The 110,759-nt window shown below is 70.5% G+C and carries 103 protein-coding genes and 1 pseudogene (2 of these 104 running past the window's edge); 42 read left to right on the plus strand and 62 right to left on the minus strand.

Annotated elements, in window-relative coordinates:
- Both minC (MCBMB27_RS13795) and minC (MCBMB27_RS13800) read right to left on the minus strand, forming a co-directional pair.
- On the minus strand, positions 1-711 hold the 5' portion of the coding sequence (minC, locus tag MCBMB27_RS13795; protein ID WP_043382925.1) for a septum site-determining protein MinC. The gene continues 18 nt to the left of window position 1, outside the view; 711 of the gene's 729 nt are visible here — the first part of the coding sequence; it begins with the start codon at positions 709-711; its stop codon lies beyond the left edge, outside the window.
- A gap of 198 nt (positions 712-909) precedes the next feature.
- Positions 910-1,674: a septum site-determining protein MinC gene (gene minC, locus MCBMB27_RS13800; RefSeq protein ID WP_075380698.1), complete on the minus strand. Its 765-nt coding sequence runs from the start codon at positions 1,672-1,674 to the stop codon at positions 910-912.
- Between the two features lie 115 nt (positions 1,675-1,789).
- On the opposite strand from minC (MCBMB27_RS13800), the gene addA reads away from it, so the two are divergent.
- Positions 1,790-5,287, plus strand: coding sequence for a double-strand break repair helicase AddA (addA, locus tag MCBMB27_RS13805; RefSeq protein WP_075380699.1), 3,498 nt, complete (start codon positions 1,790-1,792; stop codon positions 5,285-5,287).
- 204 nt (positions 5,288-5,491) lie between these two features.
- Positions 5,492-5,815 carry a thioredoxin gene (gene trxA / locus MCBMB27_RS13810; RefSeq protein WP_010682902.1) on the plus strand — a complete coding sequence of 108 codons (324 nt, stop codon included), beginning with the start codon at positions 5,492-5,494 and terminating at the stop codon, positions 5,813-5,815.
- Between the two features lie 120 nt (positions 5,816-5,935).
- Here trxA and MCBMB27_RS13815 read toward each other — a convergent pair whose 3' ends face one another.
- From MCBMB27_RS13815 to trpA, 4 genes are all read right to left on the minus strand, one after another.
- Positions 5,936-6,835: an outer membrane protein gene (locus tag MCBMB27_RS13815; protein ID WP_043346698.1), complete on the minus strand. Its 900-nt coding sequence runs from the start codon at positions 6,833-6,835 to the stop codon at positions 5,936-5,938.
- A 233-nt stretch (positions 6,836-7,068) separates the two neighbouring features.
- Positions 7,069-8,394 carry a bifunctional folylpolyglutamate synthase/dihydrofolate synthase gene (locus tag MCBMB27_RS13820; protein ID WP_043346700.1) on the minus strand — a complete coding sequence of 442 codons (1,326 nt, stop codon included), beginning with the start codon at positions 8,392-8,394 and terminating at the stop codon, positions 7,069-7,071.
- A gap of 7 nt (positions 8,395-8,401) precedes the next feature.
- Entirely contained in the window at positions 8,402-9,298 is an 897-nt protein-coding gene (gene accD, locus MCBMB27_RS13825; protein WP_043346702.1) for an acetyl-CoA carboxylase, carboxyltransferase subunit beta, read from the minus strand.
- Between the two features lie 80 nt (positions 9,299-9,378).
- On the minus strand, positions 9,379-10,218 hold the full coding sequence (trpA, locus tag MCBMB27_RS13830; RefSeq protein WP_043346703.1) for a tryptophan synthase subunit alpha: 840 nt from the start codon (positions 10,216-10,218) through the stop codon (positions 9,379-9,381).
- Between the two features lie 210 nt (positions 10,219-10,428).
- On the opposite strand from trpA, the gene MCBMB27_RS13835 reads away from it, so the two are divergent.
- From MCBMB27_RS13835 to MCBMB27_RS13845, 3 genes are all read left to right on the plus strand, one after another.
- Positions 10,429-11,094 (plus strand): HAD-IA family hydrolase, encoded by a 666-nt coding sequence (locus tag MCBMB27_RS13835; protein ID WP_075380700.1) that lies wholly within the window; start codon positions 10,429-10,431, stop codon positions 11,092-11,094.
- Positions 11,095-11,203: 109 nt separating this feature from the next.
- Positions 11,204-11,986 (plus strand): fumarylacetoacetate hydrolase family protein, encoded by a 783-nt coding sequence (locus MCBMB27_RS13840; protein WP_075380701.1) that lies wholly within the window; start codon positions 11,204-11,206, stop codon positions 11,984-11,986.
- A gap of 103 nt (positions 11,987-12,089) precedes the next feature.
- Complete coding sequence (locus MCBMB27_RS13845) at positions 12,090-14,762, plus strand: MGH1-like glycoside hydrolase domain-containing protein (RefSeq protein ID WP_075380702.1); 2,673 nt, start codon at positions 12,090-12,092, stop codon at positions 14,760-14,762.
- A 39-nt stretch (positions 14,763-14,801) separates the two neighbouring features.
- Here the strand turns inward: MCBMB27_RS13845 and MCBMB27_RS13850 are convergent, their stop codons facing one another.
- Positions 14,802-15,209, minus strand: a complete 408-nt coding sequence (locus tag MCBMB27_RS13850; protein ID WP_043346732.1) for a Ros/MucR family transcriptional regulator — start codon at positions 15,207-15,209, stop codon at positions 14,802-14,804.
- Between the two features lie 312 nt (positions 15,210-15,521).
- On the opposite strand from MCBMB27_RS13850, the gene MCBMB27_RS13855 reads away from it, so the two are divergent.
- The gene (locus MCBMB27_RS13855) at positions 15,522-16,619 is read left to right on the plus strand and encodes an NAD(P)/FAD-dependent oxidoreductase (protein ID WP_075380703.1); all 1,098 of its coding nucleotides are present in this window, start codon (positions 15,522-15,524) and stop codon (positions 16,617-16,619) included.
- Between the two features lie 4 nt (positions 16,620-16,623).
- Here the strand turns inward: MCBMB27_RS13855 and MCBMB27_RS13860 are convergent, their stop codons facing one another.
- From MCBMB27_RS13860 to MCBMB27_RS13890, 7 genes are all read right to left on the minus strand, one after another.
- A complete protein-coding gene (locus MCBMB27_RS13860) occupies positions 16,624-17,340 on the minus strand; it encodes an LrgB family protein (protein WP_043346714.1) in 717 nt (238 codons plus the stop codon).
- Positions 17,341-17,343: 3 nt separating this feature from the next.
- Entirely contained in the window at positions 17,344-17,748 is a 405-nt protein-coding gene (locus MCBMB27_RS13865; RefSeq protein ID WP_043346716.1) for a CidA/LrgA family protein, read from the minus strand.
- A 15-nt stretch (positions 17,749-17,763) separates the two neighbouring features.
- Positions 17,764-18,225, minus strand: a complete 462-nt coding sequence (locus tag MCBMB27_RS13870; RefSeq protein WP_043346719.1) for a tellurite resistance TerB family protein — start codon at positions 18,223-18,225, stop codon at positions 17,764-17,766.
- A gap of 114 nt (positions 18,226-18,339) precedes the next feature.
- Positions 18,340-19,149 carry a DJ-1/PfpI family protein gene (locus MCBMB27_RS13875; RefSeq protein WP_043346721.1) on the minus strand — a complete coding sequence of 270 codons (810 nt, stop codon included), beginning with the start codon at positions 19,147-19,149 and terminating at the stop codon, positions 18,340-18,342.
- 16 nt (positions 19,150-19,165) lie between these two features.
- A complete protein-coding gene (locus MCBMB27_RS13880; RefSeq protein ID WP_170861868.1) occupies positions 19,166-19,864 on the minus strand; it encodes a TenA family protein in 699 nt (232 codons plus the stop codon).
- Positions 19,865-19,867: 3 nt separating this feature from the next.
- The gene (locus MCBMB27_RS13885) at positions 19,868-20,542 is read right to left on the minus strand and encodes a response regulator (RefSeq protein WP_043346723.1); all 675 of its coding nucleotides are present in this window, start codon (positions 20,540-20,542) and stop codon (positions 19,868-19,870) included.
- The gene (locus MCBMB27_RS13890) at positions 20,539-22,020 is read right to left on the minus strand and encodes an ATP-binding protein (RefSeq protein WP_083683821.1); all 1,482 of its coding nucleotides are present in this window, start codon (positions 22,018-22,020) and stop codon (positions 20,539-20,541) included. The genes MCBMB27_RS13885 and MCBMB27_RS13890 overlap by 4 nt, the downstream gene beginning before the upstream one ends.
- 277 nt (positions 22,021-22,297) lie before the next feature.
- Here MCBMB27_RS13890 and MCBMB27_RS13895 point away from each other — a divergent pair, with 277 nt between their 5' ends.
- Complete coding sequence (locus MCBMB27_RS13895) at positions 22,298-23,185, plus strand: hypothetical protein (protein WP_043382878.1); 888 nt, start codon at positions 22,298-22,300, stop codon at positions 23,183-23,185.
- A 53-nt stretch (positions 23,186-23,238) separates the two neighbouring features.
- Here MCBMB27_RS13895 and MCBMB27_RS13900 read toward each other — a convergent pair whose 3' ends face one another.
- Positions 23,239-24,990: a DEAD/DEAH box helicase gene (locus MCBMB27_RS13900; RefSeq protein WP_043382876.1), complete on the minus strand. Its 1,752-nt coding sequence runs from the start codon at positions 24,988-24,990 to the stop codon at positions 23,239-23,241.
- Positions 24,991-25,339: 349 nt separating this feature from the next.
- On the opposite strand from MCBMB27_RS13900, the gene MCBMB27_RS13905 reads away from it, so the two are divergent.
- Entirely contained in the window at positions 25,340-26,437 is a 1,098-nt protein-coding gene (locus tag MCBMB27_RS13905; RefSeq protein WP_075380704.1) for a calcium:cation antiporter, read from the plus strand.
- 132 nt (positions 26,438-26,569) lie between these two features.
- Here the strand turns inward: MCBMB27_RS13905 and MCBMB27_RS13910 are convergent, their stop codons facing one another.
- Positions 26,570-27,319 carry an FAD-binding oxidoreductase gene (locus MCBMB27_RS13910; protein ID WP_236952710.1) on the minus strand — a complete coding sequence of 250 codons (750 nt, stop codon included), beginning with the start codon at positions 27,317-27,319 and terminating at the stop codon, positions 26,570-26,572.
- A complete protein-coding gene (locus MCBMB27_RS13915) occupies positions 27,294-27,899 on the minus strand; it encodes a sulfite oxidase-like oxidoreductase (protein WP_043346730.1) in 606 nt (201 codons plus the stop codon). Before MCBMB27_RS13915 ends, MCBMB27_RS13910 begins: the two co-directional genes overlap by 26 nt.
- Before the next feature lie 159 nt (positions 27,900-28,058).
- Between MCBMB27_RS13915 and MCBMB27_RS13920 the strand changes: the two genes are divergently transcribed.
- Positions 28,059-28,361 carry a hypothetical protein gene (locus tag MCBMB27_RS13920; protein WP_043382873.1) on the plus strand — a complete coding sequence of 101 codons (303 nt, stop codon included), beginning with the start codon at positions 28,059-28,061 and terminating at the stop codon, positions 28,359-28,361.
- On the opposite strand, the gene MCBMB27_RS13925 is transcribed toward MCBMB27_RS13920, so the two are convergent.
- The 3 genes from MCBMB27_RS13925 to MCBMB27_RS13935 form a co-directional block, all read right to left on the minus strand.
- Entirely contained in the window at positions 28,331-29,299 is a 969-nt protein-coding gene (locus MCBMB27_RS13925; protein ID WP_075380705.1) for a DMT family transporter, read from the minus strand. The two genes, MCBMB27_RS13920 and MCBMB27_RS13925, sit on opposite strands and share 31 nt — an antisense overlap.
- Positions 29,296-29,571 carry a translation initiation factor IF-1 gene (infA, locus tag MCBMB27_RS13930; RefSeq protein WP_012320343.1) on the minus strand — a complete coding sequence of 92 codons (276 nt, stop codon included), beginning with the start codon at positions 29,569-29,571 and terminating at the stop codon, positions 29,296-29,298. The genes MCBMB27_RS13925 and infA overlap by 4 nt, the downstream gene beginning before the upstream one ends.
- 224 nt (positions 29,572-29,795) lie before the next feature.
- The gene (locus MCBMB27_RS13935; protein ID WP_043382868.1) at positions 29,796-30,932 is read right to left on the minus strand and encodes a branched-chain amino acid ABC transporter substrate-binding protein; all 1,137 of its coding nucleotides are present in this window, start codon (positions 30,930-30,932) and stop codon (positions 29,796-29,798) included.
- Positions 30,933-31,134: 202 nt separating this feature from the next.
- On the opposite strand from MCBMB27_RS13935, the gene MCBMB27_RS13940 reads away from it, so the two are divergent.
- From MCBMB27_RS13940 to MCBMB27_RS13950, 3 genes are all read left to right on the plus strand, one after another.
- Complete coding sequence (locus tag MCBMB27_RS13940; RefSeq protein WP_075381969.1) at positions 31,135-32,340, plus strand: amino acid aminotransferase; 1,206 nt, start codon at positions 31,135-31,137, stop codon at positions 32,338-32,340.
- Between the two features lie 4 nt (positions 32,341-32,344).
- Positions 32,345-33,382, plus strand: a complete 1,038-nt coding sequence (locus MCBMB27_RS13945) for a hydroxyacid dehydrogenase (RefSeq protein ID WP_075380706.1) — start codon at positions 32,345-32,347, stop codon at positions 33,380-33,382.
- Positions 33,383-33,999: 617 nt separating this feature from the next.
- Entirely contained in the window at positions 34,000-36,003 is a 2,004-nt protein-coding gene (locus MCBMB27_RS13950) for a TonB-dependent siderophore receptor (protein ID WP_083683542.1), read from the plus strand.
- A gap of 16 nt (positions 36,004-36,019) precedes the next feature.
- Here MCBMB27_RS13950 and MCBMB27_RS13955 read toward each other — a convergent pair whose 3' ends face one another.
- The 3 genes from MCBMB27_RS13955 to MCBMB27_RS13965 all read right to left on the minus strand — a co-directional run bounded on the left by MCBMB27_RS13955 (position 36,020) and on the right by MCBMB27_RS13965 (position 38,619).
- Entirely contained in the window at positions 36,020-36,817 is a 798-nt protein-coding gene (locus tag MCBMB27_RS13955; protein ID WP_053609489.1) for a hydroxypyruvate isomerase family protein, read from the minus strand.
- A 3-nt stretch (positions 36,818-36,820) separates the two neighbouring features.
- Positions 36,821-37,492, minus strand: a complete 672-nt coding sequence (locus tag MCBMB27_RS13960; protein ID WP_075380707.1) for an aspartate/glutamate racemase family protein — start codon at positions 37,490-37,492, stop codon at positions 36,821-36,823.
- Positions 37,493-37,578: 86 nt separating this feature from the next.
- Positions 37,579-38,619, minus strand: coding sequence for a LacI family DNA-binding transcriptional regulator (locus MCBMB27_RS13965; protein WP_236952711.1), 1,041 nt, complete (start codon positions 38,617-38,619; stop codon positions 37,579-37,581).
- Positions 38,620-38,842: 223 nt separating this feature from the next.
- On the opposite strand from MCBMB27_RS13965, the gene MCBMB27_RS13970 reads away from it, so the two are divergent.
- The 5 genes from MCBMB27_RS13970 to MCBMB27_RS13990 all read left to right on the plus strand — a co-directional run bounded on the left by MCBMB27_RS13970 (position 38,843) and on the right by MCBMB27_RS13990 (position 45,854).
- A complete protein-coding gene (locus tag MCBMB27_RS13970; RefSeq protein WP_075380709.1) occupies positions 38,843-40,150 on the plus strand; it encodes an alpha-hydroxy acid oxidase in 1,308 nt (435 codons plus the stop codon).
- A 355-nt stretch (positions 40,151-40,505) separates the two neighbouring features.
- A complete protein-coding gene (locus MCBMB27_RS13975) occupies positions 40,506-41,336 on the plus strand; it encodes an NAD-dependent epimerase/dehydratase family protein (protein WP_053609493.1) in 831 nt (276 codons plus the stop codon).
- 134 nt (positions 41,337-41,470) lie between these two features.
- Positions 41,471-42,172 carry a substrate-binding domain-containing protein gene (locus MCBMB27_RS13980; RefSeq protein ID WP_053609512.1) on the plus strand — a complete coding sequence of 234 codons (702 nt, stop codon included), beginning with the start codon at positions 41,471-41,473 and terminating at the stop codon, positions 42,170-42,172.
- Positions 42,173-42,715: 543 nt separating this feature from the next.
- Entirely contained in the window at positions 42,716-44,347 is a 1,632-nt protein-coding gene (locus tag MCBMB27_RS13985) for an ABC1 kinase family protein (protein WP_043354767.1), read from the plus strand.
- A gap of 265 nt (positions 44,348-44,612) precedes the next feature.
- Positions 44,613-45,854 (plus strand): sensor histidine kinase, encoded by a 1,242-nt coding sequence (locus tag MCBMB27_RS13990; RefSeq protein WP_043382849.1) that lies wholly within the window; start codon positions 44,613-44,615, stop codon positions 45,852-45,854.
- Positions 45,855-45,875: 21 nt separating this feature from the next.
- Here MCBMB27_RS13990 and MCBMB27_RS13995 read toward each other — a convergent pair whose 3' ends face one another.
- On the minus strand, positions 45,876-46,217 hold the full coding sequence (locus MCBMB27_RS13995) for an Hpt domain-containing protein (RefSeq protein WP_043354763.1): 342 nt from the start codon (positions 46,215-46,217) through the stop codon (positions 45,876-45,878).
- A 915-nt stretch (positions 46,218-47,132) separates the two neighbouring features.
- On the opposite strand from MCBMB27_RS13995, the pseudogene MCBMB27_RS30985 reads away from it, so the two are divergent.
- The 7 genes and pseudogenes from MCBMB27_RS30985 to MCBMB27_RS14035 all read left to right on the plus strand — a co-directional run.
- Positions 47,133-47,702 (plus strand): annotated as a pseudogene (locus MCBMB27_RS30985) (ABC transporter ATP-binding protein); the annotation flags it as partial.
- A complete protein-coding gene (locus MCBMB27_RS14005) occupies positions 47,699-48,022 on the plus strand; it encodes a low molecular weight protein tyrosine phosphatase family protein (RefSeq protein WP_075380710.1) in 324 nt (107 codons plus the stop codon). The pseudogene MCBMB27_RS30985 and the gene MCBMB27_RS14005, both read left to right, overlap by 4 nt.
- Positions 48,023-48,213: 191 nt before the next feature.
- Positions 48,214-48,999 (plus strand): YfdX family protein, encoded by a 786-nt coding sequence (locus tag MCBMB27_RS14010; RefSeq protein ID WP_075380711.1) that lies wholly within the window; start codon positions 48,214-48,216, stop codon positions 48,997-48,999.
- A 72-nt stretch (positions 49,000-49,071) separates the two neighbouring features.
- Entirely contained in the window at positions 49,072-49,425 is a 354-nt protein-coding gene (locus MCBMB27_RS14015; protein ID WP_075380712.1) for a hypothetical protein, read from the plus strand.
- A 577-nt stretch (positions 49,426-50,002) separates the two neighbouring features.
- Positions 50,003-51,466, plus strand: coding sequence for a sensor histidine kinase (locus MCBMB27_RS14025; RefSeq protein ID WP_043758777.1), 1,464 nt, complete (start codon positions 50,003-50,005; stop codon positions 51,464-51,466).
- Positions 51,451-52,851 (plus strand): sigma-54-dependent transcriptional regulator, encoded by a 1,401-nt coding sequence (locus tag MCBMB27_RS14030; protein WP_043758779.1) that lies wholly within the window; start codon positions 51,451-51,453, stop codon positions 52,849-52,851. The genes MCBMB27_RS14025 and MCBMB27_RS14030 overlap by 16 nt, the downstream gene beginning before the upstream one ends.
- Positions 52,852-52,998: 147 nt before the next feature.
- Entirely contained in the window at positions 52,999-54,318 is a 1,320-nt protein-coding gene (locus MCBMB27_RS14035) for an MFS transporter (RefSeq protein WP_043758780.1), read from the plus strand.
- Between the two features lie 103 nt (positions 54,319-54,421).
- On the opposite strand, the gene MCBMB27_RS14040 is transcribed toward MCBMB27_RS14035, so the two are convergent.
- Positions 54,422-54,640 (minus strand): hypothetical protein, encoded by a 219-nt coding sequence (locus tag MCBMB27_RS14040; protein ID WP_043350951.1) that lies wholly within the window; start codon positions 54,638-54,640, stop codon positions 54,422-54,424.
- Positions 54,641-54,810: 170 nt separating this feature from the next.
- Here MCBMB27_RS14040 and MCBMB27_RS14045 point away from each other — a divergent pair, with 170 nt between their 5' ends.
- The 3 genes from MCBMB27_RS14045 to eda all read left to right on the plus strand — a co-directional run bounded on the left by MCBMB27_RS14045 (position 54,811) and on the right by eda (position 58,756).
- Positions 54,811-55,932 (plus strand): type II asparaginase, encoded by a 1,122-nt coding sequence (locus MCBMB27_RS14045; protein WP_075380713.1) that lies wholly within the window; start codon positions 54,811-54,813, stop codon positions 55,930-55,932.
- Between the two features lie 339 nt (positions 55,933-56,271).
- A complete protein-coding gene (gene edd / locus MCBMB27_RS14050; RefSeq protein WP_043350955.1) occupies positions 56,272-58,098 on the plus strand; it encodes a phosphogluconate dehydratase in 1,827 nt (608 codons plus the stop codon).
- A gap of 22 nt (positions 58,099-58,120) precedes the next feature.
- Positions 58,121-58,756: a bifunctional 4-hydroxy-2-oxoglutarate aldolase/2-dehydro-3-deoxy-phosphogluconate aldolase gene (gene eda, locus MCBMB27_RS14055; RefSeq protein WP_170861869.1), complete on the plus strand. Its 636-nt coding sequence runs from the start codon at positions 58,121-58,123 to the stop codon at positions 58,754-58,756.
- 205 nt (positions 58,757-58,961) lie between these two features.
- On the opposite strand, the gene MCBMB27_RS14060 is transcribed toward eda, so the two are convergent.
- Both MCBMB27_RS14060 and MCBMB27_RS14065 read right to left on the minus strand, forming a co-directional pair.
- Positions 58,962-61,073 (minus strand): ABC transporter ATP-binding protein/permease, encoded by a 2,112-nt coding sequence (locus tag MCBMB27_RS14060; RefSeq protein ID WP_075380714.1) that lies wholly within the window; start codon positions 61,071-61,073, stop codon positions 58,962-58,964.
- Positions 61,074-61,222: 149 nt separating this feature from the next.
- Entirely contained in the window at positions 61,223-61,540 is a 318-nt protein-coding gene (locus MCBMB27_RS14065; protein WP_043351228.1) for a hypothetical protein, read from the minus strand.
- 290 nt (positions 61,541-61,830) lie between these two features.
- Between MCBMB27_RS14065 and MCBMB27_RS14070 the strand changes: the two genes are divergently transcribed.
- Positions 61,831-62,463 (plus strand): 2OG-Fe(II) oxygenase, encoded by a 633-nt coding sequence (locus MCBMB27_RS14070; RefSeq protein WP_043382815.1) that lies wholly within the window; start codon positions 61,831-61,833, stop codon positions 62,461-62,463.
- Between the two features lie 22 nt (positions 62,464-62,485).
- Entirely contained in the window at positions 62,486-63,172 is a 687-nt protein-coding gene (locus MCBMB27_RS14075) for a peptidase inhibitor family I36 protein (RefSeq protein WP_075380715.1), read from the plus strand.
- A gap of 9 nt (positions 63,173-63,181) precedes the next feature.
- Here the strand turns inward: MCBMB27_RS14075 and lpxB are convergent, their stop codons facing one another.
- The 9 genes from lpxB to MCBMB27_RS14120 form a co-directional block, all read right to left on the minus strand.
- A complete protein-coding gene (gene lpxB, locus MCBMB27_RS14080) occupies positions 63,182-64,360 on the minus strand; it encodes a lipid-A-disaccharide synthase (RefSeq protein WP_043382810.1) in 1,179 nt (392 codons plus the stop codon).
- Positions 64,357-65,220: an LpxI family protein gene (locus MCBMB27_RS14085; protein ID WP_043382807.1), complete on the minus strand. Its 864-nt coding sequence runs from the start codon at positions 65,218-65,220 to the stop codon at positions 64,357-64,359. Before MCBMB27_RS14085 ends, lpxB begins: the two co-directional genes overlap by 4 nt.
- Before the next feature lie 11 nt (positions 65,221-65,231).
- Positions 65,232-66,050 (minus strand): acyl-ACP--UDP-N-acetylglucosamine O-acyltransferase, encoded by an 819-nt coding sequence (lpxA, locus tag MCBMB27_RS14090; protein WP_043351218.1) that lies wholly within the window; start codon positions 66,048-66,050, stop codon positions 65,232-65,234.
- Positions 66,047-66,523: a 3-hydroxyacyl-ACP dehydratase FabZ gene (fabZ, locus tag MCBMB27_RS14095; RefSeq protein WP_075380716.1), complete on the minus strand. Its 477-nt coding sequence runs from the start codon at positions 66,521-66,523 to the stop codon at positions 66,047-66,049. The genes lpxA and fabZ overlap by 4 nt, the downstream gene beginning before the upstream one ends.
- A gap of 109 nt (positions 66,524-66,632) precedes the next feature.
- Positions 66,633-67,694, minus strand: a complete 1,062-nt coding sequence (gene lpxD, locus MCBMB27_RS14100; RefSeq protein ID WP_075380717.1) for a UDP-3-O-(3-hydroxymyristoyl)glucosamine N-acyltransferase — start codon at positions 67,692-67,694, stop codon at positions 66,633-66,635.
- A gap of 50 nt (positions 67,695-67,744) precedes the next feature.
- Positions 67,745-70,315, minus strand: coding sequence for an outer membrane protein assembly factor BamA (bamA, locus tag MCBMB27_RS14105; RefSeq protein WP_053609505.1), 2,571 nt, complete (start codon positions 70,313-70,315; stop codon positions 67,745-67,747).
- Between the two features lie 420 nt (positions 70,316-70,735).
- A complete protein-coding gene (locus MCBMB27_RS14110) occupies positions 70,736-71,890 on the minus strand; it encodes a M50 family metallopeptidase (protein ID WP_043351211.1) in 1,155 nt (384 codons plus the stop codon).
- 166 nt (positions 71,891-72,056) lie between these two features.
- Positions 72,057-73,667 carry a DHA2 family efflux MFS transporter permease subunit gene (locus tag MCBMB27_RS14115; protein WP_043758796.1) on the minus strand — a complete coding sequence of 537 codons (1,611 nt, stop codon included), beginning with the start codon at positions 73,665-73,667 and terminating at the stop codon, positions 72,057-72,059.
- Positions 73,668-73,675: 8 nt separating this feature from the next.
- The gene (locus MCBMB27_RS14120; RefSeq protein ID WP_075380718.1) at positions 73,676-74,917 is read right to left on the minus strand and encodes an HlyD family secretion protein; all 1,242 of its coding nucleotides are present in this window, start codon (positions 74,915-74,917) and stop codon (positions 73,676-73,678) included.
- Between the two features lie 138 nt (positions 74,918-75,055).
- Between MCBMB27_RS14120 and MCBMB27_RS14125 the strand changes: the two genes are divergently transcribed.
- Positions 75,056-75,694: a TetR/AcrR family transcriptional regulator gene (locus MCBMB27_RS14125; protein WP_043351208.1), complete on the plus strand. Its 639-nt coding sequence runs from the start codon at positions 75,056-75,058 to the stop codon at positions 75,692-75,694.
- Between the two features lie 9 nt (positions 75,695-75,703).
- On the opposite strand, the gene dxr is transcribed toward MCBMB27_RS14125, so the two are convergent.
- The 14 genes from dxr to dxs form a co-directional block, all read right to left on the minus strand.
- Positions 75,704-76,882: a 1-deoxy-D-xylulose-5-phosphate reductoisomerase gene (gene dxr, locus MCBMB27_RS14130; protein ID WP_043351207.1), complete on the minus strand. Its 1,179-nt coding sequence runs from the start codon at positions 76,880-76,882 to the stop codon at positions 75,704-75,706.
- Positions 76,883-76,901: 19 nt separating this feature from the next.
- The gene (locus MCBMB27_RS14135) at positions 76,902-77,759 is read right to left on the minus strand and encodes a phosphatidate cytidylyltransferase (protein WP_043758800.1); all 858 of its coding nucleotides are present in this window, start codon (positions 77,757-77,759) and stop codon (positions 76,902-76,904) included.
- A 20-nt stretch (positions 77,760-77,779) separates the two neighbouring features.
- Positions 77,780-78,343 carry a ribosome recycling factor gene (gene frr, locus MCBMB27_RS14140; protein WP_043351205.1) on the minus strand — a complete coding sequence of 188 codons (564 nt, stop codon included), beginning with the start codon at positions 78,341-78,343 and terminating at the stop codon, positions 77,780-77,782.
- 115 nt (positions 78,344-78,458) lie between these two features.
- Positions 78,459-79,181 carry a UMP kinase gene (pyrH, locus tag MCBMB27_RS14145; RefSeq protein ID WP_043351203.1) on the minus strand — a complete coding sequence of 241 codons (723 nt, stop codon included), beginning with the start codon at positions 79,179-79,181 and terminating at the stop codon, positions 78,459-78,461.
- Positions 79,182-79,638: 457 nt separating this feature from the next.
- Positions 79,639-80,565 (minus strand): translation elongation factor Ts, encoded by a 927-nt coding sequence (tsf, locus tag MCBMB27_RS14150; RefSeq protein ID WP_043382788.1) that lies wholly within the window; start codon positions 80,563-80,565, stop codon positions 79,639-79,641.
- Between the two features lie 118 nt (positions 80,566-80,683).
- A complete protein-coding gene (locus tag MCBMB27_RS14155; protein WP_012320390.1) occupies positions 80,684-81,751 on the minus strand; it encodes a 30S ribosomal protein S2 in 1,068 nt (355 codons plus the stop codon).
- Between the two features lie 265 nt (positions 81,752-82,016).
- Positions 82,017-82,757 (minus strand): pseudouridine synthase, encoded by a 741-nt coding sequence (locus MCBMB27_RS14160; RefSeq protein ID WP_075380719.1) that lies wholly within the window; start codon positions 82,755-82,757, stop codon positions 82,017-82,019.
- A complete protein-coding gene (locus tag MCBMB27_RS14165) occupies positions 82,754-83,659 on the minus strand; it encodes a class I SAM-dependent methyltransferase (protein ID WP_043351191.1) in 906 nt (301 codons plus the stop codon). The genes MCBMB27_RS14160 and MCBMB27_RS14165 overlap by 4 nt, the downstream gene beginning before the upstream one ends.
- Positions 83,660-83,808: 149 nt before the next feature.
- Positions 83,809-84,807 (minus strand): GTPase Era, encoded by a 999-nt coding sequence (era, locus tag MCBMB27_RS14170; RefSeq protein ID WP_043351189.1) that lies wholly within the window; start codon positions 84,805-84,807, stop codon positions 83,809-83,811.
- The gene (gene rnc, locus MCBMB27_RS14175) at positions 84,804-85,583 is read right to left on the minus strand and encodes a ribonuclease III (RefSeq protein ID WP_083683545.1); all 780 of its coding nucleotides are present in this window, start codon (positions 85,581-85,583) and stop codon (positions 84,804-84,806) included. The genes era and rnc overlap by 4 nt, the downstream gene beginning before the upstream one ends.
- Positions 85,580-86,365, minus strand: coding sequence for a signal peptidase I (lepB, locus tag MCBMB27_RS14180; RefSeq protein ID WP_091955302.1), 786 nt, complete (start codon positions 86,363-86,365; stop codon positions 85,580-85,582). Before lepB ends, rnc begins: the two co-directional genes overlap by 4 nt.
- Positions 86,366-86,556: 191 nt before the next feature.
- Positions 86,557-86,967, minus strand: coding sequence for a holo-ACP synthase (acpS, locus tag MCBMB27_RS14185; protein ID WP_043758808.1), 411 nt, complete (start codon positions 86,965-86,967; stop codon positions 86,557-86,559).
- Positions 86,964-87,713: a pyridoxine 5'-phosphate synthase gene (locus MCBMB27_RS14190; RefSeq protein WP_043382776.1), complete on the minus strand. Its 750-nt coding sequence runs from the start codon at positions 87,711-87,713 to the stop codon at positions 86,964-86,966. The genes acpS and MCBMB27_RS14190 overlap by 4 nt, the downstream gene beginning before the upstream one ends.
- A 312-nt stretch (positions 87,714-88,025) precedes the next feature.
- Entirely contained in the window at positions 88,026-90,005 is a 1,980-nt protein-coding gene (gene dxs / locus MCBMB27_RS14195; RefSeq protein WP_075380721.1) for a 1-deoxy-D-xylulose-5-phosphate synthase, read from the minus strand.
- 202 nt (positions 90,006-90,207) lie between these two features.
- On the opposite strand from dxs, the gene MCBMB27_RS14200 reads away from it, so the two are divergent.
- From MCBMB27_RS14200 to ettA, 4 genes are all read left to right on the plus strand, one after another.
- Positions 90,208-90,462: a hypothetical protein gene (locus MCBMB27_RS14200; RefSeq protein WP_043387694.1), complete on the plus strand. Its 255-nt coding sequence runs from the start codon at positions 90,208-90,210 to the stop codon at positions 90,460-90,462.
- Entirely contained in the window at positions 90,462-91,343 is an 882-nt protein-coding gene (locus MCBMB27_RS14205; RefSeq protein WP_083683547.1) for a DNA/RNA non-specific endonuclease, read from the plus strand. Before MCBMB27_RS14200 ends, MCBMB27_RS14205 begins: the two co-directional genes overlap by 1 nt.
- Positions 91,344-91,351: 8 nt before the next feature.
- Positions 91,352-91,654: a hypothetical protein gene (locus MCBMB27_RS14210; protein ID WP_075380722.1), complete on the plus strand. Its 303-nt coding sequence runs from the start codon at positions 91,352-91,354 to the stop codon at positions 91,652-91,654.
- Positions 91,655-91,836: 182 nt separating this feature from the next.
- Complete coding sequence (gene ettA / locus MCBMB27_RS14215; RefSeq protein ID WP_043354390.1) at positions 91,837-93,489, plus strand: energy-dependent translational throttle protein EttA; 1,653 nt, start codon at positions 91,837-91,839, stop codon at positions 93,487-93,489.
- Between the two features lie 329 nt (positions 93,490-93,818).
- Here the strand turns inward: ettA and MCBMB27_RS14220 are convergent, their stop codons facing one another.
- The gene (locus tag MCBMB27_RS14220; RefSeq protein WP_075380723.1) at positions 93,819-94,766 is read right to left on the minus strand and encodes an NAD-dependent epimerase/dehydratase family protein; all 948 of its coding nucleotides are present in this window, start codon (positions 94,764-94,766) and stop codon (positions 93,819-93,821) included.
- A gap of 286 nt (positions 94,767-95,052) precedes the next feature.
- On the opposite strand from MCBMB27_RS14220, the gene MCBMB27_RS14225 reads away from it, so the two are divergent.
- Both MCBMB27_RS14225 and MCBMB27_RS14230 read left to right on the plus strand, forming a co-directional pair.
- Positions 95,053-96,246 carry an OpgC family protein gene (locus MCBMB27_RS14225; protein WP_075380724.1) on the plus strand — a complete coding sequence of 398 codons (1,194 nt, stop codon included), beginning with the start codon at positions 95,053-95,055 and terminating at the stop codon, positions 96,244-96,246.
- 16 nt (positions 96,247-96,262) lie between these two features.
- Positions 96,263-96,469, plus strand: coding sequence for a DUF2256 domain-containing protein (locus tag MCBMB27_RS14230; RefSeq protein WP_170861895.1), 207 nt, complete (start codon positions 96,263-96,265; stop codon positions 96,467-96,469).
- Positions 96,470-96,545: 76 nt separating this feature from the next.
- Here MCBMB27_RS14230 and MCBMB27_RS14235 read toward each other — a convergent pair whose 3' ends face one another.
- The 4 genes from MCBMB27_RS14235 to MCBMB27_RS14250 are packed head-to-tail and all read right to left on the minus strand — an operon-like array spanning position 96,546 to position 99,230.
- Positions 96,546-97,145 carry a nucleotidyltransferase family protein gene (locus tag MCBMB27_RS14235; RefSeq protein ID WP_075380725.1) on the minus strand — a complete coding sequence of 200 codons (600 nt, stop codon included), beginning with the start codon at positions 97,143-97,145 and terminating at the stop codon, positions 96,546-96,548.
- 20 nt (positions 97,146-97,165) lie between these two features.
- Positions 97,166-98,209, minus strand: coding sequence for a molybdopterin-binding protein (locus tag MCBMB27_RS14240; RefSeq protein WP_043758820.1), 1,044 nt, complete (start codon positions 98,207-98,209; stop codon positions 97,166-97,168).
- The gene (locus MCBMB27_RS14245) at positions 98,206-98,907 is read right to left on the minus strand and encodes an XdhC family protein (protein ID WP_043758821.1); all 702 of its coding nucleotides are present in this window, start codon (positions 98,905-98,907) and stop codon (positions 98,206-98,208) included. Before MCBMB27_RS14245 ends, MCBMB27_RS14240 begins: the two co-directional genes overlap by 4 nt.
- A complete protein-coding gene (locus MCBMB27_RS14250; protein ID WP_043354401.1) occupies positions 98,907-99,230 on the minus strand; it encodes an XdhC family protein in 324 nt (107 codons plus the stop codon). The genes MCBMB27_RS14245 and MCBMB27_RS14250 overlap by 1 nt, the downstream gene beginning before the upstream one ends.
- A 279-nt stretch (positions 99,231-99,509) precedes the next feature.
- Between MCBMB27_RS14250 and MCBMB27_RS14255 the strand changes: the two genes are divergently transcribed.
- On the plus strand, positions 99,510-100,907 hold the full coding sequence (locus MCBMB27_RS14255) for an ATP-binding protein (protein ID WP_043354403.1): 1,398 nt from the start codon (positions 99,510-99,512) through the stop codon (positions 100,905-100,907).
- Positions 100,908-100,913: 6 nt separating this feature from the next.
- Here the strand turns inward: MCBMB27_RS14255 and MCBMB27_RS14260 are convergent, their stop codons facing one another.
- A complete protein-coding gene (locus MCBMB27_RS14260) occupies positions 100,914-101,147 on the minus strand; it encodes a hypothetical protein (protein WP_236952712.1) in 234 nt (77 codons plus the stop codon).
- Between the two features lie 249 nt (positions 101,148-101,396).
- Here MCBMB27_RS14260 and MCBMB27_RS14265 point away from each other — a divergent pair, with 249 nt between their 5' ends.
- Complete coding sequence (locus MCBMB27_RS14265; RefSeq protein ID WP_043354407.1) at positions 101,397-101,588, plus strand: hypothetical protein; 192 nt, start codon at positions 101,397-101,399, stop codon at positions 101,586-101,588.
- A 23-nt stretch (positions 101,589-101,611) separates the two neighbouring features.
- Positions 101,612-102,793, plus strand: a complete 1,182-nt coding sequence (locus tag MCBMB27_RS14270) for a pyridoxal phosphate-dependent aminotransferase (RefSeq protein WP_043354409.1) — start codon at positions 101,612-101,614, stop codon at positions 102,791-102,793.
- Positions 102,794-102,963: 170 nt separating this feature from the next.
- On the opposite strand, the gene MCBMB27_RS14275 is transcribed toward MCBMB27_RS14270, so the two are convergent.
- The 3 genes from MCBMB27_RS14275 to MCBMB27_RS14285 all read right to left on the minus strand — a co-directional run bounded on the left by MCBMB27_RS14275 (position 102,964) and on the right by MCBMB27_RS14285 (position 105,048).
- Positions 102,964-103,974, minus strand: coding sequence for an alpha/beta hydrolase family protein (locus tag MCBMB27_RS14275; protein WP_236952713.1), 1,011 nt, complete (start codon positions 103,972-103,974; stop codon positions 102,964-102,966).
- A 162-nt stretch (positions 103,975-104,136) separates the two neighbouring features.
- Positions 104,137-104,649 (minus strand): tellurite resistance TerB family protein, encoded by a 513-nt coding sequence (locus MCBMB27_RS14280; RefSeq protein WP_075380727.1) that lies wholly within the window; start codon positions 104,647-104,649, stop codon positions 104,137-104,139.
- A gap of 69 nt (positions 104,650-104,718) precedes the next feature.
- Positions 104,719-105,048, minus strand: a complete 330-nt coding sequence (locus MCBMB27_RS14285; protein WP_075381973.1) for a hypothetical protein — start codon at positions 105,046-105,048, stop codon at positions 104,719-104,721.
- A gap of 251 nt (positions 105,049-105,299) precedes the next feature.
- On the opposite strand from MCBMB27_RS14285, the gene MCBMB27_RS14290 reads away from it, so the two are divergent.
- Positions 105,300-106,184 (plus strand): transglutaminase-like domain-containing protein, encoded by an 885-nt coding sequence (locus MCBMB27_RS14290; protein ID WP_043387706.1) that lies wholly within the window; start codon positions 105,300-105,302, stop codon positions 106,182-106,184.
- A gap of 11 nt (positions 106,185-106,195) precedes the next feature.
- On the opposite strand, the gene MCBMB27_RS14295 is transcribed toward MCBMB27_RS14290, so the two are convergent.
- Positions 106,196-107,224, minus strand: coding sequence for an alpha/beta hydrolase (locus tag MCBMB27_RS14295; protein ID WP_043354580.1), 1,029 nt, complete (start codon positions 107,222-107,224; stop codon positions 106,196-106,198).
- Between the two features lie 190 nt (positions 107,225-107,414).
- Between MCBMB27_RS14295 and meaB the strand changes: the two genes are divergently transcribed.
- Positions 107,415-108,401: a methylmalonyl Co-A mutase-associated GTPase MeaB gene (gene meaB / locus MCBMB27_RS14300; protein ID WP_043387707.1), complete on the plus strand. Its 987-nt coding sequence runs from the start codon at positions 107,415-107,417 to the stop codon at positions 108,399-108,401.
- A 144-nt stretch (positions 108,402-108,545) separates the two neighbouring features.
- Positions 108,546-108,923, plus strand: a complete 378-nt coding sequence (locus MCBMB27_RS14305) for a CsbD family protein (protein WP_043354576.1) — start codon at positions 108,546-108,548, stop codon at positions 108,921-108,923.
- A 173-nt stretch (positions 108,924-109,096) separates the two neighbouring features.
- Here MCBMB27_RS14305 and MCBMB27_RS14310 read toward each other — a convergent pair whose 3' ends face one another.
- Positions 109,097-109,882, minus strand: coding sequence for a 3-hydroxybutyrate dehydrogenase (locus MCBMB27_RS14310; protein WP_075380728.1), 786 nt, complete (start codon positions 109,880-109,882; stop codon positions 109,097-109,099).
- Positions 109,883-109,956: 74 nt separating this feature from the next.
- On the minus strand, positions 109,957-110,759 hold the 3' portion of the coding sequence (locus MCBMB27_RS14315; protein WP_075380729.1) for a sensor histidine kinase. The gene runs 706 nt beyond the window's last position; the window shows 803 of its 1,509 coding nt (coding positions 707-1,509); its start codon lies off the right edge, out of view; the stop codon is at positions 109,957-109,959.

Genomic DNA, 110,759 nt, shown 5'->3' on the forward strand with positions numbered 1-110,759 from the left:
TCGGATGTTGCCGCCATCGAGCCAGACCTGGGCGGCCTTGCCGCGCAGGGCCGTGCCCATGTCCTCCGCCGTCCGCACGAGGCGGTCGATCCCCAGCAACTCGGGTTCGAATTTGCGGCAGTAGATTCGTGCGCGCGGGTTGCGCGCGGCTCCGGCGATCGCGCGACCGCGCAGGGCGCCGTAGACGTGGATGGAACCACCGGCCAGGATCTCGGCCCCCGAGGAGACCGAACCCATCACGGTCACGTCGCCGGTGGGATTGATGACGCTCTGGCCGGAGCGGACCGAGCCCTCGACGGTGATCGAGGTGACCACCTGCGGCTCCGGCTCGGCCGGGACGCTCGGGATCTCGACCTTCTCGGACGGGTGTCCCTTGACGAGAAGCGGCGGCAGGCCGTCCAGGACCGTGTCGGCGCCCTCGATGCCCAGGACCGCGATGCCGCGGGCCTTGAGTTCGTTCATTAACATTTCGAGGGCGTCCGGCTCGGGCTTGAGCTGGGCGCAATCCAGGATGACGGCCCGGCCTTTCAGCAGGGTCGGCGAGCGCTTGAGCGCCGCGTCGAGGCCCGCGAGCCACTCGGGAAGCGGCGGCTCGGGGGAGAGGGCCAGGGCCTTGAAGGCCCGTCCGCGCAGGCTGAGCGGCCGGGGCGCGGAAGGAGCCGCCGCGGGGGCGGTCTCCGGATCGATCGGCTCGGGGTGGGTCTCGCTCATGTCCGCCCGTTAAGAGTCCTTACCGGACCATTGACGGCGGGTATGGTTACCGAAGGGTTAAGTTTCTGATCCGGTCGGCAAATTCTGCCGGGATCCTTGTATCGGAGCAGCGGAGGACGCTTTCACGGCTCGACCGCGAGCGGAGTCAGGCGCCCCGTCCTTCGACCGACGGCCCGAACGTCCGCGGGGAAACGCCGCTCAACCCCGCTCGAACAGGTTGAGCTTGATCGCATCCTCCAGCAGCCGCACCTCGACGGCCTGCCCTCTGAAGGCCGGGTCGAGGTCGTCCGCGGCGCGGTACAGGCCGTCGATCGCCACCAGCTCCGGCTCGAACCGGCGGCACCAGATCCGCGCCGTCGGGTTTCCGGCCGCGCCGGCGATCGCGCGGCCGCGCAGGGCGCCGTAGACGTGGATCGAGCCGCCGGCGATGACCTCGGCGCCCGAGGCGACGGCGCCCAGGACCGTGACGTCGCCCTCGAGATGCAGCACGGTCTGGCCGGAGCGCACGGGGGCGTCGAGGATCAGCGAGCGGGCCGTCTCCTTGGGCTGGGGCTCGGTCGACGCGGACGCGTCCGAGGCGGATTCGTCCGGCGTGGCGACCTCGCCCGCGGGCCGGCCACCCGCGAGGGCCGGCGGGGCGCCCGCCCCCAGGAGCGACGGCGCCGCGCCCTCGATCCCCAGGACGGCGATGTTGCGCGCAGCCAGTTCGGCGAGCAGCCCGTCGAGATCCTCGCGGGTGAGCCGCAATCCGGACAGGTCGAGGATCACGGGCCGGCCGGCGAAGAAGTTCGGGGCGCGGCGATTGAGGGCGTCCAGGTCGCCGAACCACTCGGCCACCGGGGGTATCGGCGCCAGGACGGTGGCCATGAAGGAGCGGCCGCGGAAGCGGATCGGCGGGCGCGCCGGCTCGGATGTCGGCTGGGTCACGGGCGTGTTCGGTGTCGCGGACAGGATCGTCCGCATCCATGGGACGGCGCCGCGCCGGGGGCAATCCCGCAATGCCTGCTGTGACGCCTTGGCGGGCCCGCGGGCGCGTTTCTGTTGTAGAGAGACCCGGCAGCCGAGCCGGATTGGACCGTTGAGCAGCGCCACTTCGCACGCCCCCGCCCCTTTCGTCGTCGATGACCTCACCCGCGCCAACCAGCGGCGGGCGGCCGATCCGCGCGCCTCCGCCTGGGTCTCGGCCAATGCCGGCGCCGGCAAGACCAAGGTCCTCACCGACCGGGTGGTGCGGCTGCTCCTCGACGGTGCCCCGCCCGGGCGGATCCTCTGCCTGACCTTCACCAAGGCCGCCGCGGCCAACATGGCGATCCGCGTCTTCCGGCTCCTCGGCCGCTGGGTGACGCTCGACGACGAGACCCTCGCCGCCGAACTCGCCGACCTCACCGGCGAGCGCGCCGGGCCCGAGCGTCTGCGGCTGGCGCGCCGCCTCTTCGCCCGGGCGGTGGAGACGCCGGGCGGCCTCAAGATCGAGACCCTGCACGCCCTGTGCGAGCGGCTGCTGCACATGTTCCCCTTCGAGGCGAACGTGCCGGCCCGCTTCGTGGTGCTCGACGAGACCAAGGCCCAGGAGCTGTTCGACATCGAGATGGCCAACGTGCTGGCCGATGCCGTGGCGAACGGCGACACGCCGCTCAGCGCCGCCCTGGCGCGGGTCACGCCCGAGGCGACGGGCGACACCCTGCGGTCCGCGATCCGTTCGGCCATGCGGGCCCGGAGCTTCATCGGCGACGCGGCAGGTCTTGAGAAGGCCTTCGGGCGGCTGCACGGGGCGCTGGGCTTGGCGCCGGAGGATTCCGCCGAACGGATCGAGGCCGGGATCCTGGACGGCGGCCCCGGGTGCCGTCCGGAGGATCGGGAAGCGCTGATCGCGGCACTCCGCACCGGCAAGGCCAACGACGAGAAGCTCGCCGACGCCCTGGCGGCCGCCGAGGCCGAACGGGCCGGCTCCGCGGATCTTCCCGACCGGTCCGAGGCCCTGGCCCTCTACCGCGCGGTCTTCTTCACCCAGAAGGACGAGCCCAAGGCCGACAGCAGCCTCGGGACCAAGAGCGTGCCGGCCGATGCCAAGGCGGCGTTGCTCGCCGAGCGGGATCGGCTGGAGCCGCTGTTCGACCGCCTGCGCGCCGCCCGGGCCCATGCCCGGACGCAGGCCTTGTTCCGGATCGCCGCCGAGATCCACCGCCGCGTGGAGGCCCAGAAGGCGCGCCTCGGCGCCCTCGATTTCGACGACCTGATCCACAAGGCGCTGGATCTGCTCGAACGGGTCGGGGCCGGCTGGGTCCTCTACAAGCTCGATCGCGGGATCGATCACGTCCTGGTCGACGAGGCGCAGGATACGAATCCGGAGCAATGGGCGATCCTGCGGGCGATCACGCAGGAATTCGCCGCCGGCGAGGGCGCTCGGACCGGCAGCCGCACGCGCTTCGCGGTGGGCGATCCCAAGCAGTCGATCTACGGCTTCCAGGGTGCCGAGCCGCGGGAATTCGCCCTGACCCGCGCGTCCTGGATCGCGGAATCGCGCTCGGCCGGGCTGACCTTCGAGGACGTGCCGCTTACCCTGTCGTTCCGCTCGACCGACCTCGTGCTGCGCGCCGTCGACGCGGTCTTCGCCATCGATGCGCACAATGACGGCCTGTCCTTCGAGGACACGGTGCGCACGACCGTGCATGCCAGCGCCCGACCCGGGGCGCCCGGCGCCGTGGAGCTGTGGCCGATCGCCGAGCCGGAGCCCGCCGCCGAGCCGGATGCCTGGACCGCTCCCGTCGACGCGCCGGAGACCAGCGCCCCGGCGATCGTCACAGCCCGCCGGGTTGCGCAGGCGGTGCGGACTTGGACCACGACGGGGGACGCCACCGGTCGGATCTGGCGCCCCGGGGACGTCCTGATCCTGGTCCGGAAGCGCGGGCCCGCCTTCGAGGAGGTGATCCGCGCCCTGAAGGGACTGGGCGTTCCGGTCGCCGGGCAGGACCGGCTGGAGGTCTCCGCCCATATCGCGGTCGCCGATCTGGTCGCCGCCGGGCGGGCGGGTCTCCTGCCGGCCGACGACTTGACCCTCGCCACCGCCCTCAAGACGCCGCTCGTCGGGCTGACCGACGACGACCTCGTGCGGATCGCCACCCGCCGCGACCTCGCAGAGACTCTGGAGGACGCCCTGCACCGCCATGCCGCCTCCGGCGACCCGGCCGCAAGGCGCGGGCTCGAGGCCCTGTCGGGGTGGATCGCGCTGGCCGGGCTCCACGGCCCGTTCGGCTTCTACGCGCGGCTCCTCGGGCCGCAGGGGGGCCGGGCGAAGCTTGTGGCCCGCCTCGGCGGCGAGGCGGGGGACGCTATCGACGTGTTCCTCGCAGCCGCCGCCCAGGCCGAGACCGGCGAGGACGCGCCGTCCCTCGGCGGCTTCCTCGCCCGCTACGTCGGCGCCGAGGCCGGTCACACCGTCAAACGCGACCTCGAATCGGGCCGCGACGAGGTCCGGGTGATGACGGTCCACGGCGCGAAGGGTCTGGAGGCGCCGGTCGTGGTGATCCTCGACGGCTGCGAGCCCCTGGGCCGCAACGATCCGCCCCTCCTGCCGCTCCCGGCGACGGAGATCGCCCTGCCGCCAGTCTGGTCGGGCGGGCGGACCCAGGATTGCGCCGCCACCGACGCCGCGCGGGCGGCCCTGCTCGCGAAGGCCCGGCAGGAGCACAACCGCCTGCTCTACGTCGCCATGACCCGCGCCGCCGACCGGCTCATCGTCGCGCCCTTCCGCGGCCACGAGCGCGAGAGCGAGGCGGCGTGGTGCCGGATGATCCATGCCGGCCTGCAAGCGGCGCTCGGGGCCGGCCGGACGCTGGACCTGTCCTACGGACCCGCGACGTTCTGGCAGGATGGCGCCCCGCAGATGCCGGCCCCGGCGGCGGCGGCCTCCGCGGCTGCGCGGTCTCCGGAGCCGGAGCCGGACTGGCTGCGCAGCCCGGTCCCGTCGGAACCGGAGGTCGAGGCCCTGAGCCCGTCCGGCGCACTCCAGGCGGCGGACGGCGCGCGCGTACCGCCGCCGCGCCTCGCGGACGCGCAGGCCCGGCGGCGCGGGATCCTGATCCACGCCCTGCTCCAGCACCTGCCCCGCGTGGAGCCCGCCCGCCGGGAAGCGGCCGGGCTGGCCTTCGTGCGGTCCCGGGCGCCCGGCCTCCCGCGGGCGGCCCCGCACGCGATCGTCCGGTCGGTCCTTAGAATCATCGATGACCCGGATCTCGCGCCTCTCTTCAGCCCGGATGCCCGCGCCGAGGTGGCCCTGTCGGGGCGTGTCCGGGCGGCCGGCGCGGAGCGCGCGGTTCAGGGACGCGTCGATCGCCTCGCGGTGACGGCGGACGTCGTCCGCATCGCGGATTTCAAGACCGGCCGCCCGCCCGAACCCGACGCCCCCCTCCCCGCGGCAGAGGCCGGCCAGATCGCCCTCTATGCGCGCCTTCTCGCGCAGATCTATCCGGGCCGGACGATCCAGCCGATCCTCGTCTGGACCTCGGGCCCGGTGATTCGCACCCTCGGCCCCGACGACGTTGCGGCGGCACTGGACCGGGTCGGTATCGAGGCGTGAATGGTCCGTTCCGGCCGTCCGGGCGAACACGGCGACCGGCATGCGGCACCGCACATGGGTGGCGCGCCCACCGCGACGGCCCCCGGGCCGGGTCGGTCGGACTTCTTGACCGCGCGCCGGGGCGTCGCCAATTCTGGCGGGACCGCACGGGCCCCTGCCCGTTCGACGCCGTCCGACGGACGGCGGCTTCCGAAAGGTAACGTTATGGCGACGGTGAAGGTAACCGACGCGAGCTTCGAGCAGGACGTTCTCAAGTCCGCCGAGCCCGTCGTGGTGGATTTCTGGGCGGAGTGGTGCGGCCCGTGCCGTCAGATTGGTCCGGCGCTCGAGGAGATCGCCACCGACCTGCAGGGCAAGGTGAAGATCGCCAAGGTCAATGTCGACGAGAATCCGCAGATCGCCGCCCAGTACGGCATCCGCTCGATCCCGACGCTGCTGCTGTTCAAGAACGGCGAGCGTGTGGACCAGAAGGTCGGCGCGGCCCCGAAGGGCGACCTGTCGCGCTGGATCGGCGCCCAGACCGCCTGAGCCACTCCCAAGACCTAGACGATAAAAAAGAAAGCCCGGCCGCGAGGCCGGGCTTTCTCGGTTTCGAGCCCAAGATTATTGGTGGATCCCGGGGTCGAGCCCGGGATCCGGTATCAGGTCTTAGTACGAGCCGAACTTGTAGTTCAGGCCGGCACGGACGACGGCGAAGGCGTTCTCGTTCCGGCTGATGCCGGAGAGCGAGTACACCGGCACGAGGCCGACCGGGGAGATCGCAGCACCAACCAGCGGCGCCTGGGCGCGGCCGTTGTTGTTGTCGAGGTTCACGTACAGACCTTCGACCTTCAGCGTGACGGCCGAGGAGCGGAAGAAGTTCAGGAACGAGTCGGTGGGCAGGGCGTACTCGACACCGCCGCCGACGGTCCAGCCGGTCTTGAAGTCGTTCCGGCGGCCAGCGAAGTTCTGCAGGCCGACGCGAGCGCCGTCATCCGTGCCGGTGGCGTAGGCGAAACCGCCGGTGGCGTACACCAGGGTCCGGTCGAAGGCCCAACCGAGACGACCGCGGACGGTGCCGAAGAAGTCGATGGTGTTGAGCGTGCCGTTGACCGGGATGAAGCCCGGGTTGATCGCCACGGCGTTGGTGGCGAAGCGAGCGCGACGGCCGAAGTCGAGGTACTGGGCGTCAGCCTCGAAGCCGATCACGGCGCCGGAGCCCGGGGTCAGCTGCCAGTTGTAGCCGATCTGGCCACCGCCCGAGAAACCTTCGCGGCTGTCGTTGCTGTAGATCAGCGACGAGCCGTTCGGCAGCAGGGCCTGGTAGGGAACGAGACCGCCCGGGACGAGAGCGACCGGGTTGCCGGGCGTCTGCACGAAGCCGCGGGTCGAGTTGCTGCTGGCGTCGAACGCGTAGCCGGCGTTGATACCGAAGTAGGCACCGGTCCAGGTGAACACCGGAACGGGCGTGAACACCGGCGGCGGCGCAGCGCGGCGCGGAAGGTCGGCGGCCGAAGCGGCAGCGGTGAGTGCGGTGAAAGCCGCGAGAGACGTGAGAAGCTTCTTCATTACTGTGATCCCCAGCATAAGCCCGATCGCCCATGAAATTATGCGATCGAGCCCCGGGAGGATGTAGCTTAGCTGCCACAGCGGGAGGAAAGCGTGGCCGTGGACGGGTTTCCGCCCGCGCGATTGCGGCGATTCGACGGATTTTCGAATGCAAAATCCGGACTTCACAGATGTCCGGCGTTCCCGCCACTTGATACGGCGGCCGCGCGCAGGTCGGCCGCACTGGAGACGACTCAGACCGGCGGCGTGTCGTTGGCGGCGAGAACCATGCCGGCCAAGTAGAGGGAGCCGCAGATCAGGATTCGCGGGGGGCGCTCGAAGGCGATGTCCCGCACCAGGGCGAGGGCTGCCTCGATGCTCGGCGCCGCGTAGGTGGAGAGACCCACCTCCTCGCCGATCCGCGCGACCTCTTCGGCCGGGCGCGCGGCCATGGTCCCGGTGATCGGGACGGCCACGAGGGCGCGGGCCAGTCCGACGAAATTGCGCAGGAACCCGTCGGCGTCCTTCGTGCCGAGGAGGCCGACCACGAGGACGAGCGGCACGTCGCTCTTCTCGCCGAGATCCGCCATGGCGGCCGCGAGGATCCGGCCGCCGTCGATGTTGTGGCCGCCATCGAGCCACAGCTCGGTGCCGGGATCGAGCTGGGCGGCCAGACGGCCGCGACCGAGACGCTGCAGACGCCCTGGCCAATCGACTTCGGTGAGGCCCCGCTCCAGGGCCGCCGTGCCGATATCGCCGAATCCGGCGGCGCGCAGCGCGGTGATCGCCGTGCCGGCATTGACCAGCTGGTGGCGCCCGGCGAGGCGCGGCCGCGGCAGATCGAACAGGTCGGTCTCGTCCTGATAGACGAGGCGGCCGCGTTCCTCGTGCACGGAGAAGTCTTGGTTGCCGACGAACACCGGCCCGGCGCCGACGGCTTCCGCACGCCGGCAGAGGACGGCATCGGCCTCGGCGTAATCCTGGGCGGCGATCACCGCCGGGCAGCCGCGCTTGAAGATCCCGGCCTTCTCGGTCGCGACCGATTCGACCGTGTCGCCGAGATACTCGGCGTGGTCGCGGCCGATCGGCGTGACCACCGCGCAGGCCGGCCGGTCGATCACGTTGGTGGCGTCGAGCCGGCCGCCGAGGCCGACCTCCAGGAGCAGCACGTCGGCCGGGCTCTCGGAGAACAGCAGGAAGGCCGCGGCCGTGGTGATCTCGAACATCGTGATCGGCTCGCCGGCATTGGCCGTCTCGCAGCGGGCGAACGCGTCGGCAAGACGATCCTCGTCCACGAAGTGGCCGCCGCCGATCCCGCCGATGCGTATCCGTTCGTGGAAACGGACGAGGTGCGGCGAGGTGTAGACATGCGCAGCCAGCCCGCCGGCTTCCAGGATCGACCGCATGAACGCGATGGTCGAGCCCTTGCCGTTGGTCCCGGCGACGTGGATCACCGGCGGCAGGCGACGCTCGGGATGGTTGAGCCGCGCGAGCAGCCGCTCGATCCGGCCCAGGGACAGGTCGATGGTGCGGGGGTGGAGCGCCAGGAAGCGCGCCATCAGGGCATCGGACGAGGCCATCGCCGGGTCAGGCCGCCTCGGAGGGTGCCGCCGGCGCGGCGGCCTGGGGCGCTTGGGTCAGGAGGCTGCAGAGACGTGTGATCGTCTCCTTGAGCTGGTGCCGGTGGACCACCTGATCGACCATGCCGTGCTCGCGCAGGTACTCCGCCCGCTGGAAACCGTCCGGCAGCTTCTCCCGGATGGTCTGCTCGATCACCCGCGGTCCCGCGAAGCAGATCAGGGCGCCCGGCTCGGCGAGGTGGACGTCGCCCAGCATGGCGTAGGAGGCGGTGACGCCGCCGGTGGTCGGGTTCGTCAGCACCACGATGTAGGGGAGCCGCGCCGCGTTGAGCCGGCGCACCGCCACCGTGGTCCGCGGCATCTGCATCAGGGACAGGATTCCCTCCTGCATCCGCGCACCGCCCGACGCCGCGAACAGCACGTAGGGCGTGCGCTTCTCCAGCGCCGTCTCGGCGCCGCGCACGAAGGCCTCGCCCGCCGCCATGCCGAGGGAGCCCGCCATGAAGCCGAATTCCTGCGCCGCGAGCGTCATCGGCAGGCCGCCGACCCGGCCGAACCCGATCTTGAACGCATCCTGCAGGCCGGTCTTGGCCCGGGCTTCCTTGAGCCGGTCAACGTAACGCTTCTCGTCGCGGAACTTCAGCGGGTCCGTGGCGACCTCCGGCAGCGCCACGTCGATCCAGGTGCCCTCGTCGAACATCATCTTCAGGCGCGCCTGGGCGCCCATCTTCAGGTGATGCTCGGAGCCGGGAATGACCCAGTGGTTGGCCTCCACCTCCTTGTGGAACACCATTTGCCCCGTATCCGGGCACTTGACCCAGAGATTCTCGGGCGTCTCGCGCTTGAACAGGGTCTTGATCCGGGGGCGCACCACCTCCGAGATCCAGTTCATCGGTTCGACCATCGACTTGCGTCCGTCCGCTTCAAGCCCGCGCAGATATCAGGTGCGGCGCACGCCGCCGCCAGGGGTCCCCGATCCGGCCGTCAGGCGGCCCGTCCGACGCCCGCCGCCCGCACGCCCGCGGCGAGTTCCCGCACCAGCTCCGTCACCGCCGCAACGCTTCCGGCCTGAGGCCGGCCCTCGCCGTCGAGGGAGCGCACCAGGGCGTCCACGAGGGCGGAGCCGACCACGACGCCGTCCGCGCCCTTGGCGATCGCCGTCGCATGGGCGCCGGTCCTGACGCCGAAGCCGACGACCACGGGCAGCTCGGTGTGGCGGCGGATGCGGGCGACCGCCTCGGAGACCTTGCCGAAATCCGGTGTCGCCGTGCCGGTGATGCCGGTGATGGACACGTAGTAGACGAAGCCCGCCGTGTTCGCGAGGACCGCCGGCAGGCGCCGCTCGTCGGTGGTGGGCGTGGCGAGCCGGATGAAGGCGAGGCCCTTGCCGAGGGCCGGCAGGCACAGCTCGGAATCCTCCTCGGGCGGGAGATCGACGACGATGAGCCCGTCGACGCCGGCCGCCACCGCGTCGTCGAGGAAGCGGTCGACGCCGTAGGTGTGGATCGGGTTGTAGTAGCCCATCAGCACGATCGGCGTGGTGTCGTTGCCGGCGCGGAAGCGGCGCACGAGGTCGAGGGTGCCCGCGACCGTCTGGCCCGCCTTCAGGGCCCGCAGGCCGGCGGCCTGGATCGCCGGGCCGTCCGCCATCGGGTCGGTGAACGGCAGGCCGAATTCCAGGATGTCGGCGCCGGCACCCGGGAGCGCCGACAGCACCTCCAGCGAGGTCTCGGGATCGGGATCGCCCGACATCACGTAGGTGACGAGGACGGACCGGTTCTCCGCGCGGGCGCGGGCAAAGGTGGCGTCGATGCGGCTCGGCATGGTCGGATGATATTCGCGGTTGCAGGGCCGCCGACGGCCCGGGGTTGCACCCGCGCTACACCAAAGGCATCGGCCCGTGAAGCGGGCCGGGCTCCCGCGACAGCGCGCCGCTCGCGCGCCGAGTCGGTCCCGGAGGCTCGCCAGCCCGCGTGACGCGGCCATGCGCGCGGGTCGGTTGCCGGGGCGGCGGCGGCGGCCTAGCGGTCCCCCATGCCCGAGACATTTTTCCCGACACGTCCCCTGGCCGCGCTCCTGTTCGACATGGACGGGACGATCATCAGCTCGATTGCGTCGGCGGAGCGGATCTGGTCGCGCTGGGCCGAGGCGCACGGCCTCGACGTGGCCGCCTTCCTGCCGACGATCCACGGGGTGCGCTCGGTGGAGACGATCCGGCGGCTGAACCTGCCCGGCGTCGATCCAGAAGCCGAGGCCGCCGCGATCACCGAGGCCGAGATGGAGGATGTCGGCGACATCATCGCGATCCCCGGCGCGCGGTCGTTCCTGGAGGCGCTGCCGCGCGAGCGCTGGGCGATCGTCACATCGGCGCCCAGGCGGCTCGCCGAGCGCCGGCTCGCGGCGGCCGGCATGCCGGTCCCCGACCTCCTGGTCGCCGCCGAGGACGTGGCGCAGGGCAAGCCCGCGCCGGATTGCTTCCTGCTGGGGGCCGAACGCCTCGGTGCCGCGGCGTCGGAGTGCCTCGTCTTCGAGGACGCCCTGGCCGGCATCCGGGCGGCCGAAGCCGCGGGCGCAGGCATCGTGGTGGTCACCGCGACCCATCACGAGCCGGTGACGACCGGCCATCCCGCGATCGCGGACTACACCCGGCTACGCGTCGCGGCAGACCGGAGCGGGATCCGGGTGACACGGGCCGGCTGAGGATCCCCGACCAGGCCCGCATCCGCTGGCGGCCGGGGCAGCCCCATCGTATCGCCGACCGAGTTGTGCGGTCCGCGGCAGCACGCAGCCGGGCAGAAGGACGAAGGTCATGGCCACGATCAACAGGCGTCACGTGCTCGGGGCGGTCGCCGTGGGCGGTGCCGGGACCCTCGGTCAGGCCGCTGCAGGGGAGGCGCAGCCGGGCACGCTGTTCGCGCTGCCACAGGTCACCATTCCGATCCTGGGCGAGGCGCAGGTCTTCCCGGTCCGGCGGATCTACTGCATCGGCCGCAACTACGCGGCCCATGCCCGCGAGATGGGCTCCGACCCGTCCCGCGAGCCGCCGTTCTTCTTCCAGAAGCCCGCAGACGCCGTGCAGGTGGTCGCGAACGGCCTCGCCGACCATCCCTATCCGTCGCTGACGCAGAACTATCACCACGAGATCGAGCTGGTCGCCGTGCTGAAATCGGGCGGCCGGGACATCCAGGTCGGGCAGGCGCTCGATCACGTCTACGGCTACGCCACCGGCCTCGACATGACCCGGCGGGATCTTCAGCGCGGCATGGGCAACCAGAAGAAGCCCTGGGAGATCGGCAAGAGCTTCGACCACTCCGCGCCGATCACGCCGATCCTGCCCGTCGCACGGGTCGGGCATCCGGGGCGCGGGCGCATCCGGCTTTCCGTCAACGGCACGCTCCGGCAGGACGCGGACCTGTCGGATATGATCTGGTCGGTGGCCGAGCAGATCGCCGAACTGTCGAAGGCCTTCGAGCTCAAGGCCGGCGACATCGTCTATTCCGGCACGCCCGAGAATGTCGGGCCGGTGGTGCGGGGAGACATGCTCGCGGGCTCGATCGAGGGCCTGCCGGACCTGTCGATCCGCATCGTGTGACCCGATCCCGCGCGGATCGGGCCGCGGCGCGGGCCCGGACTTTCTCTGCCGGCGGCGCGGCACTATCGGTTGATGCGACCGCGGGGGCAGGAGCAGCGAGCCTATGACCAAGCCCAACGGCGTGCCGCGCAACCTCTTCGAGACCGCCGAGGGACGCCGTCTCGTGGAGGCCCGCTCCGACCCGGCCTGGCGCCGCTGGGGGCCGTATCTCAGCGACCGGCAATGGGGCACCGTGCGGGAGGATTACAGCCCGGGCGGCGACGCCTGGGACTACCTGCCCCACGACCACGCCCGATCCCGCGCCTACCGCTGGGGCGAGGACGGGATCGGCGGCTTCGGCGACCGGCATCTGAACTGGTGCCTGTCCCTCGCCCTGTGGAACGGGCGGGACCCGATCCTCAAGGAACGCCTGTTCGGCCTGACCAATCAGGAAGGCAACCACGGCGAGGACGTCAAGGAACTGTACTATTACCTCGACGGTATCCCGACCCACGCCTTCATGCGGATGCTGTACAAGTACCCGCAGGCGGCCTTTCCGTATGAGCGGCTGGTCGAGGAGAATGCGCGGCGCGGTCTCGACGACCCGGAATACGAGCTCCTCGACACCGGCCTGTTCGACGTCGGCCGCTATTTCGACGTCGCGATCGCCTACGCCAAGGCGTCGCCGGACGACATCCTGATGCGGGTCACCGCCACCAATCGCGGTCCGGACCCCGCCGACCTGACGCTTCTGCCTCAGCTCTGGGCCCGCAACACATGGTCCTGGAAGCAGGGCGTCCAGAAGCCGGAGCTGATGGCCGGTTCGGATGGCTCGGTCTGGGCGCGCCATCCCGAGATGCCGGGCCTGCGCTTCTTCGCCGAGGGCGCGGGCGAGTTGCTGTTCACCGAGAACGAGACGAACACGCATCGGCTGTTCGGCACCGGTTCGGCCGAGGGCTTCTACAAGGACGGGATCGACCGGTGCGTCGCGGGCGGGAACCGGGCCGCCGCCAACGCCCTGTCGGGCACCAAGTGCGCCGCCCGCTACGATCTCCATCTCGGCCCCGGCGAGACGCGGACCCTGCGCCTGCGCCTGCGCCCCGAGACCGCGCCGGGCGAGCCCTTCGCGGATTTCGACGCCGTCTTCGCCGACCGGGAGGCGGAGGCCGACGACTTCTACGGGGCGCTTCAGGCGCCGATCGCCGATCCCGAGATGCGGCTCGTGCAACGGCAGGCCCTCGCCGGCATGCTCTGGTCGAAGCAGCTCTACCACTACGACGTGCGCGAATGGCTCACCGGCGACCCGGCGCAGCCCGCACCGGCGCCGGAGCGGCGGCACGGCCGCAACAGCGACTGGGCCCATCTGCGGGCCAACGACATCATCTCGATGCCGGATGCCTGGGAGTATCCGTGGTTCGCCTCCTGGGATCTGGCCCTCCAGGCCATCGTGTTCGGGCTGATCGATCCCGATTTCGCGAAGAACCAGCTCCTGCTCCTGGTCGACGAGGCCTACACCCATCCGAACGCCGCGCTGCCGGCCTACGAATGGGGCTTCGGAGACGCCAATCCGCCGGTCCACGCGCTGGCCGCCTGGCGGGTCTTCGAACTGGACCGGGCGCTGACCGGCACGCCGGACCACGCCTTCCTGAAGCGGATCTTCAACAAGCTCACCCTGAACTTCACGTGGTGGGTGAACCGCAAGGATTCCGACGACCGCAACCTGTTCCAGGGCGGCTTCCTCGGCCTCGACAACATCGGCATCTTCGACCGGTCGAAGCCGGTGGGCGACGGCGCCTCGCTGACCCAGTCCGACGCGACGGCCTGGATGGCGACCTACGCTCTCAACCTGATGCGGATCGCCATCGAGCTGGCCCTCGAAGACCCGACCTACGAGGACATGGCCGAGAAGTTCTTCGAGCACTTCCTCCTCATCGCGGCTGCCACCGGCGCCGGTGTCTGGGACGAGCCGGACGGGTTCTTCTACGACGTGATCGAGACCCGTGACGGACAGCGCCTCCCGATCCGGGCCCGGACCATGGTCGGTCTGATCCCGATCTTCGCGGTGGCGGTCATCAATGCGTGCGATCTGGAGCGGCTTCCATCGCTGCGCGACCGGATGCTGTTCTTCCTGAAGAACCGCCCAGACCTCGCGACCCTGGTCTCGCGCTGGAACGAACCCGGCGAGGGCCAGACCGCGCTGCTGTCGCTGCTGCGCGGGCACCGGCTGAAGGCATTGCTGCAGCGCGCCCTCGATCCGAACGAGTTCCTCTCGAAGCACGGGTTGCGGGCCGTCTCCCGCGTCTATGCGGACGCGCCGTTCTGTTTCGCCTGGAACGGCAGCGACCTGGGCCTCGCCTACGAGCCGGCGGAGTCGCGCTCGCGCCTGTTCGGCGGCAACTCGAACTGGCGGGGCCCGGTCTGGATGCCGGTCAATTACCTGCTGATCGCCGGGTTGAACCGCTTCCACGACTATTACGGCCCGGATTTCCGGGTCGAGGCACCGACCGGTTCCGGACGGACCTATTCGCTGCGCGAGATCGCCGCCCACCTGTCACGGCGTCTGATCGGACTCTCGACCCGCGGCCCGGACGGGCGACGGCCCGTCTACGGGGACAGCGGGATCGAACAGGAGGATCCGCATTTCCGCGATCTGGTCCTGTTCTACGAATATTACCACGGCGACACGGGTCGCGGGGTCGGCGCCGCGCACCAGACCGGATGGTCGGGGCTCGTGGCCCTGCTGATCCAGGAGGTGGCGACCGCGGGCGCCGAGGTCCCGGCCCCGGACTGGACGTGACGGTCGCCCCTCGCCGGCACCGGCGAGGGATCGCGCCGGCTATTCCGCGGCCTGCTGCATCCGCAGGCGCTGCCCCTGCCCGATCTGGCGGGAGATCGTCGAGCGGCGAGCGCTGTAGACCGCCGAGACCAGCGGGTAATCGACCGGCAGGCCCCACTTGGCCCTGTAGGCCTCGGGCGTGAGGCCGCGCATCGTCAGATGCCGCCGCAGGGCCTTGTAGGGCTTGCCGTCCTCGAAGCTGATGAGCGTGTCCGGCCGGATCGAGGCGCGGATCTGTGCTTCGGTCGGGCGCTTCACCTGCGGCTCGACCGGCTGGTCCAGGGCGGTGATGGAGCGGTGAACCTCGGAGAGCAGGTCGGGGAGCGTTCCCGCCGGGACGCTGTTGCGCGTGACGTAGGCGCTCAGGATCTTTGCGGCGAGTTCGACGCTCGGCGATGTCGTCGGCATGGTCATCACCTCGGTTCGACGTTGTTCGGTTGTGTTCGGTTGTGGCTCTCGTGGCTTCCGTCGGATGCTTCGCCGCCGACGGCCGGATCTATGTTCGTGAGACGGTTTCGGCCCCGGCCGGAGGCGGTGAATGACCCATTATGCGCCAGATCACCGTCGCCACAACCGAGACGCGCATTTGTGACGCCGATATTTCTACTTAGGATTGAGATTTAGGGTCAATGACGAATCAACGGACGCGTCGTGGTTCCGATTGAAGTGCGGTATTGAAGACTCACCTGCCCGTCGGGGCGCGATGGAGAGCCCGAAAACATGGAGGTCCTGGTCGTCGGAGCCGGCGTCGTCGGTCTCGCCATCGGGCGGGCGCTCGCGCTGCGCGGACACGCCATCGTGGTGGCGGAAGCCGAGGAGGCCTTCGGAACCGGCGTGTCGGCCCGAAGCTCGGAGGTGATCCATGCGGGCATGTACTATCCAAGCGGCTCGGAACGCGCGCATCACTGCGTCGCGGGCTCGCATCGACTATACAACTTTTGCGCGAGTCATGGTGTCCCGCATCGCGCCTGCGGCAAGCTGATCGTCGCGTCCGACGATGCCGAGGCCGAGACCATCGCGGCGATCCGCCGGCAGGGCGAGGCCAACGGCGTGGCGGGCCTGGAGCTGCTCGACGGCGATGCGGCCCGGCGCCTGGAGCCCAATCTCACCTGCACGGTGGCGCTGCATTCGCCGCGCACCGGCATCGTGGACAGCCATGCGCTGATGCTCGCCCTGCTTGGCGAGATCGAGGATCACGGCGGCGCCCTCGCCCTGCGCACCCCGGTGGAGGGCCTGACGCAGCGGGACGGGCAATGGCAGGCCGCGTTCGGCGGTGCCGAGCCGGGGACGATGGCCTTCGACGCGGTGGTCAATGCCGCGAGCTTCGGCGCCCCGGCCCTGGCCGCCCGCACGGAGGGCTACCCGGCCGAGCGCGTCCCGAGGCTGCGCCTCGCCCGCGGCAACTACTTCGGCTGCACCGGCAAGCCGGCCTTCTCGCGGCTGATCTACCCGGCGCCGCGGATCGACGGCGGCCTCGGCATCCACCTGACCCTCGACCTCGCCGGACGCACCCGCTTCGGGCCCGACGTGGAATGGGTGGACGGGTTCGATTACCGGGTCGATCCCCGGCGCGCCGAGGCCTTCTACGGCGCGATCCGGCGGTACTGGCCCGGTCTGCCGGACGGGGCGCTGTATCCGGACTATGCGGGCCTGCGCCCCAAGCTGACCGGCCCGGGCGAGCCGGCGGCCGACTTCCGGATCGACGGCCCGGCGGAGCACGGATTGCCCGGGATCGTGCACCTGTTCGGGATCGAGAGCCCGGGGCTGACCTCCAGCCTGTCGCTCGCCGAGGCGGTGGCCGACCGTCTGGACGCCTGAGGCCTCAGAACAGCAGGTGCAGCGCCAGAGGGGCGAGGATCGCCGTCACGAAGGCGTTGAGCCCCATAGCGATGCCCGCGAAGGTCCCGGCCACCTCGCTGACCTGGAAGGCGCGCGCCGTCCCGATGCCGTGGGCCGCGAGCCCGGCCGCGAAGCCGCGGGCGCGCATGTCGCGGATGCGCAGGAGGTTCATCATCGGCGTGACCAGGATCGCCCCGATGATGCCGGTGAGGATCACCAGGATGGCCGTGAGCGTCGGATCGCCGCCCAGCGCTTCCGCGATACCCATCGCCACCCCCGACGTCACGGATTTCGGGGCCAGCGAGACGAGGACCGGCTGCGGGATGTCGAGGAGCCGCGCGAGGGCGATGACCACGGCGAGCGTGGTGGCCGAGCCGGCGGCGAGGGCCGCGAGCATCGGCGCGAGGGCGCGCAGGACCGTGGCACGCCGCTCGTAGAGGGGCATGGCCAGAACCACGGTGGCGGGTCCGAGCAGGAAGTGGACGAATTGCGCGCCCTCGAAATAGGTCCCGTAGGGCGTGCCCGTGATGGCCAGGACCGCACCGACCAGGGCCACGGTGATGAGCACGGGGTTGGCGATCGGGTGCCGGCCCGTGGCCGCGGCGATCCGGTCCGCCAGGACGTAGGCGGTCAGCGTCACCGTCAGCCACAGGAGCGGCGTCTTGGCGAGATAGACCCAGAGCGAGAAATCGCCGCCCATGCGTCAGGGCTCTCCGTCGGGTCGACGCCGTTCGACCCGGGCGGCCACGGCACGGAAGACCAGGACGGTCACCAGCAGCGACAGCGCCGTCGAGACGATCAGCACGAGGGCGAGCTTGGCACCCTGGGCCCGCAGCAGGTCGAGGCGGCCGACGACGCCGACCCCCGCCGGAACGAACAGGAGCGACAGGTTCATCAGCAGGCCGCGCGCCGTCGTTTCGAGCGTCCCATCGGTGAGCGGCTTCGGCAGGAAGCGCGACAGGCCGAGCCCCGCGCTGTCGCGCAGCAGCAGGAACGCGAACATCAAGCCCATGCCGATCACCGGCCCCGGCACCGGCACGCCCGCGCCGCGCGCCAGGACCTCGCCCAGCAGCTGGGCGAGCAGGATCAGCGCCAGACTGGCGATCATGGCGGGACGCGAGGGCTAGGCGGCCGCGACACCCTGCTGACCGCTCCGCCGGGCGGCCGAGATGGCGGCCTCGTCGAAGCCGAGCAGGCGGCCGAGGCGCTCGACCAGGGCCTCCTCGAATTCGTCGACGTTGCCGTCCGCCGCCGCGACCGACCACGCCATGGTCAGCAGCTCTTCGCGCTCGGCCCGGTCGGCCTCGTGGGGGATCATCTCCACGAGGCTCGCCACGTCGCGCACCTCCGAGTCCATGGCGGCGGCCCGCTCGATCAGGGCCCGTGCCGCATCCGGCCCGTCGGCGTAATGACCCTGCACGAGGCGCGACAGGCGCTCGCTCTCGGCCGGCGCCAGAATGCCGTCGACGCGGGCGACGTGGACGAGGAGCGCCGTGGCCGCGAGATGCGTCTCGTCCACGGTCTCAGGGTTGCCGACGCCGAGAGCCTCGGCCGCGTAGGCGCGCAGGCGTGCGATCAGGGACATGGCGGCTCCGGGGGGATCGTGCAGCGCAACAGTTCGGTCCCCGGCGTCGCTCCGTCAAGCACGGCGCCGCACGTGGCGCCCGACCGTGGCGAAGTTGCATCGCCGGCGCGGCCCTCAACGGCGCGCCACGGCCTCGGCCCCCGTCACCAGCGGCGCGAGAATCGACTCGGCGGCCCGGACCACGGCCGGACCGGCCTCCGCCGGTGTGCCGGCCCGGAACGGCGGCGCCGGAGCGTATTCGGCGACGAGCTGCGCGGTGCGGGCGTAGTCGGCCCCGCGCAGGCGGGCGGCGAGCGCCAGCCCGAGGTCGAGCCCCGCCGAGACCCCGGCCGCGGTGACGCGGTTGCGGTCGAACACGACGCGCTCCGCCACCGGTTCGGCGCCGAGGAGCGGCAGCACCGCGTCGCGCACGCTCCAGTGCGACGTCGCGCGGTAGCCCCGCAGGAGGCCGGCCGCCCCCAGGATCAGCGATCCGGTGCAGACGCTGACGACCCAGCCGGCCCGGGCGGCGCGGTCGCGCAGGAAGGCGAGGAGCGCCGCATGGCCCATCTGGGCGGGCGTGCCGTCGCCTCCGGGCACGAACAGGACGTCGAGATCCGCCGGACAGGTCGCGAAGCTGTGGGTCGCCACCAGGGCGAGGCCGGTATCGCTCGTGACGGGACCGGTCTCCGCACCGACGAGGTGGAGGCTGCCCGGAGCGAGGCCGGCCAGGAAGGTCTGCGGGCCCACGAGATCGAGGGCGGTCAGGCCCGGATAGAGCAGCATGGCGATCCGGACGGGGCGGTCCGGCGGGATCGGCTCCGGCGAAATCGGGTCCGGCGCGTCTGCAGAGCCGGCGGCCTGCGCCGGACGGAGCGGCCAGACCAGGGCGGCGGCGAGTGCCGCGGCGACGAGATCCCGGCGGCGAGCCTCCGGCGCGGTCACGGGCGCGCCGGGCCGGTCACAGGGACCAGGCCGCGTCGCGGTAGGCGCTGTCCCAGAACTGCCATTCCAGCCGGGTGGCCTGCGTGAAGGCCTGATGCATCCGCGCGCGCTCGGCCGCCGACGCGTCCCGCGCGGCCCGATCCGTGGCGGCGATCATGGCCGCCACCGCCTCGGCAAAGTCAGCCCCCGCATAGGTGTCGATCCAGGCGCGGTACGGGTTGCCGGGCGCGGCGCGGGCGAAGATGTCGTCGCCCACCGCCTTGTAGATCCAGAAGCAGGGCAGCAGCGCGGCACAGACCACCGCGAAGGGCTCGGCATAGGCGGTGGCGAGCAGGTAGCAGACGTAATGATCGCAGGCCGGCGTCAGGGGCGTGGCCGCGAAGGTCTCCGGGCCGATGCCGTAGTCGCGGAAGAAGCCGCCATGGAGCGCGCGCTCGACGACGATCGCTTCCTGCGCGGCCCGGGAGAACTGCACGATCGCGTCGGGATCCGGCGCCTTCGCGGCGGCGAGGCTCAGCGCCCGGCCGAAGCCGATCAGGTAGTGCGCGTCCTGCACGATGTAGTGCCGGAACCGACCCTGCGGCAGCGTGCCGGCGGCGAGTTCGGCATTGAACGGCATCGACCGGATGGTCTCGTAGGCGGCGGCGTTGCGCGCCCAGGCCTCCTGCGAGAACGAGACCGGCGCGCCCGCCTCGGCCAGTCCGAGAGACGCCACGCCCTAGCCCTGCCGCTGCGCGTGGGTGACGGCGACGTGGATCAGCTCGGCGAGGGTGCGCACGCCGAGCTTCTGGCGCATCTGCGAGCAGGCATTCGTCACGGTCTTGTAGCTCACCGACAGGTCGGCCGCGATGGCGCCGTAGGAGCGGCCCTGGGCGAGGCGCGCCAGGATCTGCTGCTCGCGGGGGGTCAGCTGCGATTCCGGCGCGCGGCGGGCGTCGGCGCGCAGCATCGCCACCTCGGTGGCCAGCCGCCGGTCGAGGTAGACCTCGCCGATACGCACCTTGGCGAAGGCCTCGAACAGCTCGGCGGAGGCGTGATCCTTGAGGACGTAGCCGAGGGCCCCCGCCTCGAGGGCGCGGGCGACGATCACCGGGTCGTTGTGCATGCTGAAGACGAGGATGCGCGTCTCGGGCGCCACCGCCCGGATGCGCCGGATCAGGCCGAGGCCGGCCATGCCGCTGCCCTGGAAGGTCAGGTCGCAGATCACCACCGGCGGACGGAGCCGGTGGAAGATCCGGTAGCCGCCGACGACGGTGGTCGCCTCCGCGATGGTCTCCACGCCGGAATCCTCCAGGACGCGTCGACAGCCCTGCAGGACGATGGGGTGATCATCGATGACGAGAACCGGCAGGCGCGTGGCGGCGGCGTCGATCTGGGATGCGATGGCGTTCATGCGCTCGGCGCGGTGCTGGTCTCGTCGCCCCGGTCAGGCGGAACGGGGATCATGATCCGGACGATCGCCCCGGGGCCGGCATTGTCAAGGGCGAAGGTGCCGCCGAGGGCCTCCACGCGCTCGCGCATCCCCGACAGACCGAGCCCGGTGCCGTGTTCCGGGGGGATTCCGGTGCCGTTGTCGCGGATGGTGAGGTCGAGCCGGCCCTCGGCCTCGGTCGCCTCGGCCTCCACCCGGGTCGCGGCGCCGTGCCGCACGGCGTTGGTGGCGCTCTCCTGCACGCAGCGGAACACCGTGAGGTCCACGAGGTCGCCGTAGCCCTTGGCCAGACCGTCGAACCGGCCCACGAAACCGAGGCCGGGGTGGCGCTGCCCGAAGCCGCGCAGGAGCAGGTCCAGGCAAGTCGCGAGCGGCGCCTGCCCGAGTCCGTGCGGCCGCAGGCGGTTCAGAAGCTCCCGGTTGACCGTCTGGACCTGGCCGACGATGGCGCTGATCTCGGCCGCCCGGGCGGCGAGCTTCTCGCGGCTGGGCTCGGCGGAGCCGGAGGCGATACGGCCGATCGAGGCGGCGTTGGCCTCCAGAGCGAACAGGCAGGGGCCGAACTCGTCGTGCAGCTCCAGGGCTGTCCGGCGGCGCTCGTCGTCCTGGGCGGTCAGAAGCTGGCGGTTGAGGCGGCCGTTGGCGGCCCGGACCTCGCCCAGGGCCTCGGCGACCTTGTTGAACCGCTCGGCGATCACCGCCAGCTCCCGGGCACCGGGCGGCTCCAGGCGAGCCGTGTAGTCGTGATGCTCCAGCTGGGTCAGGCCGGCGCCGAGCCGCCGCAGCGGCGCGAGGATCCGGCCCAGGGCGATGTAGAGGGCGATCAGCATCGCGGCATTGATCGCCAGGGTGGTCAGCGAGAGCGCACGGGCATAGCCCCAGATCTCGTCGATCTCGTCCATCGGCTGCGTGGTGATCTGCGCCGTGCCGAGCCGACGCCCGTCGACGACGATCGGCAGGGCGTGGCGCTCGATCGGCGGCATGATCAGGTCGGCGAACCAGTGGGGTGCCTCCCGGTCCGCGCGGGTCGGCGGCAACGGCCGGCCGATCTGGTCGCCATCCGCATCGAGCACCGCGACCCGGACATGCCGCAGGACCTTGAAGCGGAGGTCGAGCGTCTGGAGCAGCGTGTCGGGGGAGGCCGTGTCGGACAGGCGGATCGTGTCGGCCACCAGCGACTCGACGGTGGCGAGGGAGGCGCGGGTCTCGACGCGCACCGCCGACCGGGCGTTCAGTACGATGACCGCGCAGGAGATCAAAGCCGCGAAGGCATCGATGAGCAGCACCACCGCGACGAGCCGCGCGCGCGTCGACCAGCCGGACCAGGGCCAAAGGCCGGCGCGGGGTCTGATCGGCGCGGCGGGTACCGCGGATCTCGGGGTCAGGGTCGGGCTCGTATCCACACCGTGACGCATAGCGACCGTGCCGGCGAAGTCCATGCCGCGCCCCGCGGCCGACCGGGCCATGGCCGCGCGGACCCCGACGCACGCTTCGGCACGGGCGGTCCGAATACCGATTCTTAAGCGGCGGCGCGTTATGTTGTGGATAGCCGGGTCACGACTGGCTGGGCTGGCAATTCGGGCCGACATCATTGCGCCGTATTGCAGCTTCTCTATCGCCAACAGAGTCGAACCAGCTTCGAATCCTCGAAGAGTGGCGGCCGGTCATGGGGAGCCCGGTCGCGCGCGGCGTGTATCGAGTGAGAGACCCCGGACCATGATCGATCTCAACCTCGACCCGTCCGAGACCCGGCCCGACCGGAGGCCGTCGGCCAAGCCCGGGCCGTCGCTGAACCTCAAGGTCGTGCTGTTCGGCGTAGCCGGCGCGGGCGCGCTGGTGGGCTTCGGCGTTGCCGCCTCGACGGTGATGGCCGGCCTCGCGGCGCCGACGCCGGTGCGGATCGTCGCGTCCAAGCAGGCCGCCGATTGGCCAGAGCTGAAGGACGGGCTGCCCGTGATCAAGGGCTCCGTCCAGGCAGCGCCGGCGGCGGCGGTGCCCGCCAAGCCCGAGGCGCCGGCCCTGCGGATGGTCGCGCTGCCCGAGGCCTTCTCGCCCATCGTGACGCCCGCGAAGGCCCCCGCCGCCCCGCCCTCGGCCGCCTCACAGCCCGCCAAGGTCGCCGCGGCACCGGTCCCGCCGACGCAGCGCATCCCGGTCCCGACCCCCGTTATGCCGGTGGCGGCCACGCGGGAGGTCGCGCCGCTGGCGTCGACCCGCACGGCATCGCTCCAGACGCCCCGCGCGTCCGAGACGGTCCGGGCCCGCGAACTCGTTGAACCGGCCGTGCCGAATCCGGCTCCCGCGACCGAGCGGACCGAGCGCCCGGCGCCGGTCGAGCGCGCCGAGAAGGTCGAGCGCGCCCAGAAGATCGAGCGCCCCGAGAAGCCCGCCTCGAAGGCGGTGGCGACCCGCAAGGCGCCTGCGCCGGCGCGGGCGGCCGAGAAGGCCACCGGCACTGCGCCCGCGACCGTGGCTCAGGCAGAACCCGCCGAGGCGGAGGACACCGAGGTGCTCGGGATCAAGCTCCCGTCCCTCGCACCGGCCGGTCGGAAGCTGAAGGAAAGCGTCGACGCTCTCGGCAACGCCGTGAAGAACGTGTTCTGACCCGAGGCTCCGGCCCCGCGCATGGGGGCCGGACAAGTCTTCCGATCCGGCGCTCAGGCCCGTCCGGAATGGCGCCCGGCCTTATCGCTCTTCGGCCCGGTGCGATCCACCTTGCGCTGGTGCTTCCCGGCGCGCGGGCTCGCAAAACCCTTCGGACCACCCGGTCGGTCCCTGCGCTCATCCGGCCCCGCATCGCCCACCAGCGCCTCGACCTGGATATCCGGCGAGCCGTTCCGGGCGAACGCTTCGGCAAAGCGTGCCGCCGCGTTGCCCCGCACCTCGAACTTGGTCTCGCGGTCGAAGATCCGGATCGCACCGATCTCCTGGCGCCCGATGCCGCCCCGCCGGGTCAGCATCGGCAGCAGACGGCGCGGGTCGGCGTTGTCGCGGCGGCCGAGGTTGAGGCGGAACCAGACGGCCGGCCCCATGGCGGCGATCCGCTCCGGATCCATCGGGTCGTAGGGCGGCCGCTCGCCCCGGGGAGCGCGGCCCTCTCCGGGATCGCTGACCTCTTCGGGAGCCGGCAGGCGGGTGCGGTAGACGCGGGCCAGCAGGGCAGCCAGTTCCTCCGGGCTCTTGCCGGCGAGCAGCGTCTCGGCGAGCGCGACATCCTCCTCGGCGGGCGGCTCGGCGAAGAGCGGATCCGAGAGCATGCGCTCGCCGTCGAGGCGCCGGATCTCGTCGGCCGAGGGCGGCCCCGACCATTCGGGGCTCACCTTGGCAATGGCGAACATCTGCTCGGCGCGGCGTCGCCGGGAATTGGGGATGAGCAGCACCGAGGTGCCTTTGCGGCCGGCGCGACCGGTACGGCCGCTGCGGTGCTGGAGCACCTCGGCATCGTGCGGCAGGTCCGCGTGGATGACGAGGCTCAGGGACGGCAGGTCGATGCCGCGGGCGGCCACGTCGGTGGCGACGCAGACCCGGGCGCGGCCGTCGCGCAGGGCCTGAAGCGCGGCATTGCGCTCGCCCTGGCCGAGTTCGCCCGACAGCGCCACCACGGAGAAACCCCGCTCGGTCAGGCTGGCCTGGAGATGGCGGACGGCGTTGCGGGTGTTGCAGAAGACGATCGCGGTCGCGGCATCGGCCTCGCGCAGGAGGTTGAGCACGACGTGCTCGGTCTCCCGCGGCATGATCCGCACCGCCCGGTAGGCGATGTCGGCATGTCCCTTGGTTTCGCCCTTGATCGCCAGACGGAGCGCGCCGTGCTGGTAGCGCTCGGCCAGCGTCTCGATCGCCTTCGGCAGGGTCGCGGAGAACAGGTAGGTGGCCCGCTCCGGCGGCGTCGCCGAGAGGATGAACTCGATATCCTCCCGGAAGCCGAGATCGAGCATCTCGTCGGCCTCGTCGAGGACCACGGCCCGCAGGGCCGTCGGGTCGAGGTTGCGGCGCTCGAGGTGATCGCGCAGGCGCCCCGGCGTGCCCACCACGATGTGGGTGCCCTCCGCCAGCATCCGGCTTTCCCGGCGCGGGTCCATGCCGCCGACGCAGGCCGCGACGCGGCCGCCGGCGGGTCCGTACAGCCAGGACAGCTCGCGCTGCACCTGCAGGGCGAGTTCCCGGGTCGGGGCGATCACGAGGGCCAGGGGCGCCGCCGGGGGCGGCAACTGGTCGGCCTCCCCGATCAGGATACTGGCCATGGCGAGGCCGTAGGCCACGGTCTTGCCGGAGCCGGTCTGGGCCGAGACGAGGAGGTCGCGGGAGCCGGCGGCGGCCTCAAGCACGGCGGCCTGGACCGGGGTCGGATCGGCATAGCCGCGGTCGCTCAGGGCCCGCGCGAGGGGGGCGGGCAGGGTCGGGAAAGGCAAGCTTCGGAAACTCTCAACGGCCGTGCCGCGCCCGGCAGCGCGCCATCGCGCGGCGGGGGAATCAGGCGCCGGACTTTATTCGGGTGCCAAGACGGTAACGCGTCGCGAGCCGCCTGACCACTCCCGCCGCAGCATGGGGCGGTTGCAGGCGCTCAATCCGGGACGCGCCGGTTGCGGGGTGCTCGAACCTTCCACCGGACGACTTGCCGTGGACCGCGTCCTTGCGAGCGGTGCGAAGCCGTGACGAGGCCGGGACGAAGGGCCGACTCTGGTGCGGCGACCTGCTAAGGCACGGTCAAGTTTCGCCTGTCGCAGCCGCGACGCGCCCCGACCGGAGTACACGTTCATCATGATGGCAGCCCTGCGGGTGGCGGTAGCCTGGGCGACGGTTCTGGCCTTCGCGTGGTTCGGCAAGGACTGGCTCGGAGACCTGTCGCGGCCGCTCTTCGCCGGCGGCCTGTTCGCGTGGCTGCTCGCGGTGATCGTCTGGGCGGCCTTCGGGGTGGTGCACGAGGCCGAGGAACTGGCCCACCGTCTGGGCGAGCCCCTGGGCACCCTGGTGCTGACCCTCTCGATCGTCATCATCGAGGTGGCGCTGATCTCCGCCGTGATGCTGTCGGCCAAGGACGCGCCGACGCTGGGGCGCGATACGATGTTCGCGGTCCTGATGATCGTGCTGAACGGCGTGGTCGGGCTGGGCCTCCTGGTCGGCGGCCTGCGCCATCACCAGCAGCGCTACAACCTTCAGGGCGCCTCGGCCTTCCTGTCGGTGATCATCCCGCTCACCACCATCGCGCTGATCATCCCGAACTTCACCAGCTCCACCAGCGACGGCACCCTGACGATCCTGCAGGCGGTGACGTTCTCGCTGTTCACCCTCGCGCTCTACGGCGTGTTTCTGCTGATCCAGACCGGCCGCCACAGCGACTTCTTCATCGATGCGGAAGCCCGCGAGAGCGCCGAGGCGCCCCACGGCGCCGACTCGATCTCGGGGGGCGGCATCGCCAAGCATATCGGGCTGCTGCTCGCCAACGTCCTGCCGATCGTGATCCTCGCCAAGAGCCTCGCGGTGATCCTCGACCACGGCATCGCGGCCCTCGGCGCGCCCTCGGCGCTGGGCGGCGTGCTGATCGCCGCCATCGTCTTCACCCCGGAGGGGATCTCGGCGTTGAAGGCGGTGGCCCGCAACGAACTCCAGCGGGCGATCAATCTGTGCCTCGGCGCGGCCACCTCGACGGTGGGCCTCACCGTGCCGGCGATCCTGACGATCGGGCTGCTCACCGGCCAGACCGTGGTGCTCGGCCTCAAGCCCACCGAGATGACCCTCCTCGCCGTCACGCTGATCCTCAGCGCGCAGACCTTCTCGGGTTCGCGCACCACCGTGCTGGAGGGCGCGGTGCATCTCGTGCTGTTCTTCGTCTACCTCGTGCTGATCTTCAGCCCGTGATCCTCGCGGGGATCGGGTTCGTCACCGACGGCCTTTCCTCTGCGCACTCCGTGACGGGCTCCGTCAGGTCCTGAAGACGGGGACCCGATCGACTCCGCCTTCGCCCGCCATGCCGGCGCGGGGCCCCGGCGCTCAGGCGCCGAAGCGCTCGGTGCGGATCAGGCCCGGCGCGACGCCCTCCGCCAGGATCAGGTCCGAGGCTGCGGCCACGAACCGGTTGGAGCCGCAGAGGAAGACCTTCCCGGGCGCCCCGATCCGCGCGAGGGCATCGGCGACGAGGGGCGCGTCGATCCGCTTGCCGCCGGGCTCGCGCGTCGTCGCAAGATGCAGGGAGAAGTTGGGATCGGCTTCCGCGAGCCGCTCCAGCTCGGCCACCGCGATGGCCTCCGCCCGGGTGCGGGCCGAGTAGATCAGCGCCGCCGGGATCTGCCGCCAGCCCTGCGCCCGCCGCCGCAGCATCGCCAGGAGCGGCACCACGCCCGACCCGCCGCCGCCCAGGAGCAGCGGCCCGCCATCCGGGCCGTCCCAGGAGAACGAGCCGCCGATCGGCCCGCGCAGCTCGACCCGGTCGCCGACTTCGGCCAAATGCGAGAACCAGCCCGAGACTTCGCCGTCCGGCAGGGCCTCGATCATCAGCTCCAGTGTGCCGCTGCCGTCCTGGGCCGAGGCGATGGAGTAGCTGCGCTGCGCTTGGTAGCCGTCCTCGGCGGTGAGGCGGACATCGACGTGCTGCCCGGCCCGGTAAGCCTCGGCGAGGCTGCAGCGCAGCCGGACGCTCCTCACGTGCGGCGTGACCGGCGAGAGCGCGGTGATCTCCGCCTCGTGCCAGCGGAAGACGACGGGCTCGATCGCCGACTCAATCACCGATGTAGCGCTGCTCACGCCAGGGATCCCCGTACATGTGGTAGCCGCGCAGCTCCCAGAAGCCGGCCGTGTCCACCTGGGTGAAGCGCAGGCCCTTCACCCATTTGGCACTCTTCCAGAAGTAGAGGTGCGGCACGAAGAGCCGCGCCGGGCCGCCGTGATCGGGATGGATCGGCTGGCCCTCGTAGCGCGTCGCCACCAGGGCGCGACCGCCCACGAGGTCGGCCACCGGCACGTTCGTGGTGTAGTCGTCGTGGGATTCCGCGAGCAGGAAGTTCGTCGGCGCCTCGATCCCGGCATCCGCCAGCAGGTCGTCGAAGCTGACGCCTTCCCAGGTCGTGTCGAACTTCGACCACTTGGTGACGCAGTGGATGTCGCCCTTCCAGGTGGTGCGAGGCAGCGCCTCGAATTCCGCCCAGCTCCACGCCTTGATCGGCCGCGATCCCGCGCGCAGCGTGAACGTCCAGGTGGCCAGGTCAACGGTCGGGTTGGGGCCGATCTGGAGGATCGGGAAATCGTCGGTGAGATACTGACCCGGCGGCAGGCGCGCGCCCGTTTCCGGCGGCTGCCTGCGTCCGACGAAGCCCCGTGTCACCATGCCGGTCGCCGCCCCTCTCGCTCTCCCCCCGGGTTTGGTGCGGCGGAGCACCTCGCGTCAAGCCGGCATGTGCGGCCGAACAAACGCCCTAAAGCTCGGGTGTGCTAGCAGGACTGTGCCGATCGATCGGCGCGAATCGCCTGCTTTCAGGGGGATGTCATGAAGTACCTTCTCGCGACGAGCCTGGTCGTCGGGAGCCTCGCCACCCTCGCACCGGCCGCCCAGGCCCGCGACGGGATCGGTGCCGGCGGCGCGGCCGCCCTCGGCGTGCTCGGCGGCCTAGCGGTCGGCGGCGCCATCGCGTCGGCCAACAACGGCTACTATCCGGGCCGCCCGGTCTACCGCGCCCCGCCGCCGGTCTACGTCGAGGAGGATTACGGCCCGGTCTGCCACTTCGAGCGCCGCCGGACCATCGATCCCTACGGCGACGTCTACATCCGCCGCGTCCGCGTCTGCGAATAGGCGGCTTCCGGAGTCGCCTCCGCGCCGAGCGCCGGTTTCAGGCGCTCGGCGCAGGCGATCCCGGCCAACACCAGGGCCAGGGCGAGCGCTTGCGTCGCCCCGAACGGCTCGCCGACCAGCAGGACGGCGAGGAGCGCGCCGAAGATCGGCACGAGGTTGACGAACAGGCCGGCGCGATTCGGGCCGATCTGCTCGACGCCGCGCATGAAAAAGAGCTGCGCCAGAAGCGAAGGCCCGAGGCCGACGAAGGCGACCATGATCCAGCCCGCGCGGTTGGGCCAGACGGCGTGCCCCGTCGCCCACTCGACGGCCAGGGGCGGCAGGGATGTGACGAACGCCGCGATGGCCATCGCGGCGAAGAACACGAGCGCCGGCACCTTCGGGCGCGTCGGCAGGACGACCGTGTAGCCCGCGTAGAGCAGGCAGGCCGCGAAGACGAGCACGTCGCCGCGGTTGAAGGCGAGGTTCGTCAGCACCGACCAATCGCCATGGGTGGCGGCGAGCCCCGCGCCGATCAGCGTCAGAACGACGCCGAGCACCTGCCCAGGCGTGACCGGCACCCGGTAAGCGAGCCGGTTCAGGACGATCACCAAGACCGGGATCGCCCCCTGGAACAGGGCGAGGTTGATCGCGCCGGTATGAACGCCGGCCGCATAGAACAGACAGTTGAAGGCCGTGTAGCCCAGGCCGCCCATCAGCAGGATGCGCAGCCAGTGGGGCCGAAGCTCCGGCCAAGCGGCCAGGAGCCGGGTGCCGGCCAAGGGCATGAGGACCAGGCAGGCGACCGCCCAGCGAAGCGTCGTGATGACCTGGGGCGAGACGTGGCCGGGCGCCCAGCGGCTGGTGACGGCGTTGCCGGCCCAGAGGAGCGCCGTGACGGTCAGCAGCAGGTAGGCGGACGCGGCCGGGGAAGCCCGGCTCGCGCCCCGGATCCTCACCGGCGGCGGAACTGGCCGCCCCGCACGGGCGGACGGGGGCCGGACGAGCGCTCGTCCTTGTGGCGGAACACGAGGCGCCCCTTCTCAAGGTCGTAGGGCGACATCTCGACCGTGACCCGGTCGCCGGCCAGCGTCTTGATGCGGTTCTTCTTCATCTTGCCGGCCGTGTAGGCCACGATCTCGTGGCCCTGGTCGAGCTGCACGCGGTAGCGTGCGTCCGGCAGGATCTCGATCACGAGACCGTCGAACTGCATCAATTCTTCTTTCGCCATGCACCTTCTCCAGTCGGACCGTCCGGCAGCAGGCGTTCCGGCAATGCGTGTTCAGCTGTCATCGAGCTCGGGAAACGCCGCAGGGCGCGGATCCGATCCGGTGGACCGTCCGCGCCAGCTCAGCAGCACCGCCCGCATGTAGTCCCCGCTGGAACCCGCCGCAAGTCACGGACGCCGAACCCGTTCCGTCATCGACACGTTTCGCCGGTTTTGATCGCCGGCTTTCAGGGCTCCGCGTCGTTGCCGGCATAGTCGAGGCGCCCATCCGCGGTCCGGCGCCAGATCCGGAGGGCGATCGGCGCTGCGGAGCGGTCGCCCCGGGCATCGAAGGCCACCGATCCGAGCAGCGTCCGCGACGGCCCCGCCCGTAGGGCCTCGGCCACCTTGCGGCCGTCGGCGATGCGGCCGGTCTTCGGATCGGCTGCCCGGGCGCGCTCGGTCGCCTGGGTCAGGAGCTCCACGGCCGCGTAGGCCCCGGCCGCGACGCTCTCGGCCTCGGGACTCCGCGGCGCCGGGCGGGCGCCGCGCGGTTCGGGCAGGCGCGGCGGATCGGGCGCCAGGGTCATCACGGTCCCGTCCCCGTCTGCGCCGGCCGCCGCGGCGAAGCTCGGATCGAGGATGCCATCGCTCGCCACCAGGGTCGTGCCGAGGCCGGCCGCGCGCAAAGCGCGGAGCAGGGTGGCGGCATCGGGCGCGAGCCCGCCGAAATACACCGCATCGAGCCGCGCCGCCCTCAGCCGGGCGACGAGGTCCGAGAGATCGCGGCTGCCCCGGGCGAAGCCGTCGAACAGCACCTCGGGCGTGCCGGCCTCCTTCAGACGCGCCGCCACCGCGTCGGCGAGGCCCCGGCCGAAGGTGGAGCGGTCGCTGAGGATCCCGACCCGGCGCCCCGCGAAGGCCTTCGCCAGGTAGGCTCCGGCCGCCCGGCCCTGCTGGGCGTCGCTCGGGCCCAGGCGGAACAGGTTCCACAGGCCCCGGCCGGTGAGCGGCCCGTAGGCCGCCGCGGGCGCCACCATGACGGCCCCGGCCTCCTCGTAGACGGGCGCCGCGGCCGCGACCGCCCCGGATTCGAGCGGCCCGACCACGAGGCGCACGCCGTCGGCGGCGAACTTCCTGGCGTTCGCGGCGGCCTGCCGGGCCTCGCCGCCGTCGTCGGCGGGGACCAGGACCCAGCGCGGGCGTCCGCCGGCGGCGCGATTGAGATCGGCCACCGCCTGCTCGGCCCCCTGCCGCAGTCCCTGGCCGAAGGCGGCGTCCGGCCCGGTCAGCGGGGCCGAAAGCCCGATCCGGACCGGAGCCTGCGCGACGGCCGGGCTAGCCGCGAGGAGACCGGCGAGGATCGGGATGAGGCGACGCATCATGGCGGCACTCTAGGGCCGTCGGAGCCCCATCCGGAAGAGCAGCGTCACCGGATCGTTGAACGGATCGGGACGCTGATGCGCGCAGAAGCGCTGGCGGGCGGGCGCGATGTGCGGAATAAGGGCGTCGGCCCGGCCCGTCGCCGGGCGTGCCGGCGCCCCTCCACGCGTCGCCGGCCGAGACCCTCTGGGACGATTGACGATCATGACCTCGCTGTTCGCCGGCATCCAGGACGCGCCGCTCGACCCGATCATGCGCCTGTTCGAGGCCTTCAACGCCGACCCGAGCCCGAAGAAGCTCAACCTCGTCGTCGGCGTGTACACGGATGCGGACGGCAAGGTGCCGCGCCTGCGCGCCGTGCAGACCGCCGAGAAGCGCTGGATCGAGAAGGGCCTGCCGAAGACCTATCGTCCGATCGAGGGCACCAAGCCGTTCCGCGACGCGGTCCAGGAGCTGCTGTTCGGGAAGGGCGCGCCGATCCTGTCCCAGAACCGGGCGGCGACGCTCCAGAGCATCGGCGGCACCGGCGCCCTGAAGACCGGCGCGGACGTGCTGGCCAAGCTCTTCCCGAACGCCACCGTGGCGGTGAGCAATCCGAGCTGGGAGAACCACAAGGCCCTGTTCACCCAGGCCGGCTTCACCGTGGTCGACTATCCCTACTTCTCGGCCGAGACCGGCGGCGCCGACTATCCGGCCATGAAGGCCTATCTCCAGGATCTGCCGAAGGGGTCGATCGTGGTGCTGCACGCCTGCTGCCACAACCCGACCGGCGCCGATCTGAGCCTCGACGAGTGGCGCGACCTCGTGCCCCTGATTGCGGAGCGCGGCCTGATCCCGTTCCTCGACATCGCCTATCAGGGCTTCGGCAACGGCCTCGATGCCGATGCCGAGCCGGTGCGCCTCTTCGCCGAGTCGGGCCAGGAGTTCCTCGTCGCCTCCTCGTTCTCGAAGTCGTTCTCGCTCTACGGCGAGCGCGTCGGTGCGCTCACCATCGTGGCGGAGAATCCGGCCGCGAAGGCCAAGGTCGAGTCCTTCGCCAAGCGCCTCGTCCGGGCGAGCTACTCGAACCCGCACACCCACGGCGCCGCGATCGTCGAGATCGTGCTCACCGATCCGGAGCTGCGCGCCGACTGGGAGCGGGAGCTCGGCGAGATGCGGGACCGGATCCGCGCCATGCGTGAGCGGATGGCCGACAGCCTGCAGCAGCGCCACCCCGAGCGCGGCTTCGACGCCATCAAGACGCAGAAGGGCATGTTCTCCTACACGGGTCTCAGCCCCGCGGAGGCCACCCGCCTGCGCGAGGAGCACGAGGTCTACGCCCTGGAGACGGGCCGGATCTGCGTGGCCGCGGTCAACACCCACAACATCGACCACGTCATCGATGCGATCGACGCGGTGGTGAAGGGCTGAACATGTGGCGGCCCTCAAGCGCGTCTGCCGGTTCAACGTCTGGATCGATCCGGCCTTCGACGAACGCCTGAGGGCCGAGCCCGATATCGACCTGCAGGTGGGCGACCTGCAGGGCCCGGAGGACAAGCTCCGGGCGCTTCTGGCGCAGGCCCACGTCTTCCACGTCTCTCCGGCGCGGAACGAGCTGCCGCTCCGCTGGCACGTGAGCGACGCCCTGCTGGCCGAATGCCCGAACCTTCTGGCGGTCTCGTCGGGCGGGGCGGGCTTCGACACGGTGGACGCCGCTGCCTGCACCCGGGCCGGCGTCGCGGTGGTCAACCAAGTGGGCGGCAATGCCCGCTCGGTGGCGGAGCTGGCGATCGGCCTGATGCTCGCCGTCTCGCGCAAGATCTGCGTCTCGGACCGCCTGCTCCGGACCGCGCGCGGCTTCACCCGCGAATCGCTCATGGGCCACGAGATCGGCGGCGCGACCCTGGGCCTGATCGGGATCGGGCATACCGGCCGGGCGGTCGCCAAGCTGGCCCGCGGCTTCGACATGCGGGTCCTCGCCCACGATCCCCTGCTCCCGGACGCCGAGATCCGGTCCCGCGGCGCAGAGCCGGTGGACCGGGCGCGGCTGCTCGCCGAGTCCGACATCGTCTCCCTGCACTGCCCCCTCGACGACACGACCCGGGGCAGCTTCGACGCCCGGGCCTTCGCGGCGATGAAGCCGGGGGCGCTGTTCATCACCACGGCCCGGGGCGGCATCCATGACGAGGCGGCGCTCGCCGCAGCGCTCACCGCCGGACACCTCGCGGGGGCGGGCCTCGATGTCTGGACGCCGGAGCCGCCGCCCCTCGATTCGGTCCTGCTGCAGCTCGACACCGTGGTGGCGACCTACCACACCGCCGGCGTCACCCACGAGGCGCGGCGCACCGTAGCGGCCTGGGGCGCGGAGCAGATCATCGGCCTGCTCCGGGGCGAGACGCCGCCGCGGCTCGTCAACCCGGAGGTCTGGCCCGCCGTGCTGGAGCGTCGGGCTCGGCTGCTCGGCGGCGCCTGACCGCGAGCCGGTGCGGGGCTGAAGGGCTTCGCCTCCGCGTCGATGTTGGACGCCGGCTCAGCCGCGGCGTCGCGCCGTCATCCCGGGTCGAAGGCGATCCCGGCGCCGCAGGGGCATGCGGGAGGCGGGCGATCCGGAGCCGGGGTCCGTGCGAGATCTTCTCGCCTCGGTGGGTCTGGATCCCGGGCTCGGCGAAGCGGCCCGAGATGATGGGGCCGAACGGCTCCGATACATCCACCGCTCGCTCGTCCACACACGAGCACCGGAAGTTCGAGGCAACAACGGAGCTGCTCAACCGTACGCCGTGCGCTCCGCCAGCCCGGCCGAACTGTCGATCCCGCTCAGATTGTAATTATTCGAAATCTAGCCTCGCAAAACGTTCCGCAATCAAGCTTGACCGTGAATGTTTCTGCACCGTATCTGACGCCAATCGAAACAGATCGGTCGACATCGTGGTACGGCGAAACTGTGCAAGACCTTGCACGCAGGCATCGCGCGGCGTTTCCAGGCGCGCGGCCCGAATCTCTCTCCTCCTCGCTCCAGTATTTCTTCCGACTTCCGGCTGGGCACAACCTATCGTTGACAACTCCCAGGAGGTCCAGCTCGAGGAACTCTCGGTGGCCGGGACCGGCGACGGGCCGTCCCGCATCGACGGCTACCGGGCCACGCGGGCGGTGAGCGCCACGCGGACCGACACGCCCGTGCGCGAGGTGCCCCAGACCATCGTGGCGGTGCCGCAGGAGGTGCTGGAGGACGCGGCGGCCACGCGGATCGACACGGCCCTCGACCTCGCGGGCGTCGGCCGCGGCAACAATTTCGGCGGCCTCGGCCTGACCGAATTCACGATCCGCGGTCTGGCCACCGGCGAGTATTACCGCAACGGGTTCCCGATCAACCGCGGCTACCCGAACAGCCCCGACATCGTCTCCATCGAGCGCATCGAGGTGCTGAAAGGACCGTCGGCCTTCCTGTACGGCCGTGGCGACCCCGGCGGCACCTTCAACATCGTGACCAAGCAACCCCTCGCGGCGCGCTCCCTCACGGTCGGCACGCAGTACGGCAGCTTCGGCGCCAAGCGGAGCACCTTCGACGCCACCGGCGCCCTCGACGAGAGCGGGCAGGTTCTGGCGCGCGTCACCGGCGCCGTCGAGGACAACGGCAGCTTCCGGGACTTCGTCACCAGCGACCGCTACGCCCTCGCCCCGGTCATCGCCTGGAAGCCGAACGCGGACACGACCATCACCCTGGAGGGTGACTTCATCAGCACGGCGCAGACTTTCGACCGCGGCGTCGTCCCGTTGGGGGGCAACCTGCGCGCCCTGCCGCGCAGCCGCTTCATCGGCGAGCCGGGCTTGCCCCCGGCCCATGTCGACAACGCCCTCGGCCAGCTGCGGGTCGAGCACCGGTTCGACCAGGACTGGGTGCTGAACGTCGGCGCCCAGGTGCTCGGCGGGAACCTGTCGGGCTATGGCGTCGGCGCCATCGGCCTGCTACCGGATGGCCGGACCCAGCGGCGGACCCTGGAATGGCGGGACCTGACGTGGTCCGACCTCGACCTGCAGGCGAATCTCGCGGGCAAGTTCGACACCGGCCCGTTCCGCCACACGCTCCTGCTCGGGCTGGAATACGACAGCTACCGCTACCGGGAGGTGTTCAACCGCTCGAATGTGGCGACGAACCCGTTCCTCCTCGATCTGCTCGCGCCCCGTTACGGACAGCCGCTGCCGCCGATCACCGCGCGGGTCACGAATTTCCTGCAGAAGACGGAGAGCTATGCCGGCTTCGTGCAGGACCAGATCGACCTCACGCCCCGTCTCCACGCCCTGGTGGGCGTCAGGGTCGAGGACCTCGGGCTGGTCTCGACGAACAATCTGACCAAGGCCACCACCGGCCTGCAGGGCCTGGTGGCGACGCCGCGCTTCGGCCTGCTCTACGACCTGACCGACACGGTGGCGGTCTACGGCAACTACGCGCGCTCCTTCCGGCCCAATATCGGCACGGATCGCAGCGGCCGGCCCTTCGCGTTCGAGGCTGGCGAGGGCTACGAGGCCGGCGCGAAGGTCAGCCTCCTCGACGGCCGTCTCGATGCCACCGCCGCCCTGTTCGAGATCCGACGCTCCAACATCCTGAGCACCGATCCGGTCGACCCGAATTTCAGCGTGGCCACCGGCACGGTCCGCAGCCGCGGCTTCGACCTGACCGCCGCCGGCTACCTGGCCCCGGGCTGGCGCGTGATCGGGACCTACACGCGCGTCGACGCCACCGTCGCCCGCGACAACACCCTGCCGGTCGGCACGCGCATCGCCAACGTGCCCGCCAACAGCCTCGCGTTCCAGACCGTCTACGAGTTCCAGAGCGGCGACCTGAAGGGGCTCGGGCTCGGCGGCGGCCTCGACTTCGTCGGCCGGCGCGCCGCGGGAACGGCGCTTTCGACCTTCAACCTGCCGCAATACACGCTGGTCAACCTGATCTCGTACTATCAGATCGCACCGGGCGTGCGGATCTACCTGAACGTCGACAACGTGTTCGACGCGACGTTCTACGATCGCGCGTTCCAGAACCGCTACGCGACGCCGGGGCAGCCCCGCACGATCATCGGCGGCGTCGCCGCCCGGTTCTGAGGATCCGGCCCGAACCCTAGACCGCCGCCGCCCGAATCCAGCCGAGCCCCGCCTCGGTGCCGGCGGCGGGGTGGTACTCGCAGCCGACGAAGCCGGAATAGCCGACCGCCTCCAGGGCGGCGAAGATCGGGTCGAAGGCGATCGTGCCGGTCCCGGGCTCGTGCCGTCCGGGATCGTCGGCGATCTGGACATGGGCGATGAGCGGCGCGTGCGCCCGGATCAGCGCCGCCGGATCGTGGCCGAGGCAGACGCAGTGATAGGCGTCGAACAGCAGCTTGACGTTGTCGCGGCCGATCGCCCGGATCGCCTCGACGGCCACCAGCGGGTCGTCGATCACGTAGTCGGCGATCGAGCCGGGGCCGATCGGCTCCACGATCACCGTCATGCCGCGCGCCCCGGCGGCATCGGCCGCGAAGGCGAGGTTGTCGAGGTAGGTGTCCCAGAGCCGCGCCCGCTCGACCCCCGCGGGACGGACGCCCGCCATCGGGTGGACCATCCGGCAGCCGAGCTGCGCGACGTAGTCGAGGGTCGGCTCGATGGTGGAGCGATAGTACGCGACCCGGTCGGGCAGCGCCGCGAAGCCCTTCTCGCCCTTGGCGGCGTCCCCTGCCGGGAAGCCGGTCTGGACCAGCGGCACGCCCGCCCGTTCCAGCCAGCCCGCGACCTCCCGGGCCGGCGTCGCGAACAGGTTGGGATGCTCGACGGCACGGAACCCCGCCCGGGCCGCCGCCGCGAAGCGTTCGGAGAGCGGCAGCTCCGTGAACAGGAAACCGCAATGGCCGCTGAGACGGTCCTGGAAGGCACCGAGCTTCATGGTTCAGGCGCTCCCGCCGGTCTCGACCATCGCCCGCATCCGGTCGACCGCGGCATGGGGCGCAGTCAGGACCGGGACGTCCACGGCCTTGCGCACCGCCTCGGCCGCCCGGGAGGTGGAGAAATGCGCCAGCATGAGCGCGTCGCAATCGGCAAGCTTCGGTGCCCGCTCGGCGACCAGACGGTTGTGGGTCTCGGCGTCGCCGGCGCGCAGACGCGCCATCGCGTCGTCCACCAGGATCGTCCGCAGGCTCGCCGGACGTCCGGTCTCGGCGACGAATTCCTCGAACTCGTCCGTCATCGTGCCGACCGAGGGGCCGAAAGTCGCCAGCATGCCGATGCGCTCGCCCCTGGCGATGGCGGCACGGAACATCGCCTCGTTCGGCTTGAGCACCGGCACCGGCACGGCCTCCATCAGTCGGTCGATGGCCGGCCCGAAAGCCGAGCAGGTGATCAGGATGCCGTCGGCACCCATGTCGTGGCCGTAGCGGCCGAACCGCACGAAGCGCTCGATCATGGCCTCCGAGATCGCGGCCGGCTCCTTCGCCCGATCCAGCGAGAGACCATCGTCGAGCAGGTTGACCGTCTCGGCCTCCGGCCAGTTCTCCGCGAAGGCGGTCTGGATCGGTGCCATGGCGACCGGTGTCGCGTGCAGGAGGACGATGCGGGGAGCCATGCCGTGTCCCGGGCTGGTCGAAGCGCCGGCCCGCGGCCGGTCGTGGTGTTGTAAGCGATTTCAAATGGGTAGCAAGATAGCGCAGGTCAGGTTCCGCGACGCCCGGGCGGAGCGGTGCTGGCGCGCAGGATCAACGCGGCCTCGATCTCGGTGAGGCGCACCACCGGCTTGCCCTGGATCCGAGCGATCAGGTGGTCGCCGGCGGCGTGCCCGATCTCGGCGGAGTGGATGCGGATCGTCGTGAGCGGCGGGTCCAGGAAGGGCGCGAAGTCGGAATCGTTGTGGCCGATCACCGACAGGTCTCCGGGGATGGAGAGCCCCCGCGCCCGGGCCTCGATCATCGCCCCGAAGGCGATCTGGTCGGTGCCGCAGATGATCGCGGTCGGCGGCTCTCCGCCGGCCAGCATCTGGCGGAATCCGTCGCGGCCGCCGCCGATCCCGTAGGAGATCTCGATGTCGTGCTCCGGGGCGAGACCGAGGCCGCGGGCAGCGAGCGCCGCCGCGATGCCCGTCACCCGGGCGCCGCCGCGATCGTTGTCCTTGCGCAGGCCCGAGATCACACCGATCCGGCGATGCCCGAGATCCATCAGATAGTTGGCCGCCCGGGCCGCCGAGGCGGCGTTGTCGAAGCCCACGCAGGGGCGCTCGCGGGACAGGCTGAAGGTCTGCACCATCGGGATACCGGCGCGGGCGATCCGGGCATGGAGGTCCGGATGGTGGATGTCGCCGACCAGCATCAGCCCGTCGACGCCGCGCTCCAGCAGGAAGGTCGCCTCCCGCAACTCGTCCTCCAGGTCGTAGCCGGCATTGGCGGCGACCAGGGTGTAGCCCGCCTGCCGCAGCCGGTCCTGGAAGCTCGACAGGACACGCACGAAGGCTTCGTTCTCGATGTTGGGCACGACGGCGCCGACCGCCATGAACCGGCGCGTCGAGAGCGCCCGGGCCGCCCCGTTGGCGACGAAGCCGAGGTCCTGCGCGGCGCGTATCACGGCCTCCCGCTTGTCGGCCCGGACCCCGGCGAAGCCGTTGAGCACCCGGGAGACGGTGGCGGTGGAAACACCGGCGCGGCGGGCGACATCCCGCGCCACCGGGCCCCGGGATGGCGGGTCGAGAATGTCTCCAGGCAAAGCCCCGGTCAGCTCCCGCGTCGAAATCGTCTGCTTCCCTCAGCCAGCATCGACGGTCAGCGCGATGCGCATCGTCCCGGATCGACGGCATATCCGCATCGCGTCGATGCGTGACGCGGCCGGACCCGCAAACCGGCAGTATATTGACACCCCTCTTGCCTCCTGACTATCTGAAAGCGCTTTCAAGACAGCCGTGTATCGGGGCGGCCCGGAGGAGGATCCGATGGCGACGCTCGACCGGCCAGCGTCCGAGTTGAGAACGCCCGAGCGCGCGGCGCCAACCATCGGCGGCGCCGACGCGACGGCGGCGGGCATCGCCGCCCCGCAGGCGATCGTCACCAGCCTGAAGCGCAGCGACGCGGCCACGCCCTACCGGTTCCGCGACCTGCTGGCCCTCGACGATTTCGAGCGGCACGCACGCAAGCGCCTGCCGCCGATGATCTTTCAATACGTGGCCGGCGGGGTCGAGACCGGATCGGCCCTGGCGCAGAGCCGCGGTGCCTATGCCGATTACGCCCTTCTGCCCCGGCTGATGCGGGACACCTCTGGGCGCGACACCGCCACGACGCTGTTCGGCCAGACCTACGCGGCGCCCTTCGGCATCGGTCCGCTGGGTGGCGCCGCCTTCATCGCCTACCGGGGCGACCTCGTCCTGGCCGAGGCGGCGCGGCGGATGAACCTGCCGATGTGTCTGAGCGCGTCCTCGCTGATCAAGCTGGAGGACGTGTACGCCCAGAACCCGCAGGCTTGGTTCCAGGGCTACCTGCCGGGGGATCAGCACCGGATCGACCGTCTGCTCGACCGGGTCGAGGCTACCGGCTACCGGACCTTCGTGGTCACCGCCGATACGCCGACGCTGGGCAACCGGGAGCACAACACCCGCAGCGGCTTCTCCATGCCGATCAAGGTGACGCCCAAGGTGGCGTGGCAGAGCGCGACGCACCCGCGCTGGCTCCTGGGCACAGTCGCCCGGACCTTCCTCCAGCACGGGGCGCCGCATTTCGAGAACACCGAGGCGACGCGCGGACCGCCGATGATGTCGCAGGGGGCGGTGCGCAACACCATCGCCCGCGACCAGCTCTCGTGGAAGAACCTGGAGGCGATCCGCAAGCGCTGGTCCGGCAACCTGCTGGTGAAGGGGCTCCTGGCGCCGGAGGATGTCGAGATCGCCCGGTCGTGCGGCGTCGACGGCGTGATCCTCTCGACCCATGGCGGCCGCCAGCTCGACTACGCCGTCGCCCCCCTCGACGTGCTGCCGGAGGTCGCCGCCCGCAAGGGCGGGCTGAAGATCATCGTCGACAGCGGCATCCGCCGGGGCACCGACGTGATGAAGGCCCTGGCGCTCGGCGCCGACTTCGTCCTGCTCGGCCGGCCCTTCATGTTCGCCGCCGCGCTGGGCGGGGTGGCGGGGGTCGAACTCGCCATGCGGATCCTCAAGGAGGAGCTCAACCGCGACATGGCGCTGATCGGCGTGAACCGCCTGTCGGAGCTGAACCCCGATTTCCTCCGCCGCGTCCCGCGGCGGGGCTGAGGCAGGGGCGCCGTTGGCCATGAGCGTCGTGCAGCCGCGGGGCTCACCGCCACCCTCGCCGCTCGCATCGCCGTACCCGATTGCAGCCGACCGTCACGGCGTGCGGGACAAAACCCGACATCCGGGACACGGTCCGTTCCGAACGGGCCGCGTGACCGGACGGGCTCCGAGCGGCGCGCGGATCCCCTTTCCCGCACGGGAGAGGGGCCTTGTGCGTCGCGAGGTGAGAACAGGATCGCTGCCGTGTATCGTGGCCCCGCCACCGCGCGCAGCTGTCTATCCCTATCGATCGCGCGTTCTCCCACGCCGCACCGGGGACACCGTCGGCCGAGAGCGCTCTCCGGAGCCGCGTCCCATGACCACCGAGACCGTCCCGCAGAAACCCGTCCTCCTGACCGGAGCCTCGGGCGCACTCGGGCGCGTACTGACCCGCGCCCTCGGCGAACAGGGGTGGGCCCTCCGGCTTACCGACCGCGCCCCCTTCCCCGACCCCCTGCCCGCGGGGGCGCGCTTCCAACTTGCCGACCTGGAAGACGGGCCGGCGATCCTGCGGCTGGCCGAGGGCTGTGGCACGATCCTCCACTTTGGGGGGATCTCGGTGGAGCATCCGTTCGAGACGGTGATCGGCCCCAATATCCGCGGCCTCTACCACGTCTATGATGCGGCCCGCCGCGAGGGCGCGCGGATGATCTTCGCCTCCTCGAACCACGCCATCGGGTTCCACCCGCGCTCCGCGGTACTGGACGACGATTGCAGCCTCGCCCCGGACGGCTTCTACGGCCTGTCCAAGGCCTACGGCGAGCTGATGGGCGGCCTCTACCGCGACAAGCACGGGGTGGAGAGCGTCTTCCTGCGGATCGGCTCGTGCTTCCCGGAGCCCACCGACGCCAGGATGCTGGCGACCTGGCTGTCCTACGCCGACCTGACCCGGCTGATCGCCCGCGCCACCCTGGCGCCGAGCCTCGGACCGGCCGGTTCGGTGGTGATCTGGGCCGCATCCAACAACAGCCGCATGACATGGTGGCGGCGGGACGGGCGCGCCGTGATCGGCTGGACCCCGCAAGACAGCGCGGATTCCTACGCCGCGGCCCTGGAAGGCAAGACCAGCGGCGACCCGGTGGTCGAGCGCTACCAGGGCGGCGGGTTCGCGGGGATCGATTATTCACGGGCGGCGCCACCGCGGTGACGGCGCCCAGGCTTCCGGGCGACGGCACGCCCATCCGGACGCCGCATCCTGATGAAGTCCGGGCGCGGAGCGTCCGGGAGCGGCCATCCGATCGATGGATCGACAGTCGCCCACGCAACCCGATGGAACACGACATGGTAGACGCGCAGACGGTGACACGGCTGAAATGCGCCCTGGTGGTGCGCGGCGCCTTCGATGCGCATGTCATCCCGGCCTGCGAGGCCGCGGGTGGCCGGACGGCGATCCACTGGGCGCCGACCACCGTGATCATGAAGGCGCTCGCCGAGGGTGAGGCGGCCGACGCGGTGGTGGTTCTGTCGGACGCCATGGACCGGCTGATCGCGGAAGGCCGCGTGGAGCCGGAGAGCCGGGTCGATGTCGTGCGCTCGCGTTACGGCATCGCCGTCAAGGCGGGCGCTCCTCATCCGGACATCACGAGCGTCGAGGCGCTGAAACGCACCCTCGTGGAGGCGCGGTCCGTGGCTTATTCCCGGGCGGGGGCCAGCGGGATCTACTTCGCCGGCCTGCTGCCGCGGCTCGGCCTCGCCGACGCGGTCAACGCTCGGGCGACCATCATCCCGCAGGGGTTCACCGCCGAGAAGCTCGTCTCCGGTGAGGCGGACATCGCGGTCCAGCAGATCAGCGAGCTGATGGTGGTGCCGGGGATCGCGGTGGTCGGCCCCTTCCCCGAGCCGGTGCAGGAGGTGACGACCTTCGCGGCCGCGATCCTGCGCGATGCGACCGACCGGGCCGGCGCCGCCCGGTTCCTGGCCGGCCTGACGACGCCGGCGGCGGCTGCGGCGTACCGGGCGAGCGGGCTGGAGCCCGCCTTCTGAAACGCACGACGCGGCCGGATCCGGTCAAGCTCTTGATCATCGTCGGCACACCCTGCCCCGGAGCGCAGGGGGGCCGGATGAACGTCTCGCTGCCCGGGGCCATCCCGAGGCCATGGAGCCTGGAACCGAAGCGCAGCCGATACGGGCCGCGAAAGGCATGCGAGTGACTGTGCGCGCGACCCGGTCCGACGCGATCAGGACAGCGTCGCCGAGGCCTGCGCGGCGGGCACCACCGCGACGGCCTGTTCGACGCGTTCCGGATGCCGGCATCCCATCCCCGAACGGCGCCTGGACAGTGGGATGTCGAGCCGCCCGTGCGCCCCCACTCACACGCGCACGGGATCGACCCTATCGCGGACGGCGCGGCTCTCCTGATCGTCCGCATCCGGCACGGGCGGAAGGATCGGGAACGCGCCCCCGCCTGACGCCTGCGGCGACGGCTCTCTCGGCCGCGACGGGCTTCCCGGGGTTCGCGACCGCAAAAAAGTCCTTATGCTCGTGCTGTCCGGACGCCCAATCCCGTCCGACCGGATCGCCCCACTCATGCTGAAGACAGCCTTCGTTGCCGCCCGCGACCGTCAGCGGCTGTCCGAGATCGCCACGATCCTGATCGGCTTCGGCGTCACCCGCGTCGTGGACCGGCTCGGCCTGCGCTACCTGCCGCTGGTGCCGCGCCGTCAGCCCCGGGTCGACGTCACCCGCCTGTCCGAGCCCGAGCGGCTGCGCCGGGCGATCGAGGCGCTCGGGCCGACCTTCATCAAGTTCGGGCAGGTCCTGGCCAGCCGGCCGGATCTCCTGTCGCCGGCCTGGACCGAGGAACTGCAGAAGCTCCACAGCCAGGTCGTCCCGGTGACGTGGGAGCAGATCGGCCCGCAGCTCGAACTCGATCTCGGCGGCTCGCCCCTCGAGGTCTTCGCCGAGTTCGACACCAACCCCATCGCCTCAGCCTCGATCGCCCAGGTCTACCGGGCGCGGCTGCACTCCGGCGAGGACGTGATCGTCAAGGTGCTGCGACCGAACCTGCGCAAGATCATCGAGGCGGACCTGCGTCTGATGGCGCACGGCGCCCGCATCGTCGAGAACGAGTGGCCCGACATGGCCCGCTACCAGCCGCGGGAGCAGATGCGCCATTTGGCCGACGGGCTGAACGGCGAGCTCGATCTCTTGAACGAGGCCCGCAACTGCGAGCTGCTGGCCCAGATCTTCGAGGACCGCGACGACATCGTCTTCCCGAAGATCCACTGGGAATACTGCTCCGAGCGCGTGCTGGTGCAGGACTTCATCCACGGCATCCCGCCCAACGACGAGGCGGCCCTGCGCGCGGCGGGCATCGACAAGAAGCTGCTCGCCCAGAAGGGCACCGACGCGTTCCTGCAGATGGCACTGATCGAGGGCGTGTTCCACGCCGATCCGCACCCCGGCAATATGCTGGCCCTGCCCGGCAACAAGATCGGCTTCATCGATTTCGGCATCATCGGCCGGCTGTCGCAGCGGCGGCGCTCGCAGCTGCTCGTGCTGATCGGCGCCATGCTCAAGCAGGATGCCGACGGCCTCATGGCCGTGCTCCTCGACTGGACCGGCACCAGCAACCCGGACCTGACCCGCCTCCAGGTCTCGGCCCAGTCCTTCGTGGAGAGCCACTCGTCGATTCCGCTGAATCTCGGACTGGTGCTCACCGACTTCATGAACATGGCCCGCGAGAACGACCTCGCCATGCCCACCGACCTCGCCATCCTGTTCAAGGGGCTGGTGACCGCCGACGGCGTGATGCGCCACCTCGACCCGAACTTCGACCTGTTCGCCGCCGCCGGTCCCACGGTGCGCGCCAGCATGCAGACGCAGTTCTCGCTCTCGGCCCTCAAGCAGAAGGCCGAGGCTCTGGGCGTGGGTCTGTATGGTGCCGCCTCGGAGCTGCCGACCCTGATCCACCTGATGCTGGTGCGCCTCAAGCAGGGGCGCGTCACCGTCGAGATCGAGGTGAAGGGCCTCGACAAGGTCACCCGCGGCATCGAGCGCGCCGCCGCGCGGGTCGCCGTGGCCCTGGTGGTGGCGGCCTTCGCCACCCAGCTCGCGCCCCGGCTGATCGACCTCGGCACCCCCGTCTTCGTCTCGATCGGATTAATTATTTTCATCCTGGGGATCGGCTGGCTCGTGCTGCTGATGCGAAATAAGTAACCGTCTTCGCGCCTGCACTCGGCGATTAAAACCGTCTCACCTGCGACCGAATACCGTACTCGTTTGATTATCCCGCACGCCATGCTAGCGTGACACGTCCAGCGATTCGCTTGGCTGCGAGTGGCCAGACGGCACCAGAAGCGGTTCAGACCGCCAGTGCCGCTCAGGCTCCGACTTCGCGTCGCCGCGCCGCGTGATCGGGAGACCTCCGGCGGTGCGCCTTGCACGGGCGCCCCGTCGCGACGACGAGGGGGGAAGGCGGGCGATGGATGCGGACATCGTACGGCCGCGGATCGACGGGGTTGAGTGCCACGTCGAGACGCTCGAAGCGGAGAACATCCGCCTGCGCCACTTGCTCTCCCAGGCCACAACGCAGGCGGACCGGGAACGGCAGCGGAGCCGGCGACTCGGTCGGATCGTCGAAGCGGCGAGCCGTGTCGAAGCCGGGCGCCTGGCGGCCGAATGGATTGCGACGCCGCACAGGCCGACATTCCGGGGAACTTCCGGGCTCGGCTCGGCGATGGCACCACGCGCCACCGACCGGCTGCTCCCGTCGGGGTCACAGCAAGCCACAAACGATTTCCTGGAACTGCTGGACCGTGACGGGTGCCTGATCACCGCCAGCGAGGACGGCCCGGCCCTGTCCGCCGCCGCGGACGAGGCGGAGGCGATCGGCCGGCCCTGGATCGAGGCCTGGACGCGCGCCGAGGATCGGGAGGCCGTGGCCGCGGCCCTGGACCGGGCGCGGATCGGACGCCCGAGCCGGTTTCAGGCCCAGTCGGAGACCGGCGGCACGATCCGGTGGTGGGACGTGGCCGTCACGCCGATCGGTGCGGCACCGGACCGGCCCGAGCGCATCCTGGCCGTGTCACGCGATATCACCGAGTTGAAGCTGACCGAGGCGAACCAGACGCTGCTGATGCAGGAACTCGCCCATCGGATGAAGAACACGATGGCCATGGTCCAGGCCGTCGCCACGCAGACGATGCGCAACGCGCCCTCGCTGGAGGCGGCCGGCGAGGCCTTGGCCGCGCGGCTTCTGGCCCTGGCCAAGGCCCACGACGTCCTGCTGCAGGGCTCCTTCGCCCGGGCTTCACTGACGGGCCTGGTCGAGGGGGCCGTGTCCCTCCACGGGGACGGCGTGGCGGGCCGCTTCCGCATCGCCGGCCCCGATCTGACGCTCGGCCCGCGGCACGGCATGACCCTGGCGCTGATGCTGCACGAGCTCGGGACCAACGCGGCCAAGTACGGCGCGCTGTCGGTGGCCGCAGGCTGGGTCCGCATCACCTGGAACGTCGCGGAGGCGGCGGGCGGGCAGACGCTCCGGTTCCGGTGGGAGGAGAGCGGCGGACCGCCCGTCACGCCTCCGACCCGGACGGGCTTCGGCACCCGTCTCATCGCCCGCAGCCTCGCCCACAGCTTCGGCGGGACCGCCCACCTGAGCTATCCCCGCGAGGGCGCGGTGCTGACCTTCGAGGCGCCCCTCGACGCCGTGATGGCGGCCTGATCCGGACTTTGCTGCCCGGCGCTAGGCGCTGAGCCGGGTCTGCGCCCGCAGGTCCCGGAGGGCCGCGATCGTCCGGTCGCGCAGGGTTCTGAGGTCGATCAGCGATCCAGTCAGATCGTCGCCGGCCTTGGCGGATTCCTCGAGACCGCGGCAGGCCCGGGACAGCTCGGCGCAGCCGAGCATGCCCGACATCGAGACCAGCGTATGCGCCTCGCGGCCGTAATCGTCATTGGCGCGATCCGGCCCCTCGAAGGCGGTGGTGAGACTGACGACGAACCGGTCGAGGAGGCCGACGAGCTTCTCCGCGCCGATGACGGCCGTGAGTTCATCGAGCGCGTCCCGGTCCACCAGGGAGTGCGACACCGTCCGTCTCCAATTGCGGATGCGTCGCAGCAATCAAGAAGCGCGCAACCAGGTCGTTGGCCAGAGGCCAGACTCGCACAGACATGTTTACACCGGCCTGCGTCAGCTTTTCAACAAAGCGTGACCGGTTGGCGCCCTCATCGGGACGGATCCCGGCGCGCCGGTCGGCGCGAGGCGGCCGCCCAGTCGACTGAGAAGCGTTCCGGGCGCGGCGCAACCCACATTGGCACGACCGTGCGCCGCGCGTTGCGAATCAGTTCGGGCTCTCCTAGCCTCGGGAACTGTCGCGCTGGCATCGGGAGGGAGCTGCATGAGTGCTGTGTTTGCCGTCCTCACCGCAGGACTTGACCGCGCCCCCGTGCGGGTCGGCTAAACGCTTCCCGCTTTCGCCCGGCCCCGCTGCCCGGCGCTCCTGAATACACGCCCGTCTCATTTCGCCGGCGCGCATCCTTCGCGATGGTGCGCCCGCGTCGCTCGGAGCCGACGCCTGCCCGCGTCGGGCACATGCATGTCTCTGTCCTCGCCCCGGCAGGCGGACGCGGTCCGTCGCGTCCTGGCCTTCGTCGTCCGCAGCTGGCACAGGCGCTGGCCCCTCGTCGCCGGTCTTACCGGCGCGATCACGCCCGCCACCCTGGCGGAAGTGTTGCTGCCGCTCTACGCGGGCCGCTTGGTCGACGCCCTTTCGGGAGCGAGCGCCGCGCGGCGCTGGAGGCGGCGTGGCCCGCCTTCCTGGCGATGACCGGGCTCGGCCTCGCCACCGCGGTGCTGCGGCATGTCGCGTGGAGCCTGGTGGTGCCGCTCTCGCTGCACACCATGAGCGGCATCGTCCGCAACGGCTTCGGCCGGGTCCAGCGCTTCTCCCCGGAGTGGCACGCCAACACCTTCTCGGGCTCCACGGTCCGGAAGATCTCCCGCGGCATGTGGGCGATCGACGGACAGGACGTGGCGTCGGCGAGCCAAGCGCGCCTGCGGGCTCAGGTCGCCATCGTGCCCCAGGAACCGGTGCTGTTCCACCGCTCCCTGGCCGAGAACATCGCCTATGCCCGCCCCGGCACCTCGGCGCAGGAGATCGAGCGGGCGGCGCATCTCGCGAACGCGCACGCCTTCATCGGGCGGCTGCCCAAGGGCTACGCCACGCTGGTCGGCGAGCGCGGGGTCAAGCTCTCGGTCGGCGAGCGCCAGCGCGTGGCGCTCGCCCGCGCCTTCCTGGCGGATGCGCCGATCCTGATCCTCGACGAGGCGACCTCGAGTTTGGATTCGGAATCCGGGGCGCTGGTGCAGGAGGCCATGATCCGACTGATGCGCGGGCGCACCGCCATCGTCATCGCCCATCGGCTGTCGACGGTGCGGGCCCTCGATCGCATCCTCGTCTTCGACCGCGGCCGCATCGTCGAGGACGGCCCCCACGCAGCCCTGATGCGTCACCCGAACGGGGCGTATCGGGCCCTGTTCGAGCGGCAATCCGTCCTGGCGGAGGGCGTGTGAGGATCCTGTTCGTCTGCGGCCGGGCGCGCGCCCGCAGCCCGACCGCAGAGCAGATCTTCGCGCGCGTCCCTGGGATCGAGACGGCCAGCGCCGGCGTGTCGCCCGACGCCGACGAGCCGGTGGACGTCGACCATCTCGCCTGGGCCGAGATCGTCGTCGTCATGGAGCCCGCGCACCGGCGCAAGCTGATACGGCGCTTCGGGGCACATCTGCGCGGGGTCCGCCTCGTCTGCCTCGATATCCCCGACGCCTACGCGTTCATGGCGCCCGCGTTGGTCCGCCTGCTGGAAGCGCGCGCGGGCCGCTTCCTGCCGCGCTGAGCGCGCGCCGCGGAGGAACCCGTGACGCCGCCGAGGGATCGCCATCGCCGTCCGATGCCGGCAGCCGCATTGCCGGTTTTTAATCTTGCGGACATGCCACCAAATCATCGCCGGTCTATTATCTGAACACGGAATGAATAAGGCCAATGCAGATGAAGGCCTTGTCTCCGTTAATAGAGGGATATTTCACTATGTCCTACCATAAATCCATGGTTGCGGCCCTCGTGCTCACCACAATCGTCGGCGGAACGGCCTACGCGGCGGAGCAGGCGGCCCAGCACAACGGCACGCAGGTCAGCGCGAGCCAGACCGCAATCGACAAGGATGTCGGCAAGCTCTCGAAGGACGGCGCGCAGGGCTTCAGGGATCTCCAGCTTACCCGCCTCGCGATCTTCGAGGCCAATCCCGGCCAGGCCAAGGACATGATCGCCAAGGCTCAGGCGGCCTTCGCGAAGGCCAAGTCGGACGACGCGGTGTTCACCAAGGCCGAGGCCGAGCTCAAGTCGCCGGCCGACATGGCCGCTCACAAGGCGACCGCGCCGGGGGACAAGGCCGGAGCCAAGCCGGCTTCCAAGGAGCAGGTCGCCTGGGTGCCTGTCGACGCGCAGCTGACCGTGGGCGACGATTTCGTGGCCACGCCCACCAAGGCCTCGGCGGTGACCGAGGCGAACAAGAACCTCGCACAGGGTGACCAGAAAGGCGCCTTGGAGAAGCTCAAGCTCGCCCATGTCGACGTCAACTTCACGATGGCAGTCCTGCCGCTGAACACGACCATCGCAAATGTCGACCAGGCGGCGGCGCTGATCGGACAGGGCAAGTATTACGAAGCGAATGCGGCTCTGAAGACAGCCCAGGACAACATGCGCTTCGACGTGATCGATGCGGTCGCGGTGCCCCAGAAGGCGACCGCCGCCGCGGCCGACAAGGGCGTGCCGCAGGCCACGGGCACGACCGCGGGTGCCAAGACCGGTCGGTGACCGACCGCTGAGGATGGCCGCGCCCGATGGATCTCAGGCGCGGCCCGGTCGGCACGAACACGGGAGGGTCGCGTGCGGCGATTCTGGATCTCGACCGTCCTGGGACTCGAACTGCTCCTCGGCGGAACCCTGACGGCGTCCGCGCGGGCGTCGGGGGTTCCGGACTTCAATATCCGGGCGATCTGCGCGCCGGAGCACCGGGCGGGATCCAGCGCCGTCGATCGGGCGAGCTACCGGGGTTGCCTGTCCGACGAGGCTGCCGCGCGGCGCACCCTGATCAGGCGCTGGGCCACGTTCGACGTGGCGGAGCGCCGGACCTGTGCGGCGGAGAGCCAGATCGGCGGCGCCCCATCCTACGTGGCGATGCTGACCTGCCTGCAGCTCGGAAGCGACGCGCTGCCGGTCAACCCGTCGGGTCCGCCCTGAGACGACGGCATCCGCGCGACGCCCGCCTGCACGCGCCATGTCGACGCCGCAACGGATCGCACGTCCGTGATCCACGCATGAGGAACCAGCGACATCTCCAAGACGTCCTGCACTATCTATTGAATGGAGGAGGCATCATGTTCAAGACTACGGCTCGCGCTGCTCTTTGCCTGGCTTGCGTCTGGTCCATCACGCCCGCTCTAGCGGCCCCGAAGGAGATGCCCCAGGGCAAGCGTGATGAGATGTCGATGAAGGACACCAAGCACGAGGTGGCGATGCAGCGGAAGGAGAATAAGGAAGCCAACAAGAACGTCGACAGCCTGATCACGAACCGCAAGTGAGCGGTCGCGTTCCCGTCGACGACTGACTGTCTTGCTACCGAGAGGAACACCGGACGCTGTGCTCCTCTCCCGGCGGTCCCGGGCCTGGCTCGGGACGGCTCGCGCGCGGTTCACTCGGCATCGCGGCCCGCGTGCGGTCTTCGAGTGGTCACCGGGCCGGGCCTTGGCTTAGGGATGGGTCCGGGCGCGCACGGCGCCGCCGCAGGAGCCAGCGCCATGCCCGGTCGGACTTCGTCGTGACGGCCTACAGCCTGCGCGCCCGGCTGCTCGCGCTCTGGGTCCTGCTGCTCGCCTCCGCGGCTGCGACCGCCTACCTGATGTTCGGCGTGTACAATCAATCGACCGGCGTCCAGGTGGCGCAGGCCGATCTCGCGGTCGGGCGCGCCTGCCGCGAGATCATCGACCGCTACGCCGCCCTGGTCCGCGCCCGCGGCCGCGGAATCACAGAGGGCGACCGCGTCGGCACCGTGTCCGCCGCGCTGGCGCGCTTCCCCGGCATCGAGGGCGGGATCTGGAGCGCCTCGGGCAAGTCCGTGGCCTACGCCTATCCGACCTACGAGGGGACCGGACCGAAGACCGACCTTCCGGCGGCCGAGCACGACGCCATCGCGGCATTGAACGCCCAGGCCCTGCGCGTCGACCACGCGGTCTCGGACCGTCGGCCGAGCCGGACCCAGGTGCTGATGCTCCAGGCCTGCCCCCTGCACGGGCCGGAGGCCGGCCTCACCGCGTGGGCGATGGCGCGGGCGCATGTCAACGACGGCCCGACCTACACGCGCTTCCTCGCCGGGCTCGGCTTCCTGGCCGCGACCGTGCTCGGATCGGCGGCCTTCCTGGGCTGGTTCCTGTACGGCTTCTCCGGGCGGATCGCCCGCCTGGAAGCGGCACTCGCAGCGCCGCGCCCGGACGGCGAGGATCTGCCGCATCTCGACCGCACCGGCGAGCGGGAGCTCGACCGGCTGGTGGACGCCCTCAACGCCGCAGGCGGTCGGCTGCGGGAGGCGCAGTCCCGCATCGTGGCGACCGAGCGCTTGGCTGCGGTCGGCCGGCTGGCGGCGAGCATCGCCCATGAGATCCGCAATCCCATCGCGGCGATGCGGCTGAAGGCCGAGAACGCCCTGGTCAGCGGCGATCCGCACCGCGCCGCCTCAGCCCTCGAGACGGTGCTCGGCCAGATCGCCCGGGTCGACACTTTGCTGCGCGACCTCCTCAACCTGACGCAGGCGCGGGCGCTCAACCGGACTCCCACGCCGGTGGCGCCCCTCCTGGCGGAATGCGCGCACCTGCACGAGGATCTGGCGCACGCGCGCTCCGTTCGGGTCGCGATCGCCGCCGACGGACTGCCCGCCACGGACCATCCGCATCTCGACCGGGCGCAGATCGCCCGGGCCCTCGACAACCTACTGCTGAACGCCCTGCAGCACGCGCCGCCGGGCGGCCGGATCCGCCTCGGGGCCGAACGGCTCACGGCCGACGGCGCCTTGCGGCTGCGCCTCAGCGTCGCCGATACCGGCGCCGGCATCGATCCGGCGATTCGCGCCAGCCTGTTCGAGCCCTTCGTCACCAGCCGGCCCGACGGCACCGGCCTCGGCCTCGCGATCGTCCGCGAGATCGCCCTGGCGCATCGCGGCGAGGCCAGGCTGGTCGCGGACGCCCCCGAGACCACCTTTGTCCTGGATCTGCCATGGCAACCATCCTGATCGTCGACGACGACAGAGCCCTGCGCGACGGGCTCGCCGAGACGGTGACCGATCTCGGACATACACCGGTCCCGGTCGCGTCCGGCTCGGAGGCGCTGGCGCGGCTGCACGAGGGGCCGGTGGCGGCGGTGCTCCTCGACCTGCGCATGCCCGGCGACCTCGACGGCATGGCCACGCTGGAGCGGATCCGTGCCCTGCCGGAGCCCCCGCCCGTGACGGTGCTGACCGCCTTCGCGAGCCCGGCCAACACCATCGAGGCGATGCGCCTCGGCGCGCACGACCACCTCACCAAGCCGATCGGCCGCGCGGACCTCGCCGCGGTGCTCGACGCGATGCTGCGCGAGGCCCGGTTCGATCCGGGCAGCGCCGCTCCGCCGCCGGAGCATCCGGTTCTGATCGGATCGAGCGCGGGCATGCGGAAGATCCAGAAGACCATCGGCCTCGTCGCCGACAGCGCGTCGACGATCCTGATCCAGGGCGAGACCGGCACCGGCAAGGAAGAGGTCGCCCGGGCCCTGCACGCCTTCTCGCGGCGCCGCGCGCGGCCGTTCATCCCGGTGAACTGCGCGGCGATCCCGGCCGATGCCCTGGAGAGCGCGCTGTTCGGCCATGTCCGGGGGGCCTTCGCGGGCGCGATCGCGGACCGCGCCGGCGCCTTCCACGAGGCCGAGGGCGGCACCCTGTTCCTGGATGAGATCGGCGACATGCCGGCGGCGATGCAGGCCAAGATCCTGCGGGTGATCCAGGATTGCGTCGTGACCCCGCTGGGGGGTCGGTCCACCCGAGTCGATGTCCGCCTCGTGGCGGCGACGCATCGCGATCTGCCGCAGCTGGTCGCCGAGGGTCGGTTCCGGGCCGACCTGTTCTACCGGCTGAACGTCGTGCCGATCACCCTGCCGCCCCTGCGTGAGCGCCTCGCCGACATCGTGCCCCTGGCCGAGCATTTCCTCGTGCCCTCGGGCAAGCGCCTCAGCGGTGGAGCCGCCTCGCGCCTGCTGGCCTACGAATGGCCCGGCAACGTCCGGGAGTTGCGCAACGTCGTGGAGCGGGCGGCCATGCTGGTGCGCGGTGGCGCCATCGCGGCCGAGGCGATCGACCTGCCGGCGATGCGGACCGACCGGCGTGGCGGCGATACGGCGGACAGCTGGCTGGCCGGGGATCTGCCCGGCGCCGTCGCCCGCCTGGAGCGGACCATGATCGCCGCCGCGCTCCGCGAAGCCGACGGCAACCGCGCCCGCGCCGCCCGCCGCCTCGGCATCCAGCGGCAGCTCCTCTACGCCAAGATCGAGCGCTATGGCCTCGCTGCGCCAGGGGCTGATCTGTCGGAAGAGACGACAGAAGCTGTCGGGAATCCGGACGCTGCGCGGGACATCGACCCGAGCTGACGCCTCTGGGACCGGAGAAGCGTTCACATCCGGCGTGAGGACTGCCGCGGCCGGGAACCGTTGGCACGCGCGGGCGTCGAGCCCCGCATGCGACGGCGCGGCCCGGATCGGGACCGGGCCATTCGTCGATCGGGGGATCGCGGCGGGATGGACAGGATCGAGACAGGCGCGGGCGCGCGCGGCAGCCGGACCACCTCCGCGAAGGCTTTGCGCGGCCTCGACGCGCTCAACTTCTTCCTCGCGGACGTGCGTGACGGCCTCGGCCCCTACCTCGCCATCTACCTGATCGCCGTGCGCGGTCCCGACCAGGGCTGGAACGAGGCCACCACCGGCCTCGTGATGACCATTGCGGGCATCCTCGGCCTCGTAGCGCAGACGCCGGCCGGGGCGCTGATCGACGCCACCAACCACAAGCGCGCGGTGGTGATCGGCGGTGCCATCGCGGTGACGGCGAGCTGCCTCGTCCTGCCGTTCATCACCAACTTCTACCTCGTCACCGCCACCCAATCGATCGCCCACGTCGCCGGCACGATCTTCCCTCCGGCGCTCGCCGCGATCACTCTCGGCCTCGTCGGACCGAAGATGTTCGCCAAGCGGATCGGCCGCAACGAAGGCTTCAACCATGCCGGCAACGCGGTCTCCGCGGCGCTGGCGGGCGGTCTGGCCTATTTCTTCGGGCCCGTGGTCGTGTTCTGGCTGATGGGCATCCTGGCGGCGCTCTCGATCGGCGCCATGCTGATGGTGCCGGCCGACGCCATCGACAACGACCTCGCCCGGGGCATGACCGAGGAGGAGGAGCAGGCCCAGGAGAAGCCCTCGGGCCTCGCCACCCTGCTGCAGAACCGGGCGCTGCTCCTGTTCGCCGTGCTCTGCGCGATCTTCCACCTCGCCAACGCAGCGATGCTGACCTCCGTGGGCCAGTTGCTGACGCACCTGTCGGGCAAGGATCACGCGACGTCGCTGATCGCGGTCTGCATCGTGGCGGCGCAATGCGTGATGGTGCCGGTGGCGATCTTCGTGGGCGCCAAGGCCGACGTGATCGGCCGCAAGCCGATCTTCCTGACCGCTTTCGGGATCCTGGCGCTGCGCGGCGTCCTCTACACCCTGTCGGACAACCCGTTCTGGCTGGTGGGCGTGCAGCTCCTCGACGGGATCGGCGCCGGCGTCTACGGCGCGCTGTTCCCGATCGTGGTGGCCGACCTGACCCGCGGTGGCGGCCGGTTCAACGCGGCCCAGGGCGCCGTGGCCACGGCTCAGGGAATTGGCGCCTCGTTGAGCGCCACGCTCGCCGGCGTCATCATCGTGTCCGCCGGCTATTCCACCGCCTTCCTGGCGCTGGCGGCCATCGCGGCGCTCGGCTTCGTGCTGTACTTCGCACTGATGCCCGAGACCCGTGGCGCGGTGCGCGCGGGCAGCGAGCCCGAGAGCGGCGGGGGCAGGACCCCGGCTGTGCCGGTGCGCGCCTGAACGCGGCGCTTCGACCCCGAAGCCACGACGGCTTCTGCCGTCCGTGTCGATGCCTGGCGCCGCAGGCGAAGCCGAAAGCGGCGCCGTTCCTGTCGGCCGGGCCTTACGACACCGCGGCCAGCTCCGGCGCAGCCGTCGCCGTAGCCGGGTCGGTCGCCTCCGGCGGGGCCTTCCGCGAGACGTAGTAGATGTCGACGGCGCGCCAGAAGGCCCCCTGCTCCTCCACCGAGCGGCGGGCGAGGGACGCCTCAAGGATCGACATCGCGGCCCGTGCGGGCTCGCTCCGCTCGAGTTCCTCGAGCAGGCCGGCGAGATTCAGCATGGGGCTTACCTCCGAGCGGACAACAACCCTAACTAACGCCCGAGCGGGCGTAACGATCCGCCGCGCCCTGCATGTCCGAGCCCTGCATGATCCTTGCCTCGGACCGAGGCGCGGCTACCATCCCCGCGTCGAGTCCGACTCGTCCTCCCGTCCATCATCGAGGATTTCCGATGTTCTCCTGCCGAAGCGGTGCGGCCCTACACCTGCGCGGAGCGATCTTCGCCCTGGCCCTGGCCGGCGGATTCGGGGCGGCTCCCCTCGGCGCCCGCGAGATGCCCGAGTCCGGCACCGCCGCAGCGGTGAAGAAGCCGAACGTCGTGATCCTCGCCACCGGCGGCACGATCGCCGGCGCCGGCGCCGATGCCGCCAACAGCGCCACGTACACGGCCGCTAAGGTGCCGGTCGACAAGCTGATCGCGGCCGTGCCGCAGGTGAACACCATCGCCAATGTCCGCGGCGAGCAGGTCTTCCAGATCGCCTCCGAGAGCTTCACCGACGCCCAGCTCGTCCAGCTCGGCAAGCGCGTGTCCCAGCTTCTGAAGCAGGATGACGTCGACGGCATCGTCATCACCCACGGGACCGACACCCTGGAGGAGACCGCGTTCTTCCTCGACCTCGTGGTGAAGAGCGACAAGCCGATCGTGGTGGTCGGCTCGATGCGGCCGGGCACGGCGATCTCGGCGGACGGTGCCCTCAACCTGCTCGACGCCGTCACGGTCGCCGCCAGCAAGGAGGCGATCGGCCAGGGCGTCACCGTGACGATGAACGACTACATCCAGTCCGGCCGCGACGTGAACAAGCGGACCAACATCGTGCCCAGCGCCTTCTACAGCCAATGGGGCCCGCTCGGCATGGTCGTCGAGGGCAAGACCTATTTCTTCCGCTCGCTCACGAAGCGGCACAACATGAGCTCCGAATTCGACATCGACCAGATCGACAGCCTGCCGCTGGTCGGCATCGTCTACGGCTCGGGCAACATGATCCCGGGCGTTTACGATGCCGAGGTCCAAGCGGGCGCCAAGGCGATCGTCAACGCCGGCACCGGCAACGGCTCGGTCCCCGGCTACCTCGTCGACAAGCTCAAGGACATCCGCTCCAAGGGGACGCTCGTGATCCGTTCCTCACGGGTGCCGGATGGATTCGTCCTGCGCAACGCCGAGCAGCCCGACGACAAGTACGATTGGGTGGTCGCCCACGATCTGAACCCCGCCAAGGCCAAGGTCCTGGCGGCCGTGGCGCTTACAAAGACGACCGACACCAAGGAGTTGCAGCGCATCTTCTGGGAGTATTGAGGGTCGGCGACGGACGCGTGCCGCCCGGGTCGCAAGCGCGGATTCCGGCGCCGCTGCAACCCGGGCGGTCCCATCAGCCGCGCCTCATTCTGAGGTGCGGCGACGTCGCCTCGCAGGAGCGCTCCGGCGAGCCGCCCGATGCCTGGAGCGCCCCGGCGCCTCAGGATGAGGCCGTGAATCGGACGCCGGCTCCCGAAATGGCCGGGCGCTCCCGCGCGCCGCCCGGGTTACATCCCGCGGTGCACTCCTTAGATACCAGCCACCGACGCGACCGCCGGACCGAGCCCGAATCACGGCCTCAGCCCCGCGCCCGTCGGCACCGAGCCTGGAGGAACGAGAATGACCGAGCTTCATCCCGAGGTCGCGGCGGTCACCGAGCGCGTCGTGGCGCGCTCCCGCGAGACCCGGCGCGCCTATCTCGACCTGATCGCCCGTGAGCGCGAGTCGGGGGTCCGGCGCGGCAAGCTCGCCTGCGGCAACCTCGCCCACGGCTTCGCGGCCTCCGGCGAGGACAAGGCGGCGATCCGCGACGAGCGGACGGTGATGAACATCGGCATCGTCACCGCCTACAACGACATGCTCTCGGCTCATCAGCCCTACGGGCGCTATCCGGACCAGATCAAGCTGTTCGCCCGGGAGCGCGGGGCCACCGCGCAGGTGGCGGGCGGGACGCCGGCCATGTGCGATGGCGTCACCCAGGGGCAGACCGGCATGGAGCTGTCGCTGTTCTCCCGGGACACAATCGCCCTGTCCACCGCGGTGGCCCTGAGCCACGGCATGTTCGACGGCGCGGCGCTCCTCGGCATCTGCGACAAGATCGTGCCGGGCCTGCTGATCGGCGCGTTGCGCTTCGGCCACCTGCCGACGATCCTGATCCCGGCCGGGCCCATGCCCTCCGGCCTCGCCAACAAGGAGAAGCAGCGGATCCGCCAGCTCTACGCCGAGGGCAAGGTCGGCCGCGCGGAACTGCTCGAATCCGAGTCGGCCTCCTACCACGGCGCCGGGACCTGCACGTTCTACGGCACCGCCAACTCGAACCAGATGATGATGGACATGATGGGCCTGCACATGCCCGGCGCGTCCTTCATCAATCCCGGCACCAAGCTGCGCCAGGCCGTGACCCGGGCGGCGATCCACCGGCTCACCGAGATCGGCGCAGCCGGCAACGATTACCGGCCGCTCGGCCTGTGCGTCGACGAGAAGGCGATCGTGAACGCCGCGGTCGGCCTGCTCGCCACCGGCGGCTCGACCAACCACGCGATCCATCTGCCGGCCATCGCCCGCGCCGCCGGCATCGTGATCGACTGGGCGGATATCGATCGCCTCTCCAGCGCGGTTCCGCTGATCGCCCGCGTCTATCCGAACGGCTCCGGCGACGTGAACCACTTCCACGCGGCCGGCGGCATGAGCTTCGTCATGGCCGCGCTGCTGGATGCCGGCCTGCTGCACGACGACATCCTCACCGTGGCGGGCCAGTCGCTGCGCGACCACGCCCGCGACCCGAAGCTCGCCGGCGAGGAGTTGGTCTTCGAGGACGCCGTGCCGGAGAGCCTCGACGACGCGATGCTCCGCCGGCCCGCGAACCCGTTCCAGCCGGATGGCGGCATGCGGCTGGTGAAGGGCAATCTCGGCCGGGCGACGTTCAAGACCAGCGCCGTGGAGGAGCACCGCCGGACCATCGAGGCACCGGCCCGGGTCTTTTCGGACCAGGACGATGTGCTCAAAGCCTTCAAGGCCGGCGAGCTGGAGCGGGACGTCGTGGTGGTGGTCCGCTTCCAGGGCCCGAAGGCCAACGGCATGCCGGAGCTGCACAAGCTCACCCCGCCGCTGGGCGTGCTGCAGGACCGCGGCCACAAGGTCGCGCTGGTGACCGACGGGCGCATGTCGGGGGCTTCGGGCAAGGTTCCGGCCGCGATCCACCTGAGCCCCGAGGCGCTGGGCGGCGGTCCGATCGGGCGGATCCGCGACGGCGACATCGTCCGCCTGAGCGCGGCGGACGGGCTGCTGGAGGTGCTGGTCGACGAGGCAGAGCTGGCCGCCCGGCCGGAGGCCGAGGCTCCGGAGCCGGCGCAGGGCACCGGTCGGGAATTGTTCGCGTTCATGCGCCAGGGGGCCGATACGGCGGAGCGGGGCGCCTCGGCGATGCTCGCCGCCGCCGGTCTCTGAGTTCATAGAGGAGGTGCCGACCATGAATGATCTGACCAGCATCGACGCGCTGATGCGCTCCGTGCCCGTCATTCCGGTCCTGGTGATCGACGACGTGGCTCAGGCCCGGCCCATCGCCGAAGCCCTGGTGAAGGGCGGCCTGACCGCCCTGGAGGTCACCCTGCGCACTCCGGCCGCCCTCGATATCATCCGGGAGATGACCCGGGTCGAGGGCGCGGTTGTGGGCGCCGGGACGGTGCTCAACCCCCGCGACCTGGAGAACGCCCTGAGGGCGGGGGCGGAGTTCATCGTCTCGCCGGGGCTCACCGACCCGCTGACCGACGCCGCCAAGGCCAACGGCGTCCCCTATCTGCCGGGCGTCGCCACGGCGGCCGACATCATGCGCGGGCTCGATCACGGGCTCGACCGGTTCAAGTTCTTCCCGGCCGAGGCCGCGGGCGGGATCAAGGCGCTGAAGGCGCACGCGGCGGTGTTCGGCGCGGTGCGGTTCTGCCCGACGGGTGGCATCACCGAGGCGACCGCCCCCGACTGGCTGGCGCTCCCGTCCGTGCTCTGCGTCGGCGGGAGCTGGGTGGTGAAGCCCGGCACGCCCGATCCGGCGGCGATCGAGCAGGCAGCCCGGGCCGCTGCGGGGCTGCGGACAGGAGCTCACCGCTAAGTCGCCGCGTCCGAAGGGCGTCCCTCCTCCCTCTCGGGGGAGGGAGAGCCGCGGCGTCTCCGGCGTCTCCTGCCGATCCCGATAGATGTCGCCGCCAGCCGGTGCGGCGGATGAAGATCGCGCTTGTCCCGGAGACGCTGGCGTCCGGCGGCGACGTTTAGGCTCGCAGCCCTCTTCCGCCGAAGGCGCGCTGCGGCGCCGCCCGCTACTCCGCCGGCAACGCCTCCCGCCGCGCCCGCGGCACGAACACACAGCCCTCCGGCTCCAGCGTGATGCGCCGCTCGTGGAACGCGTCCAGCGTCGAGCGGTGGCCGATCGACACGATCGTCGTCCCGGGCAGGCGCTCGCGCAGCATCCGGTAGAGGGCCGCCTCGGAGGGTTCGTCGAGCGAGGCCGTCGCCTCGTCGAGGAACAGCCATTCCGGCTTGGACAGAAGCGCACGGGCGATGGCCAGCCGCTGCTGCTCGCCCCCCGACAGCCGCCGCTCCCAGGTGTCGGTCTGGTCGAGGTGGTCGACCAAGTGCGGCAGCTGGGCGGCCGTCAGCGCATCCTTGATCGCCGCGTCCGAGAACTGATCGGTCGTGTTCGGGTAGACCACGGCGCCACGCAGTGTCCCCTGGGGGATGTAAGGCCGCTGCGGCAGCACCAGCGCCGACTGCCCGGCGGGCACGTCGACCCGGCCCTTGCCGAACGGCCAGATCCCCGCGATCGCGCGGAACAGGGTCGACTTGCCCGAGCCGGAGGGACCCGTGACCAGGGTCGCGCCGCCCCGCGGCAGGGTCAGCGTGTCGGCGGTCACGATCGGGCGCCCGTCCGGCAGGGCGAGGACGAGTCCGCGCGCGGTGACGTCGCCCGTGCTCTCGTTGCCCTGGATCAAGCCGTAGCCTGCGGCCTCGAGGGCCTCGGCCTTGGTCATGGCCCGGCGGAAGGATCCGAGACGGTTGGTGTTGGCCTTGTAGGCCGCGAGCGTCGTGTAGGAATCCACAAAAAATGACAGCGAACTCTGCACCTGGCTGAAGGCCTGCGAGGTCTGCTGGAGGGCGCCCAGCGTGATCTTCTTGGCGAAGAAGGACGGGGCCGCCAGCACCATCGGGAAGATCACGCTCGCCTGCCGGTAGCTGAACGTGAAGGCGATCAGCTTGATGCGGCGGAAGATGATCCCGACGTAGTTGTCGATGACGCTGTGGAACAGCGTCGAGAGCCGCGAGGCCTCCGCCCGCTCGCCGCGCAGCAGGGCGATCTGCTCGGAGTAGATGCGGTTGCGGGCCAGCGCGAAGCGGAAATCGGCCTCGACCCGCTCCTGCCGGAAGTCGAGCCCGATGAGCGGCCGGCCGATGAGGTGGGTGAGCCACGTGCCGACCACCGCGTAGGCGATCACCAGCCAGACCAGGAAGCCCGGGATCACCGTGTCGGTGAACGGCACCACGAAGTCCCGCGACAGGGTCCAGAGGATCACGATGAACGAGACGAGCTGCGCGGCCTGGCTCAGCAACCGGATCGACAGCGTCGTGGTCTGCACGATGAAGCTGTTGACGTCGGCCTGGATGCGCTGGTCCGGGTTGTCGGCCTCCTCGTCGGTGAACGGGATCCGGTAATGGGTGCCGTTGCCGAGCCAGCGCTCGTACAGGCTGTGCGTCAGCCACGTGCGCCAGCGGATCAGCAGCGAGGAATCCACGAACAGGTCGAACATGCCGATGGCGATGTTCAGCGTGGCCAGCGGCACGAACACCCAGAGCAGCTGATACCAGAAGGCGTTCGCGTCGTATTCCTGAAGCGAGTTGTAGATGTCGCGGTAGAAGAAGTTGAACCGCAACGTCAGCGCAACGTCGGCGAAGTTCACAAAGATCGACAGGGCCACGAGGTTGCGGCCGATCCGGCCCTCCGTGGTGCCGAACCACCGGAACAGGCCGATCTCCTTGGCGGGCTTGTCGCGGTTGGCGAAATACGGGTCGGCGATGTTGGTGATCGCCCGGATCGGCTCGAGATGCGAGATGCCGAGCACGATGGCGGCGAAGACCACCGCACCGGTGGCGGCGAAGGCGGGCGGCAGAAGCGCCGCGATCACCGGCGGCAGCAGGCCCATGGCGGCGATCGTCTTCGATCCGGCCAGCAGCAGGTAGCCGACGCCGTAAACCGAGACGAAGACCTTCAGATAGGCCGAGATGCCGTTCGCGGCGATCAGGATGCCCGCCATGGCGAAGCCGGCGAGCGAGACATAGAGAGGCGGGCTCGGAATACCGGGAAATGCCAGCAGGATCAGCGCGGCCAGAGCCGTGAGCACGGCCTGGATTCCCAGTCCGGTCCTGAGTGCTGCCACGCGTCGATCCCCCATCCGTGCGCGCCCACTGGGGACGCCGCCGGCGGCCTTGACCCCGGCTGATGGCCAGATAGTGGCACTTGCCCCGGGCTGTCGCGTGAAACTTTGGTCACGTTCCGACGGTGCGGCGATTTACGCGGTCGGCGCGGCTACCAGTTCCATTCCTCGAAGCCCGGCTCGCGGCAATGATAGCCGATCGGGCATTGCGGGTTGTCGCGCGTGGGGGCGAAGCGCAGCTCGGCGATCTCGGAGGCGCTGCATTGGCCGGGATTGCTCACGAAACGCTCCGGGGCCGACCCGGCGGCGATGACGACGTCGCCCTCGTTCCTCACCAGGGCCATGGCCTCGGAGCAGGTCATGCGGGCCGTCATCGAGCCGCGGGGCGGCCGCGACTGCGCACGGGCCTCCAACCCGACCGCAACGACGGCGAGGTGGCTGAACAGCAAGGCGAGGGCCCACGGCCTCATCGGGAACGGGTTCCGGTACGCACCCGGGAAGAAAGCCCGCGGGTCTGGCACCATCCTGCACAAGCGGACCGCCCGAGACTGTCACCGGAATGCGCCACCGGGCCGCTTTCGCCGTCGGACCGCCGCAATCGGCGGATTAGGAGATTCCGGGATTGCCGAAAGCCGCTTTAGATTTGTGATCGTGGACGCCTGCGCGGCGACCCGGGCACGATGGCTCGACCGGCCCTCCGGCACGCGTCTCCGGCGCCCGGCGTGCCGGCCGACCGGCGCCGGAGTCAAGGGACCCAGCGATGTCCGCTCTCTCGATCCTCGACATCTCCGCCGTGCGCGCCGCGCCCGTTTCCCACGAGCCCTACGCCTACACGCTCGGCAGCAACGTCCTGAAGCCCGACGCGATCGACGACATCCGCCGCGACTTCCCCGAGATCGCCAAGCCCGGCTACCTCACGGTCGACGAGGTCGCCCTGAAGGGCCGGTTCAAGGCGCTGATCGACGAGCTGGAGAGCGACGCCTTCTCCAAGATCCTCGGGGAGAAGTTCGGCATCGACCTCGTCTCCTGCCCGCGTCTGACCACGATCATGCGGCGCAGCCAGCTCAAATACGGCTCGATCCACACCGACGGGCCGTCGAAGGTGCTGACGCTGCTCGTCTACATGAACGACGCCTGGGACGCCCCGGCCGCGGGGCGCCTGCGGGTGCTCTACGACGGGCGCAACTACGAGCCCTTCGCGGTCGAGGTGCCGCCCACCATGGGCACGATGTTCGCCTTCCTGCGGGCGGAGAATTCCTGGCACGGCCACGAGCCCTTCGAGGGCGAGCGTCGGGTCGTGCAGGTCGCGTGGCTCAGGGACGCATCGGAATTGGAGCGCAAGCGCAAGCGCAACCGTACGGCGCAGTTCCTGAAGGGTATCTTCGGCCGCTGATCGAACGAGAAGGGGGCGGACCATGGGTGCGGTCGTGCTGGCGGATCCGGGCGGCGGGGCGCGTTCCGGCTCCTGGCGTCGCTTCGCCCTGCCGGCGCTCCTCGTCCTCGGCTGGGTCGGCCTGTTCGCCTACAGCGCGGCCTACCTGACCGAGGACCTGCCGTTTCGCCCGACGGCGCCGGAGGCCAGCCCCTCCGCGGGGGGCGCCGCCGGTCCGCGCGCCACGGCGCGGCGGGTCGTGATGCTCGACGCGCCCGACCCGGGTGCCCCTGCGGAAGATCCGCCCGGCCAGACCGCCATGGCGGCGCCCACGGCGCCGCCGCCGCCCCAGGCGGCCACCGCGATGCCGGGCGCCGCGGCGAATGCCCGTCCGGCGCCGCACCCCGCCCCGGCCCCCGCCCCGACCCCCGTGGCGGCCGAGTATGTCGGCGTCTGGGGGCCGACCCCCGAAGCCTGCGGGACCCGATCCCGGCGCCGGGGCTACATCCCGGCCACGATCACGCAGGATCGCGCCCGCGCCGGCCGCACGATCTGCCTCTTCCACGACATGCGACGGGTCGGCAGCGCCTGGGTCGCCGCCGCCGAGTGCAGCGACCGTGGCCGGCGCTGGTCGTCGCAGGTCCGCCTGCTGGTGGATGGCGAGCACCTGACGTGGTCGAGTAATCGCGGGACATCGACCTACACCCGCTGCAGTCGCCGCGCCGGCTGAGCGGCCCCGTCACGCCCTCGGATCGGACGCGTGGCGCTCTGCGGCGCGCAGGACGATGCGCGCGGCGGCCCGGCTCGGCGTGTCATTCGCGGCGAGCCGCATCAGCCCGTCGATCCGGGCGAGGGCAGCGAGCTGTGCGTCGCGGCCCGCACCGCCTGCCAGGAGCGACCGCACGGCGCCTGCCAGGCGCTCCGGCGTGCAGTCGGCCTGGACGAATTCCGGCATGGCGTTCTCGGCCAGGATCAGGTTCGGCAGCACGATGCTCGGGACCTGGATCAGCCGGCGGGCGATGAATTCCTCCGCCCGCGAGACCTTGTAGGCGACGACCATCGGGACGCCCGCGAGGGCGAGTTCCAGCGTGACCGTGCCGGAGGCGGCGAGCGCCGCCCGGGCCTCCCGGAAGGCGGCGTATTTCGGCGCCTCGCCGGTGACGATGCGGACGGGCACCGTCCACTCCGCGGAAAGCCGCTCGATCAGCGCCCTGTGACGCGTCACGGCGGGCAGCACCGCCTCGACCGCGAGGCCTTCCGCCACCCGCGCCAGCGCCGCACCGAAGACCGGCATCAGCCGCTCGATCTCGGACCGGCGGGACCCCGGCAGCAGCACGAGGCTGTAGGGAACGGACTCGCGCCGCCGCTGCTCGGATGCGGTGGGCCGCAGTTCCGGAAGGCGCTCGATCAGCGGGTGTCCGACATAGGTGCAGGGCGGCCCGCCGAGCCGCAGATGCGCGTCCGGCTCGAAGGGCAGCAGGGCCAGGACGTGGTCGATGAACGGTCGCATCCCCTTCGCCCGCCAGGGCCGCCACGCCCAGACGCTCGGCGACACGTAATCGATGATCGGGATGCCGGGGGCCACCTTGCGCACCCGCCGCGCCACCGCGTGGGTGAAACCCGGACTGTCGATGATCACCAGCACGTCCGGCCGGGCGTCGACCGCCGCCGAGACGGTTTCGCGGATGCGCCGGAGCAGGGTCCGGGCCCGGGCGAGGACCGGCAGATAGCCCATCACCGCCACGTCATCGAGGGGGAACAGGGATGCGAACCCCGCCTCCGCCATGGCCTCGCCGCCGACGCCGCCGAAGACCACGTCGGGCGCCGCCTCGCGCAGGGCCCGCATCAGCTTGGCGCCGAGCTGATCGCCGGAATCCTCGCCGGCCACGAGCCAGATGGTCCGGGGCCGGCCGGTCACGGCGTCCCTCCGTAGCCGACGACGAAGAGACCGAGGCGGTCGGCTTCCGCGGCCGTGGCCACCCGGTCGATGACCAGGGTCCCGCCGGCCTCCAGCGCCAGGCCGACGCAGCCTGCCTGGGCCGCGTTGCGCACGGTGCGCGGTCCGATGGCCGGGAGATCGATGCGGCGGTCCTGGCCGACCTTGGGAGCCTTCACCAGCACGGTGGCGGGCATCGCCCGGCCGAACCCGAACGGACGGCGCCCCAGGGCCCGCGCCCGGGCCAGCATGCGATCGGTGCCCTCCGGCCCCTCCACGGCCAGGATCCGGTCGCCGGCCAGGGCCACAGCCTGTCCCAGATCGTAGGGCGAGAGGGCGTCGAGGACCCCGCGCCCGGCGCGGATCGAGGCGGCCGCCTCGGCATCCGGAATCCGGCGCCCGAGGGGCCCCTCCGGACAGAGCAGGTCCGGCGCGGCCTCGTGGACGCCCACGACCCTGTGGCCGTCCTCTTCCACCAGCGTGACGGCGGCGCGCAGGAGGCGGTCGTCGCCCCCGCCGGCGATCGCCCGCAGGGCCTCCCGGTTGCGCAGGGCGGCTCCGGCATTGAGGATCGCGGCCGGGCTCGGCCGTGAGACGCCGCCGGCCGGTACCACGACCGCCGGCCCCCAGCGCCGCAGAAGCTTCAGGGTGGCGGCGAGGTCGAGCAGGTCGACCGTGGCGTCGGCACTGGCTCGCAGGGTCGCCCCCGTGAAACCGCGCAGGGCGATTACGCGGAAGGGCCGGCGCGCCCGGCGCAGCGACTCGGCGACGAGTTCCGGCAGCCGGCCGGCCCCGGCGATCAGAACCAGGGTCCCCTCGGGGTGCGGATCGGCCTGGGTCACGGCCCGGCCGCTCAGGCGGCGCTGATGGGCGTCGGGATCTCGCGCGGCGTGCAGATCGAGCGCTTGCCGCCGAGGCGGATGAAGTCGAGGATCTCGCGGACCGCCGCGTGGGATTCGAAGGTCGCGGCCACGTCCTCCACCCGCTCCATCAGCGTGCCCTCGGGCGCGAAGAGCAGGCGGTAGGCGCGCCGCAGGGCGTGGATGTCGTCGCGGGCGAAGCCGCGGCGCTGCAGCCCGATGATGTTAAGCCCCGACAGGTAGGCCCGGTTGCCGAGCACCATACCGTACGGGATGCAGTCGTTCTCCAGGCCCGACAGGCCGCCCACGAAGGCGTGCGCACCGACGCGCGCGAACTGGATCACGGCGGCGCCGCCACCCAGGATTGCGTAGTCGCCGACGCTGCAATGGCCCGCCAGCATCACGTTGTTGGAGAAGATCACATGCGCGCCGACCCGGCAGTCGTGGCCGACATGCGAATTCGCCAGGAAGGTGCAGTGATCGCCGACCACGGTCTCCAGGCCGCCGCCGCTGGTGCCCGGATTCATCGTGACGCCCTCGCGGATCAGGCAATCGGCGCCGATCGTCAGGGTCGAGGCCTCGCCCCGGTACTTCAGGTCCTGCGGCTGGTGGCCGATCGACGCGAAGGGGAAGATCCGGGTGCGGGGTCCGATCGTGGTGCGGCCCGCCAGGACGACGTGACTGATGAGTTCGCAATCCGGCCCGAGCACGACCTCGGGGCCGACATGGCAGAAGGGGCCGATCCGGGCCCCGTCGCCGATCCGGGCGCCGGACTCGATCACGGCGCTCGCATGGATGAACGGCGCGGTCACTCCGTCACCAGCATGGCGCTGATCTCGGCCTCGGCGACGAGGTTTCCGTCGACCCGGGCCTCGCCGCGGAACCACCACATGGTCCGGCGCTGATTCAGCTTCGTCATGTGGAAGCGCACCTGGTCGCCGGGGGTGACGGGCTTGCGAAACTTGCACTTGTCGATGGTCATGAAGAACACCTGCTTGGTGTTCCGTCCGTCCGCCCGGATGTGGCGGCAGCAGATCGCGCCTGCCGTCTGCGCCATGCCCTCGATCAGGAGCACGCCCGGGAAGACCGGCATGTCCGGGAAGTGTCCCATGAATTGCGGCTCGTTCGCCGTGACGTTCTTGATCCCGATACAGGACTCGTCCCGGTCGATCTCGACGATGCGATCCACCATCAGGAACGGGTAACGGTGTGGCAGCAATTCCAGCAACGTCTGGATATCGGCTATGCCCAGCTCGGTGCCGGTCTCGCGCGCCGCCTCACTCATCGAAATCCGCACCTCGACTTGCCGCCCGGGGCGGCTTGCAATCCGGCCGCCCTTGGCGGGCCGAACGCCCTCTTCGGAAGAAATCGCCGGAAGCGCAAGGCCTTCCCGGTCAGGTGTCCTCGCCGCTCAGGTCCTTGCCGCCGCGCTCGGCGAGGCGGGCCAGCGTCGTCAACTCCCGGAACCAGGCCCGGACCGGCTTGGCGGGCGTTCCGCCCCAGCGGCTGCCCGGCGGCACGTCGCGGTTGACGTTGGACGAGCCGGCGATCTGCGCACCGCGGCCGATGCGCAGGTGGCCGACGACGCCGACCTGACCGCCGAGGACGACGTAATCCTCCAGGGTGGTCGAGCCCGAGATGCCGACGCCCGACACGATGACGCAGTGCCGCCCGATCACGACGTTGTGGGCGATCTGCACGAGATTATCGATCTTGGTCCCCTCCCCGATCACCGTGTCGCGCGAGGCGCCCCGATCGATCGTGGTGTTGGCGCCGATCTCGACATCGTCCTGAACGATCACCCGCCCGACCTGCGGGACCTTGAGGTGGCTGGCGCCCATGGCGAAGCCGAACCCGTCCTGGCCGATGCGCGCACCCGGGTGGATGATCACCCGGTTCCCGAGCAGGGCGTGGCTGAGCGTGGTGCCGGCGCCGATCGCACAGTCCCGCCCGATGCGGACGCCGGGACCGATCACGGCATTCGGTCCGATCACCGTTCCTGCGCCGATCTCGGCACCCGGCCCGACGACCGCGCCGGGATCGACCGTGACGCCGTCCTCGAGCCGGGCTTCCGGATGGACATGGGCGCCGGACGCGACGCCGCGGACGGCGAACTGGGAGCCGGGACGCAGGGCATCGGGATGCAGACGGCCGAGCAGGGCCGCATAGGCGCGGTAGGGATCGCGGCTGACGAGGGCGACGGTGGTCGCGGGACAACGCGCCGCGAACCGGGGGGAGACCAGACACACCCCCGCCCGCGTCGCGGCGAGCGCGTCGCCGTAGCGGGCATTGTCCATGTAGGCGAGGTGCTCCGGACCGGCACTCTCCAGGGAGGCCGCGCCGCTGAACCGGCGTTCCGGATCCGCTCCGTCGGGCAGGCTGGCGCCGGCGGCTGCCGCGATCTCGGCCAGGGTGAGACCATCGGCGGCGGCGGTGAAGAAGATGGGATCTGACATGCTCAATAACGCGCCGGCCGGGACAATCCGGCCGGCGCGCGCAATTTTTATCAGAAGCGCGAGCCGCCGGAGAAGCGGAACGCCTGGGTCTGATCCTTGCCGATATGGCCGTACTTCCCGAGGGCCGGGACGAACACCTTCTCACCCTCGTCCTTCGTCAGAGCGTAGGCGTAGTCGAACCGGATCGGGCCGAGCGGCGAGTTCCACAGGATGGACGCACCGATCGAGGAGCGGATCGCCGCCGTGTCGCGGACGTTCACGCATTCCGGCTCCACGCCGATCGTGAAGGCGTTGAAGTTGCACTTCCCGGTCGTCGGCGAGATGCCGTTGATGAAGGCGTCGCCGTTCACGTTGAAGTTCCGCTGGCCGTGATAGCCGAACAGCGTGCCGGCATCGGCGAACAGAGCACCCTTCAGACCCAGATCGCGCGGCACGGCCGGGAGCGGGAACTGCACCTCGAGGGTACCGCCCACATAGGTGGAGCCGCCGATCGCGTTCGAACGAGCATCGGCGATGCCGACGTCGCGCGGACCGATGCCGTTCGGCGCGAAGCCGCGGACCAGCGACGGGCCGAGGAAGAACTGGTCGGTCACCCGCAGCGGGTCGTTGTTGAGCGACGAGATGTGGCCGCCCTGGAAGCGGATGAAGCCGACGACGTCCTCGAAGATCTCCTTGTAGTACCGCGCATCGGCCGTCACGCGGAAGAACTTGGAGTCGCCACCCAGGCCGGCGACGTCGGGCTTCAGCTCGGCGTAGAGGCCGTTGCGGGGCGCGCCGATCACGTCGAGGGTCGAGTAGGCGAGCGTCAGGCCGGCCAGCGAGGTCAGCGTGTTGCCCTGCGAACCCTTGATGGCGATCGAGGCTTCGCCGTCATACGCGCAGTTCGGGTAGATCGACTGGCCGCCGATGTTCCGGCCCGTATTCGGGTCGATCGTGCCCGCCGCGTAGGTGGCGGTGTAGCCCGGGATCGGGATCGAGCAGTCGTTGTACGGCCGCTTGAGGGTGTTCGGGACCTTCAGCTCGGTGTTGTACAGCGAGTAGCGCAGCGTGATGCCGAACTCCTCGGTGATCGGCAGGCCGAGGCGAAGCTGGCCGCCATACACCGTGGTCTCGTAGCGCGAGTACCGGGTCAGGTCGGAGTACTTGTAGAAGGCGTCGAAGCCCGCTGCCAGCCGGTAGCCGAGGAAGTACGGCTCGGTAAACGAGAAGTCGACGCCGCGCGAGTACTGGCCACCCGTACCGGCCAAGCGGACGTACTGGCCGCGGCCGAGGAAGTTCGACTCGGAGACCGAGACCTCGCCGATGATGCCGTCCTGGGTGGAGTAGCCGCCCGCCACCGAGAACGAACCCGTGGGCTGATCCTCAACGTCGATGTTGATGACCACGCGGTCCGGGGCCGAGCCCGGCTCGTTGGAGAAGCGGACCTTCTTGAAGAAGCCGAGACCGTTCAGGCGCCGCTCGGCGCGGTCGGTCAGCACGCGGTTGTAGGCGTCGCCCTCGGCGATATCGAGCTCGCGACGGATGACGTAGTCGCGGGTCCGGGTGTTGCCGCGGATGTTGATGCGCTCGACGTAGACGTGCGGGCCGTCCTCGACCACGAAGCCCAGGGAGACCTGATGGCTGGCCGGATCGCGCTGCCCGGTCGGGCGAACCTGCGCGAAGGGGTAGCCGGCGCGGTTGACCTCGCGGGTGACGTTGTTGAGCGTCTTCTCAACGTCGTCGGCGTTGTAGATGTCGCCCACGGAGGTGGCGATGTCGGTGTCGAGCTTCGTGGTGTCGAGGCCCGGCAGACGCGAATCCACCTGGACCGCGCCGACCTTGTACTGCTCGCCCTCGTTCACCGTGATGGTGATGACGTAGCCGGACTTGTCGCCCTCGACGTAGCGCGCGTCGGCGCTGACCACCTGGAAGTCGGCGTAGCCGTTCTTCAGGTAGTAGCGGCGGACTTGGTCGAGGTCGTTGGTGATGCGGTCGGGATCGTAGACGTCGGAGGTCTTGATGAACGACAGGAAGTTCATCTCCGAGGAGCTCATCAGCCCCTTCAGCGTCCGCTCCGAGTAGGCGTTGTTGCCGACGAAGTTGATCGAGAGGATGCCGGTCTTATCGCCCTCGTCGATCTGGTAGATCACGTCGACGCGGCCGTTGGGCAGGTCGACCGTCCGGTAGGTCACCTTGGCGGTGCCGCGCCCGAAGCGCTTGTAGACGTCGCGGATGCGGGCGAGGTCGGCGTTGATGATCGCCTCGCTGTACGGGCCGCGGGCCTTGGCCTCGACGATCCCCTCGAGGGTCGCCTTCTCGACCTTCTTGTTGCCCTCGAAGACAACGCGGTTGATCAGGTTGTTCTCGCGGACCGTCACCACCGTGCGGCCACCCGACTGGGCGACCTTCACGTCGGAGAACATCCCGCTCGCGAGCAGGTTGCGGCGGGCCTCCTCGGCGGAGCCGGACGCCGTCCCGGTCACGTAGGACCGGATCGTGTCGGCATCGACGCGCTGGTTGCCCTGGACGACGATCTGCTGCGCCTGGGCGGCCCCGCTCAGGACAACGCCAAGACCCGCAGTGACTAGGACGATGGTTTTCCGCACCGACTTACGTCGGGGCTTCCCCGTCAACGACATCATGCAATCGCCCGTTTCTGTTCTGGTCGCGGGGGTTAGCCCGTCACAGGCGACCGTTGATCGGCCGTCCCGTCACCTGGTCCAAGCGTGGCTTCGGTCCAAGCGTAGCTCTTACCGGGATTCCCCAGCCAAGCAAACGCGCGGGAGGCCATCGTCAGGGGATTTTGGGGGGTCGTGGCCTTCGCGCCACTTAACGGTGCGGTCAGCATGAAGACAAACCGCGGATCGTGGTGAACGCCACGTAAATGTCTGGACTGTCGAAGGTTTTCAGACCCGATCGCGATCCCGTGAACAGGATCTTAACCCGGTTTCACCCCGTCGGAGCGGCGCCATCCGGGCGGCGTCGGGGCGAGACCGCGGCGGGATTGGGGCAGCCTTTCCGGTGGAGATCCGGCGGAATCACAGGATCCCGCCGGCCCGCAATCAGGTGTTCCGCCAGGAGGCGCCGAGATTGAGGATGTCGTTCCAGGCGGCGAACAGCATCAGCATCAGCACCAGGGCGAGACCGATACGAAATCCGATCTCCTGGGCCCGCTCGCTGAGCGGACGGCCGCGCACCACCTCGAAGGCGTAGAACAGCAGGTGTCCGCCATCGAGCAACGGCACGGGGAACAGGTTGAGCAGGCCGATCGAGACGGAGAGCAGCGCGATGAGCCCGACCAGACCGCCGACGCCGCCGGTCTTGGCGACCTCGCCGGAGACGCGGGCGATGCCGATCGGACCCGAGAGCTGGTCGGCGGATTCCCGGCCGGTGACGAGCTTGCCGAGATACGAGAAGGTGCGCTCGACGACGAAGTAAGTCTCCTTCACGCCGAGATTGAGCGAATCGAGCGCCCCATAAGTCACGAGGCGGGCCTCCGAGCCCGCGGGCGACCGGATGCCGAGCCGGCCGATCCGGTGGCGGCCGAACGGCGTCTTCTCCTCGAAGGTGGCGGGCGTCGCCTGGATCGTGATGGGCTGGTCGTTGCGCTCCACCGTGAAGGTCAGCGGCGTCCCGGCGCTGCCGGTCACCGTGCGGTACATGGCGTTGAAGTCGCCGATCTTCTCGCCGTCGATGGCGGTGATCACGTCGCCGGGCTGGAAGCCGGCCTGGGCGGCGACGCTGTTCGGCTCCACCGACGAGACCCGGGCGGGCAGCTCGTAGCGGCCGCCCAGCCAGATCGCGCCGGCGAAGAGCAGGATCGCCAGGATGAAGTTCGCCACAGGGCCGGCGGCGACGATCGCCGCGCGCTTGGACACGGGCTGGGTCGGGAAGCTGATCGCCCGCTCCTGCGGGCTCATCCGGGCGACGGCCTCGGGATCGGGCATGCTGGCGCCGTTCACGTCGCCGTGGAACTTCACGTAGCCGCCGAGGGGGATGGCGCAGAGCTTCCAGCGGGTGCCGCGGCGGTCGTTGAAGCCGAACAGCTCGGGGCCGAAGCCGAGCGAGAAGGCGTGAACCCCGACCCCGCACCAGCGCCCGACCAGGAAGTGGCCCATCTCGTGCACGAACACCACGACGGTGAGCACGAATAGGAACGGAATCACTGCGCCGAAGAAGCCGCCGGCGGTTCCGCCCATCGCGTTGAGGAAGTCCATACGCCGTATCCTGGCCGTCTCGGCGCCGGCTTCTCGGGCCGGCCATCCGCCCTGTCTAGCAGATCGGCGGGGCCGACCGCCAACGCAATCCTGCGGGGCGGCTGCGGAAGGTCGCACGCGCGGTCCGATTCCGCACCCGCCGACCGCCCGGGATCGGGGCAGCCCGTCAGTGGCCGGCCCCGCCGCCCGCACCGGCCTGGGGCCGCCGGATCATGGGAACGGCGCAGGCCATCGCCAGGAACAGGACCGTCAGGGCCAGGAATACATCCTCGAAGGCCATGACCAGGCCCTGGATCCGCACGGTGTTGGTCATCGCCTTCAGCGCCATGCCCGACGCGGCACTGCCATAGGCCTCGAAGCCGCGCTGCATCGTGTCGAGGCGTTCCAGGGCGGCCGTGTTCGCCCAGGTGAAGCGCTCGTGCAGCCGCGCGAGATGGAGGTCCCACCGGTCGTTGAGGATCGTGTTGATCAGCGCGAGGCCGACCGCACCGCCGAGGTTGCGGGTCAGGTTGAACAGCCCCGACGCGTTCTTCATCCGCGCCGGCGGCAACGTCCCGAGCGCGATGTTGTTGATCGGGATCATGCACAGCATCAGCGAGCAGCCACGCAGGATCTGGGGCAGGAGCAGCTCGTAGAAGTCCCAGTCCTTGGTCAGGCCGGTGACGATCCACGTGCCGCAGGCGAAGCCGACGAAGCCGATGCCCATCATGATGCGGGGATCGACCTTGCCCGAAAGCCGGCCGGCGATGGGGGCGGTGGCGAACATGCACAGGCCTGAGACGAACATCGTCTCGCCGATCATCAGCGCCGAGTAGCCGCGCACCCGGGCCAGATAGACCGGATAGATGTAGGTCAGCCCGTAGAGCCCGATGCCCAGCACGAAGCTCGCCACGCACCCGCTGGCGAAGTTCCGGTCCGAGAAGGCCCTCAGATCGACGATCGGCTGCTTCGCCGTGAAGACCCGCCAGAAGAACAGCAGCGCCGAGGTTCCGCAGATGACCGCGCAGGCGAACACCGCCTCGTCCTGCAGCCAATCGTGGTTCGGCCCCTCCTCCAGCACGTATTCCAGGCAGCCGAGGAAGCCGGCCATGAAGGCGAGACCGGCCCAGTCGAACGATTTGATCAGGCCGTAATTGGGCTCGTCGAAATCGACCAGGATCCAGGTCGAGACGGTCACGAAGATGCCCGGCACGACGTTGATCAGGAACAGCCAGTGCCACGACATGAGATCGGTGAGATAGCCGCCCACCGTCGGGCCGATCGTCGGCGCCAGCGTCGCCACGAGCCCGATCATCGGCGACACGATGGTCCGCTTCGAGGGCGGGAAGATCGTGAAGGCCGCGGCGAACACGGTGGGGATCATGCCGCCGCCGATGAAGCCCTGGAGCGCCCGCCAGACGATCATCTCGCCGATCGACGAGGAGGTGGCGCACATCAGGCTCATCAGGGTGAAGCCGCCCGCCGAGATGGCGAACATCCAGCGCGTCGAGAGCACCCGCGACAGGGTGCCGGAGAGCGGGATCGAGATGACCTCGGCGATCAGGTAGCTGGTCTGGACCCAGGGGATCTCGTCGCCGGAGGCCGAGAGGCCGGCCTGGATCTCGTTCAGGGAGGCCGAGACGATCTGGATGTCCAGGATCGCCATGAACATCCCGAAGACCATGCAGACGAACGCCACCATGCGGCGGCGGTCGAGGGGCGGCTCAGCGGCGCGGGCCGTCACGCCGCGCGTCGGGGCGGCGGCATCGCCCGCGGAGGTGGCGGCACTGGCGGCCATCGCGGGTCTCAGCGGCTCGCGGTGTTGACCGGCCGCGGCGCGGAAGCGCGGTCGAGGACGGAGCGGTCCGCGCCGATGCGGGTATCGACCCGCACCACCGCCGACAGGCCCGGCCGCAGCAGGCCCTCGCGGGCGACGTCCTCGGGCACCCTCACCCGGACGGGCAGGCGCTGAACGATCTTGGTGAAGTTGCCCGTGGCGTTGTCGGGCGGCAGCAGGCTGAACACCGAGCCGGAGGCCGGCGAGAACGATTCCACCACGGCGTGGATCTCGCGGTCCGGATAGGCGTCGACCGTGACGGTCACGGGCTGGCCGGGACGCATGCGCTCGACCTGGGTCTCCTTGAAGTTCGCGTCGATCCGGACGCTCTGGAGCGGGACGAGCGCGGCGATCCGCGTGCCGGGCCCGACATAGGCGCCGGCCTCGACGGCCTTGTTGCCGACGACCCCGTCGAAGGGCGCGCGGATCACCGTGAAGTCGAGGTCGCGGCGGGCCCGGTCGACGGCGGTGCGGAGTTCCGCCGCGAGGCTCTCCGCCTCGCGCTTCTGCGCCTGGAGGACGTCGACATTGGCGCGGGCCGCGACGAGGCCGGCCTCCATGGCCTTGACGGAGGCCTCGGTGCGGTCGCGGTCGGCGCGCGTCTGGTCGATGCGCGACTTGGCGACGTAATCCGCCTGCATCTGCATCGATCGGGTGAAATCGGCCTGGGCGCGAACGGCGTCGGCGCGGCTCGCGTCGAGCTGCGCGGCGGCCTGTGCGACCTGCGCCTGGGCCGCCTCGGCTTGCCGGGCGATCCGCGCGATGGTGCTCTCCTGCGTGGCGAGCTTGTCCTGCGCGGCCTGGAGCGCGAGGCGATAGTCGCCGTCGTCGAGCTGGGCGATGACGTCGCCCTTCTTCACCGCGAGGCCGTTCACCACCGGGACCGACTGGAGGTAGCCCGGGATCTTGGCCGCGAGGACGGAGATGTCGGCCTGGACGTAGGCATCGTCGGTCGAGACGAAGAACCGCCCGACGGTCCACCACTGCCACCCTTCATAGGCGCCGCCGCCAAGGGCGGCCGTCAGGAGGCCGAGCAGGAGGAGCCGCCTGACGGGACGCTTGCGCGCCGGGACCGCCTCGTCCGGCACGGGCTTCGGCAGAGGTGCCGTGACTGAGGCCTGCGCATGATGCTCCGCGCGCTCCTCGTCTCTGGCCTCGATTCCGGCCTCGACACCGGAATTGAGCCGATCCGCGTCCTCGCGAAGGGACATATCAGCGCCTCGACCTCAATGACCGAACGGTTCGGTCAATCACGAGGCACGGCTTGACGTGCCTCCGCAGAAGCCGCAGATTATGTTGACCGAACGGTTCGGTCAAGCGTGGCGGCGCCACGGGCGCGGAGCGGGACGATGGCTCAGGGTGCGGTTCTGGAGCGAGGTCAGGCCCAGCACGAGGGCGACAAGCGGCAGCAGATCCTCGAGGGTGCGCGGATTGTGTTCCTGTCGGCGGGGTTCGACGGTGCCAGCATGGGCGAGATCGCCCGCGCGGCCGGCGTCTCGAAGGGCACGCTCTACGTCTATTTCGAGAGCAAGGAGGCGCTGTTCGAGGCGCTGACGACGCAGGAGAAGGCCAGCCTCGCCGAAGCCCTGTTCACACTCGATGCGGATGATCCCGACGTGCCGGGCGTGCTCACGCGGCTGGGGGTGAGCTTCCTGACCGAGATGTGCCGGCCGGAGCATGTCTCGCTGGTTCGCATGGTGATCGGTGCGAGCGAGAAGTTTCCCCGCTTCGGGCAGGTCTATTATCAGGCTGGTCCGGCCTGCGGCGTCGACCGCCTCTCCCGCTATCTCGACGCGCAGGTCCAGGCGGGACGCCTGACCATCGCCGACACCGAACTCGCGGCCCGACACTTCCTGCACCTCTGCCAGGCCGGTCTGCTGACGCGCCTGCTGTTCGCGGCAGGCGGCATCGCCGGCGAGGCCGAGATGCGCCATCAGATCGACGAGGCGGTGCGGGTGTTCCTGGCCGGCTACGGCCCGGCGCGCTGAGGCGGGGGTTCAGCCGGCGGCGCGCAGCTCCGGCAGGGCCTCGGCGCTCCAGATCCGGACGTGGGCGTCGATGGCGAGCGCCTCGTCCACGTCGGCCGGTGCGGTGCGGTACGAGCCGGCGAAGTGCGTGCAGGCGCGCTCGACCAGATCGCTGATCCCGTAGAAGCCGATCCGGCCGGCAATGAAGGCCGCCACCGCGATCTCGTTGGCCGCGTTCATTACGGTCGGCGCCGCGCCGCCGGCGGCCAGCGCCGCCCGGGCGATCCGCAGGCAGGGGAAACGCGCCTCGTCCGCCGCCTCGAAGGTGAGCGAGCCCAGCGTCACGAGGTCGAGGGGCCGACCGCGCTCGATGGTGAGCCGGTCCCCGAGCCCGAGGCAGTGCGAGATCGGCACGCGCATGTCGGGCAGCGCCAGCTCGGCGGTCACCGCCCCGTCGAGCCAGTAGACCAGGCCGTGGATCACCGATTGCGGATGCACCACGACGTCCAGGCGCTCGGGCTCGATCCCGAACAGATGGTGCGCCTCGATCAGTTCGAGGCCCTTGTTCATCAGGCTCGCCGAATCGATGTTGATCTTCATGCCCATCGACCAGGTCGGATGAGCGGCCGCCTCGGCCGCGGAGGCGGCGGCGATGCGCTCGCGGGTCCAGGTCCGGAACGGGCCGCCCGAGGCCGTGATCATCATGGTGCGGACGTCGGCGAGCGGCCGGCCGGCCAGCGCCTGGCTCAGGGCGTCGTGCTCGGAATCCATCGGCAGGATCGTGGCGCCGTAGCGCGCGGCGTCGCGCATGAAGGCGTCGCCGGCGCAGACGAGGCTCTCCTTGTTGGCGAGCGCGACCTTGCGGCCCAGCCGAAGGGCGGCGTGGGTCGATTTCAGCCCTGCCGCCCCGCTCACCGCCGCCACGACGATGTCGGCGTCGCGGGCGGCCGCCTCCATGACGGCGGCCTCCCCCGCCCCGCTCGGGATGCCGGAGCCCGACAGGGCCTCGGCGAGGGCCGGGCCGGCGGATTCATCGGCCAGTGCCGCGAAGGACGCATTCAGCTCCCGCGCGACTTTGGCCAAGGCGACGGGATCCTTGCCCCCCACCAGGGCGCCGGCCCGGAACCGGTCGGCATGCTGGGCGAGGAGGTCGGCGGTGGAACGGCCGATCGAGCCGGTGGCGCCGAAGACGGTGACGACCTGGGTCACGGGTTCAACTCCCTCATCGTCACGCGATCAGACCGCCCCCGCGCAGGGCGAGATAGAGGGCCGCCAGCACGGCGACCGCGAAGAATCCGTCGAGCCGGTCCATGACGCCGCCATGGCCCGGGATGATCTTTCCGGAGTCCTTCACGCCGTAATGGCGCTTGAGACCGGATTCGATCAGGTCCCCCGCCTGACTCAGGACGGAGGCGAGCGCGCTGACGCCTGCCACAACCGGCAGGGAGGCGGCGCTGGGCAGAGGCATCCCGGCAAGGTCGGCGACCACCGGGACCAGCGTCCCGGCCGCGACCGCGCCGACGAGGCCGCCGAGGGCCCCCGACCACGTCTTGTTGGGCGAGACCCGGGGCATCAGCTTCGGGCCGCCGATCTTCCGGCCTGCGAAATAGGCAGCGATGTCGGTGGACCAGACCACCGCAAACATCCAGGCCGGACCGACGAGACCGATGGCGGGATCGTCGCGCAGGGCCACAGGCACCGCCGCGATCGCCGCCGCGCCGAGCACACCGGCGAACGCGCGGAACCGGCCCCCAGGCGTCCGCGCCACCGTGGCGCAAGCCGCGGCGCCGAGTACAAGGACAGCGATGCAGGCCGGTGTCGGGGCACCGCCGCGCTGGCAGAGCAGCAGGGCGCCCAGCGTCGCAGCGCCCAGTGCGATCAGAACCTCGCGGGGCTCGGTGCGGCTCATCACCATCCACTCGCCGAATCCGATGATGCCGGCGGCGAGCCAGATCCCCGCGAAGGGCCAGCCCCCATAGACGAGTGCGGCCAGCACGCCGGCCCCGAGCACGAGGCCCGAGGCGACGCGCAGCCACAGCTCGCGCCGTCCCGAGGGACGCGCGGCCGGTGCGGCGGCGGCGGTCACGCGCGTCCCGTCCCTTCGCCTCAGACCTGCATGATTTCCTTCTCCTTGGAGGCCAGCACGCCGTCGATCTCGGCGATGAACTGGTCGGTCGCCTTCTGCACGTCGGCGGCCTGGCGCTTCTCGTCGTCCTCCGAGATGGCGCTGTCCTTCAGGAGCTTCTTCAGATGATCGAGGCCGTCCCGGCGGACGTGGCGCACGGCGACGCGGGCCTCCTCGGTGTACTTGTGGGCGACCTTGACCATCTCCTTGCGGCGCTGCTCGTTCATCTCGGGGATGCGGAGCCGGATGGTCTGCCCCTCGGTCTGCGGGTTGAGTCCGAGATCGGATTCGCGGATCGCCTTCTCGACGGCGGTGACCATGCTGCGGTCCCAGACCGAGATCGACAGGAGCCGGGGCTCCGGCACGCTGACGGTGGCGACCTGCGCCATCGGCATCATCGATCCGTAGGCATCCACCTGGATCGGATCCAGGAGCGACGGCGTGGCGCGCCCGGTGCGCAGCGAGCCGAGATCCTTCGAGAGCGAGGACACGGCGCCCTGCATCCGGCGCTTGAGGTCGTTGAGATCGAATTCCGGTGTGGCCATGGTGGTCGTCCCGAGACGTCTGACGGTATCTTGAGCCCGGCGCGGGCAATCGCGGCCTCAATGGACGAATTTTTTCAGGGCCGCAAACGGTGGCGGCGGCATCACCGCCGCCTCGTCAGGGCGCCACGAGGGTCGAGGGGGCCTCGCCCGACAGGATGCCGGCAATCGAGCTCGGCGGATGGAGCGATCCGACGAGGATCGACAGCCGGCTCTCCCGGGCCAGCGCGAAGGCCGCCGTGTCCATCACCTTGAGATCGCGGGCGATGGCCTCGTCATGGGTGATGCGGTCGTAGCGGGTCGCGCTCGGATCCTTCTTGGGATCGGCCGTGTAAACGCCGTCGACCTGCGTCGCCTTCAGAACCGCGTCGCAGCGCAATTCGGCGGCGCGCAGGACGGCGGCGGTGTCGGTGGTGAAGAACGGGTTCCCGGTGCCGCCCGCGAGGACGACCACCTGCCCCTTGTCGAGGTGGTGCAAGGCCGGCTGGCGGGCGTAGGTCTCGCAGATGGTCGGCATCGACACCGCCGACATGGTGCGGGCCTGGACGCCCGCGGCGTTCAGGGCGGTCTCGATAGCCAGGGAATTCATGACGGTGGCCATCATCCCCAGCGAATCCCCAGTGGCCCGGTCGATCCAGCCGGCCGCCGAGATCCGCGCTCCGCGGATCATGTTGCCGCCGCCGACCACGATGGCGATCTCGGCACCGGCCTCGATGGTGCGGGCGATGTCCTCGGCGAGCCCCGCCAGGGTCGGCGGATGCAACCAGTACCCGTCAGGGGCTGCAAGAGCCTCGCCCGATAGCTTCAGCAATATCCGGCGAAACGGCGTCGTATCCGGCATCGGGTTCCCCGGCTCCATCCCGCGTCGCGCAAACCGGGAGGCTTCTACGTCAGGCGCGGGAGTTCCGTCGAGGGGTTCGGGCCGATCCGGCGGGGCACATCGGTCGAATCATACGGGAGAGATGGCCCAATCCCGGGAGGACCATCCGTCAACGGGCGAGGCGCCGGCCTGATCGTGGATCAGGCCGGCGCCTGGTTTTCAGCTGCCGGTCAGGACGCCGACGGCGCCGAGAACGGTCATGACGAGACCTGAGGCGAACACGCCGATCATCAGGTAGGAGAAGGGTTTCAAAGGCATGGGCACGACATAGCGCAGCGCCGCGAAACGGCGTGTGCGCCGCAACACGGTCCGACGTGGAACGCTTTGGCGAGGCCGAAAATGCGAAGCCCCGCCCGGCTCGCGCCGGACGGGGCTGGTCTCACTGGGGCCCGGCGCGCCGGGCGATCGCGGACGACCGTCAGGCGCGGCCGGCCTGCTGGGCGACCTCGGTGGCGAAGTCCGGCCCCTCTTCCTTCTCGATGCCCTCGCCGAGGGCGTAGCGCACGAAGCCCGTCAGGGTGACCGGACCACCGACCTTCGAGCCGGCCTCCTTGAGGACCTGGCTCACCGTCTTCGAGCCGTCGTGCACGAAGGGCTGCTCCAGGAGGGTGACCTCCTTGTAGTAGCTCTTCAGGCCGCTCTCGATGATCTTGGCGAGGACGTGGTCCGGCTTGCCGGCGTTCTTCTCGCGCAGGATGTTCGACTCGCGCTCCACCGTGGCGGTGTCGACGCCCGAGGCGTCGAGCGCCACCGGGTTGGTCGCCGCGACATGCATGGCGATCTGGCGACCGAGGGCCGAGAGCGCCTCGACGTCGCCCTCGGACTCGAGAGCCACGAGCACGCCGATCTTGCCGAGCCCCTCGGAGATCTGGTTGTGCACGTAGGAGGCGATCACGCCCTTCTTGACCTCGAGCTTGGCCACGCGCCGCAGGTTCATGTTCTCGCCGATCGTGGCGATCAGGTTCTGCAGCTTCTCGGAGACGGTCTCGGTGGCGCCCGGGAAATGGGCGGCCTGCAGACCCTCCAGCGTGCCGTCGGTGTTGAGCGCGATCTTGGCAGCCTCGCGGACGAAGGCCTGGAAGGCGTCGTTGCGGGCGACGAAGTCGGTCTCGGAGTTCACCTCGACCACGGCGGCGTGGTGGCCGGCGGACTCGACGGCCACGAGGCCCTCGGCGGCGACGCGGCCGGCCTTCTTTGCGGCCTTGGCGAGACCCTTCTTGCGCAGCCAGTCGACGGCGGCCTCGATGTCGCCCTGCGTCTCGTTGAGCGCGCCCTTGCAGTCCATCATGCCGGCGCCGGTCTTCTCCCGGAGCTCCTTCACCATCGCGGCGGTGATGTTGGCCATGGCGGTCCCTTTCGTGTGGTCTGGATGCGAGAGGCCCGGCGCGCGGGTGAGCGGCCGGGCCCGGTATGCCTGGAACCGCGACGGCCCGATGACGGTGCCGCCGCGGAGTCCCGATGGATCAGGCTGCGGCGGCGGCCTCGACGAAGCCACGGGCCTGCGAGACCCACGAATCGCGGTCGATGCGGCCGTTGAGCTTCAGGTCGGCATCGACCTTGGCAACGTCCTCGGGGGTCATCGCGGCGAGCTGCCAGTAGTGGTAGATGCCGGCGTCGTTCAGCTTCTGGACGATCTGCGGGCCTGCGCCGTTGAGCTTGGTCAGGTCGTCCGGCGCGCCGCGCGGGGCGGCCAGCAGCTCGAAATGCTCGGTCGACTCGGCGAGCATCGCCACGTCGGCCGGGTCGAGGGCGTCGGACTCCACCGTGACGGCCGCGTCGTCGTTGGCGGGCAGCTCCTCGGCCATCGGCTCCTCGGAGGCGCCGAGATCCATGCCCGACGAGCCCTGGGCGCGCGAGATGCCGTCGATGGCGGCCTTGGCGATCAGGTCACAGTAGAGCGCGATGGCGCGGCCCGCATCGTCGTTGGCCGGGACGATGTAGCTGATGCCGTCCGGGTTGCAGTTCGTGTCGACGATGGCGGCCACCGGGATGCCGAGGCGGTTCGCCTCCTTGATCGCCAGCTGCTCCTTGTTGGTGTCGATCACGAACAGCAGGTCGGGGACGCCGCCCATGTCCTTGATGCCGCCGAGCGCCTTCTCGAGCTTCTCCTTCTCACGGGAGAGCATCAGGCGCTCCTTCTTGGTCAGGCCCGGGCCGCCGGTCTCCAGCGTCTCGGTGACCTTGCGCAGGCGCGAGATCGAACCCGAGATCGTCTTCCAGTTGGTGAGCATGCCGCCCAGCCAGCGGGAGTTGACATAGTACTGGGCCGAGCGCTTGGCCGCCTCGGCGATCGTGTCGGCCGCCTGGCGCTTGGTGCCGACGAACAGCACGCGGCCGCCCTTGGCGACGGTGTCGCTCACCGCCTGCAGCGCCTGGTGCATCGCCGGCACGGTCTGGGCCAGATCGATGATGTGGATGTTGTTGCGCGTTCCGAAGATGTAGGGCTGCATCTTCGGGTTCCAGCGGTGCGCCTGGTGACCGAAATGCGCCCCCGCCTCGAGGAGCTGACGCATAGAGAAATCGACGGCCATGTCTGTGTACTCTCCGGTTATATCCGCCGCGGAGGGATGCGGTCGTCCGAGATCTCGGACGACCACCGGAAACGCCTCATTCAGGCATGAGGCCGGCTCCGCGTGTGGGATGGGCCGGCGCTTAGCAGAGGCCGGGTGCGAAGGCAAGGCGCGGAACGGCGCCCGCGCGATCGGCATCCAGGCCCCGGCCGTCGTCGGCGCAATCGTCAGTCTTGCGTCAATCTTGCCCGGTCGCCGCGCTGGTCGCCCTCGAACACGGGACGGCTCACGCAGCCGCAAACACCGCCGCCACGTCCCCGGCGGTCATCACCCGGTAATCCCCCGCCGCCAGATCCGCCGGCAGGTCGAGGCCGCCGACCCGATCCCGGTGCAGGGCCGTGACGTGGTTGCCGACGGCGGCGAACATCCGGCGGACCTGATGGTAGCGGCCCTCCGTCAGCGTCACCGCACAATGCATGGTATCGGCGACGTCGAGGTGCACCGGCAGCAGCGGGCGGTCCTCACCCTCGAGCATCAGCGTGCCGGCGGCGAAGACCGCCGCCTCCCCGCCGCTCAGCGGCCGGTCGAGGGTGACACGGTAGCGCTTGGCCACCTGCGCCTTCGGGCTGATGATCCGGTGCAGCAGAGCGCCATCGTCGGTCAGCAGCAGGAGGCCCGAGGTCTCCTTGTCGAGCCGCCCGACGGTCGAGAGCGGCGGGTCACGGCGGCGCCAGCGCTCCGGCAGAAGCCCGTAGACCAGCGGACCGGCCTCCTTGTGCGAGCAGGTCACGCCGAGCGGCTTGTGCAGCATCAGACACAGGCCGGGCAGCGGATCGACGGGCGCGCCGTCGATCGTCAGCCGGTCCGGCAGATCCGGGTCGAGGGCGATCCGGTCGCCGGCATCGTCCAGATCCGCGCCATCGAGGCGGATCGCGCCGGCGCGGGCGAGGGTCTGGATCTCGCGGCGCGAGCCGTAGCCGAGATTGGCGAGGAGCTTGTCGAGCCGGACGGACTTGGCTGCGCTCACCGGCGCGCCTCGTAGACGCGGAAGCCGTTCGCCTGCACGGCGACGGAGACGCTCCGGAACGCCGCGCGCAGGGGCGCCTCGTAAGGCAGATGCGCGTTGGCCACGAGCCAGAGCGTGCCGCCCGGCCGCAGAACCTCGGATGCCCGGGCGATGAATGCGCGGCCGAGGGACGGGTCCTCGGTTCCGGCCTCGTGAAACGGCGGATTGGTGACGATGAAGTCGAGCTGGTCCGGCACCACGCCGGGCGTCCGGACATCCGCCCAGTGGATCGTGGCCCGCGGGTCGGCGACGTTGCGCCGGGCCATCTCGACGGCCCGGCGGTCGATCTCCACCAGCGTCAGGGCGGTGACCGCGTCCGAGCCCAGCACTGCCCGGGACAGGATCCCGAGGCCGCAACCGAAATCGGCGCCGCGGCCCTTGAAGGCCGGCAGATTCGCCAGGAGCAGCGCCGTGCCGGCATCCAGCCGGTCCCATGAGAAGATTCCGGGCTGCGTGCACAGGGCGAGGTTGTCGACATGGCGCGGACCGCCCTCGTCGATCGCCTCGGCGAGTCCGGCCGGCTCTGTCGGGCGCTCCGCCGTGCAGATCCGGTGATGCCGGCGCGGCTGGTCTGCGGCGGCGCAGCCGAAGGTCGTCAGCTCCTTGGCGAGACGGGTGCCGCCCCGGTCCTTCGGGGCCAGGGCGACCATGCGCCCGCCCGGCCCGAGGGCGCGCAGCACCTGGGCCAGCACGTAGCGCCGCTCGACCGTTCCGGGCGGCGCGAGCACCGTGGCCGCGTCGAGGCTGTTCTCGGACAGATCCTCAAGCCGTGCGGCGCCGGGGATCATGGGGGAAAGCTGGACGGCGTCGCCGGGAACCTCAGCGAGGTCGGCCGGCGGCAGGCCGTAGACGGCATGGCGCATGAACGGTTCGGGATCTGGAGAGCCAACGCCGGAACGCGAATCCGCGGCGGAGCGGGGCAAGCCCGCGCCCGACTCGGTTCATCCGGGGGAACACCGCGTTTATACCGGAACCGGCCGGGAAGCCCAGCCTCCTGGGCGCGGCCCCGTCGTCAGCCGCGCGGGAATTCGAGGCCCATCTCGCGGTAGCGGGCCGGATCGTCGGCCCAGTTCTCCCGCACCTTCACGTGCAGGAACAGGTGGACCTTGGCGTCGGCCGCCTCGGCGATCTCGACGCGGGCCGCCTGCCCGATCGACCGGATGGTCTGGCCGCCCTTGCCGAGCACGATGGAGCGCTGGCTCTCCCGCTCGACGAAGATCGTCTGCTCGATCCGAACCGACCCGTCGGGCCGGATCTGCCACTGGTCGGTTTCCACCGTCGAGCGATAGGGCAGTTCCTCGTGAAGCCGGTCGTAGATCTTCTCGCGGGTGATCTCGGCGGCGAGCATGCGCAGCGGCGCGTCCGAGACCTGATCCTCCGGATAGAGCCAGGGGCCCGGCGGCATCCGGGCCGCGAGGGCGCGGCGCAGATCGTCCACGCCGTCGCCGTTCAGCGCCGAGATCATGAAGGTCTCGGCGAAGGGCGCCGCGGCGTTGAGCTTGGCGGCGAGGTCGAGCAGGCGCTCGCGCGGGATCAGGTCGATCTTGTTGAGGATCAGCAGCTTCTCGCGCTTCACCTCGCCGAGCCGCCCGAGCACGGCCTCCACCTCCGCATCGACGCCCTTGCGCGCATCGACCAGCAGGCAGACCGCGTCGGCATCGGCGGCGCCGCTCCAGGCCGAATGCACCATCGCCCGGTCGAGGCGGCGCTTGGGCGCGAAGATGCCGGGGGTGTCGACGAGCACGACCTGGGCCGAGCCCTCGATGAGGATGCCCCGCACCAGCGCCCGGGTCGTCTGCACCTTCCGGGAGACGATCGAGACCTTGGTGCCGACGAGGTTGTTGAGCAGGGTCGACTTGCCGGCATTCGGCACACCGATCAGCGCGACGAAGCCGGCCCGGGCGTCGGCGGGCGTGCCCGGGAGCATGGACGGATCGCGCGCGGGCTCCTGGCCCGGCATGGCGCCGGGGCCGTCCTGCGCGTCGTGATCGTCCGGTTCGTGCGTGTTCATGCTGTCTCCGTCGGCCCCGCATCCGCGGAGGCTCCGATTCCCTCTCGCTCCATCAGCGCCCGGGCGGCGGCCTGCTCGGCGATCCGCTTCGAGGTGCCGTCGCCGAGGCCGGGCTCGAGGCCCTCGACCTGGACGGCGATGCGGAACCGGGGCGCGTGGTCGGGACCCGTGCGTTCCACCACCGCATAGGTGGGGATCGGCAGGCTGCGGCCCATCGCCCATTCTTGCAAGGCCGATTTGGCGTCACGGCCCCGTGCCGCAGCCGTCGGCTCGCCCGGGCGGAAATGCGCCTCGACCACCGCCCGGGCGGCGTCGAAGCCGGCGTCGAGGTAGATCGCCCCCAGGATCGCCTCGCAGACGTCGGCGAGGATCGTCTGATTGCGCCGGCCGCCACCCATCACCTCGCCCTGGCCGAGGATCAGGTGCGGTCCGACCTCCCAGGACGCGGCCACAACCGCGCAGGTCTCACGCCGGACCAGGGCGGCGAGCCGCCGGGAGAGATCGCCCTCGTCGGCATTCGGAAAGGCGCCGTAAAGGCGATCGGCGACCGCGAGCCCGAGCACCCGGTCGCCGAGGAATTCCAGGCGCTGGTAGCTGCCGCCCCGACCGCTGGACTTGCTGGTATGGGTCAGGGCACGAGTGAGCAGGTCCTGATCGGCGAAGCTGTGCCCGATCCGCTCCTCGAGCGCACTCAGGGGCGGCCGCGGCTTGTGGGCCCGACGGGATCGGGCGTTGGCCCGGGGCTGCGCGGCGTCGTCCAAGTCCGGACCGGTCAATGGATCGTCGTGAACAGGCGCGACCAGCGCACGTGGGCCGGCCAGTTCCAGACCTGCCACGCCGGGGTCCCCTCGTCGATCGAGAAGAAGATCATCTCGGCGCGCCCGACCAGATTGGCGAAAGGCACGTAGCCGACATTGGCGAGGTCGCGCGAATCGGTGGAGTTGTCGCGGTTGTCGCCCATCATGAAAAAGTGACCGGGCGGGACCGTGTACAGCTCGGTCTTGTCCCAGAAACCATTGTCGCCGTCGCGCTCGATCACCCGGTGGGCCACGCCATTGGGCAGGGTCTCCATATATTGCGGCACCTTGGTGGGCTGCCCGTAGGGATCGGTCGTCTCGTAATCGGCGATCCGCTCGCGCTTGACCGCCTTGCCGTTGATGTTGAGCACGCCGTCGATCATCTGGATCTTGTCGCCCGGCAGGCCGATCACGCGCTTGATGTAGTCGGTCGAATTGTCCTTGGGCAGCTTGAACACCGCGATGTCGCCGCGCTTCGGATCGGCGCCCCAGATCCGGCCCTCGGCCTGAATCGGGATGTATTCCGACAGCGGCAGCGAGTACTTGGAGTAGCCGTAGGAATATTTCGATACGAACAGGTAATCGCCGATCAGCAGGGTCGGGACCAGCGACCCTGAGGGGATGTTGAACGGCTGGAACAGCAGCGTCCGCACCACCAGGGCGATCAGCAGCGCCTGGATGCCGACCTTCAGCGTCTCGCGGATGCTGGCCCAGGTGCCGGTCTCGGCGGGTTTCCTGAGCGGCTTGCCGTCGTAATCCACGCGCGCGTTCCGTCTTTGGTTGAGGTTCGTCACCTGCCGCCAGCGGGGCGCAGCCCCGCCGCGCGCGGCTTGCTGATGTGCGGTTGGCCCGAGGAATGCGCCGCAATCGTGTCCGCTGTAGGCGGCGGTCTAGACCATGCGCGAGCCCCCCGCAACGCGCGACCGGGGCCGGCTAATCCGCGATGGCCGCCTCAACCGGCGACAGAGACCGGCAGGGCTTCAATGATCACGAAGGCTTGTGCCATCGGTGGATCGTCCGTGAGGCTCACATGCAGGCGCGCCGCGTGTCCGGCCGGCAGAAGTTCCGCGAGCCGCGCGGCCGCACCGCCCGCCAGCCGGAGGGTCGGCTGTCCGGAGGGCAGGTTCACCACCTCCATGTCACGCCAGAACACGCCGGCGCTGAAACCCGTGCCCAGCGCCTTGGCGCAGGCCTCCTTGGCGGCGAAGCGCCGGGCGTAGCCCTCGGCACGGGCGGCCCGCCGGTCGCAGCGGGCCCGCTCGCCCTCGGTGAAGACCCGGTGGGTGAAGCGCGCGCCGTGCCGCTCCAGGGTCCGGGCGATCCGACGGATGTCGCAGAGATCCGAGCCAATCCCGACGATCATGCGAGCCGGGCCCGATCCATGGCGGCCCGCATGTCGCGCACCGCTTGGTCGAGCCCCACGAAGATCGCGTCGGCGATCAGCGAATGGCCGATATTGAGCTCCCGGATCTGCGGCAGCGCCGCCACCGGCCCGACGCTGCCGAGGGTCAGCCCGTGACCCGCATGGATCTCCAAGCCGAGGCCGGCCCCGTGCTCGGCTGCGCGCCGGAGGCGGGCGAGTTCGTGGGCCGTGCGGCCGTCATCGTCCTCAAGGGCGGCCTCGCAGTAGCTGCCCGTGTGCAACTCGACCACGGGCGCCCCCAGGGCATGGGCGGCGTCCATCACCGCGGGCTCCGGCTCGACGAACAGCGAGACGCGGATACCGGCTTCCGCGAGGGTCCGGATGCGCGGCGCGAGGTGCTCCCGGCCGCCGACGATGTCGAGCCCGCCCTCGGTGGTGCGCTCCTCGCGCTTCTCCGGGACGAGGCAGGCGGCATGGGGCCGCGTGGCCAGCGCGATCGCCACCATTTCGTCGGTGGCCGCCATCTCGAAATTGAGCGGCACGGACAATCCGCGCTTCAGCGCGGCGATGTCGGTGTCGCGGATATGGCGCCGGTCCTCGCGCAGATGCGCGGTGATGCCGTCGGCGCCCGCCTCGACGGCGAGCAGCGCCGCCCGCACCGGGTCCGGGTAATCGCCGCCGCGGGCGTTGCGGACGGTCGCGACGTGATCGATGTTGACGCCGAGGCGCAGCTTTTCGGAGGTCATCCGCTCGTTCGTCCCCGTGTCGGCGCGATGCGACAGGCTTACCGGCATGGTTCGGAAGGCGCGGCGCGCCCTCACCCCGTGTCGGCGATATGCGGAGGATCGCGCGCGCCGGCAAGACGGCCGGGGCCGCGACACTTACCGATCGGCTGGCGCGCCCGTCATCGCGGAAGACGGCGATCCGGGGGACGAGGATCGTCACTCCGGGGATCCGGCGCCGCCGGGATCGGCGGCGCCGAGGGAGCAAGATCCCTGGGCGGGCCTCCCCGACAGGCGGCCCGCCCGGTCATCCAAGGGGCCGAAAGGCCCTCCCGCTCAGGCGAGGCGCAGGCGCGACCGGCCGTCCTTCCGCTCGGGCAGGGCATCGAGGGCGGCCTTGACGATGGCTTTGGCGTCGAGGCCGGCTTCGGCGTACATCTTCTCGGGGCTGTCGTGGTCCTGGTAGGTGTCCGGCAGCGTCAGCGTCCGCACCCGGACCCCGCCCGCGTCCAGCGCGCCCGTCTCCGACAGCAGGTGTAGCACCATCGCGCCGAACCCGCCCCGCGAGCCCTCCTCGATCGTCAGCAGGACCTCGTGGTCCCGCGCCAGATCCAGGATCAGCGCCTCGTCCAGCGGCTTGGCGAACCGCGCATCCGCCACCGTCACCGCCACGCCCTGCTCGGACAGCGTGTCCGCCGCCTTCGAGGCCTCGGCCAGCCGCGTGCCCAGGCTGAGGATCGCCACCCGCGCCTCCGCGTCCCGGCGCACCACCCGGCCCTTGCCGATCGCCAGCACCGCGCCCCGCTCCGGCAGCTCGACCCCCACGCCCTCGCCGCGCGGGTAGCGCAGGGCGATCGGGCCCGAATCATGCGCGTGGGCGGTGGCCACCATGTGCACCAGCTCGGCCTCGTCGGAGGCCGCCATCACGGTCATGTTCGGCAGGCAGCACAGATACGCCAGGTCGAACGCGCCGGCATGCGTCGCCCCGTCCGCGCCCACCAGACCCGCCCGGTCCAGGCAGAACCGCACCGGCAGGTTCTGCAGCGCCACGTCGTGCACCACCTGGTCGTAGGCCCGCTGCAGGAACGTCGAGTAGATCGCCACGAACGGCCGGTAGCCCTCGGTGGCCAGCCCGCCCGCGAACGTCACCGCGTGCTGCTCGGCGATGCCCACGTCGAAGGTCTTGTCCGGATGCGCCTTGCCGAACAGGTCGATGCCGGTGCCGCCCGGCATGGCGGCGGTGATCGCCACCACCTTGTCGTCGGCATCCGCCGCCTTGATCAGGCTCTCGCCGAACACCCGCGTGTAGGCCGGCGCGTTCGGCTTGGCCTTGGCCTGCACGCCCGAGATCACGTCGAACTTGACCACGCCGTGGTAGCGGTCGGCGCTCGCCTCGGCCGGCGCGTAGCCCTTGCCCTTCTGGGTGACGACGTGCAGCAGGATCGGGCCGTGCTCGGCGTCGCGGACGTTCTTGAGCACCGGCAGCAGGTGGTCGAGATTGTGCCCGTCCACCGGGCCGACATAGTGGAAGCCCATCTCCTCGAACATCGTGCCGCCGCCGACCACGAGCGAGCGGGCGTATTCCTCGGCCGCCGCGGCGCGCTGGTAGAGCGCCTTCGGCAGCAGCTTGCCGAGCTGCTTGGCGGTCTCGCGCAGGGACTGGTAGGCGCCCCCCGAGGCCAGCCGCGCGAGATAGGCCGACATGGCGCCCACCGGCGGGGCGATCGACATGTCGTTGTCGTTGAGGATGACGATCAGGCGCGAGTGCAGGGCGCCGGCATTGTTGAGCGCCTCGTAGGCCATGCCGGCCGACATCGAGCCGTCGCCGATCACCGCGATGGCGTTGCGGCGCTTCTGCGGGCGGCCCTTCACCTTGGCGGTGGCGTTGTCGAGGTCGCGCGCGACCGCCATGCCCAGCGCCGCCGAGATCGAGGTCGAGGAATGGGCGGCGCCGAACGGGTCGTAGACGCTCTCGCTGCGCTTGGTGAAGCCCGACAGCCCCCCGCCCTGGCGCAGGGTCCGGATGCGGTCGCGGCGCTCCGTCAGGATCTTGTGCGGGTAGCACTGGTGGCCGACGTCCAAGACGATGCGGTCGTCGGGGGTGTCGAACACGTGGTGCAGCGCCACCGTCAGCTCGACCACGCCGAGCCCCGAGCCCAGATGGCCGCCGGTGATCGACACCGCGTCGATCATCTCGGCGCGCACCGCCTCCGCAACAGCCGGAAGATCCGATTCCGGAAGACGCCGCAGCGCCGCAGGATTCGGGACACGGTCCAGCAACGCCGATTGCTCAGGGGAGAGTGCCAATGGTCGCATCCGTTCGTTCGAATATGGCGACGGCTCCGTCACGGGCCCGTGGCAACCGCAACGCCAGCACCCCGGGAGCACGCGTTCATGCTAGAACCCGCCCGTCCGCCGCTGTCATGATAGTGCCAGGTACGGATGAACGGCGGCGCGATCAATGTCGGGCCGTCGCTTTTTTGAATCACGTGCCCTTAACGCCACAAGAGGTTCGCCTTTGAATCCGGCTCGTCTGTGCACAATCCTGCTCGCGCTCGCGATTACGGTTTACGGTCAAGCTTACGCCGCGGCGCGGCCGCTGGACGGCAATCTCGACTTCGCGTGCAACTTCCTGGGCAAGTGCCCGGCCCGGGTCGCCCCGGGCGGCCCGGACCGCGATGTCCGCCCGTTCAACGGCACCCTCGGCCGGCCCTGCGCCTGGCGGGATCGCCCGACCCCGGAGGGTGTGCGCCGGGTCCGCGTCTGCTGGTGATGCGCGCGCCGGCTCTCATCGCCACAGCCCTGGTTCTCGCGCTCGGATCGGTTCCGGTCGGCGCCCAGGATGCCTGTCCGGGGCTGTTCGCCGATGGGCGGATGCCCGTCCTCACCAATCCGAAGCTCGCCGTTCGGGCGACTCCGCTATGCTTCGAGGCCTTCGCGGTGCTGCATTCCGGCGTGACCCGCACGCCCCTCTACGCCGCCGAGCACCTCACCCGCGCCAGCATCGCCGCGGCCCGCGCGGTGGCACGCGACGATGCCTTCCACGAAGAGGCGCGCCTGCCGGAAGACCAGCGCGCCGCCCTTGAGGATTATGTCCGCAGTGGGTTCGACCGGGGCCATCTCGCGCCGGCCGGCGACATGCCGACGGCAAGCGCCCAGGCCGAGTCGTTCAGCCTCGCCAACATCACGCCGCAGAACCGCGTCCTGAACCGGGGGCTCTGGGCCGATATCGAGGAGGGCACCCGGCGCCTGACCAGCCGGCGCGGTGCGCTCTTCGTGGTCACCGGTGTGATCTTCTCCGGCGACGCGGTGCAGCAGATCAAGGGCGGCGTGCTCGTCCCGACCCACTTGTTCAAGGCCCTCTACGATCCGGCCAGCGGCGAGGCCGGAGCATACCTCGCCCGCAACGACGATTCGAAGGATTGGCGCGTGCTGTCGATCGACGATCTGCGCCGGGAATCCGGCATCGACGTCTTTCCCGGCCTGCCGCAAGCGGCCCGCGCGACCGCGATGAGCCTCCCTGATCCCCAGGCCTCCGCCCGCGCGGACGAGCGCCGGCCCCGGCACGAGCAGACCTGGCAGGAATGGCTGGAGCGCGAGCTGGCCCGAGCGGCGCGGAAATTCCTGCGCGACCTGCTGCGTTCGTTCTTCTGAGAGGACCCATGCCCAAGGACACGCAACGCGCCTCCGGAGGCGCGACGGAAGATCCGAAAGCCTTCACGCCCTTCGCGGACGATGCCGGCGTGCGCACCATCGGCAGCTTGAGCTTCGAGAACGGCACGGACCGGATCGCCCTGCACGGATCCCTCGACATCAACCGCGACAGGACCGGGCTGGAGCAGGCCCGGCTTCTCCGGAAGACGCTGGACGCGATCGTGAAGACCCTGGAGGCCTCCGATCTGCCCGAAGCGGTGGCCGAGGCGCCGGACGCGCCGCCGCGATCGGTGAAGAACCCGTTCGCCTGAGAGATCGGCGCCCCGCGACGGCCGGGCCGTCCTTGCCGCTTCCCGGCGGGCCTGATACTCCGAGAGGGTCATTCCTATATCTTAGGGACGCGCGTCCAGGACGGGGACTGATGCCCCGTGCCTGACCCGTGCCGCTGGCACGATCCGCGCAGTCCCGAACAACGCGCCGAGGACGATCCGCGATGGCTCGCGAATTCATCTACCACATGCGGGGCCTGACCAAGGCCTATACCGGCGGCAAGAAGGTCCTGGATAACGTCAACCTGTCGTTCTACCCGGACGCCAAGATCGGCGTCCTGGGCATCAACGGCGCCGGCAAGTCGACGCTGCTCAAGATCATGGCGGGCCTCGACAAGGAATACACCGGTGACGGCTGGGTCGCTCAGGGTGCGCGCGTCGGCTATCTGCCGCAGGAGCCCCAGCTCGATCCGAACAAGACCGTCCGCGAGAACGTGATGGAGGGCGTGGCCGAGAAGCAGGCCATGCTCGACCGCTACAACGAACTCGCCATGAACTACTCGGAGGAGACGGCCGACGAGATGACCGAGCTCCAGGACCGGATCGAGTCGCTGGGCCTCTGGGAGCTCGATTCGAAGGTCGATCAGGCCATGGAGGCCCTGGGCTGCCCGAGCGACGAGCAGCCGGTGGCCACCCTGTCGGGCGGCGAGCGGCGCCGCATCGCCCTGTGCCGCCTCCTCCTGTGGGAGCCGGAACTGCTCCTCCTCGACGAGCCGACCAACCACCTCGACGCCGAGACGGTGAACTGGCTGGAGGGCCACCTGCGCCAGTATCCCGGCGCGATCCTGATCGTGACCCACGATCGCTACTTCCTCGACAACGTCACGAGCTGGATCCTGGAGCTCGATCGCGGAAAGGGCATCCCGTACGAGGGCAACTATTCGGCGTGGCTGGTCCAGAAGCAGAAGCGCCTGGAGCAGGAGGGCCGTGAGGACATGGCCCGGCAGCGCTCTATCGCCCGCGAGCAGGAGTGGATCGCCGCCTCCCCGAAGGCGCGCCAGTCCAAATCGAAGGCCCGCATCACCCGCTACGAGGAGCTGGTGGCCAAGCAGGCGCAGAAGATCGACGCCGCGGCCCAGATCGTCATTCCGATCGACGAGCGGCTCGGCAACAACGTCATCGAGTTCGAGCATCTCAGCAAGGCGTTCGGCGACCGGCTGCTGATCGAGGATCTGTCGTTCAAGCTGCCGCCGGGCGGCATCGTCGGGGTGATCGGCCCGAACGGCGCCGGCAAGACCACGCTGTTCAAGATGATCACCGGCCAGGAGAAGCCTGACAACGGGAAGATCGACATCGGCGAGACGGTGAAGCTCGGCTACGTCGACCAGTCCCGCGACGCCCTCGATCCGAACGCCACGGTCTGGCAGGAGGTCTCGGGCGGCAACGACATCATCTATTTCAACAAGCGCGAAATCAATTCGCGTGCCTATTGCGCCGCCTTCGCCTTCAAGGGGCCCGACCAGCAGAAGAAAGTCGGCACGCTCTCGGGCGGCGAGCGCAACCGGGTGCACCTCGCGCGGACCCTGAAGGGCGGCGCCAATGTGCTGCTCCTCGACGAGCCGACCAACGACCTCGACATGGAGACCCTGCGCGCCCTCGAAGACGCGCTGGAGGACTACGCCGGCTGCGCCGTCATCATCAGCCACGATCGCTGGTTCCTGAACCGCATCGCGACGCACATCCTCGCCTTCGAGGGCGACAGCCACGTGGAATGGTTCGAGGGCAACTTCTCCGAATACGAAGCCGACAAGGTGCGCCGACTCGGAGCGGATTCGATCATGCCGAAGAAGATCAAGTACAAGCGGTTCTCGCGCTGAGGACCGGCCCCGTCGTTCCGGGGCCGTAACGGCGAGACCGGAACCGAATAGCCGTTGACGGGCGAGGTCCAGCCCTGGACCTCGCCCGGGTACGCTCTGAACACGGCCGGGAGGAATCCATCGGCCGGTCGCGCGGTCCCTGACCTCGGTTCAAAGCCTCTGCGGCGCTCCGGCGATGCAGATTGCCGGAGCGAGCGGGAGATCGGATGTCGTGCCCCCCTGCGCCCGGGGGGAAAGGCGGATGCGCAAGCTCCCGGAGCGCTTGCAGAGCCGGAGCGTGCCACCCCGGGGACCGGGACGGCATCGACGGCCGGCCGCCCGATATGCCCTCATCCGAGTTGCGCCCGGGCCTCCGACAGAATCGTGGACAGGCTCCGCGAGAGCGGGATGGCTGGAGTCCATCCGGTGGCGGTTGCGAAGGCCGTGGAATCACAGCCCTCGCTGCGCACGCCCGCCGCCCGGACTCGATCGGGCGAGACCCGAAGGGTGAAGCGTGCGCCCGTCATGCCGCGGAACATCTCCAGGATCTCGGCGACCGGCGTCACGACCCCCGATCCCACGTTGAAGATTCCGCCATTCGGAAGATCGTCGATCTGTCCGATTACGCGCAGGCACGCCGCGGTGACATCGGCCACGTCGACGAAATCGCGCCCGGCGGAGAGGTCGCCAACCTCCAGGCTCGGAGGCACCAAGCCTCGCTCGATACGGGCGATCTGCCCCGCGAAGGAGGCGACCACGAACGTCTCACTCTGACCCGCACCGATGTAGTTCGATGGTCGCAGCACCAGATGCTTGACGCCGGCATTCGCCAGGACATCGCGCAGGATGTACTCGCAGGCGTTCTTGGTTCGGCCCGCGATGGTGTCGGGACGCGGCGTCACGGTCTCGTCCGGACGTGCCTGCTCGCGGAACGCCTCCCCGTAGACGACGGTCGAGCTGAGGAACACCAGGGCCGCGCGGGTCTTCGCCACCGCCTCGGCCAGGTTCAGCGTGCCGAGCAGCTCGGCCCGCCAGGCATAGGACGGTGTCTCGCTCGACTGGGCCACGGACGCCAGCGCCGCCAAGTGGAACACGATGGTGGGGTCGAAGGCGGCGATCGTCTCGGCGAGTTCGTGGGCATCGAACGGATCGACGGCTCTCAGCGACACGCCGCCGAGGGGCGGTTGCGGAGCCCGATCCAGGCCGAGGATGGAGCTGCCGGGCGGAAGTCCCGTGTGCAGCGCCTCGAGCAGGCGGCGGCCGAGATAGTCTCCGGCTCCGGTGACGAGGACGCGCATGGCTGTTGCCCTGAACCTTGTCCTGTAGCGCGCCCCGGGCCTTGGCCCTCCCGGTCGCGGGCTAGGAAAGCCGGGATCGCCCACCGCCTCTATACCGGGCTCGGCCGCGATGCGAGAGGCTCGAGGCGCTCCGCGGAGCGTCGGACCATCAGGGCGACGGATCCCTGCGCCGGGCCGAACACAGGCGCGTGATCGGCGCAGCCGCGCACCGCAGGCGCGCTATTGTTGCACCGCGGACTCTGCCGTATCCCACATCCGGTCGGAGACCGCCGCGGTGATGAACTGAGTGACGCGCGTCGACGATCTTGAGCGGCCCGCTGCCACGAAGCAGCGGACGATCCCCGCGCCGGAAGCCGGAACGCGGCCCACGAAGCCCGTCCGTGACGCGCGGGTCGACGTGGTGCGCGGGCTGGCGCTGCTGACGATCTTCGTCGACCACATCCCGCGCAACGCGCCGGCCCTGCTGACGCTGCACAATTTCGGATTCTCGGATGCGGCCGAGATCTTCGTTCTGCTCGCCGGCTATTCCTCGATGATCGCCTATGGCGGACTCTTCCGCCGAGCCGGCGTCCGGACGGCGCTGGTGCGCATCGCGCAGCGCTGTCTGCGCATCTACCTGTTCCAGGCGGGGCTGCTGTTGGCGACCCTGGTCATCGTCCGGATCTGGATGGACATCACCGGTCTCACGCCGCGGTTCGGCGTCGCGCCCCTGCTGCAGATGGGTCTGCTGCCGGGCCTGCTGCGCGGCCTCGCGCTGAACGCGCTCCCGAATTACCTCGATATTCTGCCGCTCTACATTCTCCTTCTGGCACTGTTCCCGCTGATCTATCTCGGGATGCGGCGCGGGATCTGGGGCGTCCTGGCGCTGTCGGCGATCCTGTGGATTGCCGCCAACGTCGATCATCAGCTGAACCTGCCGAACGCCGCGGCGGTCGATGAGGGCTGGTACTTCAATCCCTTCGCGTGGCAGTTCCTGTTCGTGCTCGGAGCGGCCCTCGCCGTCTGGGTCCAGGCCCAGGACGGATTGCTGCCGTGGCGTGGCTGGGCCGTCGCCATGGCCTCGGCCTATCTCGCCTTCGCCTTCTTCCAGGGCGGCTCCTGGGCGGAATGGGGGCTGCCGGACCTCCGGCCGCTGTCGATCGGGGTCCCCGACAAGAGCCATGTCGGCCCCCTGCGCCTGATCAACATGCTGGCCCTGGCCTACCTGCTGTTCAGCATACCCGCGGTGGCGCGTCTCAGCCGGTGGCGGCGGCTGCGCCTGATCGATGCCTGCGGCCGGCACTCGCTCGAGATCTTCGCAGCCGGATGCCTGGCGGCGCTCATCGGCCGCATTCTCTATCGGACCTTCGACGCCACATGGCCGCTGCAGATCGCGGTCAATCTCGGCGGGCTCGCGGTCATGCTCGGATTGGCGCACCTCCTGGATGCGCGCCGCCGCGGTGCCGCCGCTCCGGGCCCGGACCTGCGCCGCCCGGGATAGGACGCGAGGAGAGACGATGCCGCCGATGCGCCGCAAGGGCGACCTGCCCGAGAAGGTCTGTGCCCAGTGCGGCCGCCCGTTTGCGTGGCGCAAGCAGTGGGCACGCGTCTGGGACGAGGTCCGTTACTGCTCCGACCGATGCCGGGCCGAGGCCAAGGCAGGGCGCGGGCGCACCGTCGGGGCGAGCGCAGAAACCCGACCCACGACCGCGCGACAGGGATAGGCGGCGCGCCGCCGAATCGACCGCAGGCACGGACGGCCGTCAGCGCGATCCGTCCCACACCGAGGGCGCCGATGGCTCAGGCCGGACCACGGCTCAGGGCGGCAAGCCCGGCCGGCGTGTCGATGTCGAGGGCGGTGGCCGGATCGCCTGGGATCTCCAGCACGTCGGGCCGCCCCCTGAGCAGCGGTCCGGCCCCGTGGTCGCCGGCGAGGCGGCCGATCTCCTCCCCGAGACGACGCAGGTTGAGCAGTACGGGATTGCCGCGCCGCCCGTCCTGCACCGGCACCACGGCAGCAGGAGTCGCCGCAGCCCCCGTGAAGGCGCTCACGAGACGGTCGATATGGGCGGCCGTCACCCGCGGCATGTCGCCCAGCACGATCACGGCGCCCGTGCAGCGGGGTGGCAACGCCGCGAGACCGGCGCGCAGCGAGGATGCCAATCCGGTACGGTAATCCGGATTGTCGATCCGGATCAGGTCCAGCCCGGCCAGCGTCGCGCGGACCGCCTCCGCGTGCGCGCCCAGCACGACCACCACAGGGCGGGGACAAGCCTCGAGGGCGGCCTCCGCGGCGTGGCGCACCAGCGGCTTGCCGTCGAGGGGGGCGAGCAGCTTCGGCGCGGAGCCGAACCGGCTGCCGAGGCCCGCGGCGAGCAGAACCGTGCCGACCTCCGGCATCCCCGAGATCCTCTCCCGCCTCAATCGTCTGTCGCCGGATCGCGCGCGTCCCCTGTCACCGCGCCGCCGGCGCGGGGCTGCGGACGCGAGACGATCTCCATCAACAGACCGCCGACACCGAGGGCGACGATGTCGGCGCGGGTTACGGCCAGATCTGCGAGCAGACGGTGCAGAATCCAGTCGAATCCGTTCTCCTTCGGCGAGCGCGCGCAGCCCGGGGCGCCGACTACCGGCACGTCGCCCCGGGCACCGACAAGGAGCAGGTTGCCGGGATCGACCGGCATGCCGAGGTGGGCGACATGCCCGCCGGCCGCCTCGATTCCGGCCGGGATGACGTCGCGGCGGTCGGCGATGGCCGAGGCACCGAACACAACCACAAGGTCCGCCCCGGCTCTATCGATGAGATCGGTCACCGCAGCAGCCACGGCGTCGTCGGTGTGGGGGATCCGGGCTTCGGCGACGATCGCGGCGCCCGTGGGGGCGAGACGTTCGGCCAGAACCCGGAGCGTCTTGTCGATGGTGGCCTCCTTGAGGCTCGGCAGCCGCGTCGAGACCACGCCCACACGGCGGCGGCGATAGGTCGCCACCGCCAGCGCGTCGGCTCCGGCCGCCGCACAGGCGCGGGCCAGCACGGCGCCCGGCACGGCGTAGGGGATGATCTTCACGGTGGCGATCATTTCGCCCTCGATCACCGGCCGGAAGCGCGGCAGCGTCGCCACCGTCACCGCCTCGTCGACGGCGTTGACGGCCTCGATCCGGGTCGGGTCGAGCGTCAGCACCCCGGGCCTCTCGGCGAACAGGTTGCAGCGGCCGGTGAACGGCGACTCGACACGCAGGTTCGACCCGCGAAGACAGCCGGCGAGCCGCGCGGCCGCCTCGTCCTCGCCGACATCGCCAGGCTCCAGAGCGGCCACCACGATCTCCGAGAGGCCGGTCCGCGCGAGACCGGCGGCCTCCTCCGGGCCGATCACCGCCCCCTTGCGCAGGGTGATGTCAGCCCGCCGGACCGTATGCGCGCTGATCAGTCCGCCCGCCTCGGCGAGCGGGACGGTCCCGAACCTCACGCGACCTCCGAACGGGGCGCACGGCGCAGGCACGCCACCACCTCGGCGAGCACGGCCAGCGCGATCTCGGCGGGACTGACGGCGCCGATCGGAAGCCCGATCGGTGCGTGGATCCGGCCGATCTGCGCGGGCGTGAACCCCGCCTCGGTGAGCCGCGCGACGCGGGCCGCGTGGGTCTTCCGGGAGCCGAGGGCGCCCACGTAGAAGCACTCGGCCGCCAGGGCCGCCTTCAGCGCAGGATCGTCGATCTTGGGATCGTGGGTCAGGGCTGCGAGGGCGCAGTAGCGATCCAGCACCGGGACGGTTGTGCCGAGGGCGGCGTCCGGCCACTCGGCGACCAGCGCGATGCCCGGGAAACGCTCCGGCGTGGCGAATGCGGTGCGGGGGTCGATCACCGTGAGCGCGAGGTCGAGCCCGGCCGCCATCGGCGCCATGGCCTGCGAAATGTGGACGGCGCCGACGACCACGAGCCGCACCGGCGGCACCTGCACGGTGAGGAACAGGGTCCGCCCGTCAGCCTCGACGAGGCCGCTCTTGCCGGACGCAAGGTGTTTCGCCAGGACGTCGGCCAGGGGGTCGACGGCGAGGTCCGACTCGCGCACGAGGCGCTGCGCGCCGTCGGCGATGTCGGTGACGAGGATCGCGGCGCGGCGGGCCGCGCGCTCGTCGTTCAGCGCCGCAAGGATGTCGCTGCGCATCAGTCGACCCGCTCGACGAAGACCCGGATCCGCCCGCCGCAGGACAGGCCGGCCCGCCAGGCCGTCTCGTCCGCGACGCCGAATTCGAGGACGCGCGGCGTGCCGGCCTCGATCACCTCGAGGGCCTCGGTGATGACCGCGCCCTCGACGCAGCCTCCCGAGACGGAGCCGAGGAAGTTGCCGTCGCCGTCGACCGCGAGGTGGCTGCCCACGGGCCGGGGCGCCGAGCCCCAGGTCTCGATCACGGTGGCAAGCGCCACGGCGCGACCGTCGCGCCGCCAGGACTGGGCGGCGGAGAGGATGTCTGTATCGGTGCTGAGCATGGCCTCGTGGACTTTCGGCCGGCGGGTGGCCCCCGCTTCCCACAGGTATGGCCCACGCGCCGCCGTGCAAGGCGCCCTCCGACTCGCACACCATGCCCACCGCCCGGGGCACCGGGCCTGTGGCCGTCGTGCGCGCGCCTTGGCCGATCCCGGCGCGGATGCGATAACAGGCCGGCCAAGCGTTCCCGCTCAGACCATGTCCGCCACCGTCGAACGGAGTTCATGCCAGACGACCCGCCCCTGCTTTCGCGGGAGGGAGCGGCGCGTGCTCCGGGTGACGTGAACGCCCCCGATCCCGCTCTGGCGCGCAGGCTGCGCAAGGATCCGCCGCCGCGCTCCGCGCCGCACCGCCTGTGGCGGCGCATCAGCCGGGCGATCGGCGACGTCCTGCCGAAAGGCCTCTACGCCCGTTCGCTGATCATCATCATCGCGCCGGTCGTCCTGCTCCAGTCGGTGATCGCCTACACCTTCATGGAGCGGCACTGGCAGCTCGTGACCAAGCGCCTGTCGGCGGCGGTGACCGCAGACGTGGCCGCCTTGATCGACATCTACGAGAGCTACCCGCAGGACAAGGATGCCGAGACCCTCTCGCGCATCGCCGGGGAGCGGCTGAACCTCGACCTCGACATCCTCAAGGGGGCCAAGCTCCCGCCGCCGGGCCCGCGCCCGTTCTTCTCGATCCTCGACGAGGCCCTCTCGGACGAGATCAAGCGCCAGATCCGCCGGCCCTTCTGGATCGACACGGTCGGCCGCTCCAACCTGATCGAGATCCGGGTGGCGATCCCCGACGGCGTGATGCGCATCACCGCGCGGCGCAGCCAAGCCTACGCGTCGAATTCGCACATCTTCCTCGTCTGGATGATCGGCTCCTCGCTGGTGCTGCTCGGGGTCGCGATCCTGTTCCTGCGCAACCAGATCAAGCCCATCCTCCGCCTCGCCGCGGTGGCGGAGGGCTTCGGCAAGGGCCGGGAGATCGAGTTCCGGCCGCGCGGCGCCCGCGAGGTGCGCCAAGCCGGTCACGCCTTCATCGAGATGAAGCGGCGGATCGAGCGGGCGATGGAGCAGCGCACGACGATGCTGAACGGCGTCAGCCACGACCTGCGCACCATCCTCACCCGCTTCCGCCTGTCCCTGGCACTGGTCGAGCAGACCAGCGAGATCGAGGATCTCAGCCGCGACGTGGATGAGATGAGCCGGATGCTGGAGGGCTACCTCGCCTTCGCGCGGGGCGACTCGGCCGAGCCCGCGACGCCCACGGACATGCGCGCCCTGCTGGAGGACCTGCGGACCGACGTGGAGCGCCTCGGCGCCCATGTCTCCGCCGTGGAGCTCGTCGGCACGCCCGAGGTCACGGTCCGTCCGGGCGCCTTCCGGCGTTGCCTGTTCAACCTCGCGGCCAACGCCGTGCGCTACGGCGAGACGGTGGCGATCTCCGGCCGACTTGAGGCCCGGACCTTCTTCGTCTCCATCGACGACGACGGGCCGGGCATTCCGGCCGAGAGCCGCGAGGACGTGTTCAAGCCGTTCCTGCGGCTCGACGACGCCCGCCAGGACGCCGGCGGCTCCGGGCTGGGCCTCTCGATCGCGCGGGACATCGCCCGCGCCCATGGCGGCGACATCACCCTGCACGACAGCCCCCTGGGGGGCCTGCGGGCCACCGTCCGGGTTCCGGCCTAGGCCGGATCAGGCATCGGCGGGCCGGCGCAGGCGCAGGTGCTCGGCCTGCACATTCCGGATGAGATGATCGAGGCTGGCCTCGTCGAGGCCGGCGCCGACGAGCCGGGTGCGCAGGCTCGCCTCGCCGTGCCACGCGTAGCCGGCATCGTGCGGCAGGTGGCGCAGCAGGAGGGCGCTCACGATCGATTCACGCCGGTAGGCGGGGTGGCGCAGCAGCTTCCCGATATGGAGGACCAGCATGTCGACGCCGGAGGTCGCGGGGTCCGAAGCCCCCGTGCCCTTCCCATTCCCACTGACCGATGCCCGACGCATACATGCCCGCCTTTGAGAGGCGATACTCTCGCGCCAAATGATTGCACATCCATGAGCGTTCGGGCGAGCCGGCGAAAAACTGCCGATTCCGGGGTCCCAACCTTCGCAGCACGGTGATATGCAGGGTCGTTTTCCCAGGGCCGCGGTCAGCCGCGCGCCGGATTTCGAGTGCCGCACATGAACCCGCTCGTCCCGCTCTTCATCCTGCTCTCGCTGCCGCTCGCGGCCATCGGGCTCGTGCTCTACACCGACGAAGGCATCAACCCGGACCTGTTCTACGCCTCGGTGAAGACCTTCGTGATCCTGGGCGCGATCGCGGTGGCGATGTCGTTCGGTGCGATGAAGCTCTCCGAGCGGTCCAAGCACTGAGATCCCACCGCCCGGAGGGCGCGATGCTGCAGGTGGTCCCGGCCTTCTCGCGTATCGGCGAGGAAAACGCCTTCGCGGTGCTGGCCCGCGCCCAAGCCCTCGCCGCGCAGGGCCGGGACGTGATCAACCTCGGTATCGGCCAGCCGGACATGCCGACCCCCGCTCACGTGGTCGAGGCGGGCATCAAGGCCCTGCGCGACGGCCACCACGGCTACACGCCGGCGGTGGGCATTCCGCCGCTGCGCGAGGCGGTGGCCCGCGACATCCATCGCCGCCACGGCGTCGAGGTCTCCCCCGAATCCGTGATGATCGTGCCCGGCGGCAAGGTCACCATGTTCATGGCGATCCTGATGTTCGGCGCGCCCGGAACCGAGATCCTGTATCCGGACCCCGGCTTCCCGATCTACCGCTCGATGATCGAGTTCACGGGCGCGACGCCGGTCCCCGTGCCGATCCGCGAGGAGAACGGTTTCGCCTTCTCGGCAACCGAGACCCTGGCGCTGATCACGCCGAAGACCCGGCTGCTGATCGTCAACTCACCCGCCAACCCGACGGGCGGCGTGACACCGAAAGCCGAGATCGACGCCCTGGTGAAGGGCCTGGCCGAGCACCCCGACGTCGCCGTACTGTCGGACGAGATCTACGGCACCATGACCTACGACGGCGAGACCCATCACTCGCTGCTCAAGTATCCCGAGATCCGCGACCGGCTCGTCTACCTCGACGGCGCGTCCAAGACCTACGCGATGACCGGTTGGCGCCTCGGCTGGTCGGTCTGGCCGAAGCCGCTCTACGACGCGGCCCGCAAGCTCGCCGTCAACGCGCATTCCTGCGTCAACGCGGCGACCCAGTGGGCCGGCATCGCAGCGCTGGACGGCCCCCAGGACTGCGTGACCGAGATGGTCGCCGAATTCGACCGGCGCCGGACGATCGTGGTGGACGGTCTGAACGCCTTGCCGGGCGTGTCGTGCATCGCGCCCAAGGGCGCATTCTACGCCTTCCCGAATATCTCCCGGACCGGCTGGAAGGCGAAGGCGCTGGCGTCGGCCCTTCTGGAAGAAGCGGGCGTCGCGGTGATCGGCGGCCCGGATTTCGGCGTCCACGGCGAGGGCTACATCCGTCTGTCCTATGCCAACTCGGCCGAGAACATCCGACGTGCATTGGACCGGATGGGCACGTTCCTCAGCGAGCAGAAGCCGGCCTGACTTTCCGACGGGTCGGAAAAGCCCCTCGTCGCGCCCTCACCCTGAGGCGCCGAAGCGCGGGGGAGGCCTGAAGGCGCTTCCGGATCCCTCGATGATTCCTGCCCCCCCTGAGGCCCGCTGCCGCAGGCGCGGCGACGGGTAGGATCGACCGGGTATCCGACCGGGCTTCCCTACGACTTGCCGGGGGCCCGCTTGTCGATCCAGCCCGACAGCCAATCGGCGATATCGAGGCTGTTCTTGTCCTGCATCAGCATGTGCGAATTGCCGTGGATGCCGATCTCCGGCAGCAGGATCAGCTCCGCCCGGCCGCCCGCGGCATTCGCCGCCGCCACGAAGCTGCGGCACTGCTTGAGCCGCGGCGCCCAGCGGGGCGAGGCGTCGACGTAATCGCCGAAGAGGACGAGGATCGGCAGGTCCCGGTAGGGCGCGAGATCGTCCTTCGCCGGGTCCGGGCACGCGGCCGGCTCGATGGCGACGATGGCACGGATGCCCGACCGGTCGAGGGACGCGGTCTGGAACGGGTAGATCCCCGATTGAGAGTGGGAGATCAGCACCGCACCTTTGAGCTTCTTGGCCAGTTCCGACAGGGCCGGCACAGTGGGGTTCGGCACCGGGAGGGCGGCCGACCAGTCCGGGACCATCTGCTTCCAGAACTCGCCCTGGGCCTCCAGGGGGAACTGCATGTCGGGAAACACCTTCGGGTATTCCGGCCCGAACCGGAAGATCGCCCAGGCCGGCTCGCGCCCGGCCGAGAAGACCGGCGGCAGCGCGTTCGGGTCGGCCCGCCCCATCTTCACCGCGTTGATCTGGGCCGGGCTCGCTGCCGAGCGACCGCGCCAGGCCTGATCGATCACGTAGGTCGGGAAGCCGCGCCGGACGAAGTACTCGTCCCAGCCCATGCGTCCGTCCGGCGTCGTCTCCCAGGTCTTGCCGGTGAGGCAGCAGCCGTGGATCAGCACCAGAGGCGGCCGTCCGGTCGTCACCGGAACCTGATAGCGGACATAGATCTGGTCGACGCTGATCGTGCCGGACGGTGCGTAGGCCGGCAGCGTCGACAGCGTGTCGGACTGAACGTCACGGCCGCCGACGAAGAAACTGCCCTGCTCGGCAATGGTCAGGGGGCCGGCGGCCGGTTCGGTGGCACGGGCGGTTCCGCCGCCGATCAGCATCGCACCGACCAAGGCACAGGCGCTCCGCCAGACGCGCCCGCGCGTAGGCACTGACAGTCCCGACATGAAATGTCCCGTCCTCCCGCGAAGGGCCAGTCCGGACCCGTTCCCGACCGGAAGCCTAGCATGAAGCTCGGCGGCAATGGGAGTTCCCCGCGCCCGTCCGGTTGCCGGTCAGGCCGCGATGTTGCGCTCGACCCGGTCGATCGCGTCGGCGGGAAGATCGAGGGCCTCGGCCAGCATCTTCAGGAATTGACGCTCCTGGAGCGTATCGGGATCGATGGCGAGCCGCGCCGCCGCGAAGATCCGCGCCGCCGCATCGGGGCTTGCGACCCGCTCGGCGATCTCGTCGACGTCGGCGGGATCCGCGAGTTCCCGATCGAGCCAGGATCGCCCGTCGGGATCGAGGCCCGCATCCGCGACGGCCGTATCGAGGCGCTTCCGCTCGGCCGCGTCGACCATGCCGTCGGCCGTCGTGGCCGCCACCATGGCCCGCAGCATCAGCCGGGCTTCGTCCTCATCGATCTCGGTGAAGTCCGGGCCGCCCGACTCGGGCGGTGGGGCACCGCGCAAGGCCCGGTAGGCGAGGCTGCCGATCAGCGCCAAGCCTCCGAGGGCCACGCCGGCGGCTAGACCGCCGCTCCTGGAACGCACCAGTGCGTCGACGATCCGTCTGCTGTCAGCCATGCCAACCTCCCTGGATTGAATCCGATTCGGATCGGAAACAACCCGGGAGGCGCTCGGGTTCAGCCGCGCTCAGGCATCGGCCTCATCCTCGTCGATATCCACCAAGAAGACGATGTCGGCCTCATCGGCGTCGTCCGAATCGGTCTCGGTATGATGGGGATCGTCGACGAAATCGCCCTCGCCGTCGTCCTCTGCCAGCGCGTCCTCGAAGATCTCGACCTCGTCCTCGGTGGCCGCCCGGACCTTGAGCGGCGACGTGCCGTTCCAGAGCGGCTTGCCGCCCGTCGTCATGGTCCGGATGTCTTCCTTGAATCCGTCACAGGTGAAGAGGTCCTTGGCGGACGCCTCGTCGCTGTTGATCACCGCAACGGCGGTGCCGTCGATCTCGAGCGTGAACATGGCCGGCATCCTTCTCGTAACCGTCCTCAGGCGCGCCCATTCAGCAGGCTGACCCACGGGTGCGACGCGCTGCCCCGGGAAGAATCACGGATGCTCCCCCCCGGCAGCCATGAGCGCCGCGCGCGGATGCTGTAGGGGTGAACCGGACGGCCGCCAAGCCCATCCCGCCTCCACCGGCCCGAAAGCCATGGCGCGGATCCTGCGGGGCAGCGGTGGCGATGAAACTCGGACGCGAAGAAGGATCACCGCGGATGCGGATCAGGCTCGGCTGCGAGATGCGCTACGCCTTCCCCTATCCCGTACCGATGGTGGTCATGCTGAACGTGCATCCCACCCGGGCGGGCGCCCTGGAGGCCCCCGACACGCTGCGCACCGAGCCGCCCGTGCCGGTCGACCTCTATCGCGACGGTTTCGGCAACCTGTGCGCGCGGCTGAGCGCGCCGGCCGGGAGCTTCACGATCGGCACGGACGCAGTGATCGACGATGACGGGCGCCCGGACCCGGTGCACCCGGAGGCCAAGCAGCACGCGATCGAGGACCTGCCGGCCGAAACCATCGTGTTCCTGCTGCCCAGCCGGTACTGCGAATCGGATCTGCTGGCCGACGAGGCGTGGCGCTTGTTCGGCCATACCGAGCCCGGCTGGAGCCGGGTGCAGGCGGTCTGCGATTTCGTGCACGACCACATCGCGTTCGGCTACGAATTCGCTCACGGCGACCGCACGGCGCAGGATGCCTATGCGGGTCGCCGCGGCGTCTGCCGGGACTTCACCCACCTGGCCGTGGCCTTCTGTCGCGCGCTGAACATCCCGACCCGGTACTGCACCGGTTATGTCAGCTTCATCGGCGAGCCCGAGCCGCACCCGGCGGGCGATTTCGCCGCCTGGATGGAGGTCTATCTCGGCGGGCGCTGGCACGTGTTCGACCCGCGCAACAACGCCCCGCGGATCGGCCGGGTCATGGTCGCCTACGGTCGCGATGCCGCGGATGTGCCGCTGACCCACACGTTCGGACCGAATCCCCTCGTGGGCTTCCGGGTCTGGGCCGACCGGATCGACCATCTGGACGCCTCCGGCGACGCGCCGATCCTGCCGGAGGAACCCCTGCCGCCGCAGAGCATGACGACCCGGATGGGGTGAGCGCCGCGCGCCTACACCCCGGCGCCCCGGGCGATGGCGCGCTTGACCACCCCCTGCACATCCGGATTCGAGAGAAACAGGTCGTGGTTGATCAGGCCGCCGCCGTAATCGGAGGCGTCGGCGACGCGCACGCCGAGTGCCTCGAGCTTGGCGCGATCGGCCGCGCCCGCCCGCACGCCCCCCGCCAGGGCGGCGGAGAGTTCGAGCGCCCGGTCGTTGGTGGAGGAGATCACCGTGATCTTCGAGACGTCGGGTCCGAGGCGGGCGACGCCGTTGGAGAACAGGTCGAAATCGATGTCGGGTGCGGCCAGCACCACGGCTCCGATCCGCGCCATCGCGGCCTCGCCGGCCTCGGCGCGGAGCAAGCGCAGGGTCTCGAGCGTGAGGAGCGTGCCCATCGAGTGCGCGACGATGTTGATGCGGCCGCCGCTCGGCGAGGCGGCCAGCGCCTTGAGCAGGTCCTCGAAGGCGTCGCGCGACCAGAGGGCGCTCTCGCGATCGTAATTGTAATCGAGGGTCGCCGCCGCCGACGGCCACGTGAACAGGCCGGAGACGCCGCCGAAGCGGATGCCGTCCGAGAGCCTGGCCGCGCTGATCGCGGCCGATTCGAACGATTCGCGGTAGCCGTGGACGTAGATCAGCACGTCCCGCCCGAGGGCCGCCTGCGAGAAGGCTGTGGCGGCACCGGATCCCGTCTCGAATTTCGGCACCGCGCCGATCGTCCAGTCGCCGGTGATGACGGACGAGACCTTGCCGAGGAGCGAGCGGTCGGGCGGCGACAGGCGCACCTCCGCGAAGCTCAGGCCGCGGCCGCGGTCGCTGCTGAAATACGGCGGCCGGGGCGGATTGCCCACGGGCTTGCGGGTCGTGGCGACCAGCAACACCGGCATGACGTCGAGGGCCGATTGCTTTTCGGGCAAGGCCGCGCCGGTCCCGAGATCGTCGGTGACGCAGGCGCCGAGCGACGGGGCGAGACCCGCGGCGCCCGCGAGAGCTCCGAACCGGAGAAGGACGCGACGTGAGACGATCTGGCTCGACATGATCCGGTTGCGCTCGGGCGGGGTGCCCTCCGTCGCCCAGGATCGTGACCATCGCGGGGCACGATCACGGCAGGTCGGCGTGAATAGCGGGCATGACCGGGCTTGTGGTGGACGGGCCACAGCCGGCCCATCCCCCGGTGCCGGTGCCCTCCCCCTCGACGGCAGCCGTCGCCGCGGCCATGAAGGGACCATGACGCCGTCCATCGACATTCAGAGCCTTCGCGAGCGCCTGCTGCGCGGCGACCGCGCCGCGCTGGCCCGGGCCATCACGCTGGCCGAGTCCAAGCGCGCCGATCACCGGGCCCTGGCGGCGGATCTCATCGATTCGGTTCTGCCCGAAACCGGTCGGGCGATCCGCGTCGGGATCACCGGCGTGCCCGGCGTCGGCAAGTCGACCACCATCGACGCCCTGGGCTCGAACCTGACCGAGGCCGGCCACAAGGTGGCGGTGCTGGCGGTCGATCCGTCCTCTTCCAGGACCGGCGGCTCGATCCTGGGCGACAAGACCCGGATGGCCCGGCTGTCGCACGATCCCAACGCCTTCATCCGCCCCTCCCCGTCCTCCGGAACGCTCGGCGGCGTGGCGGCCAAGACCCGCGAGACCATGCTTCTCTGCGAGGCCGCGGGCTTCGACGTGATCCTCGTCGAGACGGTCGGCGTTGGCCAGTCGGAGACGGCGGTGGCCGACCTGACCGACTTCTTCCTGGTGCTGATGCTGCCCGGGGCGGGCGACGAGCTCCAGGGCATCAAGAAGGGCATCCTCGAACTCGCCGATATGATCGCGGTCAACAAGGCCGATGTTGGCGAGGCCGAGCAGCGGGCCAATGCAGCGGCTTCGGAATACCGTGCGGCGTTGCACATCCTCACCCCGGCCTCCGCCACCTGGACGCCGCCGGTGGTGACGATCTCGGGCTTCCACAATCTGCGTCTCGACGCGCTGTGGGCGAAGATCGTCGACCACCGGGAGAAGCTCACCGCCACCGGAGAGATCCAGGCGAAGCGCCGGACCCAGGACGTGAAGTGGATGTGGGCGCTAGTGGACGAGCGTCTGCACCAGCGCCTCGTCGGGTCCCCGGAGGTCCGGCGCCGCACGGCCGAGGCGGAGGCGGGTGTGGCGCGGGGCGAGACATCCCCCGCCGCCGGCGCCGCGGCCATCGCCGAGCTGATCGGCCTCTGACCTGTCCCGTCTGCCGCGGAGACGCTGGCCGCGCATAATTTCATGGCGGCCGGGGGCACAAACGCCATCTCGCGCGTTCGGTGGACGACGGCGTAACGAGCGACGCCCGCGTCGCGGCGCCGCGCTCACGTCCAGGAGAGTGCCATGGTGGATACGGATCGGATCGTCGGCGGCGCCAAGGAGGCCGTCGGCAAGGTTCAGGGCGCGGCCGGAGATTTCGCGGGCTCGAACCGCGACTCGGTCGAGGGTCGGTTCCGCGAGGCCCAGGGCGAGGCGCAGAACGTCTACGGCCAGGTGAAGGACAAGGCGCGCGACATCGCCGACCGGGCCGGCGACGTCGCCAGCGACGCGTATGACCGCGCCGGCGACATCGCGGGTGAGGCCTATGAGCGGAGCGGTTCCTACCTCCGCGACGGGCGTGCCGCCGTCGGCGCCCGCGTGGAAGAGAATCCCCTGGTCGCCCTGCTGATCGCCGGCGCGGTGGGCTACGGCCTCGCCCTGCTGGTCCACGGCCGCCGCTGACCGAGGAGCGGCCCCACCTGAAGCCGGGCGGGGCCGCCATCCCACAGGCTCCGCCCGATCGTCGCGGCTGATCTGACGGCTGCGGAACGCCCATGATACCGAGGGTGTCGATACGGAAGGTGTCAGCCCCCGGGTGACGGGCCCTGCCTTCCGGAACGCAGCAGCGGACGCCGCTACTGCGCGGTCCAGCCGCCATCCATGCTGATATTGGCGCCGGTGATCTGGCTCGCCGCATCGGAGCACAGGAACACCGCCAGTGCGGCGACCTGATCGACGGTGACGAATTCCTTGGTCGGCTGCGCCTTCAGCATCACGTCTTCGATCACCTGCTCCTTGGTCAGACCGCGGGCCTTCATCGTGTCGGGAATCTGCGACTCCACCAGGGGCGTCCAGACGTAACCGGGCGAGATGCAGTTCACCGTGATCTTGTGGGGCGCGAGTTCCAGTGCCGCCGCCTTGCTCAGGCCCGCGATCCCGTGCTTGGCCGCCACGTAGGCCGACTTGAACGGCGAGGCCACCAGCGAATGGGCCGAAGCGGTGTTGATGATCCGGCCCCAGCCGCGTGCCTTCATCCCGGGAATTGCCGCATGCATCGTGTGGAAGGCCGAGGACAGGTTGATCGCGATGATCTGCTCCCACTTCTCGGCCGGAAAGTCCTCGATCGGCGAGACGAACTGGATCCCGGCATTGTTGACCAGCACGTCGACGGATCCGAAAGCGCCCTCCGCCTCGCGCACCATGGCGTTGATCGCCTCGGGCTTGCTCATGTCGGCGGACGAATAGTGGACCTTGACCCCGTAGGCGCTTTCGATCCCGGCCCGCGTTTCCTCGATGGCGGTCGCGTCCCCGAACCCGTTGAGCACGACGTTGGCTCCCTCGGCCGCAAGGGCGCGCGCGATGGCAAGTCCGATGCCGCTGGTCGAGCCGGTGACGAGGGCGGTCTTGGTCTTGAGGGTCATGGAGCCTCCAGGAACTCGGGCGCGCTGCCGAGCGAATGGGAAGACGGCGCGGTCGCAGCGGGACAGGTCGCGACCTAACTAGCGCGGGACGGGGGCGCCGGCACAGGGTCGCCCGATGCCGGTGCGGGCAGGATGTCACCGGCTTCCGTCTGCGGGCGCGGTGAGGCCGGAAGGCCGATCTCGACCCGCAGCCCTGGGGCGTTGTCGAAGAGCCGCAGGGTCCCGTGATGCAGGCGCACCACGGCGTTGACGAGGCTGAGGCCCAGCCCGAACCCCGGTCGCGAACGGGCATCCTCCAGGCGCACGAAGCGACCGAGGACGCGGGCCCGCTCCGCTTCGGGGATGCCCGGTCCATGATCGGACACGGCAAGGCGGATCGTCTCGCCGTCGCGCCATGCCTCCAGCGTCACGCTGGCCTCCGCTCCGGCGGATTCGGCCCCGTATTTCAGGGCGTTGTCGATGAGGTTGGCGAGGGCTTGCCCGATCAGCTCGCGGTTGCCCGCGATGGTGAGGGCGTCCTGCGCGCGCACCGCGAGCGTCAGCCCCTGATCCTCGGCGACCGCCTCGTAGAGTTCGCCGACGCTCCGCACCGTCTGGCCGATATCCAGCGGTCCCAGCATCTCCCGGGCAGACCCGGCTTCGAGCCGCGCGATCATCAGAAGGGCATTGAACACCCGGATCAATCCGTCGCCTTCGTCGATCACGGCTTCCAGCGCAGCGCGCAATTCCTCCGTCGTCGAGGCCCGGCGCAGGGCCTCGTCGGCGCGGTTGCGCAGGCGGGTCAACGGCGTCTTGAGGTCGTGGGCGATGTTGTCGGAGACCTCCCGCATGCCGCGCATCAGCTCGCCGATCCGCTCCAGCATCAGGTTGAGGCTCG

Origin of the sequence: Methylobacterium phyllosphaerae, assembly GCF_001936175.1 — a bacterium.
GTDB classification, from domain to species: domain Bacteria; phylum Pseudomonadota; class Alphaproteobacteria; order Rhizobiales; family Beijerinckiaceae; genus Methylobacterium; species Methylobacterium fujisawaense.

What these genes read in the sequence shown, in the direction of transcription:
- minC (WP_075380698.1), bottom strand. Translation starts at nt 1,674, where the DNA reads ATGCGGACGATCCTGTCCGCGACACCGAACACGCCCGTGACCCAGCCG.
- trxA (WP_010682902.1), top strand. Translation starts at nt 5,492, where the DNA reads ATGGCGACGGTGAAGGTAACCGACGCGAGCTTCGAGCAGGACGTTCTC.
- MCBMB27_RS13815 (WP_043346698.1), bottom strand. Translation starts at nt 6,835, where the DNA reads ATGAAGAAGCTTCTCACGTCTCTCGCGGCTTTCACCGCACTCACCGCT.
- MCBMB27_RS13820 (WP_043346700.1), bottom strand. Translation starts at nt 8,394, where the DNA reads ATGGCCTCGTCCGATGCCCTGATGGCGCGCTTCCTGGCGCTCCACCCC.
- accD (WP_043346702.1), bottom strand. Translation starts at nt 9,298, where the DNA reads ATGGTCGAACCGATGAACTGGATCTCGGAGGTGGTGCGCCCCCGGATC.
- trpA (WP_043346703.1), bottom strand. Translation starts at nt 10,218, where the DNA reads ATGCCGAGCCGCATCGACGCCACCTTTGCCCGCGCCCGCGCGGAGAAC.
- MCBMB27_RS13835 (WP_075380700.1), top strand. Translation starts at nt 10,429, where the DNA reads ATGCCCGAGACATTTTTCCCGACACGTCCCCTGGCCGCGCTCCTGTTC.
- MCBMB27_RS13840 (WP_075380701.1), top strand. Translation starts at nt 11,204, where the DNA reads ATGGCCACGATCAACAGGCGTCACGTGCTCGGGGCGGTCGCCGTGGGC.
- MCBMB27_RS13845 (WP_075380702.1), top strand. Translation starts at nt 12,090, where the DNA reads ATGACCAAGCCCAACGGCGTGCCGCGCAACCTCTTCGAGACCGCCGAG.
- MCBMB27_RS13850 (WP_043346732.1), bottom strand. Translation starts at nt 15,209, where the DNA reads ATGCCGACGACATCGCCGAGCGTCGAACTCGCCGCAAAGATCCTGAGC.
- MCBMB27_RS13855 (WP_075380703.1), top strand. Translation starts at nt 15,522, where the DNA reads ATGGAGGTCCTGGTCGTCGGAGCCGGCGTCGTCGGTCTCGCCATCGGG.
- MCBMB27_RS13860 (WP_043346714.1), bottom strand. Translation starts at nt 17,340, where the DNA reads ATGGGCGGCGATTTCTCGCTCTGGGTCTATCTCGCCAAGACGCCGCTC.
- MCBMB27_RS13865 (WP_043346716.1), bottom strand. Translation starts at nt 17,748, where the DNA reads ATGATCGCCAGTCTGGCGCTGATCCTGCTCGCCCAGCTGCTGGGCGAG.
- MCBMB27_RS13870 (WP_043346719.1), bottom strand. Translation starts at nt 18,225, where the DNA reads ATGTCCCTGATCGCACGCCTGCGCGCCTACGCGGCCGAGGCTCTCGGC.
- MCBMB27_RS13885 (WP_043346723.1), bottom strand. Translation starts at nt 20,542, where the DNA reads ATGAACGCCATCGCATCCCAGATCGACGCCGCCGCCACGCGCCTGCCG.
- MCBMB27_RS13890 (WP_083683821.1), bottom strand. Translation starts at nt 22,020, where the DNA reads ATGGACTTCGCCGGCACGGTCGCTATGCGTCACGGTGTGGATACGAGC.
- MCBMB27_RS13895 (WP_043382878.1), top strand. Translation starts at nt 22,298, where the DNA reads ATGATCGATCTCAACCTCGACCCGTCCGAGACCCGGCCCGACCGGAGG.
- MCBMB27_RS13905 (WP_075380704.1), top strand. Translation starts at nt 25,340, where the DNA reads ATGATGGCAGCCCTGCGGGTGGCGGTAGCCTGGGCGACGGTTCTGGCC.
- MCBMB27_RS13915 (WP_043346730.1), bottom strand. Translation starts at nt 27,899, where the DNA reads ATGGTGACACGGGGCTTCGTCGGACGCAGGCAGCCGCCGGAAACGGGC.
- MCBMB27_RS13920 (WP_043382873.1), top strand. Translation starts at nt 28,059, where the DNA reads ATGAAGTACCTTCTCGCGACGAGCCTGGTCGTCGGGAGCCTCGCCACC.
- infA (WP_012320343.1), bottom strand. Translation starts at nt 29,571, where the DNA reads ATGGCGAAAGAAGAATTGATGCAGTTCGACGGTCTCGTGATCGAGATC.
- MCBMB27_RS13935 (WP_043382868.1), bottom strand. Translation starts at nt 30,932, where the DNA reads ATGATGCGTCGCCTCATCCCGATCCTCGCCGGTCTCCTCGCGGCTAGC.
- MCBMB27_RS13940 (WP_075381969.1), top strand. Translation starts at nt 31,135, where the DNA reads ATGACCTCGCTGTTCGCCGGCATCCAGGACGCGCCGCTCGACCCGATC.
- MCBMB27_RS13955 (WP_053609489.1), bottom strand. Translation starts at nt 36,817, where the DNA reads ATGAAGCTCGGTGCCTTCCAGGACCGTCTCAGCGGCCATTGCGGTTTC.
- MCBMB27_RS13960 (WP_075380707.1), bottom strand. Translation starts at nt 37,492, where the DNA reads ATGGCTCCCCGCATCGTCCTCCTGCACGCGACACCGGTCGCCATGGCA.
- MCBMB27_RS13970 (WP_075380709.1), top strand. Translation starts at nt 38,843, where the DNA reads ATGGCGACGCTCGACCGGCCAGCGTCCGAGTTGAGAACGCCCGAGCGC.
- MCBMB27_RS13975 (WP_053609493.1), top strand. Translation starts at nt 40,506, where the DNA reads ATGACCACCGAGACCGTCCCGCAGAAACCCGTCCTCCTGACCGGAGCC.
- MCBMB27_RS13980 (WP_053609512.1), top strand. Translation starts at nt 41,471, where the DNA reads ATGGTAGACGCGCAGACGGTGACACGGCTGAAATGCGCCCTGGTGGTG.
- MCBMB27_RS13985 (WP_043354767.1), top strand. Translation starts at nt 42,716, where the DNA reads ATGCTGAAGACAGCCTTCGTTGCCGCCCGCGACCGTCAGCGGCTGTCC.
- MCBMB27_RS13990 (WP_043382849.1), top strand. Translation starts at nt 44,613, where the DNA reads ATGGATGCGGACATCGTACGGCCGCGGATCGACGGGGTTGAGTGCCAC.
- MCBMB27_RS14010 (WP_075380711.1), top strand. Translation starts at nt 48,214, where the DNA reads ATGTCCTACCATAAATCCATGGTTGCGGCCCTCGTGCTCACCACAATC.
- MCBMB27_RS14030 (WP_043758779.1), top strand. Translation starts at nt 51,451, where the DNA reads ATGGCAACCATCCTGATCGTCGACGACGACAGAGCCCTGCGCGACGGG.
- MCBMB27_RS14035 (WP_043758780.1), top strand. Translation starts at nt 52,999, where the DNA reads ATGGACAGGATCGAGACAGGCGCGGGCGCGCGCGGCAGCCGGACCACC.
- MCBMB27_RS14040 (WP_043350951.1), bottom strand. Translation starts at nt 54,640, where the DNA reads ATGCTGAATCTCGCCGGCCTGCTCGAGGAACTCGAGCGGAGCGAGCCC.
- MCBMB27_RS14045 (WP_075380713.1), top strand. Translation starts at nt 54,811, where the DNA reads ATGTTCTCCTGCCGAAGCGGTGCGGCCCTACACCTGCGCGGAGCGATC.
- edd (WP_043350955.1), top strand. Translation starts at nt 56,272, where the DNA reads ATGACCGAGCTTCATCCCGAGGTCGCGGCGGTCACCGAGCGCGTCGTG.
- eda (WP_170861869.1), top strand. Translation starts at nt 58,121, where the DNA reads ATGAATGATCTGACCAGCATCGACGCGCTGATGCGCTCCGTGCCCGTC.
- MCBMB27_RS14065 (WP_043351228.1), bottom strand. Translation starts at nt 61,540, where the DNA reads ATGAGGCCGTGGGCCCTCGCCTTGCTGTTCAGCCACCTCGCCGTCGTT.
- MCBMB27_RS14070 (WP_043382815.1), top strand. Translation starts at nt 61,831, where the DNA reads ATGTCCGCTCTCTCGATCCTCGACATCTCCGCCGTGCGCGCCGCGCCC.
- MCBMB27_RS14075 (WP_075380715.1), top strand. Translation starts at nt 62,486, where the DNA reads ATGGGTGCGGTCGTGCTGGCGGATCCGGGCGGCGGGGCGCGTTCCGGC.
- fabZ (WP_075380716.1), bottom strand. Translation starts at nt 66,523, where the DNA reads ATGAGTGAGGCGGCGCGCGAGACCGGCACCGAGCTGGGCATAGCCGAT.
- lpxD (WP_075380717.1), bottom strand. Translation starts at nt 67,694, where the DNA reads ATGTCAGATCCCATCTTCTTCACCGCCGCCGCCGATGGTCTCACCCTG.
- bamA (WP_053609505.1), bottom strand. Translation starts at nt 70,315, where the DNA reads ATGATGTCGTTGACGGGGAAGCCCCGACGTAAGTCGGTGCGGAAAACC.
- MCBMB27_RS14110 (WP_043351211.1), bottom strand. Translation starts at nt 71,890, where the DNA reads ATGGACTTCCTCAACGCGATGGGCGGAACCGCCGGCGGCTTCTTCGGC.
- MCBMB27_RS14115 (WP_043758796.1), bottom strand. Translation starts at nt 73,667, where the DNA reads ATGGCCGCCAGTGCCGCCACCTCCGCGGGCGATGCCGCCGCCCCGACG.
- MCBMB27_RS14120 (WP_075380718.1), bottom strand. Translation starts at nt 74,917, where the DNA reads ATGTCCCTTCGCGAGGACGCGGATCGGCTCAATTCCGGTGTCGAGGCC.
- MCBMB27_RS14125 (WP_043351208.1), top strand. Translation starts at nt 75,056, where the DNA reads ATGGCTCAGGGTGCGGTTCTGGAGCGAGGTCAGGCCCAGCACGAGGGC.
- frr (WP_043351205.1), bottom strand. Translation starts at nt 78,343, where the DNA reads ATGGCCACACCGGAATTCGATCTCAACGACCTCAAGCGCCGGATGCAG.
- pyrH (WP_043351203.1), bottom strand. Translation starts at nt 79,181, where the DNA reads ATGCCGGATACGACGCCGTTTCGCCGGATATTGCTGAAGCTATCGGGC.
- tsf (WP_043382788.1), bottom strand. Translation starts at nt 80,565, where the DNA reads ATGGCCAACATCACCGCCGCGATGGTGAAGGAGCTCCGGGAGAAGACC.
- MCBMB27_RS14155 (WP_012320390.1), bottom strand. Translation starts at nt 81,751, where the DNA reads ATGGCCGTCGATTTCTCTATGCGTCAGCTCCTCGAGGCGGGGGCGCAT.
- MCBMB27_RS14165 (WP_043351191.1), bottom strand. Translation starts at nt 83,659, where the DNA reads ATGCGCCATGCCGTCTACGGCCTGCCGCCGGCCGACCTCGCTGAGGTT.
- era (WP_043351189.1), bottom strand. Translation starts at nt 84,807, where the DNA reads ATGAACACGCACGAACCGGACGATCACGACGCGCAGGACGGCCCCGGC.
- acpS (WP_043758808.1), bottom strand. Translation starts at nt 86,967, where the DNA reads ATGATCGTCGGGATTGGCTCGGATCTCTGCGACATCCGTCGGATCGCC.
- MCBMB27_RS14190 (WP_043382776.1), bottom strand. Translation starts at nt 87,713, where the DNA reads ATGACCTCCGAAAAGCTGCGCCTCGGCGTCAACATCGATCACGTCGCG.
- dxs (WP_075380721.1), bottom strand. Translation starts at nt 90,005, where the DNA reads ATGCGACCATTGGCACTCTCCCCTGAGCAATCGGCGTTGCTGGACCGT.
- MCBMB27_RS14205 (WP_083683547.1), top strand. Translation starts at nt 90,462, where the DNA reads ATGCGCGCGCCGGCTCTCATCGCCACAGCCCTGGTTCTCGCGCTCGGA.
- MCBMB27_RS14210 (WP_075380722.1), top strand. Translation starts at nt 91,352, where the DNA reads ATGCCCAAGGACACGCAACGCGCCTCCGGAGGCGCGACGGAAGATCCG.
- ettA (WP_043354390.1), top strand. Translation starts at nt 91,837, where the DNA reads ATGGCTCGCGAATTCATCTACCACATGCGGGGCCTGACCAAGGCCTAT.
- MCBMB27_RS14220 (WP_075380723.1), bottom strand. Translation starts at nt 94,766, where the DNA reads ATGCGCGTCCTCGTCACCGGAGCCGGAGACTATCTCGGCCGCCGCCTG.
- MCBMB27_RS14230 (WP_170861895.1), top strand. Translation starts at nt 96,263, where the DNA reads ATGCCGCCGATGCGCCGCAAGGGCGACCTGCCCGAGAAGGTCTGTGCC.
- MCBMB27_RS14235 (WP_075380725.1), bottom strand. Translation starts at nt 97,145, where the DNA reads ATGCCGGAGGTCGGCACGGTTCTGCTCGCCGCGGGCCTCGGCAGCCGG.
- MCBMB27_RS14245 (WP_043758821.1), bottom strand. Translation starts at nt 98,907, where the DNA reads ATGCGCAGCGACATCCTTGCGGCGCTGAACGACGAGCGCGCGGCCCGC.
- MCBMB27_RS14250 (WP_043354401.1), bottom strand. Translation starts at nt 99,230, where the DNA reads ATGCTCAGCACCGATACAGACATCCTCTCCGCCGCCCAGTCCTGGCGG.
- MCBMB27_RS14260 (WP_236952712.1), bottom strand. Translation starts at nt 101,147, where the DNA reads ATGCTGGTCCTCCATATCGGGAAGCTGCTGCGCCACCCCGCCTACCGG.
- MCBMB27_RS14265 (WP_043354407.1), top strand. Translation starts at nt 101,397, where the DNA reads ATGAACCCGCTCGTCCCGCTCTTCATCCTGCTCTCGCTGCCGCTCGCG.
- MCBMB27_RS14270 (WP_043354409.1), top strand. Translation starts at nt 101,612, where the DNA reads ATGCTGCAGGTGGTCCCGGCCTTCTCGCGTATCGGCGAGGAAAACGCC.
- MCBMB27_RS14280 (WP_075380727.1), bottom strand. Translation starts at nt 104,649, where the DNA reads ATGGCTGACAGCAGACGGATCGTCGACGCACTGGTGCGTTCCAGGAGC.
- MCBMB27_RS14285 (WP_075381973.1), bottom strand. Translation starts at nt 105,048, where the DNA reads ATGTTCACGCTCGAGATCGACGGCACCGCCGTTGCGGTGATCAACAGC.
- MCBMB27_RS14290 (WP_043387706.1), top strand. Translation starts at nt 105,300, where the DNA reads ATGCGGATCAGGCTCGGCTGCGAGATGCGCTACGCCTTCCCCTATCCC.
- MCBMB27_RS14295 (WP_043354580.1), bottom strand. Translation starts at nt 107,224, where the DNA reads ATGTCGAGCCAGATCGTCTCACGTCGCGTCCTTCTCCGGTTCGGAGCT.
- meaB (WP_043387707.1), top strand. Translation starts at nt 107,415, where the DNA reads ATGACGCCGTCCATCGACATTCAGAGCCTTCGCGAGCGCCTGCTGCGC.
- MCBMB27_RS14305 (WP_043354576.1), top strand. Translation starts at nt 108,546, where the DNA reads ATGGTGGATACGGATCGGATCGTCGGCGGCGCCAAGGAGGCCGTCGGC.
- MCBMB27_RS14310 (WP_075380728.1), bottom strand. Translation starts at nt 109,882, where the DNA reads ATGACCCTCAAGACCAAGACCGCCCTCGTCACCGGCTCGACCAGCGGC.